General features: G+C 70.4%; 92 protein-coding genes and 1 pseudogene (2 of these 93 cut by a window edge). 56 read left to right on the top strand and 37 right to left on the bottom strand.

The features are described from left to right. A protein-coding gene (locus JJ691_RS12265) for a BTAD domain-containing putative transcriptional regulator (RefSeq protein WP_211768899.1) crosses the window boundary here: on the bottom strand, positions 1-2,049 show its 5' portion. 1,263 nt of this gene lie to the left of the window's left edge; only the first 2,049 of its 3,312 coding nucleotides appear in the window; the start codon lies at positions 2,047-2,049; its stop codon lies beyond the left edge, outside the window. A 9-nt stretch (positions 2,050-2,058) separates the two neighbouring features. Next, positions 2,059-3,396 carry an MFS transporter gene (locus tag JJ691_RS12260; RefSeq protein ID WP_211768898.1) on the bottom strand — a complete coding sequence of 446 codons (1,338 nt, stop codon included), beginning with the start codon at positions 3,394-3,396 and terminating at the stop codon, positions 2,059-2,061. A gap of 279 nt (positions 3,397-3,675) precedes the next feature. On the opposite strand from JJ691_RS12260, the gene JJ691_RS12255 reads away from it, so the two are divergent. From JJ691_RS12255 to JJ691_RS53335, 4 genes are all read left to right on the top strand, one after another. Further along, positions 3,676-4,872, top strand: a complete 1,197-nt coding sequence (locus JJ691_RS12255; RefSeq protein WP_249227859.1) for a CaiB/BaiF CoA transferase family protein — start codon at positions 3,676-3,678, stop codon at positions 4,870-4,872. Continuing rightward, positions 4,869-5,786 carry a hydroxymethylglutaryl-CoA lyase gene (locus tag JJ691_RS12250; RefSeq protein WP_249227858.1) on the top strand — a complete coding sequence of 306 codons (918 nt, stop codon included), beginning with the start codon at positions 4,869-4,871 and terminating at the stop codon, positions 5,784-5,786. The genes JJ691_RS12255 and JJ691_RS12250 overlap by 4 nt, the downstream gene beginning before the upstream one ends. Next, a complete protein-coding gene (locus JJ691_RS12245) occupies positions 5,783-6,157 on the top strand; it encodes a VOC family protein (RefSeq protein ID WP_211768897.1) in 375 nt (124 codons plus the stop codon). Before JJ691_RS12250 ends, JJ691_RS12245 begins: the two co-directional genes overlap by 4 nt. A gap of 170 nt (positions 6,158-6,327) precedes the next feature. Further along, positions 6,328-6,522, top strand: a complete 195-nt coding sequence (locus JJ691_RS53335) for a thiomuracin/GE37468 family thiazolyl RiPP peptide (RefSeq protein ID WP_211768896.1) — start codon at positions 6,328-6,330, stop codon at positions 6,520-6,522. A gap of 83 nt (positions 6,523-6,605) precedes the next feature. On the opposite strand, the gene JJ691_RS12235 is transcribed toward JJ691_RS53335, so the two are convergent. Next, positions 6,606-7,460: an IclR family transcriptional regulator gene (locus JJ691_RS12235; protein ID WP_249227856.1), complete on the bottom strand. Its 855-nt coding sequence runs from the start codon at positions 7,458-7,460 to the stop codon at positions 6,606-6,608. Positions 7,461-7,488: 28 nt separating this feature from the next. Further along, complete coding sequence (locus JJ691_RS12230; RefSeq protein WP_211768895.1) at positions 7,489-8,607, bottom strand: agmatine deiminase family protein; 1,119 nt, start codon at positions 8,605-8,607, stop codon at positions 7,489-7,491. A 112-nt stretch (positions 8,608-8,719) separates the two neighbouring features. Between JJ691_RS12230 and JJ691_RS12225 the strand changes: the two genes are divergently transcribed. The 3 genes from JJ691_RS12225 (at position 8,720) to JJ691_RS12215 (ending at position 11,549) form a co-directional block, all read left to right on the top strand. Beyond that, the gene (locus JJ691_RS12225) at positions 8,720-9,271 is read left to right on the top strand and encodes a TetR/AcrR family transcriptional regulator (protein ID WP_211768894.1); all 552 of its coding nucleotides are present in this window, start codon (positions 8,720-8,722) and stop codon (positions 9,269-9,271) included. A 40-nt stretch (positions 9,272-9,311) separates the two neighbouring features. Further along, complete coding sequence (locus JJ691_RS12220; protein ID WP_211768893.1) at positions 9,312-10,790, top strand: aldehyde dehydrogenase; 1,479 nt, start codon at positions 9,312-9,314, stop codon at positions 10,788-10,790. A gap of 90 nt (positions 10,791-10,880) precedes the next feature. Beyond that, positions 10,881-11,549: a TetR family transcriptional regulator gene (locus JJ691_RS12215; RefSeq protein ID WP_211768892.1), complete on the top strand. Its 669-nt coding sequence runs from the start codon at positions 10,881-10,883 to the stop codon at positions 11,547-11,549. Here the strand turns inward: JJ691_RS12215 and JJ691_RS12210 are convergent. Genes JJ691_RS12210 through JJ691_RS12200 form a run of 3 tightly spaced genes read right to left on the bottom strand, consistent with a single transcriptional unit; the run spans position 11,512 to position 15,675 of the window. Then, a complete protein-coding gene (locus JJ691_RS12210) occupies positions 11,512-12,672 on the bottom strand; it encodes a PucR family transcriptional regulator (RefSeq protein ID WP_211768891.1) in 1,161 nt (386 codons plus the stop codon). The two genes, JJ691_RS12215 and JJ691_RS12210, sit on opposite strands and share 38 nt — an antisense overlap. 13 nt (positions 12,673-12,685) lie before the next feature. Further along, complete coding sequence (locus tag JJ691_RS12205) at positions 12,686-13,960, bottom strand: NAD(P)/FAD-dependent oxidoreductase (RefSeq protein ID WP_211768890.1); 1,275 nt, start codon at positions 13,958-13,960, stop codon at positions 12,686-12,688. Continuing rightward, positions 13,960-15,675 carry a gamma-glutamyltransferase gene (locus JJ691_RS12200; protein WP_211768889.1) on the bottom strand — a complete coding sequence of 572 codons (1,716 nt, stop codon included), beginning with the start codon at positions 15,673-15,675 and terminating at the stop codon, positions 13,960-13,962. The genes JJ691_RS12205 and JJ691_RS12200 overlap by 1 nt, the downstream gene beginning before the upstream one ends. Positions 15,676-15,784: 109 nt before the next feature. Between JJ691_RS12200 and JJ691_RS12195 the strand changes: the two genes are divergently transcribed. The 4 genes from JJ691_RS12195 to JJ691_RS12180 all read left to right on the top strand — a co-directional run bounded on the left by JJ691_RS12195 (position 15,785) and on the right by JJ691_RS12180 (position 18,715). Then, complete coding sequence (locus tag JJ691_RS12195) at positions 15,785-16,546, top strand: NAD(P)-binding domain-containing protein (protein ID WP_211768888.1); 762 nt, start codon at positions 15,785-15,787, stop codon at positions 16,544-16,546. Between the two features lie 51 nt (positions 16,547-16,597). Further along, entirely contained in the window at positions 16,598-17,830 is a 1,233-nt protein-coding gene (locus JJ691_RS12190) for an erythromycin esterase family protein (protein ID WP_211768887.1), read from the top strand. A gap of 73 nt (positions 17,831-17,903) precedes the next feature. Continuing rightward, positions 17,904-18,419, top strand: a complete 516-nt coding sequence (locus JJ691_RS12185) for a thioredoxin domain-containing protein (protein ID WP_211768886.1) — start codon at positions 17,904-17,906, stop codon at positions 18,417-18,419. Between the two features lie 107 nt (positions 18,420-18,526). Then, positions 18,527-18,715, top strand: a complete 189-nt coding sequence (locus JJ691_RS12180) for a hypothetical protein (RefSeq protein WP_211768885.1) — start codon at positions 18,527-18,529, stop codon at positions 18,713-18,715. A gap of 90 nt (positions 18,716-18,805) precedes the next feature. Here the strand turns inward: JJ691_RS12180 and JJ691_RS12175 are convergent, their stop codons facing one another. Continuing rightward, complete coding sequence (locus tag JJ691_RS12175) at positions 18,806-19,519, bottom strand: 2OG-Fe(II) oxygenase (RefSeq protein ID WP_211768884.1); 714 nt, start codon at positions 19,517-19,519, stop codon at positions 18,806-18,808. 108 nt (positions 19,520-19,627) lie between these two features. Between JJ691_RS12175 and JJ691_RS12170 the strand changes: the two genes are divergently transcribed. Next, positions 19,628-20,182 (top strand): TIGR03086 family metal-binding protein, encoded by a 555-nt coding sequence (locus tag JJ691_RS12170; protein WP_211768883.1) that lies wholly within the window; start codon positions 19,628-19,630, stop codon positions 20,180-20,182. Between the two features lie 4 nt (positions 20,183-20,186). Here the strand turns inward: JJ691_RS12170 and JJ691_RS12165 are convergent, their stop codons facing one another. Continuing rightward, positions 20,187-21,386 carry an RNA polymerase sigma factor gene (locus tag JJ691_RS12165; protein ID WP_211768882.1) on the bottom strand — a complete coding sequence of 400 codons (1,200 nt, stop codon included), beginning with the start codon at positions 21,384-21,386 and terminating at the stop codon, positions 20,187-20,189. Beyond that, positions 21,383-21,769 carry a YciI family protein gene (locus JJ691_RS12160; RefSeq protein WP_442912722.1) on the bottom strand — a complete coding sequence of 129 codons (387 nt, stop codon included), beginning with the start codon at positions 21,767-21,769 and terminating at the stop codon, positions 21,383-21,385. Before JJ691_RS12160 ends, JJ691_RS12165 begins: the two co-directional genes overlap by 4 nt. A gap of 138 nt (positions 21,770-21,907) precedes the next feature. On the opposite strand from JJ691_RS12160, the gene JJ691_RS12155 reads away from it, so the two are divergent. From JJ691_RS12155 to JJ691_RS52210, 4 genes are all read left to right on the top strand, one after another. Next, positions 21,908-23,098 (top strand): SGNH/GDSL hydrolase family protein, encoded by a 1,191-nt coding sequence (locus JJ691_RS12155; RefSeq protein ID WP_211768881.1) that lies wholly within the window; start codon positions 21,908-21,910, stop codon positions 23,096-23,098. Positions 23,099-23,478: 380 nt separating this feature from the next. Continuing rightward, positions 23,479-23,991: a hypothetical protein gene (locus tag JJ691_RS12150; RefSeq protein WP_211768880.1), complete on the top strand. Its 513-nt coding sequence runs from the start codon at positions 23,479-23,481 to the stop codon at positions 23,989-23,991. 20 nt (positions 23,992-24,011) lie between these two features. Continuing rightward, positions 24,012-24,437, top strand: a complete 426-nt coding sequence (locus JJ691_RS12145; protein ID WP_211768879.1) for a septal ring lytic transglycosylase RlpA family protein — start codon at positions 24,012-24,014, stop codon at positions 24,435-24,437. A 78-nt stretch (positions 24,438-24,515) separates the two neighbouring features. Continuing rightward, on the top strand, positions 24,516-25,544 hold the full coding sequence (locus tag JJ691_RS52210) for a hypothetical protein (protein WP_249227855.1): 1,029 nt from the start codon (positions 24,516-24,518) through the stop codon (positions 25,542-25,544). A 155-nt stretch (positions 25,545-25,699) separates the two neighbouring features. Here JJ691_RS52210 and JJ691_RS53330 read toward each other — a convergent pair. Next, positions 25,700-26,008: pseudogene (locus JJ691_RS53330) on the bottom strand (MFS transporter); the annotation flags it as partial. Here JJ691_RS53330 and JJ691_RS52205 point away from each other — a divergent pair. Further along, positions 25,959-26,162 carry a hypothetical protein gene (locus JJ691_RS52205; RefSeq protein ID WP_249227854.1) on the top strand — a complete coding sequence of 68 codons (204 nt, stop codon included), beginning with the start codon at positions 25,959-25,961 and terminating at the stop codon, positions 26,160-26,162. The pseudogene JJ691_RS53330 and the gene JJ691_RS52205 overlap by 50 nt on opposite strands. A gap of 105 nt (positions 26,163-26,267) precedes the next feature. On the opposite strand, the gene JJ691_RS12135 is transcribed toward JJ691_RS52205, so the two are convergent. Further along, positions 26,268-28,001, bottom strand: a complete 1,734-nt coding sequence (locus JJ691_RS12135) for a pyruvate dehydrogenase (protein ID WP_211768878.1) — start codon at positions 27,999-28,001, stop codon at positions 26,268-26,270. Positions 28,002-28,104: 103 nt separating this feature from the next. On the opposite strand from JJ691_RS12135, the gene JJ691_RS12130 reads away from it, so the two are divergent. The 4 genes from JJ691_RS12130 (at position 28,105) to JJ691_RS12115 (ending at position 32,016) form a co-directional block, all read left to right on the top strand. Continuing rightward, positions 28,105-29,022 carry a LysR family transcriptional regulator gene (locus JJ691_RS12130; protein ID WP_211768877.1) on the top strand — a complete coding sequence of 306 codons (918 nt, stop codon included), beginning with the start codon at positions 28,105-28,107 and terminating at the stop codon, positions 29,020-29,022. 195 nt (positions 29,023-29,217) lie between these two features. Continuing rightward, positions 29,218-30,081 (top strand): glycoside hydrolase family 16 protein, encoded by an 864-nt coding sequence (locus JJ691_RS12125; RefSeq protein ID WP_211771419.1) that lies wholly within the window; start codon positions 29,218-29,220, stop codon positions 30,079-30,081. A gap of 55 nt (positions 30,082-30,136) precedes the next feature. Next, positions 30,137-31,075, top strand: coding sequence for a chitinase (locus JJ691_RS12120; RefSeq protein WP_211768876.1), 939 nt, complete (start codon positions 30,137-30,139; stop codon positions 31,073-31,075). Beyond that, entirely contained in the window at positions 31,075-32,016 is a 942-nt protein-coding gene (locus JJ691_RS12115; protein ID WP_211768875.1) for a chitinase, read from the top strand. Before JJ691_RS12120 ends, JJ691_RS12115 begins: the two co-directional genes overlap by 1 nt. Before the next feature lie 45 nt (positions 32,017-32,061). Here the strand turns inward: JJ691_RS12115 and JJ691_RS12110 are convergent, their stop codons facing one another. Next, positions 32,062-33,114, bottom strand: coding sequence for an FAD-dependent oxidoreductase (locus tag JJ691_RS12110; protein ID WP_211768874.1), 1,053 nt, complete (start codon positions 33,112-33,114; stop codon positions 32,062-32,064). Further along, positions 33,111-33,845 (bottom strand): SDR family NAD(P)-dependent oxidoreductase, encoded by a 735-nt coding sequence (locus JJ691_RS12105; RefSeq protein ID WP_211768873.1) that lies wholly within the window; start codon positions 33,843-33,845, stop codon positions 33,111-33,113. The genes JJ691_RS12110 and JJ691_RS12105 overlap by 4 nt, the downstream gene beginning before the upstream one ends. A gap of 95 nt (positions 33,846-33,940) precedes the next feature. Here JJ691_RS12105 and JJ691_RS12100 point away from each other — a divergent pair, with 95 nt between their 5' ends. Beyond that, a complete protein-coding gene (locus tag JJ691_RS12100) occupies positions 33,941-34,537 on the top strand; it encodes a TetR/AcrR family transcriptional regulator (protein ID WP_211768872.1) in 597 nt (198 codons plus the stop codon). A gap of 469 nt (positions 34,538-35,006) precedes the next feature. Here JJ691_RS12100 and JJ691_RS12095 read toward each other — a convergent pair whose 3' ends face one another. Continuing rightward, positions 35,007-36,437 (bottom strand): FAD-dependent monooxygenase, encoded by a 1,431-nt coding sequence (locus JJ691_RS12095; RefSeq protein ID WP_211768871.1) that lies wholly within the window; start codon positions 36,435-36,437, stop codon positions 35,007-35,009. A gap of 114 nt (positions 36,438-36,551) precedes the next feature. Here JJ691_RS12095 and JJ691_RS12090 point away from each other — a divergent pair, with 114 nt between their 5' ends. Beyond that, positions 36,552-37,529, top strand: a complete 978-nt coding sequence (locus tag JJ691_RS12090) for an Lrp/AsnC family transcriptional regulator (protein WP_442912721.1) — start codon at positions 36,552-36,554, stop codon at positions 37,527-37,529. Here the strand turns inward: JJ691_RS12090 and JJ691_RS12085 are convergent. After that, the gene (locus tag JJ691_RS12085) at positions 37,524-38,126 is read right to left on the bottom strand and encodes a hypothetical protein (protein WP_211768869.1); all 603 of its coding nucleotides are present in this window, start codon (positions 38,124-38,126) and stop codon (positions 37,524-37,526) included. The genes JJ691_RS12090 and JJ691_RS12085 overlap by 6 nt on opposite strands. 206 nt (positions 38,127-38,332) lie before the next feature. Between JJ691_RS12085 and wecB the strand changes: the two genes are divergently transcribed. Then, positions 38,333-39,505, top strand: coding sequence for a non-hydrolyzing UDP-N-acetylglucosamine 2-epimerase (gene wecB / locus JJ691_RS12080; protein ID WP_211768868.1), 1,173 nt, complete (start codon positions 38,333-38,335; stop codon positions 39,503-39,505). Between the two features lie 2 nt (positions 39,506-39,507). Continuing rightward, positions 39,508-40,827 carry a glycosyltransferase family 2 protein gene (locus JJ691_RS12075; protein ID WP_249227853.1) on the top strand — a complete coding sequence of 440 codons (1,320 nt, stop codon included), beginning with the start codon at positions 39,508-39,510 and terminating at the stop codon, positions 40,825-40,827. Positions 40,828-40,835: 8 nt separating this feature from the next. On the opposite strand, the gene JJ691_RS12070 is transcribed toward JJ691_RS12075, so the two are convergent. Then, entirely contained in the window at positions 40,836-41,231 is a 396-nt protein-coding gene (locus JJ691_RS12070; RefSeq protein ID WP_211768867.1) for a hypothetical protein, read from the bottom strand. After that, positions 41,231-41,740: a MarR family winged helix-turn-helix transcriptional regulator gene (locus JJ691_RS12065; protein ID WP_211768866.1), complete on the bottom strand. Its 510-nt coding sequence runs from the start codon at positions 41,738-41,740 to the stop codon at positions 41,231-41,233. The genes JJ691_RS12070 and JJ691_RS12065 overlap by 1 nt, the downstream gene beginning before the upstream one ends. 88 nt (positions 41,741-41,828) lie before the next feature. On the opposite strand from JJ691_RS12065, the gene JJ691_RS12060 reads away from it, so the two are divergent. From JJ691_RS12060 to JJ691_RS12035, 6 genes are read left to right on the top strand one after another with little or no spacing between them, the layout of a single operon-like run. Then, positions 41,829-43,319 carry an FAD-dependent monooxygenase gene (locus JJ691_RS12060; protein ID WP_211768865.1) on the top strand — a complete coding sequence of 497 codons (1,491 nt, stop codon included), beginning with the start codon at positions 41,829-41,831 and terminating at the stop codon, positions 43,317-43,319. A 51-nt stretch (positions 43,320-43,370) separates the two neighbouring features. Beyond that, positions 43,371-44,837 (top strand): aldehyde dehydrogenase, encoded by a 1,467-nt coding sequence (locus tag JJ691_RS12055; protein WP_211768864.1) that lies wholly within the window; start codon positions 43,371-43,373, stop codon positions 44,835-44,837. Beyond that, positions 44,830-45,723 (top strand): 3,4-dihydroxyphenylacetate 2,3-dioxygenase, encoded by an 894-nt coding sequence (locus JJ691_RS12050; RefSeq protein ID WP_211768863.1) that lies wholly within the window; start codon positions 44,830-44,832, stop codon positions 45,721-45,723. The genes JJ691_RS12055 and JJ691_RS12050 overlap by 8 nt, the downstream gene beginning before the upstream one ends. Positions 45,724-45,727: 4 nt before the next feature. After that, positions 45,728-46,525 (top strand): acetoacetate decarboxylase family protein, encoded by a 798-nt coding sequence (locus JJ691_RS12045; protein ID WP_211768862.1) that lies wholly within the window; start codon positions 45,728-45,730, stop codon positions 46,523-46,525. 4 nt (positions 46,526-46,529) lie between these two features. Then, positions 46,530-47,996, top strand: coding sequence for an aldehyde dehydrogenase (locus tag JJ691_RS12040; protein ID WP_211768861.1), 1,467 nt, complete (start codon positions 46,530-46,532; stop codon positions 47,994-47,996). Continuing rightward, entirely contained in the window at positions 47,993-48,664 is a 672-nt protein-coding gene (locus tag JJ691_RS12035) for a gamma-glutamyl-gamma-aminobutyrate hydrolase family protein (RefSeq protein WP_211768860.1), read from the top strand. The genes JJ691_RS12040 and JJ691_RS12035 overlap by 4 nt, the downstream gene beginning before the upstream one ends. Before the next feature lies 1 nt (position 48,665). Here the strand turns inward: JJ691_RS12035 and JJ691_RS12030 are convergent, their stop codons facing one another. Then, a complete protein-coding gene (locus tag JJ691_RS12030; protein WP_211768859.1) occupies positions 48,666-50,246 on the bottom strand; it encodes a thiamine pyrophosphate-binding protein in 1,581 nt (526 codons plus the stop codon). A gap of 94 nt (positions 50,247-50,340) precedes the next feature. Here JJ691_RS12030 and JJ691_RS12025 point away from each other — a divergent pair, with 94 nt between their 5' ends. Next, positions 50,341-51,096, top strand: a complete 756-nt coding sequence (locus tag JJ691_RS12025; RefSeq protein WP_211768858.1) for an IclR family transcriptional regulator — start codon at positions 50,341-50,343, stop codon at positions 51,094-51,096. On the opposite strand, the gene JJ691_RS12020 is transcribed toward JJ691_RS12025, so the two are convergent. Then, positions 51,097-51,726 (bottom strand): TetR/AcrR family transcriptional regulator, encoded by a 630-nt coding sequence (locus JJ691_RS12020; protein WP_211768857.1) that lies wholly within the window; start codon positions 51,724-51,726, stop codon positions 51,097-51,099. 71 nt (positions 51,727-51,797) lie between these two features. Between JJ691_RS12020 and JJ691_RS12015 the strand changes: the two genes are divergently transcribed. Beyond that, the gene (locus JJ691_RS12015; RefSeq protein ID WP_211768856.1) at positions 51,798-52,817 is read left to right on the top strand and encodes a hypothetical protein; all 1,020 of its coding nucleotides are present in this window, start codon (positions 51,798-51,800) and stop codon (positions 52,815-52,817) included. A 25-nt stretch (positions 52,818-52,842) separates the two neighbouring features. Here JJ691_RS12015 and JJ691_RS12010 read toward each other — a convergent pair whose 3' ends face one another. Together JJ691_RS12010 and JJ691_RS12005 are read right to left on the bottom strand one after the other, a co-directional pair. Continuing rightward, on the bottom strand, positions 52,843-55,533 hold the full coding sequence (locus JJ691_RS12010) for a BTAD domain-containing putative transcriptional regulator (RefSeq protein WP_211768855.1): 2,691 nt from the start codon (positions 55,531-55,533) through the stop codon (positions 52,843-52,845). 147 nt (positions 55,534-55,680) lie between these two features. Beyond that, the gene (locus tag JJ691_RS12005; RefSeq protein ID WP_211768854.1) at positions 55,681-56,277 is read right to left on the bottom strand and encodes an SRPBCC family protein; all 597 of its coding nucleotides are present in this window, start codon (positions 56,275-56,277) and stop codon (positions 55,681-55,683) included. Positions 56,278-56,383: 106 nt separating this feature from the next. On the opposite strand from JJ691_RS12005, the gene JJ691_RS12000 reads away from it, so the two are divergent. Both JJ691_RS12000 and JJ691_RS11995 read left to right on the top strand, forming a co-directional pair. Continuing rightward, on the top strand, positions 56,384-56,992 hold the full coding sequence (locus JJ691_RS12000) for a TetR/AcrR family transcriptional regulator (protein ID WP_211768853.1): 609 nt from the start codon (positions 56,384-56,386) through the stop codon (positions 56,990-56,992). A 72-nt stretch (positions 56,993-57,064) separates the two neighbouring features. Beyond that, positions 57,065-59,161, top strand: a complete 2,097-nt coding sequence (locus tag JJ691_RS11995; protein WP_211768852.1) for a right-handed parallel beta-helix repeat-containing protein — start codon at positions 57,065-57,067, stop codon at positions 59,159-59,161. A gap of 1 nt (position 59,162) precedes the next feature. Here the strand turns inward: JJ691_RS11995 and JJ691_RS11990 are convergent, their stop codons facing one another. Both JJ691_RS11990 and JJ691_RS11985 read right to left on the bottom strand, forming a co-directional pair. After that, positions 59,163-60,737: a succinic semialdehyde dehydrogenase gene (locus JJ691_RS11990; RefSeq protein ID WP_211768851.1), complete on the bottom strand. Its 1,575-nt coding sequence runs from the start codon at positions 60,735-60,737 to the stop codon at positions 59,163-59,165. Next, entirely contained in the window at positions 60,734-62,365 is a 1,632-nt protein-coding gene (locus tag JJ691_RS11985) for a GMC family oxidoreductase (protein WP_211768850.1), read from the bottom strand. Before JJ691_RS11985 ends, JJ691_RS11990 begins: the two co-directional genes overlap by 4 nt. A gap of 300 nt (positions 62,366-62,665) precedes the next feature. Here JJ691_RS11985 and JJ691_RS11980 point away from each other — a divergent pair, with 300 nt between their 5' ends. Continuing rightward, the gene (locus JJ691_RS11980; protein ID WP_211768849.1) at positions 62,666-64,189 is read left to right on the top strand and encodes a glycosyltransferase family 39 protein; all 1,524 of its coding nucleotides are present in this window, start codon (positions 62,666-62,668) and stop codon (positions 64,187-64,189) included. 225 nt (positions 64,190-64,414) lie between these two features. Next, positions 64,415-65,797 carry a sugar porter family MFS transporter gene (locus JJ691_RS11975; RefSeq protein ID WP_211768848.1) on the top strand — a complete coding sequence of 461 codons (1,383 nt, stop codon included), beginning with the start codon at positions 64,415-64,417 and terminating at the stop codon, positions 65,795-65,797. Positions 65,798-65,888: 91 nt separating this feature from the next. Here the strand turns inward: JJ691_RS11975 and JJ691_RS11970 are convergent, their stop codons facing one another. Beyond that, the gene (locus JJ691_RS11970; protein WP_249227852.1) at positions 65,889-67,220 is read right to left on the bottom strand and encodes a PQQ-dependent sugar dehydrogenase; all 1,332 of its coding nucleotides are present in this window, start codon (positions 67,218-67,220) and stop codon (positions 65,889-65,891) included. A gap of 112 nt (positions 67,221-67,332) precedes the next feature. Between JJ691_RS11970 and JJ691_RS11965 the strand changes: the two genes are divergently transcribed. Then, positions 67,333-68,112 (top strand): SDR family NAD(P)-dependent oxidoreductase, encoded by a 780-nt coding sequence (locus tag JJ691_RS11965; RefSeq protein ID WP_211768847.1) that lies wholly within the window; start codon positions 67,333-67,335, stop codon positions 68,110-68,112. Here the strand turns inward: JJ691_RS11965 and JJ691_RS11960 are convergent. Genes JJ691_RS11960 through JJ691_RS11950 form a run of 3 tightly spaced genes read right to left on the bottom strand, consistent with a single transcriptional unit; the run spans position 68,109 to position 73,368 of the window. Further along, positions 68,109-68,915 (bottom strand): Fpg/Nei family DNA glycosylase, encoded by an 807-nt coding sequence (locus JJ691_RS11960; protein ID WP_211768846.1) that lies wholly within the window; start codon positions 68,913-68,915, stop codon positions 68,109-68,111. The genes JJ691_RS11965 and JJ691_RS11960 overlap by 4 nt on opposite strands. Before the next feature lie 9 nt (positions 68,916-68,924). Further along, a complete protein-coding gene (locus JJ691_RS11955) occupies positions 68,925-69,698 on the bottom strand; it encodes an SDR family NAD(P)-dependent oxidoreductase (protein WP_249227851.1) in 774 nt (257 codons plus the stop codon). A gap of 13 nt (positions 69,699-69,711) precedes the next feature. Next, positions 69,712-73,368 (bottom strand): RiPP maturation radical SAM C-methyltransferase, encoded by a 3,657-nt coding sequence (locus JJ691_RS11950; RefSeq protein ID WP_211768845.1) that lies wholly within the window; start codon positions 73,366-73,368, stop codon positions 69,712-69,714. Positions 73,369-73,717: 349 nt separating this feature from the next. On the opposite strand from JJ691_RS11950, the gene JJ691_RS11945 reads away from it, so the two are divergent. The 15 genes from JJ691_RS11945 to JJ691_RS11875 are packed head-to-tail and all read left to right on the top strand — an operon-like array spanning position 73,718 to position 98,347. Further along, complete coding sequence (locus JJ691_RS11945) at positions 73,718-76,609, top strand: amino acid adenylation domain-containing protein (RefSeq protein ID WP_211768844.1); 2,892 nt, start codon at positions 73,718-73,720, stop codon at positions 76,607-76,609. Further along, the gene (locus JJ691_RS11940; RefSeq protein WP_249227850.1) at positions 76,606-77,442 is read left to right on the top strand and encodes a sugar phosphate isomerase/epimerase family protein; all 837 of its coding nucleotides are present in this window, start codon (positions 76,606-76,608) and stop codon (positions 77,440-77,442) included. Before JJ691_RS11945 ends, JJ691_RS11940 begins: the two co-directional genes overlap by 4 nt. Further along, a complete protein-coding gene (locus tag JJ691_RS11935; RefSeq protein WP_306291366.1) occupies positions 77,435-80,242 on the top strand; it encodes a condensation domain-containing protein in 2,808 nt (935 codons plus the stop codon). Before JJ691_RS11940 ends, JJ691_RS11935 begins: the two co-directional genes overlap by 8 nt. Further along, positions 80,239-83,586 carry a thioester reductase domain-containing protein gene (locus JJ691_RS11930; protein ID WP_211768842.1) on the top strand — a complete coding sequence of 1,116 codons (3,348 nt, stop codon included), beginning with the start codon at positions 80,239-80,241 and terminating at the stop codon, positions 83,584-83,586. The genes JJ691_RS11935 and JJ691_RS11930 overlap by 4 nt, the downstream gene beginning before the upstream one ends. Beyond that, the gene (locus JJ691_RS11925) at positions 83,586-84,449 is read left to right on the top strand and encodes a 3-hydroxyacyl-CoA dehydrogenase family protein (protein WP_211768841.1); all 864 of its coding nucleotides are present in this window, start codon (positions 83,586-83,588) and stop codon (positions 84,447-84,449) included. The genes JJ691_RS11930 and JJ691_RS11925 overlap by 1 nt, the downstream gene beginning before the upstream one ends. Continuing rightward, entirely contained in the window at positions 84,446-84,694 is a 249-nt protein-coding gene (locus JJ691_RS11920) for an acyl carrier protein (protein WP_211768840.1), read from the top strand. Before JJ691_RS11925 ends, JJ691_RS11920 begins: the two co-directional genes overlap by 4 nt. After that, positions 84,691-85,797 (top strand): acyl-CoA dehydrogenase family protein, encoded by a 1,107-nt coding sequence (locus tag JJ691_RS11915; protein ID WP_211768839.1) that lies wholly within the window; start codon positions 84,691-84,693, stop codon positions 85,795-85,797. Before JJ691_RS11920 ends, JJ691_RS11915 begins: the two co-directional genes overlap by 4 nt. Further along, the gene (locus tag JJ691_RS11910; protein WP_211768838.1) at positions 85,794-86,750 is read left to right on the top strand and encodes a 3-oxoacyl-ACP synthase; all 957 of its coding nucleotides are present in this window, start codon (positions 85,794-85,796) and stop codon (positions 86,748-86,750) included. Before JJ691_RS11915 ends, JJ691_RS11910 begins: the two co-directional genes overlap by 4 nt. Positions 86,751-86,753: 3 nt before the next feature. Beyond that, the gene (locus JJ691_RS11905; protein WP_211768837.1) at positions 86,754-87,992 is read left to right on the top strand and encodes an MFS transporter; all 1,239 of its coding nucleotides are present in this window, start codon (positions 86,754-86,756) and stop codon (positions 87,990-87,992) included. Further along, complete coding sequence (locus tag JJ691_RS11900) at positions 87,989-89,497, top strand: AMP-binding protein (protein WP_211768836.1); 1,509 nt, start codon at positions 87,989-87,991, stop codon at positions 89,495-89,497. The genes JJ691_RS11905 and JJ691_RS11900 overlap by 4 nt, the downstream gene beginning before the upstream one ends. Then, on the top strand, positions 89,494-89,772 hold the full coding sequence (locus JJ691_RS11895) for an acyl carrier protein (protein ID WP_211768835.1): 279 nt from the start codon (positions 89,494-89,496) through the stop codon (positions 89,770-89,772). Before JJ691_RS11900 ends, JJ691_RS11895 begins: the two co-directional genes overlap by 4 nt. Further along, positions 89,769-92,996, top strand: coding sequence for an AMP-binding protein (locus JJ691_RS11890; protein ID WP_211768834.1), 3,228 nt, complete (start codon positions 89,769-89,771; stop codon positions 92,994-92,996). Before JJ691_RS11895 ends, JJ691_RS11890 begins: the two co-directional genes overlap by 4 nt. Then, entirely contained in the window at positions 92,993-95,854 is a 2,862-nt protein-coding gene (locus JJ691_RS11885; protein WP_211768833.1) for a type I polyketide synthase, read from the top strand. Before JJ691_RS11890 ends, JJ691_RS11885 begins: the two co-directional genes overlap by 4 nt. Before the next feature lies 1 nt (position 95,855). Further along, entirely contained in the window at positions 95,856-96,506 is a 651-nt protein-coding gene (locus tag JJ691_RS11880; protein WP_211768832.1) for a hypothetical protein, read from the top strand. Further along, positions 96,503-98,347 carry a non-ribosomal peptide synthetase gene (locus JJ691_RS11875; RefSeq protein ID WP_211768831.1) on the top strand — a complete coding sequence of 615 codons (1,845 nt, stop codon included), beginning with the start codon at positions 96,503-96,505 and terminating at the stop codon, positions 98,345-98,347. The genes JJ691_RS11880 and JJ691_RS11875 overlap by 4 nt, the downstream gene beginning before the upstream one ends. Here the strand turns inward: JJ691_RS11875 and JJ691_RS11870 are convergent. Beyond that, positions 98,337-99,113: a class I SAM-dependent DNA methyltransferase gene (locus tag JJ691_RS11870; protein WP_211768830.1), complete on the bottom strand. Its 777-nt coding sequence runs from the start codon at positions 99,111-99,113 to the stop codon at positions 98,337-98,339. The genes JJ691_RS11875 and JJ691_RS11870 overlap by 11 nt on opposite strands. A gap of 654 nt (positions 99,114-99,767) precedes the next feature. On the opposite strand from JJ691_RS11870, the gene JJ691_RS11865 reads away from it, so the two are divergent. After that, on the top strand, positions 99,768-101,954 hold the full coding sequence (locus tag JJ691_RS11865; protein ID WP_211768829.1) for a discoidin domain-containing protein: 2,187 nt from the start codon (positions 99,768-99,770) through the stop codon (positions 101,952-101,954). Between the two features lie 48 nt (positions 101,955-102,002). Here the strand turns inward: JJ691_RS11865 and JJ691_RS11860 are convergent, their stop codons facing one another. The 4 genes from JJ691_RS11860 to JJ691_RS11845 all read right to left on the bottom strand — a co-directional run bounded on the left by JJ691_RS11860 (position 102,003) and on the right by JJ691_RS11845 (position 109,338). Further along, on the bottom strand, positions 102,003-103,019 hold the full coding sequence (locus tag JJ691_RS11860) for a lytic polysaccharide monooxygenase auxiliary activity family 9 protein (protein ID WP_249228218.1): 1,017 nt from the start codon (positions 103,017-103,019) through the stop codon (positions 102,003-102,005). A gap of 5 nt (positions 103,020-103,024) precedes the next feature. After that, the gene (locus JJ691_RS11855; RefSeq protein ID WP_211768828.1) at positions 103,025-104,560 is read right to left on the bottom strand and encodes a cellulase family glycosylhydrolase; all 1,536 of its coding nucleotides are present in this window, start codon (positions 104,558-104,560) and stop codon (positions 103,025-103,027) included. 7 nt (positions 104,561-104,567) lie between these two features. After that, positions 104,568-107,471, bottom strand: coding sequence for a glycoside hydrolase family 48 protein (locus JJ691_RS11850; RefSeq protein ID WP_211768827.1), 2,904 nt, complete (start codon positions 107,469-107,471; stop codon positions 104,568-104,570). A 76-nt stretch (positions 107,472-107,547) separates the two neighbouring features. After that, on the bottom strand, positions 107,548-109,338 hold the full coding sequence (locus JJ691_RS11845) for a glycoside hydrolase family 6 protein (RefSeq protein ID WP_211768826.1): 1,791 nt from the start codon (positions 109,336-109,338) through the stop codon (positions 107,548-107,550). Between the two features lie 266 nt (positions 109,339-109,604). Between JJ691_RS11845 and JJ691_RS11840 the strand changes: the two genes are divergently transcribed. After that, positions 109,605-111,047, top strand: a complete 1,443-nt coding sequence (locus JJ691_RS11840; RefSeq protein ID WP_211768825.1) for a cellulase family glycosylhydrolase — start codon at positions 109,605-109,607, stop codon at positions 111,045-111,047. A 45-nt stretch (positions 111,048-111,092) separates the two neighbouring features. Here JJ691_RS11840 and JJ691_RS11835 read toward each other — a convergent pair whose 3' ends face one another. The 4 genes from JJ691_RS11835 to JJ691_RS11820 form a co-directional block, all read right to left on the bottom strand. Further along, positions 111,093-112,478 (bottom strand): endo-1,4-beta-xylanase, encoded by a 1,386-nt coding sequence (locus JJ691_RS11835; RefSeq protein ID WP_249227848.1) that lies wholly within the window; start codon positions 112,476-112,478, stop codon positions 111,093-111,095. A gap of 21 nt (positions 112,479-112,499) precedes the next feature. Beyond that, the gene (locus JJ691_RS11830) at positions 112,500-113,162 is read right to left on the bottom strand and encodes a polysaccharide deacetylase family protein (RefSeq protein ID WP_211768824.1); all 663 of its coding nucleotides are present in this window, start codon (positions 113,160-113,162) and stop codon (positions 112,500-112,502) included. 18 nt (positions 113,163-113,180) lie between these two features. Next, positions 113,181-113,852: a glycoside hydrolase family 11 protein gene (locus tag JJ691_RS11825; RefSeq protein WP_249227847.1), complete on the bottom strand. Its 672-nt coding sequence runs from the start codon at positions 113,850-113,852 to the stop codon at positions 113,181-113,183. A 168-nt stretch (positions 113,853-114,020) separates the two neighbouring features. Continuing rightward, positions 114,021-115,064 carry a LacI family DNA-binding transcriptional regulator gene (locus tag JJ691_RS11820; protein ID WP_211768823.1) on the bottom strand — a complete coding sequence of 348 codons (1,044 nt, stop codon included), beginning with the start codon at positions 115,062-115,064 and terminating at the stop codon, positions 114,021-114,023. Positions 115,065-115,184: 120 nt separating this feature from the next. Here JJ691_RS11820 and JJ691_RS11815 point away from each other — a divergent pair, with 120 nt between their 5' ends. Beyond that, positions 115,185-115,343, top strand: partial view of a glycosyl hydrolase 115 family protein gene (locus tag JJ691_RS11815; protein WP_249227846.1) — the 5' end (the start) only. The gene runs 2,883 nt beyond the window's last position; 159 of the gene's 3,042 nt are visible here — the first part of the coding sequence; it begins with the start codon at positions 115,185-115,187; its stop codon lies off the right edge, out of view.

Here is a 115,343-nt window from a genome sequence, read left to right as displayed (position 1 = left end):
GTCGTAGGCCAGAAAGAGCGCGTCGGCCTTGGCGATCAGCAGATCGACATCCGGCCGGCCGTTGGCCGCCAGCGCCTCCCCGTACAGCCGCACGGCATTCTCGTACGCCAGCTGGGCCGCGGCCTGCTCGGCCGCCCGGGTGGCGATCCGGGTCGCCACTTCGGCGTCGCCCAACGGCAGGGCGGCCAGGCGGTGATGCGCGATCTGGGCGAGCTGGCCGTTGCGTGCTTCGAGATGTTCCGCCGCCCGCAAGTGGATCCGGGCCCGGTCGGTCGGCGTCAGATCGAGGGCCAGGCCGTCTCGCACGAGATCGTGCGCGAAGCGGAAACCGGGCAGCACCACCGACGCGGCGACCGCTTCGTCCAACGCCGTCAAGGCTTCCTCGATCTCGACGCCGGAAACCGCCGCCAGGGCAACAGGATCGATGTCGACCGACAGCACAGACGCGGTGGTCAGCATTGCCCGACAGGACGGCGTCAGCGCGCTCAGGTGTTGACGGATCGCATCGCGGGCACCGACCGGAACCTCGTGCGGGTCGGTTCGCCCCAGCCGGCCGATTTCCCGGACGAACAAGGGATTTCCGCCGGTGCGCCGCGCCACGGCTGCCGCCTCGCCGGGCTCACACTCCCGCCCCAGCTCAGCGCTGAGCTGCTGGGCCACCTCATCCGTCGACAACCCGCGCAGTTCCAGCCTCGTGGCGCCGGCGAGCCGCGTGACCTCGACCAGCATGTCGTCGCCACGCGGCGCCTGCCGCATCTCGTACGGCCGAAACGCCCCCACCAGCAACAACGACGCGCCGACCACGCCCCTGGCCAGATGCCCGAACAGCAGCAACGACGCGGGATCCGCCCAGTGCAGATCGTCGATCACGATCACCAGGCCGCCGGCGGCCATTCTCGTGACGAACTCCGTCACCTGGTCGAACAGGGCGAACCGCTCCTCGGCGGTCGACGGCGGCAGGTCAGCCGACCTCCCGGCCAGCCGGCGGATCTCCGGCACGATCCGGGCGATCTTGTCGGCGGCGTCGCCCAACACCTCGGCCGCCACGGTCGGCTCGGTCTCGGCCAGCCACTGGCGGAAAACCTGCCGCCACGGCCAATACGCCGGCGCACCCTCCTCCGCCACGCCCTGGCCCCGCAACACCCGCACACCCCGGCTGAACTCGTCCAGCAACGTGCTCTTCCCGATGCCGGCGGCCCCTTCCAACAGGACCACCGTCGGACGGCCGGACATCGCCTTCGCCCGCCACTCCGCCAGCTGGGCCAGCTCGGGCCGGCGGCCCACCAGCACCGGGGCGGCCAGCTCGGCCACCGGCTGGTCGAGCTCGTCCCGCAGGATCGCCAGCTCCAGCCGCCGCAGCTCGCCGCCAGGGTCGATGCCCAGCTCCTCGGCCAGATACGCCCTGGTGCGGCGGAAAACGTCGAGCGCCTGCCCGGCGCGACCGCCCCGATACAGGGCCAGCATCAGCTGCCCGACCAGCCGTTCCCGCGTCGGATGGCCGTCGACCAGGCCCAGGAGCTCCTCCACGACGTCGCGGTGATAACCCAGCCGGAGCAGCACGTCGATCCGGTCCTCGATCGCCACCAGCCGGGTCTCCTCGACCCCGGCGGCCAGCAGATCCCGGGTCCGATCCGAGGCCACGTCCGCGAGCACCGGCCCCCGCCACAGACCCAGTGCCTCGTCCAACAGCTCAAGCCGGGCTTGGTCGTCGGTCGTCTTGCGGGCCCGCACCACCAAAGCCAGGAATCGGTGCACGTCGACGGCCGTCGGATCGCAGCGCAGCCGGTAGCCGGTGCCGTGCGTCTCCAGGTCAATGCCTTGCAGCCGGGACCTCAGGTCCGACACGGCCACCCGCACCGCGTGCGCCGCCGACCGCGGCGGCTCCTCCGGCCACACCAGGGCGATCAGCCGCTCGATCGGCACCGGCCGGTTGACCTCCCAGGCCAGCACGCCCAGCACCAGCCGCCGCTGTCGCGGTCCGAGCGCCACGAGCTCGTCGCCAACCTGGGCTTCGACCGTGCCCAGCACCCGGATCTGCACCCAGTCCACTTACCACAGTCAGCGAGGATTGATCGCCTCCACCGAGCGGCCCGAGGTGCGTGGCCCCAGCACCGCGATGTCCACCGCCACCAGGACCATCGCCGCCGCGACCACCGTGAACACCGTCACCGGCCCGCTGGTCGACAGCAGCGGCAGCAGCACGAACGGCATCGCGCCGGTGGCCAGCCTGGACACCGAGTAGGTCCAGCCGGTGCCCGAGGCGCGCAGTTCCGTCGGCAGGATCTCGGCCTGATAGATGTGGTACGCGTTGGAGAACACGTTGCTGATGGCGGTGAACGCGAACCCGGCGACCACGATCACCGCCGGCGCGGCGGCCGAGGCGAACACCACGCCGACCACGGCCATCGCGATCACCGTGCCGATCACCAGGAACTTTCGCTCCAGGCGGTGGATCAGCGGAATCGACAGCAGCGAGCCGATGGGGTAGCCGAGGAACGACAGCGCGGTGTAGAGCAGCGAGTGCTGCACGGTGAAGCCGCGAGCGGCCAGCACCAGCACCGCGAGCGTGCCGAAGCCGTAGTAACCGAACGTCTGCAACAGGTGGAACACGCCGAGCATCACCATGCGGCGGCGGTACGGCGGCTTGGTCAGGGCGGCCGTGGTCAGGGTTTTGGTCGGTTGGGGCTCGGGTTCCTCGGCAGTGAACGGCGACGGGCTGGGTTGCCGACGCAGTGGCTTGGCCTGCGCGAACTGCTCGTAGGCGGCTTCGGCCTCAGCGTGCCGGCCCACGCTTTCCAGCCAGCGCGGCGACTCCGGCAGGTTCCGCCGCAGGATCAGCACACCGATGGCTCCGGCCGCGCCAATGGCCAGCAGCCAGCGCCAGGACGTGCCGAGCGAGAGGAAACCGAGGGCGGGAACCGCCAGGTAGGAGCAGGTGTACGCCCACGCGGCCAGCCGTCCCCGCGAGCCGGACGGCAGCACGTCGCTCAGGTACGTGTCGGAGACCGGGTACTCGGCGCCCACCCCGATGCCGGCCAGGAACCGGCACACCACGATCGTCGCGGCGTTCGGGCTGAACGCGCCGAGCAGGGAGAACACCGAGTACCAGAGCAGGCTGAACAGGAACAGCCGGCGGCGGCCGAACCGGTCGGCCAGCCGGGCCACGAAGGCCGCGCCGACGAACATGCCCAGGAAGGCCGAGGCCAGCACCAGCGCCAACCCGGTGCCGGACAGGCCGAACGTCGAGGTCAGGGCGGTGCCGACGGTGCCGGCCAGGAACACCTCGTACATGTCGAAGAACAGGCCCAGGCCGACCGCCAACACCACTCTCAGGTGCGTGTGGGTGACCGGCAGCCCGTCCATCCGCCGGGCCACGCCCACGGCTTTGTCGAGCATTCCGCCTCCAACCACCACGATGTGATTTCTTGGCCACGCTATGACGGGAAGCGACGGTAAACCTCGGTAGCCGCCGCAACAACCCCGCTCCCACCCCCTGGACACCCCACCCCCGTTTCCGCCACATGTGGACCACATTCGCGTTCTGATGGCACGTGTGGACCACATGTGGCGAAAGAAGGGGGGCGGGAGTGATCGAGCAGACAGTGGACGGCGGCTGTAGCGGAGGTACCTTCATTGTGGTTAGTCCACCACATCGTGGCGTAGGAGGTAGCCGTCGTGTCCGACCGGCCGATGACCGGCATCCGGGTGCTTGAGCTGGGCAACTACATCGCCGCGCCGACCGCCGGGCGGCTGCTGGCCGACTTCGGCGCCGACGTGATCAAGGTGGAGCGGCCGGCTGGCGGCGACGAGCTGCGCCGCTGGCGGCTGGCCGCGGGCGACACCTCGCTGCTGTACCGGACCATCAACCGCGGCAAGCGATCCGTGACGCTGGACCTGCGCACCGATGCCGGCCGCAAGATCGCCCTGGAGCTGGCCGCGCGCTGCGACGTGGTGCTGGAGAACTTCCGCCCCGGCACGCTGGAGCGCTGGGGCCTCGGCCCCGACGAGCTACGCGCGGCCAAGCCGGACATCGTGCTCGTGCGCATCTCCGCCTACGGGCAGAGCGGGCCCTACCGGGACCGACCCGGTTTCGGGGCCATCGCCGAGGCCGTCGGCGGGCTGCGCGAGCTGACCGGCGAGCCCGACCGCCTGCCGTCACGGACCGGCGTCAGCCTGGCCGACTCCGTCGCCGGTCTGTACGCGGTGATCGGCGCGGCGATGTGTCTGGTGCGGCGGGAACGCAGCCGCGAGGGTGGCACCGTGGACGTCGCCCTGCACGAGGCGGTGTTCAGCCTGACCGAGTCGCTGCTCCCGGACTTCGAAGCCCACGGCCGACAACGCGAACGGCTCGGCGGTCGCATGGAGGGCGTCGCGCCGAGCAACGCCTACCGCTGCGCCGACGGGCGCACGGTGATCATCGCCGGCAACGGGGACGCCATCTTCCGGCGCTTCATGACCGTGATCGGCCGCCCCGACCTGGCCGAGGATCCTTTGCTGGCCACGAATGACGGCCGCTGGGCCCGGCGGGACGAGCTCGACGCCGCCATCGGCGACTGGACCGGCCAGCACCTCGTCGACACCGTGCTCCACTCGCTGGAGGAGGCGGGCGTGCCGGCCGGGAGGATCTACCAGGCCGGCGACATCGCCGACGATCCCCAGTACCGGGCTCGGGGCATGGTGCAGCGGTTCGACGTGCCCGGACTGCCGTCTCCGGTGGGATTTCCCGGTGTGGTGCCGAGAATTGACGACGAGACGGCCGAAGTCCGTTGGCTGGGGCCGGATCTCGGCGCCCACACCCGTGAGGTGTTGGGCGGGCTGCTGGAACTCACCGACGCGCAGATCGACGACTTGTACGCCGAGGAGGTGCTGTGAACGAGGTTGTGGTGCGGGATGTGACGCTGCGGGACGGTCTTCAGCTCGTCCGGGCCATGCTGCCGACCGCCGACAAGATCGCACTGGTGCGGTTCCTGCTCGACTGCGGGCTGCCGCAGCTGGAGATCGGCGCCGTGGTCCGACCGGACCGTGTGCCCACCATGGCCGACACCCTGGAGGTGGTCGCCACCCTGGATGCCACCGAGCTGGCCCGGTGCTGGGTGCTCGTGCCCAACGCCACCGGAGCTCGGCGGGCGGTCGAGGCCGGCGTGCGGCAGATTCAGTACGTGCTGTCGGTTTCCCCCTCACACAACAAGGCCAACGTCGGCTGCGACGTCGGCCAGAGCCTCGACGGCTTGGCCGCATCCGTTGCCCTCGCGCGTGAAAACGGTGTTCGAGTCCAACTTGGACTCGCCACCGCCTTCACCTGCCCGTTCGAGGGCCACACCCCCGAGGAGTCGGTGCTCGCCCTCGTCGCCGACGATCGAGTGTCCGGTGTGGACACTGTGATGGTGTGCGACACCATCGGCCAGGCCGTCCCCGCCCATGTCGCCGGGCTCGTTGCCGCCGTGCGCGAAGTCGTTGGCACCACATGGTTCCACGGCCACGACACCTGGGGTCTCGGCGTCGCCAACACCTGGGCCGCCCTCGGGGCCGGCGCGGTCGGCGTCGACGCCACCCTCGGTGGGCTCGGCGGCTGTCCCTTCGCCCCTGGGGCCAGCGGCAACACCGCCCTTGAGGACGTGCTCTACGCCCTGCGACCCGGTTGGCTCACTCCCCCGGTCTACCACCGCATTCTGGCCCGCGGACAGGATCTCGTGACGCAGCTCGGTGAACCCTCCCGCAGCCGTGCCGCCGACGGCGCGCTCCGCTCCCCCGACAGCCACCCCTGGGCCCTTGGAGTCCCCCAGTGAAGATCACCCGTCTCGACCACCTGGTGCTCACCGTCGCCGACCTCGACGCCACCATCGCCTTCTACACCAGCGTTCTCGGCATGGAGGCCGTCACCTTCCGCGGCTCCCGCAAGGCCCTGACCTTCGGCACCAGCAAGATCAACCTCCACCAGGCCGGCCACGAGTTCTCCCCCAAGGCCCTGCACCCCACCCCCGGCAGCGCCGACCTCTGCTTCATCGTCGACGACCCGGTCGACGACCTCGCGCGGGAGCTCGGATCGTTGATCGAGGAGGGCCCGGTCGAACGCACCGGCGCCACCGGCCCCATCCGCAGCATCTACCTACGTGACCCCGACGCCAACCTCATCGAGCTGAGCAACTACCAACCCTGACTTTTCGCCACATGCGCTTCCCAGGGACCGAGCCATACGGCATCAAGCCAGCAATGGGGCCGGCCAGCTGGCCTCTTCGCGGCCGCCAACTTTCTCGTTACAGTTGGGACGACCCGGAACGAAACTTTCTTTGATCACCGGAAATTCAACCAGGAATTGAGCAGCCTTCAATGTTGTTGGACAATGTTCTTCAGTACGAGCTCGGCGAGCTGCCCATGGATGTCTTCCAACTGGCCGACCGCGGGCTGACCGTCGAATCATTGACGGCCGACAACAGCGCGGCCGAGAACAGGCCACCCGGCAGTGTGCTCTGCGCGCTCTGTGTGACCTGCGCGCCAGGCCAGTGCGGCTTCTGCGGCTTGTAGTTGCCCTGGCTGTTGGCGTCAACAACGGCGCTCATGTGGCATCAACCGGCCGCCGAGCAGGTGTCGTCCACTGGCCGCGCGGCCTACTGGCCGCCGAGTAGCCTCGTCGCCTGCTGGGCCGCCCGCACCACCAGCGGGGCCCACTCGGCGCTCTGCTGGGTGGAGATGCGCTGCGTCGGGCCGCTGATCCCCAGCGCGCCGACCAACACCTTGGCCGGCCCGAACACGGGGGCCGACACCGAGGCTGCGCCGGGGTCGCGCTCCTCGAATGTCACGGCGTAGCCCTGCTGCCGGGTCTGCGCCAGCAGCGCCCGCAGCAGGGCCGCGTCGGTGACCGTGGTGGTGGTGAACCGCTCCAGCGGCCGGTCCAGCACATCGTCCACAATGGACTCGTCCCAGGCCAGCAGCACCCGGCTGGCCGAACCGGCGTGCAGCGGCATGAGCTTGCCGACGTACATCTCGCGGCGGATGGCCTGGTAGGTCTCGGCCATCGCCACGCACACCCGCACGTCCCCCTCCCGGCGATACAGGCACGACGTCTCCCCGGTGGCGTCCCGCAGCCACTCCAGCGCCGGCCGCACCACCTCGCTGACGTCCATGCCCGCCCCGGCCGGCGAGGCCCAGTAGCCGAACCGCAGGCCGATCCGGTAACGGTCGCCGTGCCGGTCCAGGAACTGCTCGGCCACCATGTTCGCCACCAGCCGCTGGCACGTGCTGGCCGGCAGCCCCGTCGCCTTGCGGATCTCCAGGAACGTCAGCTCCGGCCGGTCCGGCGCGAACACCTCGATGATCTGCCGGATCTTGCCCAGCACCAGCAGCGGCCGAATCCCCCGCGGCAGTGCCCGCAGCCCCTCGTCCTGGGGCCCGTCATCCTGGCCCGTCGACTCCTGATCCTCCCCGAGATCGATGTCATCCTGGTCGTCGAACTCGCTGGTCACGCCGCGATGATAGCGATCCGCCGCGGACCTATCCGGCCGGCTGGTCGTGGGTCGCGCAGTGGATGCCGCCCCCGCCGGCCGCGATGGCGTCGATCCGGACCGGCACGATCTCCCGCCCGGGCAGGTGCTCGCGCAGGATCTGCCCGGCGCGGTCGTCGGCCTCGGCGTCGCCGAACTTCGGCAGGAACACCGCGCCGTTGCCGACGTAGAAGTTCGCGTACGAGATCACGCTCTTGCTGCCGCGGACGGTAACCCTGTCCGGATCCGGCTGCGGAAGGTCGATGACCTGCAACGGTTTGCCGGTGGCGTCGGTGGACTCGGCCAGCACGGTCCGGGCCTGGTCGGCCGCCCGGGACCAGATGTCCGGCGGCGAGCCGGCAGCGGCCTGGTCCAGCAGCACGACGCCGGGCGCGACGAAGCGCGCCAAGCAGTCCACGTGCGCGTCGGTGATGTCCTTGTTCCGCACACCGACGAACCAGATCACCTTGGTGACGCCGAGAACCCGCTTGAGCTCGTCCTCGATCTGCTGACGCGTCAGCCCGGGATTGCGGTTCTTGTTGACCAGCGAGCTCTCGGTGACCAGCAGGGTCCCCTGCCCGTCGGTCTCCAGCGCGCCGCCCTCGGCGACGAGCGTGGTCTGCACCCTGGGCAGCCCGTACTTGGCCAGCACCGCGCGGGCGACACCGGCGTCGTTGGCGTGCGGCTGCTTCGAACCCCAGCCATTGAAGTTGAAGTCGACCCCGCCGTCGCTCACGAACACCGGCGCGGTGTCACGGGCCCAGAGGTCGTCCACCGGGATCGGCACCACCTCGACGCCACTGCCGCAGGCCCGACTCGCGTCGTCCACATCCTCGGGACGGGCCAGCAGCACCACGGCCTCGTATTCCGCGACCGCGCGGGCCAGGCCGGCGATGTCCCGGCGCACGACGCTGACGTCCTCGTACCAGATCGTCGCGGTCGGCCAGGACATCAGCGTGCGCGCGTGGCGGTCCCATTCCGCGCCCATCCGTCGGCTGCCGGCCGACGCCAGCGGGGTGGGCGACGGCGGGTCGTCCGGTCGGGAACACGCGCCGGCGCCAAGGGTTGCCGCGCCGAGCCCCGCGATGGTTCGCAACGCGTGTCGGCGGGTCAGGGAGAAGTCGGACATGGCCCCATCATGGGCCTGACTGAATTTTCAGTCAAACTGGACGGACGGCGTCCGACCTCGATAGCCTGCGTCTTAACTGAAAAGTCAGTCAGGCGAGAATCGTGAGGTCGGGATGTCGGAACGGCAGAAGTCGATCCTCGACGCCGCGGTGCGGGTGATCGCCCGGACCGGGGTGCGGGGGCTGCGGGTCGAGCAGCTGGCGGCCGAGGCAGGCATCTCGACCGCGCTGATCTACTACCACTTCGGCGACCGCGCCGGGCTGCTCCGCCGGACCCTGGAGCACATCAACGACCGCGCCGCCGACTACACCCGGGCGGCCGCCGCCGACCCCCGGGCCGAACTCGAACTGCTGCTGCTGCAGGAGATGCAGGACACCGAGGCCGTCCGCACGAACAGCACCGCCTGGGGCGAACTGCGCGCCACCGCCGTCTTCAGCGACGAACTGCGCGAACCCCTGGCCGAGTCGACCGGCGTGTGGGTGGCCGAGATCGCCGACGCCATCCGCCGGATCCACCCGGACGCGCCCGCCGACGACGCCGCCGAACGCCTCACCGCGCTGGTCGAAGGGCTCAGCGAGCGCTGGCTGAGCGGATCCATCACCTTGGACCGCGCCCGCGACCTACTGCGCGGGGCCATCGCGCTGGAGCTGTCCGTGGCTGGTTGACGGGTCCACGATGGCAGGACGGAACCCGAGAGGAGCGACGATGACAGGCACGACACCGCTGGAGCTCGACCTGTACGTCAACGGGGAGCGACGGCCGGCCAATTCGGGCGCGAGGTACGAGTCGAGGGATCCCTACCGGGACGAGGTGTGGGCGACGGCGCCGGACGGCGACGCCAGTGATGTGGACGATGCGGTGGCGGCAGCGCGGGCGGCGTTGGATGGGCCGTGGGGTGCGACGACGGGCAGTGATCGGGCCCGGCTGTTGCGACGGCTGGCCGATCTGATCGAGCGGGACGCGGACCGGCTGGCCGACCTGGAATCCAGGGACAACGGCAAGCTGGTGCGCGAGATGGCCGGCCAGGCCCGGGTGCTGGTGAGCTGGTACCACTACTTCGCCGGGGTGGCGGAGACGATGGCCGGCGAGGTGGTTCCGGCCGGGCGCAACGACTTCCTGGTCTACACCCGGCACGAGCCGGTGGGCGTGGTGGGCGCGATCGTGCCGTGGAACTCGCCGCTGCTGCTGATGACGTGGAAGGTGGCCCCGGCCCTGGCGGCGGGCTGCACGCTGGTGGTCAAGCCGTCGGACCACACCCCGGTGGCCACGCTGGTGTTCGCGGATCTGGTGCAGGAGGCGGGATTCCCGCCCGGGGTGTTCAACGTCGTCACCGGGAACGGCCCGGCGGTGGGGCAGGCGTTGGCCGGGCACCCGGGGGTCGACAAGGTCGCGTTCACGGGGTCGACAGGTGTCGGCCGCGAGGTCGCGACGGCGGCGGCTCGTAACCTCAACGGGGCACTGTTGGAGCTGGGCGGCAAGTCGGCGCAGGTGATCTTCGCCGACGCCGACCTGGACGCCGCGACCAACGGGGTGATCGCCGGCGTGTTCGCGGCCACCGGGCAGACCTGCATGGCCGGCTCCCGGGTCCTGGTCCACCGCTCCGTGCACGACGAGCTGGTCAAACGGGTGGTGCACCGGGCGGAGACGATCAAGCTCGGCGATCCGCGCGAAGCCGACACCGAGATGGGTCCGGTGGCCAACCGCGTGCAGTACGAGAAGGTGCTGGGCTTCCTGACTTCGGCCACCGCCGACTGCGCGACCGTCGCCTGCGGCGGCCGACCGGCCGGGCTGGGCGGTCTGTTCGTCGAGCCCACTGTGCTCACCGACACCCGGCCGGGAATGCGGGTGGTGGACGAGGAGGTCTTCGGCCCGGTGGTCTGCGTGCTGCCCTTCGACGACGAGGACGACGCCGTCAAGCTGGCCAACGAGACCCCGTTCGGGCTGGCCGGCTCGGTGTGGACCAAGGACGTGCACCGCGCGCACCGCGTCGCCGGCCGTCTGAAGGCCGGCACGGTCTGGATCAACGCCTACCGCGCCGTGGCCCCGGGCGTGCCGTTCGGTGGATACAAGATCAGCGGCATCGGCCGCGAGAACGGCACCGACGCGGTCCGTGAGTACACCGAGACCAAGGCCGTGTGGGTGGAGCTGACCGGCAACACCCGCGACCCGTTCAAACTGGGCTGACGGCCCGAGCCGAGCCGCCCGCGACCGGCTCGGCGGGGCCGCGACGTCGATCGTCAAAACAAGGCAACCGCGTTGCGTTAACCTGGTCAGGTGGTCACACCGGACTTCCAGCGGGCCCGCCGCCCCGAGCACAAGGAGCAGCGGCGCGAGGCAATCCTGGCCGCGGCACGCGCGCTGGCCACCCGGGACGGCGTGCGGTCGGTCAACCTCGGCGACATCGCGGCCGAGGTGGGTGTGCACAAGTCGGCCCTGCTGCGGTACTTCGAGACCCGCGAGGAGATCTACCTCCAGCTGACCTCCGACTGCTGGGCAGAGTGGATCGAGGGCCTGCGGGCCGAGTTGCCGGGCGCGAAACCCACACCGGCCGGTGTGGCGGCGGTGATCACCCGCACGCTGGCGGACCGCCCGCTGTTCTGCGATCTGCTCACGCACGCCCCGCTCAACCTAGAGCGGCACGTGTCCCAGGAGTCGGTGCGGGCCTACAAGACCACGGCGATCGAGCGGGTGAACACCGTCAGCGAGCTGATCGGCGACGCCGTGGCCGGGCTGGGCAAGGCCGGCGGCCGCAAGGCGGTCGGGGCCATTACCGCGTTCGCGGCGGCGTTCTGGCAGGTCTCCCACCCGCCGGAGACGCTGGCCCGGTTCTACGAGGAGGAGCCGGAGTTCGCTCACTCGGTGATGGATTTCACCGGCCGGGTCGAGGAACTGACGGCGGCCGTGCTCACGGGGCTGCTCCGGGATGGATCGCCCGCAGCTTGAGTCCGATGTGGAGGGTGAGCCGGTCGTCGCCGCGGTCCAGGCTGCACCCGGTGAGCTGCTCGATCCGCTTGAGCCGCTGGTAGAGCGTGGCCCGGTGGATGCTCAGCGCGTCGGCGGTGCGCTGGATGTTGCCGGCGTGGTCGAAGAACTCGGTCAGGGTGTCGACCAAAGTCTGGTCGAGGCCGTCCAGCGCGGCCACACGGACATCGGCCGGCAGCCGCAGCAGGATCTCGTACGGACCGAGCTCGCCCCAGCGCGCCAGCCCGCCCTTGGTCAGGCCGGCGGCCCGGGCGGCCAGCAGCGCCTGCTGGTAGGACGTGATCACGTCGTCCAGCCGGTCGACGGTGCCGCCGAGCCCGAACACCGGCGGCTCGCCGCCAGTGAGCCGCCGGAACCGGGTGGTGACCCGTTCGACGATCGACGCGACCAGCGCGTGCGAAGGCGGCCTTCGTTGCACGAGCAGGATCCACGACCGTGAGCGGTTGGCCACCATCAGCGCGACGTCGTCGGTCACCGCGCGGACGCCGTCCTCCACGGCGGCCTCGAAGGCGACCTCCTGCGGCGCACCCTCGAACGGACACTGCACAGCCACCACGGTGAACTGCATACGGTCGTCTGCGAACAGTTGCTCGGCCCGCAGGTCGGCCATCGCCTGCACTCTAACGTCGGCGTCGGAGGACACCAGTTCCCGCAGGATGGCCTCATGCCGGGCCTTGGACCGCTCGTGCAGCAACAACCTTCGGTAGAGCACGGCGCCGGCCGACGCAGCAGCTTCGGCGGCGGCCGACGTCTCGTCCTCGGTGAACGCGCCGTCCTGGTCGATCAGCCACAGGTAGCCCAGCAGTAGCCCGTTGCACCGGACGGGCGCGCACAGCCGAGGCAGTGCGCCTGCCGTTTCGACCAGGCCGGGCGTGGTCCAGCCGGCGATGCCCGCGGCGAAAACACGGTCGGCGACCTCAGGTTCGACGGACCGGTTGAGTACGGAGGCGACCCGCAGCGGGTCCTCGTCGCCGAAGTGCCGGCTGGCCGCCAGCAGCCGGATCGACGGGTCGTCGATCGCCACCGACCGGCGCAGCCGCTCGGCGAGTTCGTCCACGATGGACTGAAGGTCGCCGTCGGCCATGCCGCCCACCCTATCAGCCGAACACCGTGCCGGAGCTGGCCTTGTTGTGGGGTCGCCGCCGCGAGAACGCCGCGAGGTCGATCAACTGTCCAGTGTGGACTCCGAGGTGCCGGACGGGGTCCGCGTCGTGGTCGGCCCCGGCCTCGACCCGGTCGATCAGTGTCGCCATCAGCCGGCCGACCACCGGGGCGTTCTTGAACTGGTTGCCGCTGGTGCCGATGGCCACGTAGAAGCCGGGCAGGTCGGTACGGTCGTAGATCGGGGTCCAGTCGTCGGCGACGTCGTACACGCCGACGACGCCGCGGGCCCGGTTGGGCACGACGAGCCCGGGCAGCCGCCGCGCGGCCCGTGTCACCTGGGCCTCGAACACCGCCATCGTCGGGTTCGGGTTGGCGTCGTCGGGATCGTCCAGCCACGGCAAGGGATCACACTCCGGCTCGGTACCGCCGATGAGCAGGCCACCGCCGACCTCGCCGCGGAAGTAGGTGCCGAGATCCATGTCGGCGATGCCCGGCCCGATGCCGCCCTCGGGGGCCAGCACGTGCGAAACCTCCTGCCGCATCGGCCGCACGCCAATGGTGAAGTCCCCACCGACGCCGGCCATCTCGTTGACGCGCCCCGACCACGGTCCGGCCGCGTTCACCACCACGTCGGCGGAAATCCTTGTCCCGTCGGTGAGAACGACCGCCTCGACCCGGTCTGAACGCTCGATCGATGCCACCACAGTGCGAAATCGGAACTCGGCACCCTCCGCCGCGGCCGCCGCAGCGAGGTTCCGGGCCGCCAACTGGGGATCGGTGACGTAGCCGGCGTCCGGGGTGTAGATCGCGCCGAGCGTGCCGGTCGCGTCGGCCCAGAACCGGTCGTCGTCGACCCGCCTGGGCGGCCAGTACCGACCGGTGTCGAGACCCGGCACCCGCTCGGCCAGTGTGTGAGCGTCCCATTCCTCATACGGCACGCCGACTTCGTCGAACAGCGGCAGCCAGGTCGACCGTGGGGCGACGTCCACGTCCAGCACGACCAGGCCGCTGCGCTCGAACCGGGCCAAGGCGCCGACATCGTGTCCAAGATGATCGGACCAGGCCCGCCAGCTGAAGTGGGACTCCCAGGACGCGACCACACCGGCCAGGGTCGAGAAGTTGTACCGGATCACCGCGCTCGACGCGCTCGTGGAGCCCTGCCCGGCGCCGGCGGCACGGTCCACCACCACGACATCCCGACCAGCCCGGGCCAGTTCCAGCGCGATCGAGGAGCCGATCACGCCGGCCCCGATCACCACGGCTCTCATCAGAAAGCCACCGCGTCGCTGTTGTTCCGGTTGTGGGACACGGCGTTCAGCACGCCGGTGGCCGGATCACGCTCGATCGCCACCCACAGGCCCTCGCCGGTGAACCGGGCCTCCTCCGAGGACGCGGCTTCGTGCCACGGCACGCCCGACGCGTGCAACACTGCGTGGTCGTACTCCCCCGCCCCGAAGTTGGCGGTCGCGGTGCCGTCGGGATGGAAGGTGGGCATGAAGAAGTCGGGTGTGTTCACGGCGTCCTCAATGGACATACCGAAGCGCATGTAGTTCAGCAGGCCTTGGAACGTTCGCTGGTGCAGGCCCGCCCCCATCGAGGCGAAGCCGAGCACCGGCACACCGTCCTTCAGCAGCACGCCGGTCTCGGTCGGCGCGGGCAGGCGGTCGCCCGGGCGGACGGAGGCGAGAACCTGTTGCTGGTGCGCGGCCGGGTCGCCGATGGAGATGCCGTCGATGTTGATCGCCGTCTTGCCCCACAGCACACAGTTGATGGAGTGCGTGATGGCCGCGATGTTGCCGTCGGCGTCGACCGCGACCACGTCGTCGGAATGACGCGGGGCGATCGGCTGCCACGGCAGCGCCGCCCCGTCCTGGATCCGGGCCCACAGCTGTTCGGCGTGCTCCCGGGTGACCCGGGCCTCGGGGCTGAAGTCCAGTCCCGGAAACAGCTTCGCGGTCGCCTCTTGCGGCAGGTACGACAACGTTATCAGCCGGGTGATGTCCAGGGCCTTGCGCAGCGACTCGCCCGACACCGTCCAATGTGGCTGGTCGAGCAGACCCGAGACCGCCGCCAGATGCTGGGCCTCGATCATCGCCACGCCGCCGGCGTTCGGCCACGGCGTCGTGGCCAGGGCGTAGCCGCCGATGTCGGCGGTGAGCGCGTCAGCCCAGTGGACCTCGTAGTCGGTGAGGTCCTTGAGCGTCATGTGGCCGCCGTCGGCCTGGACCGCCTCGACGAGCTTCGCGCCCCACGGCCCGCCGTACATGTAGCCGACGCCGTCAGCCGCGATCCGTTTGAGCGTCTCGGCCAGTTTGGGTTGACGCAGCGTCTCCCCCAGCCGGTACGGCGAACCGTCCGGCTTCAGCAGCGCCTCGCGGGTGGCCGGCAGCCGGGCCAGGTCGGCGGCACGCATGCGGTAGGCCATGTCCACGGACTCGTTGACCGGCGTGCCCTGCTCCGCCGCCTCGATCGCCGGCTGGAACAGGCACTCGAACGGCAGTCGGCCGAACCTGGCGTGGGCGGCGTCGACGCCCTTCATGAAGCCGCCGACCATCGCCGTGCGTCCGCTGACCGTCGTGCCGGCCACGCCGTCGACGCCGGTCATCGTGATGCCGCCGGGGATGGACAGCGGGTCGGTCTCGCCGGCCACGGTGTTCCACTCGGCGTTCATCGTGTGCACCCGGCCGCTCTTGGCGTCCAAGTACACCAACGACATGATGCCGAAGTAGCTGATGGGCGCGCCGGCGTTGAGGGCGACCTGGGTCAGCGCGGTGGTCAGCGCCGCGTCGATGGCGTTGCCGCCCTGCTTGAGCGCTTCCAGACCGGCCCGCGCGGCGTAGGCGCCGTAGGCCACGGTCACCGCGCCGTTGCGCCCGGTCGCCGTGCCGGCCTTGCTGCGCGAACGCGTCTGCGCCGCCGTGAATTGCTCGAACTCGCCCGGCCCCCAACTGGCGGAGGTCAGGTCGACGGTGTTGTCGCTCAACGGTTTCTCCCTTCCCGGCCACCGATCCTGCCGGGCCGGTCCCGGGCCGCGCGACCGACAGCCGTCACGTTCGTCCGCCCGTGGCCGCGACATCTGTAGTGTCCGGGCCATGTACGGGTTCGTGGGGACGGGTGAGATCACGGCCGCTATCGTGGCCGGCCTCAGCACAGGTGTTGCCGATCCGCCGGCGGTCCTTCTGTCACCGCGTGGGCGCGACGTCGGGCGTGAGCTGGCCAGCCGGTTTCCGAACGTGCGGGTGTGCGAGAGCAACCAAGGCGTCCTTGACAGCGCGACGGTGATCGTCCTTGCGGTGCGTCCGCCGATGGCCCAGGACGTCCTGGCCGAGCTGTCGTTTCAACCACGGCACGTGGTGTTGAGCGCGCTGGCCGGTGTGCGGCTGGAACAACTGCGGCACTGGGCCGCACCGGCTGGTCAGGTCGTCCGGGTGATCCCGCTGCCGCAGGCCGCACAAGGCCAGAGCCTGACGGCGATATGCCCGGACAACGCCGTCGCCCGTGAACTGTTCGACCGGGTCGGCGGCGTCGTCGTCGCGAATGAAGAGAAGACCCTGGACGCGTTCAGCGCGGCGACGGCCACCTTCGCCGCGCATCTCGACTACCTCACGACCATCGCGGAGTGGCTGGCCGGCCAGGGCATCGAGCACGACGCCGCGACCGCCTACGTCACGCACATCTTCGGTCAGCTGGGCCAGTCCCTGTCGCAGCACACCGGCCCGTTGGCCGAGCTGACCGAGAAGCACATGACGCCGGGCGGGATCAACGAGCAGCTCATGACCGATCTGCGGCGCGAGGGCGTGCCCGACCTGGTGCGACACGCCCTCGACCGGGTGCTGGCCCGTCTCCAAGGGTGACACGTCAACCTACGGTTGACTAGCACGCTTCGGTCAACCTACGGTTGACGCATGAGCATCTATCCGCTGCGCACCCTCGACCCCGAGGACGAGGACTTCAGCGACCTCGAACCGCTCCGCGAGATCGTCGGCGACGCCCGCGTGGTGGCCATCGGCGAGAGTGCGCACAAGGTCCACGAGTTCTTCCAGCTCAGACACCGTGTAACCCGGTTCCTGGTGCGGGAGCTGGGTTTCACCGCCGTGGCGCTGGAGTCCGGCTTCCCCGAGGGGCTGGCTGTCGACGACTGGGTGCGCGGCGGGCCCGGCGACCTCGACGCCCTGCTGCACGACGGCATCACGTACCGGTTCGGCCGCTGCGAGGAGGCACGCGGCCAGCTGGAGTGGATGCGGTCACTGAACGGGCAGGTTCACTTCTACGGCATGGACGTCCCGGGGTCGAGTGCCACCACGGTGCCGGCGATCGAGGCCTGCCTGCCGCTGCTGGACGACGTCGATCCGGCCTACGCCAAGGTGATCCGGGACCAGTTGCTGCCGCTGTTCGACTACCTGCCGGCCGATCGGTCCGGCCGGCTCTGGGTCGTCCCGGCCCTCCAGGCGTACATGGCGCTCGACGCTGCCCACCGGCACGAGATCACCGCCCGGGTCAGTGCGCTGGCCGAACGTCTGCAGGCCATGCGGATCGTCTACGGCGCTGACGATCAGGCCGACGTCGGGATCCGCTGCGCCGCCACCGCCCGGCACATGGACGGCTTCCTCAACGCCATGGCCGACGGCGCCACCCGCACCTACCCCGCGGCCAACATCCGGGACGCCGCGATGGCCGAGAACGTGGAGTGGATCCTCCAGCGCGAGGACCGCGTGATCATCGGGGCCCACAACGGCCACATCCAGCGCGAGCCGCTGTGGGCGCCGCCGATCATCAACGACAAGATGACCACGCTCGGCGGGCACCTCGCCGCCTCCCTCGGTCCCGACCTGGTGGTCATCGGCAGCGCGTTCGGCGGCGGCACCCTTCAGTCCCACCGGATGCTGCCCGACGGGCCGCCCGGCAATGCCGAGCTGTACACGGTGGACGTCGGCCCCTTGGAGCCCGACACCATCGACGCCGTGCTGGCCGCCGCCGGCCTCCCGCTGCACCTCACCGACCTGCGCACGGCCCCGGCCAGCGCCGCCACAAAGATCATGAACGGTGCTCAGTCGCAGCCCATCGACCCGGCCGCCTCGTTCGACGCGCTCGTCTACATCGACTCGGTCACGCCCTGGCACGCGTTCGCCACCGCTTAACGGCGTTTCGGGCATTATGGGCCGGCATGGGGGCTCGCAGCCGGGCTGGACGGCACCGAGGGAAGGCGTGACGATGGCGACATCCGACGACAGGCGCCGGCAGGCCCAGAAGGCCATGAAGTCGGCCCGGGGCAGCGCCGGCAACGACCGGCGCTGGATCATCATCGGCATCATCGTGGTGGTCCTGCTGGCCGGCGGCGTGATCGGCGGGGTGCTCTACCAGCAGCACACCACCGCTCAGGCCAACGCCCAGGCCACGCAGGGCGCGATCCCGGCGGCCCACGCGTCCGCGACCTATCCGACCACCGTCGACAAGGCCGCCGCGACCGTGCTCGTCGGCAAGGACACGGCCAAGACGACCGTCGACGCGTACGAGGACTTCCTCTGCCCCATCTGCGGCCAGTTCGAGCAGGTCTACTTCCCCCAGCTGGAGAAGCACCTCGCCGCCGGTGACCTGAAGATCCGCTACCACCTGCTCAACCTGCTCGACGCCAGCTCGGTGCCGCCCGGCTACTCCATGATCTCGGCCAACACCGCGCTGGCCGTCGCCACCGTCGCGCCCGACACAAGTTCCTGGACTACCACCTGAGCCTGTACCAGAAGCAGCCCAAGGAGCGCGGGCCCGGCTGGACCCAGGACCAGCTGTCCGACCTGGCCCACCGCCTCGGCGTCACCGGCGCGCAGTTCGACGACCTGGTGCGGAACAACACGTACGGCAAGCAGATCCAACAGAACCTCACCACCGCCGAGCAGGACCAGAACCTGTGGCAGCAGAACCAGGACGGCTCCAAGGGCTTCGGCACCCCGACCATCGCCGCCGGCGGCAAGGCCGTGAGCGTGGCCGACCCGAACTGGCTGGACAAGGTCCTCGCCGCCGCCAGCTGAGCACCCCTCCCCTGTTGCCACGTGCGCTTCCCACTTGCGTCCAGGCGCCAAATGGGAAGCACACGTGGCATCCCCGGCGGGTGAGTGGCGTCAGGTGGCGTCGTGGAAGACCAAGCCGAGGGTGTGCCGCCGGCCGGCGCGGACCGGCGAAACCCCGTGCCGCACCGGCGAAGCGGACCAGCCGCGCGCGCCTTGGACCGGGCGGTCACGGGTGGTGAAGACCAGGCCGTGGCCCTGCGGAATGAGGGTCACGGTCCCCCGCGACTGGGCCCGGGGCCGCTGCTCCACCAGCAGGAACTCGCCGCCGGTGTGGTCGACGCCGGGCTCGTTCAGATTGATCACGACCTGGAGCGGGAACACCTTGCCCCCGTACAGGTCCCGGTGCAGGGCGTTCCAACCGCCGACCTCGTAGCGCAGCAGGATGGGCGTCGGTCGGGTCTGCCCGGCGGCATGGCATATCTTCAGCCACTCGTCCAACGTCTCCGGCCATTCCGCCTCCCGTCCAAGCCGGGCGTGCCAGTCGCGGGCGATGGGCAGCAGCCGCGGATACAGCGCCTGCCGCAGGTCGTGCACGGCCTCGGGGAACGCCTCCGCGAAGTACCGGTAGTCGCCGTTGTCGCCGAACCGATGCCGCCGCAGGTTCACCGTGGCCCGGAAGCGCTCCGTGCGGTCCCACAACGCGACGATCTTGGCGCACTCGGCCGGCGTGAGCAGCTGTGGCAGCAGCGCGCAGCCGTAGTCGTCGAGTTCGGCCGCCACCGCGGCCCAGTCGGCCCCGGCGACCCGCTTGAGGTACTTGGTCACGCTTCGAGCCTGCCCGCCGCGCCCCCGCCGAAGCTGGCGGAAACCGGCTGTCGAGTTCGTGGGCCGCCGTTCGTCCTTGGGGCAGTCGTCTCCAGAAAGGCATCGAGGATGGACGTGTTGAAGCTGTACGGACAGGCCCAGGACGGGTTCGACGCGGCGGTCGCCGACGTCGAGCCGGACCGCTGGGACACCCCGTCGCCCTGCGCGGGCTGGTCGGTTCGGGATGTCGCCGGGCACGTGACCTGGGCGCAGCGCCAGCTGCGGGCGTGGGCGACCGGCGAGGACTACGACCAGCCTGGCGGCCCGGGGACGCCGCACCCCGCCGCGGTGCTGGCCGACGCCGATCCGCTGGCGGCATGGCGGGAGGCGCGTGCCGACGCGACGGACGTGCTCACCGCGGAAGCCCTGACCCGACCGACACCGATCCCCGGCATGGGCGAGGTGCCGCTGATCGCGATCGTGCGCCTGCTGATCACCGACACCACCGTGCACAGCTGGGACATCGGCCGGCTGACGCTCGATCCGGAGCTGGTGTCGGCGTCGTTCGACTGGTCACGGCAGAACATCATGCGCCGGCCGGGGTTCTTCGGACCGGAGCTGACCCCGCCGGACGACGCCGACGAGCAGACGCGTCTGCTGGCGTTCCTCGGCCGCAAGGCCTGAGCGGTCAGCCGAGCTCGCGCAGCCGACCGGCGAGGAATCGCCGGTCGGCCGGGCTGACGGCGAGTTCGTGCGCGCGGCGGTACGCGGTGGCCGCCTCCGTCGGGCGATCCAAGCGACGCAGTAGATCCGCGCGGGCGGCGTGCATCAGGTGGTAGCGGTCGAGGCCGGTGATCCGGTCGATCAGCGCCAGTCCTTCGCCAGGAGTGGTGGCCATCGCCACCGCGACGGCGTGGTTGAGTGCCACCACCGGCGACGGGTCGACGGCGAGCAGCTGACCGTAGAGGCCCGCGATGCCGGGCCAGTCCGTGCGCTCAGCCGAGGGCGCCTGGGCGTGCAGGGCGGCGATCGCGGCCTGGAGCTGGTAGCGGCCCGGCCGGCCGAGGCTCAGGGCCCGATCCAGCAGCACGACGGCATCGGCGATTTCGACGGCGTCCCAACGAGAACGGTCCTGGTCGGCCAACAGCACCGTGTCGCCGTCAGGGTCGAACCGGGCCGCGCTGCGGGAATCGTGCAGCAGCAGCAAGGCGACCAGCCCCAGCGCCTCGGGCTGGTCGGGCAGCAGGGCAGCGACGAGCTTGCCGAGCCGGATCGCCTCCCGCCGCAGCGGTTCGGCGCCGGCGGTGTAGCCCTGGGTGAAGATCAGATACGTCACGGCGAGCACGCCGGACAGCCGCTCGGGCAGCACGTCCTCAGCCGGCACGCGCAGGCGGATGCCGGCGTCGCGGATCTTTCGCTTGGCCCGCACCAGGCGCTGGGCCAGGGTCGACTCGCCGACCAGGAACATCCGGGCGATCTGCCCGGCAGTCAGCCCGACAACCGCCTGGAGTGTGAGGGCGACCCGCGCGTCCTCGGCCAGGGCCGGATGGCAGCAGGCGAAGACCAGGCTCAGCCGCTCGTCGCCCACGGCGAGCAGGCCGGGCTCCGTCATCACGGTCACCGTCTCCGGCGGGCCGAGGCCGGCCAGCTTCTCCCGGCCCACTCGGGCTCGCCGCAGCCGGTCGATCGCGCTGTTGCGGGCCGCGGTCAGCAGCCAGGCCACCGGGTCGTCCGGGGGCGGGTCGCCCCATTTGGCCAGCGCCAGGGCACACGCGTCCTGGAGCGCGTCCTCGGCCAGTTCGAAGTCGCCGAGCGCGCGGATCAGGGCGGCCAGCATCCGGGCCCGGTCCCGTTGGTAGACCTCGTGCAGGACCGCTCCTGCCGTCACGATGAACGGTGGTCCAGACCGGGCACCCCGGCGACCGGCCGCACCTCGATCGACCCGACCGCGGCCAGCGGGCACAGCGCCGCCAGCTCCAACGCCTCGTCCCGGTCACAGTCGAGCACGTAGACACCGCCCAGGTGCTCGTGGGTCTCGGCGAACGGGCCGTCGGTGACCAACGCCTTCCCGTCCCGGACGCTGACCGTGCTGGCCGTGTCCTCGCCCAGCAGCGGATGCCCGGACACGAACACCCCGCGCCGGCGGCATTCCTCGGCGAACGCGTTCACCCTGGCCAGCGCCTCGGGGAAGGCCGGGTCGTCCGGTTCCGGCCGCTCGCAGTTGTAGATCAGCAGCATGTGCAGCACGGCGCCGACGGTATCCTGAGCCATCCGGCCGAGCAGCCTCATCCAACGTTTCCGCGCCGTTGTCGGTATTTTTCTTCATGACATCAATGTATTGCGGGATGTGGGCGTTCCTCGTACCGTGGGCGGTCCCTGCACCGACCACCTCACCGTCGAGGACTGGTTATGACATCTCCCTGCCGACGAGCCGGGCTCGGGGCCGCGTTCGCCCTGGTGCTGGCCGGAACAGTCATCTCAGCGCCGACCGTCCAAGCCTCCGACGTCAGAGCCGCGGCATGGACCGGAACGTGGTCAGTGTCCCCGCAGGCCGGCGGACAGTCGTTCGGCCAGCAGACCCTGCGCCAGATCGTGCACACGAGCATCGGCGGCCCGGCGGCCCGGGTCGAGGTGTCCAACGCCTTCGGCTCGGCACCGTTGGTGATCTCCGATGTCCATGTGGCGCAACGGACTTCGGGTTCGACGGTCGGGAACGATCACGCGGTGACCTTCGGCGGGCAGTCGACGACGACGATCCCGGCCGGCGGGCTGGCGATCAGCGATGCCGTCGGGTTCACGGTGCCGGCGATGTCGGACGTGGCCGTGAGCATGTACCTGCCTCAGGGCGCCGGCGGGTCGACCTTTCACCAGCAGGGCAACGCCACCAACTACGTGGCGGCCGGCGATGTCAGCGGCAACGCCAGCCTGCCGGGGGCACAGAACGTTGGCAGCTATTACTTCCTGAGCAATCTTGACGTGCAGGGCGGGCAGGGCGCGGTGGTGACGCTGGGCGCGTCGATCACCGACGGCGTCGCGTCCGGGACCGATGACAACCGCCGCTGGCCCAACGACCTGGCTGTGCGGCTGGCCAACGCCGGGCGGGCGGTCGGCGTGCTCAACCAGGGCATCAGCGGCAACCGGCTGCTAGTCGACGGGGCCGGGCCCAGTGCTCTCAACCGCTTCGGGCGGGATGTGCTGGCCCAGCCGGGAGCACGGTGGGTGATCTTCTCCGATGACCCGATCAACGACCTTGGCTCGACCAGCCCGCCGCCCTCGGCCGACCAGCTCGTCGCCGGGGCCAAGCAGCTGGTGTCGCGGGCGCACGCGCAGGGCCTGAAGTTCCTGTGCTCGACGCTGACGCCGTATGAGGGGGCGGGTTACTGGACGCAGCAGGGCGAAACGGCCCGGGAAGCCTTCAACGCCTTCGTGCGCGGCGGCGGCAGCGGCTGCGACGGTGTGGTCGACCAGGACGCCGCTACCCACGACCCGGCCCATCCGACGCGGTACCTGCCGGCCTACGACGCCGGCGACCATCTGCACCCCAATGAGGCCGGCCTCCAGGCCATCGCCAACGCGGTGAACCTGAACCTGTTCGGCTAGCGGTCCGCCCGGCGTTCGCCGCCTGTCCGAACGGGCAGCGAACGCCGGGCGAAAATACATCCGAAGTCATGAACGTGTCGTCGAATATTCTCACCCGAGGTCCGCTGCGGCCCGAACGACTGACACCCTGCAGGGTGACGTCGTTGGGCCGTTTTCCATCGTCGTGATCAATTCCCACCATTACATGAGATTTACTCGCACTCGAACCGTTTCACTCTTCGGAACGGTCCCTGGTCGACGCGACCGTCGCGAAATTCGCGGCGTGCCGACGCTCACCCCAATGGCTGACCGAATGACCCGGACTTGACGGCCGACGCGCTTCCGGCACTATCAGCCCGTGCGGCAAACGCAACTTCTCCTGCTGAACGGGTGACGAATCCATGAATTGGAAAGCCCTTCCCGTCGCCGGGCTCGCGGCGCTCGGACTGATGACGCCGGCCGCCGTGGCCAACGCCCAGTCGGCCGCACCGGCGGAGAACCAGTCCATGCTGGTCACGCTGTACGGCGCGCTGGACAACGACCCGCCCGGCAGCGCGGCCATCGCCTATCCGCACAAGCACGAGCAGGCCGGTGGCACCGGCACCTACGCCGACCCGGTCACCTTCGCCACCGACAAGGCCGAAATGGCGCCCGGCACCATCGTGTACTACCCGTACCTGAAGAAGTACTTCATCATGGAAGACGGGTGCGCCGCGTGCTCCAGCGACTGGAGCCACGGAAAGAAGAAGCACATCGACCTGTGGGCCGGCAACTCCAGCGACCGCGCCATCCTCGACTGCGAGAACAAGCTCACCAAATCGCCGGGCGCCGTGGACGTGAAGCCGGCGAACAACCTGAAGGTCGACACCACGCCGATCTTCGACCCCAAGACCAAGAAGTGCTATTCACCGTGAAAGAAACGAGGTTGTGCACGATGTCCATGCGGACACTGCTGATCGGGGCCGCCGCCCTCACCGTCGTCCTGGCCGCCGCCCCGGTGGCCTCGGCCGCGCCGACCGACACGCCGCCCAAGGGCAAGGACTGCTGGGCCACCCACTACGGCCAGCCCGGCCTGGACGGCCAGCCCACCGCCAGCGGTGAGCCGTACGACAACAACGCGGACAAGGCCGCCACCTCGCTGTCGCGCAGCCCGCAGTTGAAGTTCGGCACGAGGGTGAAGGTCACCAACGTCAAGAACAACAAGACGGTCACCGTGACGATCAACGACCGCGGCACCTACAAGTGGACGCCGCAGGTGCCCAAGTGCCTCGACCTGACCGACGGCGCGTTCAAGCGCCTCGGCGGCAGCGTCGACCCCGACGACGGCCACATCGTCGTCCGGGAACAGGTCCTGGGCTGAGTTTCCGCCGCGAAGGCCGCCCGAGCCCCACTCGGGCGGCCTTCGTGTGTCCCCGGGCCCCGCCGGTAAGGTCGACTGATGCGTGTTCGACCGGTGTTGGTGCGTGACCGCCAGGCGTGGCAGCACCTGGAGGCCTTTGTCATCTGCGCGGTCGTGACGATCCTGATCACGCGGACGTTCCTGAGCGCCACCGGATATCCGAAGATCGGCAGCGGTGGGCTGCACATCGCGCACATGCTGTGGGGCGGGCTGCTGCTGCTGATCGCACAGCTGCTCACGCTGTCGTACCTGGGCCCGGTGACCAAGCCGCTGGCGGCGGTGCTGGGCGGTGTCGGCTTCGGGCTGTTCATCGACGAGGTGGGCAAGTTCGTCACCGCCGACAACAACTACTTCTACCGGCCGGCCGTGGCGATCATGTACGTCGTGTTCGTGGTGATCGTGCTGGCCGGGCGGCTGCTGCACGACCGGAGGTCGCGTGGCCCGGCGGAGCAGCTGGCCAACGCGGCGGCGACCGCGGCCGAGGGGGCGGCGGTCGGGCTGTCCAAGTCCCGCCGCGCGGTGGCCAACCGGCTGCTGATCCTCGCGGCCAAGGGCGGCGCGGACGAGGCTCTGACCTCGGCACTGTCCACTGTGGTCGCCCACTGCCCCGACCGCCGGTCCGGTCCGCCGGTGTTCCAGACCCTGCGGCACCGGCTGACCGCGCTGCTGCCGCAGAACTGGTTCCTGGTGTGGCTGGCCAACATCCTGCTGATCGGCCAAGCCGCGACCGCGGTCGTCGACGCGCTGCTGGCCCTGCCCGAACACTCGACCGACGCAGGGATGTTCGCCAGCACCGGCCAACTGACCGGTGGCATCGTCACCGGCCTGTTCGCGGTCGCGGCGCTGGTCGTGCAGTGGTCGGGCGACCGCACCCTCGCGTTGCAGCTCAGCCGGTATTCCGCGCTGGTCACCGTGCTGTTCACCCAGGTCTTCGACCTGGCCCGGCAGGAGTTCGCCGGCCTGATCGGCGTCGCGGTCGGCCTGTTCGGCCTGGCCGTGGTCGCGCTGCACGAGCACCGCTCGAACCGGCCCCTGATGGCCAAGGCGAAGGCCAAGACCGACGCGTGACGGCCGGCAGCCGTCGTGTGGCGGCTGCCGGCCGTCACACGATGGCTAGTCGATTCGGGCCGGGCCGAGCGGCCGCCAGGCGCACCCGGCAATGTCAGCGAGAGCCGGGCGTTGGCCTCGGCCAACCGGTCCCTGGCGACGACCGCCGGCAGCAGGGCGCCGCTGGCGGTGTCGGCAAGGGTGTCGGCCGTGCCCAGGACGAAGAACAGGGCATAGATCAGCGGCAGGCTCAGCGCGTGCAGGGCGGCGGCTCCCGCCAGCGCACCGACCGCCGCCGCGCGGGCGACGTTGACCGCGACGATGAGGTTTCGCCGGTCGAGGCGGTCCACGTAGACGCCGCTGACCAGGCCGAACAGCAGCCACGGCAGCTGCTGGCTGAACGTCGCCAGCGCCACCGGCGCCGGGTCGTGGGTGATGGCGGCGACCAGCATCGGGCCGGCCGCCAGCGTGATTCCGTCGCCCATCGTGGAGATGGCCGACGCGGTCCAGAGCGTGCGAAATCCCGCGCCGAGCGGCGCGGTCGTGTGGGCGAGCAAGGATTGCTCCTCGGTGTGGGACGGTCGGATGGCCGGCATCCCCGTCTCGCCGAGAAAGCGGTTGTCAGCGCTCCCGCGGTGAGACGGTCACCGAGTCCGTGCCGAGGCGCATGCCAGCTCCCTTCGCTGCCCACCGTTTCGCCGGCAGGGTAACGCGCCGCCCCGGTTCGGGACGACGCGTTTTCGCTCAGGGGCGTGGGATGTTACGGAGGTTCGAGCGGGCGATCTCCACCATCTTGCCGACGCCACCGTTGAGCACCGTCTTGCTGGCCGCCAGCGCGAAGCCCTTGACCATCTCCCCGGTGATCTTGGGCGGGATGGACATGGCGTTGGGGTCGGTAACCAGCTCGACCAGGGCCGGTCCGGGGCGGGAGAAGGCCTCGGTCAGCGCGCCGCGGATCTTGGCCGGGTCCTCGACCCGCACCGAGGGAATGCCGCAGGCGGCGGCGATGGCGGCGAAGTTCACCGGGGCGTGGTCGGTGCCGTAGGAGGGCAGGCCGTCGACCATCATCTCCAGCTTCACCATGCCGAGGCTGGCGTTGTTGAACACCACGACCTTCACCGGCACGTTGTAGGTGGGCAGGGTGAGCAGGTCGCCCATGAGCATGGCCAGGCCGCCGTCGCCGGAGATGGACACCACCTGCCGGCCGGGCGACGACATGGCGGCGCCGATGGCGTGGGGCAGGGCGTTGGCCATGCTGCCGTGCCGGAAGGAGCCGATCACCCGGCGTCGGCCGTTGGGGGTCAGGTAGCGGGCGGCCCACACGTTGCCCATGCCGGTGTCCACGGTGAACACGGCGTCGTCGGCGGCCACGTCGTCCAGGACGTCGGCGGCGTACTCGGGGTGGATGGGCGTGCGGTGGTCGATCCGCGTGGTGTAGGCGTCGACCACCTTGTCCAGCCGGCGGGCGTGCTCGCTCAGCATACTGTCCAAAAAGGACCGGTTGGCACGCTTGCGAAGCAGCGGCAGCAGGGCGGTGATGGTGGCCTTCACGTCGCCGTGCACGGCCAGGTCCAACGGGGTGCGGCGGCCCAACGCGGCGGCGTCGGAGTCGACCTGCACGGTGCGGGCCTGCGGCAGGAAGTTGTCGTACGGAAAGTCGGTGCCCAGCAGGACGACCCGGTCGGCGGCGTGCATCGCGTCGTAGCAGGCGCCGTAGCCGAGCAGCCCGGACATGCCGACGTCATAAGGGTTGTCGTACTGGATCCACTCCTTGCCGCCCAGCGAGTGCCCGACCGGGGCCAGCAGCGCGCCGGCCAGGGCCATCACCTCGTCGTGCGCGCCGGCGCAGCCCGCGCCGGCGAACACCATCACCTTCTCGCCGGAGTTGAGCAGCGCGGCCAGTTCGGCGATCCGCTCGGCCGGGGGCACCACCGGCGAGGGCGTGACCAGGTTGACCGCGGGCGCGCCGGCCACCGGGCTGCGGCGCTCGGCGACGTCACCGGGGATGGCCAGCACCGACACGCCGCGCCGGCCGACCGCGGTCTGCATGGCGATGCGCAGCAACCGCGGCATCTGCTCGGCCTGGGACACCAACTCGCAGTAGTGGCTGCACTCCCGGAACAGCTCCTCCGGGTGGGTCTCCTGGAAGAAGTTGGTGCCGATCTGGGCCGACGGGATGTGCGAGGCGATGGCCAGCACCGGCGCGCCGCTGCGGTGCGCGTCGTACAGGCCGTTGATCAGGTGCAGGTTGCCCGGCCCGCAGCTGCCCGCGCACACCGCCAGCTTGCCGGTGACCTGGGCCTCGGCCGCGGCGGCGAAGGCGGCGGCCTCCTCGTGCCGGACATGCATCCACTCGATGCCGTCGGTGCGGCGGATCGCGTCCACGATCGGGTTGAGGCTGTCGCCGACCACGCCGTAGACCCGCTGCACGCCGGCGTCCCGCAGGGTGCGAACCAACTGCTCGGCAACGGTGGTCATCACTCACGCTCCTTCGCGTCGTCCCCATCTACCCTGCGCCGACCGGCTGCCATGCGTCCAATGCCTGTTTCTCACGACTTCCATGCCGTGAGAACATGGAAGCATGGATCTCCAGGTGCTGCGCTGGTTCCAGGCCGTCGCCGACGGCGCCACCGTCACCGAGACCGCCGAACACGCCCACATCACGCAGCCTGCCCTGTCCCGGGCCCTGGGGCGACTGGAACGCGAGGTCGGCACGCCGCTGTTCACCCGGGCCGGGCGGGCGCTGCGGCTGACCCCGGCCGGCCGAGTGTTCAAGGACAGCCTCGACCAGACGCTGGACCGCTACGACCTGGGCCTACGGGCGGTCGCCGAACTGGTGGACCCGGATCGCGGGGTAGTGCCGGTGGCATTCCTGCACACCTTCGGCACCTGGCTGCTGCCCCCGCTGATCAGCAGTTTCCGTCGCACGAACCCATTGGTGCGCTTCGAACTCCGCCAGCACGGCGAGGCGGCGATCCTCGAGAACCTGCTCGACGGCGTCGTCGACCTCATTCTCACCAGCGAGGACCCCGAACACCCGCAGGTGAGCTGGCGGCGGCTGCTCGTCGAACCCCTACGGCTGGCCGTACCCGCCGCCCACCGCCTCGCCCGCCGGAAACGCGTTCGCCTGGCCGACGTCGCCGAGGAGCCGTTCATCGTGCTCCGCCACGGCTACGGCCTGCGGGCGCGCACCGAGGACCTGTGCCGGCAGGCCGGTTTCACGCCGCTGGTCACGTTCGAGGGCGAGGAAGTCGAAACCCTGCGCGGCCTGGTCGCCGCCGGACTCGGCGTCGCCCTGCTGCCCCCGCCGCACGCCGTGCCGGCCATGGCGGACGACATGGCGCCCGCTCGACATCTGGAGATCAGCGACGTCGACGCCGCGCGCGAGATCGGCCTGGCGTGGCTGGCCGACCGGGCTCTGCCCAGCACTTCGCACTCGTTCCACGAGCACGTCCTGCGGGCCGGCCCGGGCCTGGTGCCCGATGCCTATCGCCGCTAGCACTCATCTTCGCCGGACGCTCACGCTTTCCACCGTAGTGCCTTGCCGCGCTTCCCGCAGAACTTAATCTAAGATCCCAATAAACCGGGCGTCACACCTTGCCATTGGTGGTCTAGACCTCGCATACTCCTGGTTGCCGCCACCAGTGTCCAATCATGAGGGAGCATCGCAAAACCCAGGATCTGAGAGGTGACCATGACCGTGACGCCTTCCCTGCGGCGCTCACACCGACTTCGCACCCGAGCGTGCCTCGCCGCCCTGTTCGCGACGGCGCTCGTGGGCTCGGCGACAGCGGCCTTCCCTGCCACCGCCGCTGTGGCCGCCCCCTCCGACGCGAGCTTCACCGACGACTTCAACGGCCCAGCGGGTTCCGGCGTGGACACCAGCAAGTGGCACTTCGAGACCGGCGACAACGTCAACAACCACGAACGCGAGTGGTACACGTCCGGCACCGACAACGCGGCGATCGACGGACAGGGCAACCTCGTCATCACCGCCAAAAAGGAAAATCCCGGCAATTACCAGTGTTGGTACGGGCCGTGTGAGTACACCTCGGCCCGACTGTCCACGGCCGGCCAGTTCACCCAGGCCTACGGGCACTTCGAGGCCCGCATGAAGATCCCCCGCGGACAGGGCATGTGGCCCGCGTTCTGGCTGCTCGGCGACAACATCGGCAGCGCCGGCTGGCCGCAGTGCGGCGAGCTGGACATCATGGAGAACATCGGCAAGGAGCCGAGCACCGTGCACGGCACCATCCACGGGCCGGGCTACTCGGGCGCCAACGGCGTCGGGGCCGCCTACAACGGACCGGTCTTCGCCGACGACTTCCACACCTACGCGGTGGACTGGTCGCCGAACCAGATCACGTGGTCGGTCGACGGAAACGTGTACGAGACACGGACTCCGGCCGACGTGAACGGCAACCAGTGGGTGTTCGACCACCCCTTCTACATCATTCTCAACCTCGCTGTCGGCGGTGACTGGCCCGGCGACCCGGACGGCGGCACTCAGTTCCCGCAGCAGCTCGTCGTGGACTACGTGCACGTGACGACCGGCTGACTCCTGCCCCCAAAGGACAGTCCCTGCAGTTGTTCCCCACGCTCACTGGAGAGCCATGCCCTGCACCCGAAAAACATCCCTGCTCACCGGCGCGCTCGCGGTGGCCATGGTCGGCCTCGCGCCCGCGGCGCACGCGGCGCCGGCCGACGTGCCGGCGCACTTCGCCGCGCCCTACCTGGAACTCAGCGACTCCAGCGCCGGGCTGATGGCCGAGGACATGCAGGCCAGCGGCGACAAGTTCTACACACTGGCCTTCCTCATCCCGCAGAACGGCTGCACCGCCCAATGGGAGGCCGGCGGCACCCCGGTCGGCTCGTACTCGTCGCAGATCAAGGACCTGCAGTCCAAGGGCGGCGACGTGATCATCTCCTTCGGCGGGGCCGAGGGCGGCGAGCTGGCCCAGACCTGCACCTCGGTGGAGGACCTGACCGCGGCCTACGCGAACGTGGTCAAGACCTACGGCGTCAAGCGGCTGGACTTCGACATCGAGGGCGGCGTGCTGGGCGACTCGGCCTCCAACGAGCGCCGCAACCAGGCACTGGCCGCGCTGCAACAGCAGAACCCCGACGTGCAGGTGGACTACACGTTGGCGGTGGCCCCGGACGGCCTGCCCGACCAGGAGATGGGCGTGCTCCAGGACGCGAAGGCCAAGGGCGTCAACGTGAGCGCGGTGAACATCATGGCCATGGACTTCGGCGACGGCGAGAACGCCCTCAACGACGCCCTGTCCGCCTCGAAGGCGGCCAGCGGCCAGCTCGCCGGTCTCTACGGCATCTCCAACGAGCAGGCGTACGGCAAGCTCGGCATCACCCCGATCGCCGGCAAGAACGACGACAACGAGACCTTCAGCCAGGACGACGCCGCCCAGCTTGAGCAGTTCGCCGCGTCCAACGGCGTGCAGCTGCTGGCCTTCTGGGAGGTGGCCAGCTACGACAAGGCCACCGGCTACGCCTACTCGAAGACCTTCAACCAGATCGGCGGTGGTGCCGCGTGATGTTCCGAGCCCTGACGCTGACCGCCGTGGCCGCCAGCACGCTGGCGGTGACCGCCGTTCCCGCCCAGGCGGTCACCGCCGCCGAGTTCGCGCCGTACACCGACATGTCCAACTCGACAGCGTCCATGTTGGACACGGCGATCACCCAGCACGGCGTCAAGTCGTTCTCCGCCGCGTTTGTCATCGGCAGCGGCTGCGACGAGATCTGGGGCGACACCCTGCCGGTGGGCAACGACCCCAACACCGACGCCGCCATCAGCAAGGCGAAATCCGAGGGTGCCTCGGTGATCGTCTCCTCCGGCGGCGCCGCCGGCGAACCGCTGGCCTGGACCTGCACCGACCAAGGGAAGATCGAGGATGGCTACCAGAAGATCATCAGCTCCTACGGCGTGAACTCGCTGGACTTCGACATCGAGGGCGCGGCCGTCGCCGACCAGGCGGCGGCCGCGCGGCAGATGACCGCGATGAAGGACCTGAAGGCCAAGAATCCCAACCTGACCTTCTCGGTCACGCTGGCGGTGCTGCCCACCGGTCTGACCCAGGACGGCGTCAACGTCGTCACCGCGGCCCGCAACGCCGGCGTGAAGATCGACAACGTCAACATCATGGCGATGGACTACTACAACGGCACGCAGGACATGGGCCAGGCCGCCATCCAGGCGGCGCAGGCCACGCTGTCCCAGATGAAGTCGGTCGACGGCAGCTACACCTACGGCAACGTCGGCATCACGCCCATGATCGGCACCAACGACGACAACTCCACGTTCACCCTCGACAACGCGGCGACGGTGAAGAACTGGGCCAGCTCCAACGGAATCGGGCGGCTGGCGTTCTGGTCGATCAACCGTGACCAGTCGTGCTCGGCGTTCGCCCCGCAGGCGTCGCCGACGTGCAGCGGCGTGAGCCAGAACAAGCTGGCCTTCGCCGACGCGTTCGCCTGATCACCCGACGCGGCTCCGGCGGTCCCCCGGCCGTCGGAGCCGCGTTCAGCTCCGAAGTTCAGCCAGAGCACCGAATCCGAGCGCGGCGCCGCGCTGGCCGACCCGCTGGGTGGCCTCGTGCGAGCGCTGCTGGACGTGTCGCGCCAGCGGCCGCCGGATCGTGGCGTACCCGGTGAGCGCGGCCTCGACGGGCAGATCGGGCAGGGTGAGCAGGTCGGCCAGCAGGGCCGCGTCCTCCAGCCCCACCCCCGCACCCTGGCCCAGCCGCGGACTCATGGCGTGGGCCGCGTCGCCGGCCAGCGCGATCCGGCCGCGGGCCCACTCGTCGGCCACTACCTGATTGATGTTGGCGTAGAAGGAATCCGGCTCGGTGAGCATGCCGTCGACCAGACTGCGCAGCGGGCCTCGCAGGCCGCGGAAGTCCTCGGCCAGCTCGGTGAGGCTGCGGCCGCGGTGGTTGTCCGCCACGCCGGGCAGGAACACCATGCCGTGCATCGCCCGCCCGCCGTCGACGAGGAAGTAGCCCAGGCGGCCGTCGCTGGTCGACCCGACCACGTCGAGGCCTTCGGTGTTGGGCACCTTGAACCGCACCACGGCGCTGTCGGCGTAGCTGAAGTCCGGACCGCCGAGGACAGTGCGGCGGGTCCAGGAGTTGATCCCGTCCGCGCCGATGACGGCGTCGAACTCGCCGCCGGCGCCATCGCTGAACGTGACCTCGACCCGCGATCCGTTGTCGTGGGCCGTGATCGGCGTGATCCCGGTGCGCACCAGGTCGCCCACCGGCCGCCAGAGCCACCGCTGGAGCTCGGAGCGGGACATGATCATGCCGCTGCGGGCGTCGACGCCGACCGGGGCGGAGGTGTCCGGATCGAACATGACCATGCGGTCGAACGGGTCTGCGGCCAGCTCCTCCGGCGTGAGACCCAACTGCCGCAGGGCGTCGAAGTGCCGGCCGGTCAGGGCGATCGCCCAGCCCGCCTCGGTGATGACCGGGGCCTGCTCCACCACCGTGACCTCGACGCCCTCGGCGCGGCGCAGTCCGTTGGCCAGGGCCAGGCCGGTCAGCCCGGCGCCGATGATCAGGATGCGGCGGCTCATGCGATCGCCATCCCGCCATCGACCGAGATCACCTGGCCGGTCACCCACGACGCCGCCGGATCGGCCAGCGCGACGATCCACCGGGCCACCTCCTCGGCGGTGCCGCGGCGCTTGAGCGGCAGGGCCGCCGCCTCCGCCGCCTTGATCTCGGCGACCTTGTCTGGTGGTAGGACCGTGGACAGGATCGGCGTCTCGGTGGGTCCGGGGGCGACGGCGTTGACGCGGATGCCGTGCTCGGCCAGTCCCGCGGCCCAGGTCCGGGTCAGGTAGTCGATGGCGGCCTTGGACGCGCCGTAGAAGCCGCCCTTGGGGCGCTGGGCGACCGCGCTGCTGACGTTCACGATGCTGCCGCCGGACACCGACAGGTGCTTGACCGCCGCGGCGACCAGATAGGACGGTCCGAAGACGTTGACCGAGAACAGTTCGGACAGCGCCTCCGGCGTGACGTCGGCGATGGACACCGGGCTGAACCGGCCGGCGTTGTTGACCAGCGCGTCCAGCCGGCCGTGTGTGTCGACGACGTCCTCGATCAGCCGCTGGGCCTGGGTGTGGTCGGCGACGTCGGCGACACGGTGGCCGACGGCTGTGTGCTCGGCGGCGAGTTCGGCCAGCGGGGCCTCCCGCCGGCCGGTGACGATCACCTGCCAGCCCTGGTCGGCCAGTTGGCGGGCCGTCGCGCGGCCGATCCCCGTGCCGCCGCCCGTGACCAGGGCGACGTGGTCCGTTGTCATGTCAACACTCCCCACAGTAAAACGAATGATCTTTCGTTTTAGTCTGCGCGCGTGGCCGGGGCGTGTCAAGGCGAAAGATCGTTCTATATTGGGGCATGCCCCCGGTCACCCCCGAGTACCTCGCCCGGCGCCGCGCGGCGATCCTGGCCGCCGCGGCCCGCTGCTTCGCCGCCAACGGCTTCCACGCCACGTCCATGCCGGACGTCTGCGCCGAGGCCGGCATGTCCGCCGGCGGGGTCTACCGCTACTTCGACAGCAAGGAGACGCTGATCGCCGAGCTGGCCGAGCTCGAGCTGGCGCCGGTGTACGACGTGCTGCGCGCCGCCGCCGACGCCGAGCCCCTGCTCCGGCCGGCCGAGGTCATCGACCTGGTGCACCGCACCGTGCTGGCCGACAACCCGTCGTCCCTGCTGCTCCAGGTGTGGGCCGAGGCCGTGCACAACCCCGCCGTGCACGACTCCGTGCGCCGCCGCACCGCCGGAATCCTCGACATCCTCAGCTCGTTCACCCGCCGCTGGATGCCCGGTTGCTCCGAAGATGCGGCGCTGTCCGCCGCGCGGGCCCTCATGGCCGTGAGCATGGGCACCTTCGTGTTGCAGAACGTGATGGAGGCGAGCGCGGAGCGGACTGCCACCCACACGCTGCTCGAGTCCCTCGACGGTGTCGTGCGGGCCGAACTCCAAAACGAGTAATAGCCCCAATACTTCTGGCGTGATACCCACCGGTCGATCCGGTACCGCCGTGTCTCGCCGGCCCAGGAGTCACGATCTTTGATTCTCTGAAGCGCTTGACCTCGGCCCACCGGACATAGCAGGCTGATACCGCTGCGACACCGGGGGTGATCACCGCCGGACCGGTGAATTGGGGGAAAGCCAGCGAACGGGCAGTACGATGGTCGGCAGAAAAGCCGACGGAGAACCACTCACAGTATCCGCACTGCCTTGGGGGGAAGTGCCGCGATGTCGCGTGCCGAACGAAGGGTCGTCTTGCCGCTATTGAGTGCGCGGACGGCCGAGCATGTGACCAATTCCGCGCTGCCCCCATTGTGACCTCACAGCGGCTACTCCCCTATGCCGCGTGCGATCCGGCGGTCCCCCCGCCGCCGGAGCGAGTCCCGCCACCCTCAACCCCAGGGGTGGCGGGGCTCGTCCCTTTCCAATCTCAGCGAGCCTCGCCGAACCAGCGGGCCAGTGCCGGCTCCAGCTCGTCCGGGTCGCCGGCCCAGGCGACGTAGCCGTCGGGCCGGATGAGCATCGCCTCCGCGCCGGATCCTTGCCCCACCCGGTCCACCCGGTCGGCCCAGAGATCGGCGACCTTGGCCAGCCGGTCCTCGGGGTCGACCAGGATGCCCCGCCCGGTGCGCAGCAGCTCGTTCACCCGCGTCCCGCCGAGGTCGGTGTCCGGGGACGCCAGGCCGACCAGCGGGTGCTCGCCGGGCATGGGGTAGCGGATGGTGGTGCCGGCCAACAGATCCCCGAGGTAGCGCTGCACGTCCGGCAGCTGCGCCATGGCCCGGAAGAGCTGCCGGGCCGCCAGCACGTCCGGGTCCTGGGTGCTGGCCCAGTCCATCAGCAGGGTCTGCGCCTGCACGTTGAGCAGCACCGCGGCCCCGACCGGTTGCCGTTCGGCGTGGTACGTGTCGAGCAGGTCCGCCGGGGCCCAGCCGTGCACGGCGGCGCCGAGTTTCCAGCCCAGGTTCAGCACGTCCTGCATGCCGGTGTTCATGCCCTGCGCCCCCAGCGGCAGGTGCACGTGGGCGGCGTCGCCGGCCAGGAACACCCGTCCGTGCCGGTACTGCGCGGCCTGCCGGGCAGCGTTGGTGATGCGCCGGCCGTACACCAGTTCCAGCAGCTCCACCTCGGCCCCGAAGACCTGGCGCAGGCCTGCACGCAGTTCCTCCTCGGTCACGGGGACGTCCCGCGACTGCCGGGGCCCCGGCCCGGCCAGCACGAGCCGGCGCAGCGGCCGGCCCTGTTGGTCGAAGCCCAGCTCGAACACCTGGGCCCAGTGCCCGTCCTCGTTCCGGGTGTGCATCGGCAGGTTCTCGACGCTCAGCCGCACGTCGGCGGCGATCACGGTGGCTGTGCCCGCCTGCCCGGGGAAGTCGGCCCCCAGCAACTGCCGCACCGCGCTGTGGGCACCGTCGGCGGCGACCAGGTAGCGGGCCCGGATGGCCGTGCCGTTGGCGAAAGTGGCGGTGACGCCGTCCCCGTCCTGGTCAAGGGCGGCCAGCTCGTGGTCTCGTCGGACGTGAACTCCTTGCGCGGCAAGGTGTTGCTCAAAGAAGCCCTCGATCACCACCTGCGGCACGGATCGCCACGGCAGGCGGTGCCCGGCGTAGTCGAGCGAGAGGTCGACGCCGGCGAAGTGACCGCCGCCGACCGAGTAGTCGCCGGTCGCCAGCAACGGCTCCAGCAGGCCGCGCTGGTCCAGCGCCGCCAGCGTGCGGGACTGCATGCCGCCGGCCCGGGACAAGGTGCTGCGCTGCGGCAGCTTGTCGACCAGCGCGGCCGACACCCCCGCCACCCGCAGCTCGTTGGCCATGGTCAGTCCGGTCGGGCCGGCTCCGACGATCAGCACATCGGTGCCCATCGCTGCTCTCCCCAGGTTCGGTGTTGGTCGGGACGAGCCCAACCCTCCGGCGGCCGTGGCCGTCCGGGCGAGCAACAGGCGTGATCGTGTCGATATCCGACTAGGATGGGCCCCATGACGGCGGAATCCGACTACGACGAGCTCGACCGGCGCCTCGTCTCCGCCCTCCAGGTCAACGGTCGGGCTTCGTTCAGCGCCATAGCCGAGGTGCTTGGCGTGTCGGATCGCACCATTGCCCGCCGCTACGCGCGATTGCGGTCGTCGGGGGCGGTGCGTGTGCTCGGCGGCGTCGACCCGACGGCGATGGGCGCGGTGCTGTGGTTCCTGCGCGTGCGGTGCGCCCCCAACGCATCGGTCGCGGTCGCCGAGGCGCTGGCCCGCCGCCCGGACACGTCCTGGGTGAGCCTCACCTCCGGCGGCACCGAGATCGTCTGCACGGTCCGCACCGAAAGCGACGCCGACAGCGAAGCCTTGCTGCTGGCCAGACTCCCCCGCACGCCGCGCGTAGAGGGCGTGACCGCGCACTCCGTGCTGAACGCCTTCTACGGTGGGCCGGACAGCCTCGTGGCCAAGTTCGATGTGCTGGACGCTGAGGCCATCGAACGCCTGCGCCCGCCGCCCGTGTCGTATCGGCCGGGGCCGGTGCGGCTCGACGACGGGGACCGCAAGCTGCTGGCCGCGCTGGCCACCGACGGCCGGACCGAGTACGAGCAGCTGGCCGCGATCACCGGCTGGTCGCCGACCACGGTCCGCCGCCGGATGGCCGAGCTGCGCGAACACGGCTTGCTGTACCTGGACATCGACGTCGACGGGCAGCTGTTCGGCGTCGGACCCCGGACCCTGCTCTGGCTGTCCGTCGCCCCCGCGCACCTGGTGGAGACCGGCACCGCGCTGGCCGGCCATCCGGAGGTCGCCTTCGCCGCGGCCACGACCGGACCGACGAACCTGCTCGTCAGCGCGGTGTGCGCCAACCAGCGGGAGCTGTACCGCTACCTGACGACCCGGATCGCCGCGCTGCCGGCCATCACGCACATCGAGTCGGCGCCGGTGATCCGGACCGTCAAGCGGGCCGCGAACACTCCGGTGTCATAGGCACGGCGGCACGTAGCCGTCGACCCGCAATCCGGTGAAGTCGATGGTGTTCGGCGTCTTGCCGACGAAGACCAGGCCGCGAGCCTCGGTCAGCGCCGACGCGAAGGTGTACGACGGCTGGCCCAGTTCCGGCAGCCACGTCCACTGGCTCGGGGCGAAGCTGAAGAACCGTCGCACGGTCTTGCCGCCGGTCGAGGGCACTCGCGTCAGCCACTTGTCGCCGCCGCTCCAGTGCGAGGCCGGCCGCAGCTGGACGTACAGGTCGTCGGTGGCGCTGTAGGTCAGCCAGAAGCCGCGCGACTTGCTCAGATCGGCCTGGGCGTCGAACTTGTTGCCCAGCCAGAGCACCGCCACGTGCCACTCGGCGTTCAGGAACGCCACCTTGGCCGCGTATCCGTGGCCGCCCGGCACGAGCAGGCTGCCCGTCGCCGGCACCGTCGTGCCCTCGCCCGAGGCCAGCCACTGCTGGTACCGGTCGATCGACGGGGTCGCGCACTCGCGACTGCTGCCGGCCACCGCCGCCGGGGCCTCAGCTGCCGTGCCGACAAGGGATACCGCGACCGCGAAGGCCGCTGCTAACGCCCGACCACTCCTCATGAGTCGGCAAGCTAGCAGAACGGCGGACCCGGCAGTGATCTTCACGCCGAGCCGTGCACCTTCGCCCCCTCACCCGATGCGGGCAACGATGTTTAGCCACCGCGGCATCACGCGGTCGGGTCACCTCGGGCGGCTCGGCTGGCCGAGCGCTGACGTGCGTGGATACGGTCCGATGGCCGCTAATCCAACTGGTCTGTGAGGTGTCCATGCCGGCCAGTGTCGACCGCACGAAGGTGGACGTCGCCCTGGTGGTGGGCACCCGCCCCGAGGCGGTGAAGATGGCTCCCGTGGCCCGGGCGCTGGACGACAGCGGCTGGGCCCAGCCCATCCTGATCGCCACCGGCCAGCACGGCGACGTGGTCCGCGAGGTGTTCGACCTGTTCGACCTCAAGATCAGCCACGAGCTGGAGATCGCCCGCGACGAGAACTCGGTGGCCGAGCTGAGCGCCCGGCTGCTGGTGGAGATCGACGCGGTGCTGGGCCGCCACCCGGTGGGACTGGTGCTGGTCCAGGGCGACACGGCCACCACGCTGGCCGGCGGGCTGGCCGGGTTCTTCCGCCGCGTGCCGGTGGCCCACCTGGAGGCCGGCATGCGGACCCACGACCTCGACGCGCCGTTCCCGGAGGAGGGCAACCGCCGCCTGGTCGGCCAGGTCAGCTCGCTGCACCTCGCCCCGACGCCCCGGGCCCGCGACAACCTGCTGCACGAGGGCGTGCCGGCCGACCGTGTGGTGCTGACCGGGAACACCGTGGTGGACGCGCTGCTCTCGGCGCGGCGGGACCGTCTCGACGAGAAGGTCGCGGCCCTGCTGGACATCGAGGACCGCCCGGTGGTGGTCGTGACCGCACACCGGCGGGAGTCCTGGGGCGAGCCGCTGCGCCGCATCGGCCGGGCGGTGGCCCGGCTGGCCCGCCTCCACCCGGACGCCCTGTTCGTGGTGGCCGCGCACATGAATCCGGCGGTCCGGTCGGAGATCGAGACCGCGGTCGCCGGCTGTCTCAACGTCCATGTGGCCGGACCTGTTGCGTACGGCCAGTTCCTGGGGCTGCTGGCCCGCGCCCAGCTGGTGCTGACCGACTCCGGCGGGATCCAGGAGGAGGCGCCGACCTTCGGCGTGCCGGTCCTGGTCACCCGCGAGTCGACCGAGCGCACGGAGAGCGTGGACGCGGGGCGGGCCCGCCTGGTCGGCACCGACGAGGACACGATCGTCAGCACGGCGGACGAACTGCTGACCGATCCGGCCGCCCGGTCGGCGATGAACGGCGGGCCGAATCCCTACGGCGACGGCCTGGCCGGGCAGCGGGTGGTCGAGGCCTGCGCGTGGCTGCTGGGCCGGGGCCGCCGGCCGGCCGAATTCGTTGCTGGGACAGGGGAATAGCGATGCTCACCGTCATCCAGACGACCGCGCTGGTGATGAGCGTCGTCTTCCTGGTCTACGTCCTGGTGATCGTGGTGCCGTTCCTCAGACAGCGGCCTCGGCCGCACGGCGACGCGGCCGATCTCCAGTGGCACCTGTTCGTGCCGTGCCGGGACGAGGAAGCCGTGATCGGCACGACCCTCGACTATCTGCGCCGGCACTTTCCGCAGGCGCACATCTGGGTCATCGACGACGCCAGCGAGGACGCCACCGCCACCCAGGTCAGCCTGCACGCCGGCGACACCGGCCGGGTCCATCTGGTCTCGCGCTACCGGCCCGAGGCCCGCAAAGGCAAGGGCGAGGCGCTGAACTCGGCCTACGACGCGCTTGACGAGTGGCTGCCGCCCGGGGCCGACCGCCACCAGGTGATCGTCGGCGTGGTCGACGCCGACGGCCGGCCGTCCCGGTCCTGTTTGGACATCTGCGCCTCGCCGCACCTGTTCGGGGACCCGCAAGTCAGCGCGGTGCAGGTGACCGTACGGATGATCAACCGCAACGACCGGCGGCCGTTCCCCGGTCGGGGCCGGCTGGCCAACCTCGCCGGCCGGGCGCTGGTTCGCATGCAGGACATCGAGTTCCGGGCGGCCATCGCGGCCATCCAGCTGACCCGTCACCACACCCGGACCGCTGCTCTCGGCGGCAACGGGCAGTTCACCCGACTGTCCGCTTTGGACAGTGTGCGCGCCAGCTACGGGCGGCCGTGGCACTGTGCGCTGTTGGAGGACTACGAGCTCAGCCTGCACCTGCTGACCACCGGCCACCGCATCGAGTACGCCCCCGAGGCCGTCATCGACCAGGAGGGCCTGCCCCGGCTCGACCGGCTACTCGCCCAACGGACCCGTTGGGGCCAGGGCACGATGCAGTGCGGCCGCTACCTCTCACGGATCTGGACCTGCGGCCACCTGCCCCGCCGTGGCGTTCTGGAGGTCAGCTACTACCTCGTGCTGCCGTGGCTGTACCTGCTCGGCACCTTCGTCTACCCGATTCCCTTCATCGCCAGCGTCTACTACGGCGCGCACACCAGCGGCGTGCTGGCCTCGGTGTTGTTGGTGCTGCTGGGTTTGGCGCCGCTGGCCATCTGGGGGCCGCTGTACGCTCGCAACGAGCCCGGCATCCCCCTGTGGCGATCGCTCGGCTACGGCGTTCTGTACGCGATGTACGTACTACTGTTCTACGTCAGCTCGTGGCGAGCCTTCTTCCGAATCGTCCGAGGCCGTGACACGTGGCTGAAGACCAGGCGTAACGCCGAACCCGCCGAAGGCGCGACCGCCCTGGAGCTGTGAGCCGAACCTCAGCGACGCGGGCGCAGCAGCGCAACACCGAGGCTCAACGCGCTGGTCGAGGCCACGTGGATGGCGAACGCCTGACGGTTGGGCGCCCAGAGGCCCGTGGTCGGCCCACCCGACCACATCGCGGCCACGAAGCCGCCGACCGCGCAGGCCATCGCCCGCCACAGCGCCGGTGACAGCTCCGGTCCGGCCACGAGGATACTGCCGACCGCCCCGAACGCGCCTGCGGTGACCAGCGCTTCGCGCGCCATGTGGTACTGCACATGGCCGGCGCCGTGTCGGGCCTCCGGCGCGCGGTAGGTCTCGTCGGTGATGTGGGTGACCGTCTGCCATACCGACGGCGCGGCAGCGGCCGCGCCGGCGATGACGGCGGCGATGCCCAGGGTCTGTCGCCTCATCATGAGCTCCTTGCGTTCAGGTGGTGCGAGATCCGCCGCAGCGCGTCGTTGAGGACGTCGACGGCGTCGTCGTCGAGCACGTCCCCGATCTCCTCCTCGACCTTCGTCTTGACGTCGAAGACCTCCACCGCCCGCTGCCAGCCCGCTTCGGTGAGCGAGACGAGGACCGAGCGACCGTCGGCCGGGTCGGGATCCCGGCGGACCCAGCCACGATCCTGCAACCGGGTGATCCGGTGCGTGACCGAGCCCGAGGTGAGCGCGACCGCGGTCATCAGCTGCCCGGCCGTGAGGCGGCGCTCCGGCGCTCGCTTCAAGGCCGCCAGCACCTCCAGCTCCCACAGCTCGACCCCGTGTCCGGCCAGCTCACGGCGCATCTCCAACTCCAACTGGTGCGCCACCCGGCGCAGGCGATAGGCCAGCGCCTTGGCTCGCAGGGTGCGCTCGGCGGCGCCGGCCTTTCGAACGGCCTCGATCAGGTCGTCGACCGCGTCGCGTGACGAGGTGGTCACGGCCACGCCCCTTTTTCTCTCGACGTCAAGACAGTTGGATATTACCTTGATGTCAAGAGACTTTGCCCGACACCGCTGGGGAGCAGACATGCAGACCGACGTCGCAGTGATCGGAGCCGGCCCGGTGGGGATGGCGGCCGCCGCCCTCCTGCACCGGGCCGGGGTGGCCGTGCGCGTGTTCGAGGCCCGGTCGGACCGGCTGGGACAGTCGAGGGCGACCACGATCCACCCGCGCACGCTCGAAGTCCTGGACGCGTTGCCGACCGCGGACGGTGGTTCGCTGGCCGAGCTGATGGTCGCCGCCGGCACCGCCGTGCCCGCCGCGCACTTCGCGGTGCTGCCCGACCGGCTGAGCTACGAGCGTCTCGACACGTCGTTCCCGTTCGTCCTTCAGCTGTCCCAGGTCGAGACCGAGCGGCTGCTGGCCGAGCACCTGGAGGCGAACGGCGTGGTGGTCGAGACCGGGTGGGAACTCGCGGACCTCGAACAGGACAACGAGGGCGTCACGATCACGTCGACCGCCGGCGCCCAGGAGCGGGCCCGGTACGTCATCGGCGCCGACGGCGCACACAGCGCCGTCCGCCACGCGCTGGACATCGGCTTTCCGGGTACCTCGGCCACCTCCATGGGCTTCCTGGCCGACGTCCGCCTCGACCGTCCGCCGGCCCACCCCCACCACTGGGACGTCGAACGTGGCTCCTACAGCGTCATCGCGCTGCCCGGCGGCCGGTACCGCGTCTTCGGCCACGAGCCGTCCGACACCGGCCTCACCCCTGAGGAAGCCAAGGCCCGCCAGGCCGACATCCCCGACGAGACCGAACTGCGGGCGACCCTGCACCGGATGGCCGGGGACGACTTCGGCCTGCGCGAGGTGATCTGGACGTCCCGGGCCGGCGACGCCACCCGGCACGCCGAGCATTACCGCGTGGGGCGGGTGTTCCTGGCCGGGGACGCCGCCCACGTGCACCTGCCGGCCGGTGGTCAGGGCCTCAACGTCGGCGTGCAGGACGCGGCCAACCTCGCCTGGAAGCTGGCCGCTGAGGTCGCCGGCCGCGCGCCGCGGCGGATCATCGACGGCCCGCAGTCCTACGACGCCGAGCGCCGCCCGATCGCGGCTCGTCTCGCCGCGAACACGCTGGCCCAGGCCTCGCTCATGGTGACGTTCACGCCGGCCGGCCAGGCGCTGCGCGACCTCGTCTCCCGGCTCATCGCCCGCGACGGCGACACCGCGGACGAGTTGCGGGGTTGGTTGTCCGGCCTCGAAGTGGCCTACGACGTGTCGGCGGGCTCGCCCGTCGGACGGCGGGTGCCCAATCTTCCCTTGGCCGGTGGTGGAACCCTGCACCGCGCACTGCGTCCGGACCGGCTCACGCTGGTCGCGTTCGGGCCGACACCGATGCCCGACGAGCTGCCGGTTGAACTCGTGCGTTCACTTCGCGGTTGGGAAGATGCGGCGGCCGTGCTCGTGCGCCCGGACGGGCACGCGGCCGCGGTGTGGCGCGCCGACGAGCTGAGCGCGTCGGCGGTCGCCGAGGTCGTGGCCGGCTGGACCGTCGTCGGGGAGCCGGCGACGCGTTGACACGGTCCCCGCGCCGGGTGTTTATTTGGGGCCAAACGACCTGGAGGGGACATGGCCCGCGAGCCCGAGGCAACCGTCGGCGGGGTGGCCGTCGACACCCGGCACTGGATAGGCGGGGAGCGGGTCGACTCCGCCGAGACGTTCGCCGACGTGTCGCCGATCGACGGGCGGGTGTTGGCCGAGATCGCCCGCGGCACCGGCACTGAGGCGGCCGCGGCGGTGGCCGCCGCCAAGACGGCCTTCCCGGCCTGGGCGGCGACGCCACCGGCCGAGCGGGCCCGGCTCCTGCATGCGATCGCCGACGGCGTGGAGCAACGGCTGGAAGAGCTGGCCCTGGTCGAGACCCACGACAACGGGGCGCTGCTGCGGTCGCACCGGCGCGGCGTGATGCCACGGGTGGCGCACAACTTCCGGTTCTTCGCCGACTGGCTGCTGGGCCTGGCGCACGAGGACTTCGAGACGCGGGGCCACCGCAACCACGTCAGCTGGGACCCGGCCGGCCCGAGCGTGCTGATCACCCCGTGGAACGCGCCGCTGATGCTGGCCACCTGGAAGATCGCCCCGGCGCTGGCCGCCGGCAACTCGGTGGTGCTCAAGCCGGCCGAGTGGTCCCCGCTGACCGCCTCCCTGCTGGCCGACATCGCCGCCGAGGCCGGCCTGCCGGCGGGCGTGTTCAACGTCGTGCAGGGCTACGGCACGGAGATCGGCGACGCCCTCACCTCGCACCCGGACGTACGGCGGATCAGCTTCACCGGCTCGGTGCCCACGGCCAAGCGCATCGCCGCCTCGGCGGCCGCCAACCTCACGCCGCTCAGCCTCGAACTGGGCGGCAAGTCGCCGCTGCTGGTATTCGCCGACGCCGACCTGGACTTGGCGGTTCAGTTGGCCGTTGAGCAGTACGACAACGCCGGCCAGGTGTGCCTGGCCGGTACCCGGCTGCTGGTCGAGGACTCGGTGGCCGCGGAGTTCACCCGTCGTTTCGTGGACAAGGCCGCCGCGTTGAAGCAGGGCGACCCGCGCGACGAGGCCACCGACATCGGGCCCAACATCCACGCCCGGCAGCTCGACAAGATCGACGGCTTCGTGCGGCGGGCCCTGGACAGCGGCGCCCGCGCGGTGATCGGCGGCCACCGGCAGGACGGCCTGTACTACGCGCCGACGCTGCTCACCGACGTCGCCCAGGACTCCGAGATCGTGCAGGAGGAGGTCTTCGGCCCAGTGCTGACGCTGCAGACCTTCGTCACCGAGGACGAGGCCGTCGCGCTGGCCAACGACACCCGCTTCGGGCTGGCCGCCACACTGGCCACCGGCGACCCGGAACGGGCCGAGCGGGTGACCGCGAAGCTGGTAGCCGGCACGGTCTGGGTCAACTGCTTCTTCGTCCGCGACCTCAAGGCCCCGTTCGGCGGTTCCCGCCAGTCCGGCGTCGGCCGCGAGGGCGGCACCTGGAGCTTCGACTTCTACTGCGACGTGAAGAACACGGTCACCGCCCCGAAGGGATGGCTCAGCCATGGGTGAGATCGTCGGGGCCGGCCTGCTCGCCCACGTGCCGACCATCGTGCTGCCGGAAGCCGAGCGTCGGTCTCTCAACGGCGGCAACGAGATCACCCTCGTCACCGGCCTCCAGCAGCTGCGCCGGGACGTCTTCGACCGCGACGACTACGACACTGTGGTCGTCCTGGACTCGCACTGGGCCACCACCGTGGAGTTCGTCGTGACGGCGCATCAGCGGCGGGCCGGGCTGTTCACCTCCGAGGAGCTGCCGCGGGGCATGTGCCGCATGCCGTACGACTTCCCCGGCGATCCCGAACTGGCCCACGCCATCGCGGCGTTCGCCGACAAGCACGGCACCTTCATCACCGCGATCGACGACGACTACCTGCCGATCTACTACGCCACCATCAACCTCTGGAAGTACCTGGGGCGGCCGGACAAGCGGTGGGTGAGCATCGGCGTCTGCCAGACCGGGGACATGGAGGACCACCTGCGTCTGGGACGGGCCCTGGCCGACGGCATCGCCGCCACGCCCGGGCGACGGGTGCTGCTGATCGCCTCCGGGGCCCTCTCGCACACCTTCTGGCCGCTGCGCCAGCTGCGTGATCACGAGGCCAGCGACCCGGTCCACATCCGCACCCCTGCGGCCCGTGCCGCCGACGAGGAGCGGATCTCGTGGTTCAAGCAGGGCCGGCACGACAGGGTCCTGGACACCATGGACGAGTTCTGGAAGTTCAAGCCGGAAGCCAAGTTCGCCCACTACCTGATGCTGGCCGGCGCCTTGGGCGAGCGCGCCTGTGTGGCGCCGGCCCGGCAGTACGGGGAGTACGAGAACTCCGTCGGCACCGGCCAGGCCCACCTCTGGTTCGACCGCCCCGCCCACGGATGGACCGATCTCGTTGGAGCGTAAAGACATGCGTGGCTACTTCTATCCCAAGACCGCGACCGGGGCGTCGTCGTTGATCCCTTCGCCGCCGTGGCGCTACTCCGGCGACCTGCTGACCGTCGAGTACCGCACCGACCCGGATCGCGTCCGTGAGTTGCTGCCCGAGCCGTTGGAGCTGGCCGACGAGGATCCCGGTGCGGTGGCGCTGATCTGGGCCGATTGGCAGTCCTGTGGCACGACTGGGGACGAGCTGCTGGACCCGGTGCGCGCCCAGTACAAGGAGGCGTTCGCGGTCGTCCGCTGCAAGTACCGGGACCGGACCTACACCCGCTGCGTGTACATCTGGGTGGACAAGGACTTCGCCATCGCCCGCGGCCTGCACCAGGGCTATCCGAAGAAGCTTGGCTCCATCCACCAGACCCGGCCGCATCCCTACGGCCCGGCCCCGCGCATCGAGGCCGGGGCCCGCTTCGGCGCCACCCTCGCGGCCGGCGACCGCCGCCTGGCGCAGGCGGTGGTGACGCTGCGGGAACCGTCTGACACCAACGGTTTCGTCAACGCCCATCCGATGGCCCACCACCGCTGGCTGCCGTCGATCGAGAAGGGCGGTGGCCTCGCGCTGGACGAGCTGATCGAGTCCGGGGCCGCGTCGTTCGAGGGCGGGCAGCCGTGGACCGGCGAAGCCTCGCTGGAGCTGTTCGAGTCGCCGACCGAAGAACTGGCCCGGCTAGCGATCCGTGAGCCGATCGCCGCGTACTACCGGCAGGTCGGCGTCGTGTGGGACGGCGGCCGGCTGCTGGAGCGCGGCACCTCAGGGGCGGAGTAAACCGATGCGCGACCACTCGGAATGGCTGGCTCTGGCCAAGGACCTCGATCTGCCCACGCAGCACCACATCGACGGCCGCGCTGAGGGCGGCGGCCAGGGCTTCCCGGTCGTCTCGCCGCGTGACGGGCAAGTCATCACGCACGTCGCCGACGCCGGAGCCGCTGAGATCGATCTGGCCGTCGCGGCCGCGCGCCGGGCGTTCGACTCCGGGCCGTGGCCGCGGCTCTCCCCCGCCGACCGCGGCCGGATTCTGCTACGGATGGCCGAACTCCTTGAGCAGCAACGGGAACAGCTCGCCCTCACGGTCACGTTGGAGATGGGCAAGCCGATCACCGACGCGCACGACATCGAACTTCGGGCCGCCATCAACACTTTCCGCTGGTACGGGCAACTGGCCGACAAGCTCACCGACGAGTCGCCGCACACCGCCCCCGACGCATTGGCCCTGGTCACCCGGGAGCCGGCCGGAGTGGTCGGGGCGGTCGTGCCGTGGAACTTCCCGCTCACGCTGGCCAGCTGGAAGGTCGCGCCGGCACTGGCCGCCGGCTGCACGGTCGTGCTGAAACCGTCGGAGTCGTCACCGCTGTCGGCCCTGCTGCTGGGCCAGCTCGGCACCGAAGCCGGGCTGCCACCTGGTGTGCTCAACGTCGTCAACGGCGACGGGCCGACCGCGGGTCAGGCGCTCGGCCTGCACCCGGGCGTGGATGTGTTGGCCTTCACCGGTTCCACCGCCGTCGGCCGCCACTTCCTGCGCTACGCCGCCGATTCCAACCTCAAGCGGGTGTGGCTGGAGCTCGGCGGCAAGTCGCCCAACATCATCCTGCCCGACGCCCCCGACCTGGAGCGGGCCGCCGCCACCGCCGCGTGGGGCATCTTCTTCAACCAGGGCGAAATGTGCACGGCGCCGTCCCGGCTGCTCGTCCACGCCGACATCGCCGAGCAGGTCACCGAGGCCGTGGTCCGACGGGCGCGGGAGCTTCGGGTCGGCGATCCCCTCGATCCCGCCACGGAAATGGGTCCGCTGGTCTCGTCGGCCCACCTGGACCGGGTCCTCGACCACGTCACCACCGGGCAGGCCGAGGGCGCGCGGCTGCGGGTCGGCGGCGAGCACCGGGAGAACTTCCTCCAGCCCACCGTCTTTGACCAGGTCGACCCCGGCATGCGGCTGGCCCGCGAGGAGATTTTCGGCCCGGTGCTGTCGGTGCTGACCTTCACTGAACTGGACGATGCAGTTCAGTTGGCCAACAACACCGAGTACGGCTTGGCCGCCGGGGTGTGGACGTCCGACCTGTCCACCGCGCACAAGGTCGCCCGGGCCCTGCGGGCCGGCACGGTCTGGGTCAACTGCTACGAGGAGGGCGACCTCACCGTGCCGTTCGGCGGCATGAAGCAGTCCGGCAACGGTCGGGACAAGTCGGCGCACGCCTTGGCGAAGTACACCGAGCTCAAGACCACGTGGATCCAGCTTTGAGGCCGCTGATCGCCATCCCGGCCAGGTTCTCGGCCTCCGCCTCCGCCCTGCGGTACGCCGCCGAGGTCAACGCCCGGGCGCTGATCGAGGCCGTCTGGCGGGCCGGCGGCGAGCCCGTCACCATTCACCCCGCCGCCGACGAGGTCTCCTCCCGCCTCGCCCGCTTCGACGGCATCCTGCTGCCCGGCGGCGGCGACCTCGCCCCACACCGCTACGGTGCCGCCGAAACCCACGCCAGCGTCTACGACGTCGACGACCTCCAGGACACCTTCGACCTCTCCATCGCCCGTGTGGCCCTGGATTCCGGATTGCCGCTGCTGGCGATCTGCCGTGGCCTGCACGTCGTCAACGTCGCGTTGGGCGGCACTCTCCAGCAGGACATGGATCCCGCACACCGCCATCTCCGACACCCGGTCACCGTCCACTCCGGACTGTCCACCGAGGTCTCCTGCTACCACCATCAGCGGGTCGACCGCCTGGGCGACGGCCTTGTTGTCACGGCAACAGCCGCCGACGGCACCATCGAGGCGGTGGAACTCCCCTCCGCCTGTGGCTGGTTCGCCGCCGTGCAGTGGCACCCGGAGGACACCGCCGCCACGGATCCCGTGCAGCAGAACCTCTTCGACACGTTCGTACACACCACCACTCGACCAGCTCGCCACGGCTGAGCTACGGCCGCACGGTCACCTCAAGCAGCAACGGTTCGGTGCGCTGCCCCAGGGTCGGCAGCAAGGCGTCGAGCTCGTCGAGCAGGGCCGGCCATTCGGCGACCCGACGGGCCGGGCAGCCGAGAGACTGGGCCAGGCCGCTGACGCTGACCTCCGCGAAGGCCGGCCACACGGGCTTGGTGCCGTGCTTGTTGGCGAGTTCGTCCATGACGGCGTAGCGAGCGTTGGCCATCACGATGAACAGCGCGCCGACGCTGTAGTGGGCGGCGGTCCACAAAGCCTGGATCTGGTAGATCGACGAGCCGTCGCCGACGATGGCGACGACCGGCCGTTCGGGGGCTGCCATGCGGAGGCCGACCGCGGCGGGCAGGGCGAAGCCGAGGCCGCCCATCGCGGCGCTGAGGAAGCCGAGGGATTGCCGGGCCGGCACCAGCGCGTGCAGATCGGGACGGCTGGACGGTGCCTCCTCCACGAGAATGGCGTTAGCTGGCAACCGTTCGGCGATCGCGGCCAAGACCTGGGCGGCGCGCAGCTGTTCGCCGTCGGCCGGCGGTTGGGGCGCGACGGCCCGTGCGGGAATGGCCGCGCCGACGGAACGGGGACGCACCGCGGCGGCCAACTCGGCGCAAAAAATGTGCAGTGGAGCCAAAACCGCCAACTCCACGGGGGCACGCTGGGCCTCGGCCGGGTCGTCGGTGACGATCGCCAACCGCGTCCCGTCGACAACCAGCGGACCGGCTTCGTATCCGCTCTGGCGCAGCATCGGCGCACCGACCGCCAGGACCAGGTCGTACGGGGCAAGCACCTCGCGCAGGCGGCCGCGGCCGGGCGGCAGGTGCCCGGCGAACTGCGGGTGGTCCTGCGGGAATCCGGCGCGGCCCCCGAACGATTCCTGCCACACCGGGCACCGCAGCCGTTCGGCCAACGCGGTCAACGCCTGCCAGGTCGCCGGACCGTCCGCGCCGGCCCCGACGACCACGGTCGGGGCCTCGGCAGCGTCCACCAGCGCGGCCATCTCCCCCACTGCCTCCTTATCCACGCCGACCGCCTGGCGGAGCGTCGTAGGCGCGGGCAATGGCAGGTCATCGGCCGGCTGGGCCCAGTCGTCCATCGGCACGATGACCAGCGCCGGCCCACGTTCGAGGCGGGCCGCGTGGGCCGCCCGGGCGATGGCTCCGGGCAGGTCCTGGGCCCGCGCCGGCGTCTCCACCCGCACCGGATAGTCGCCGGCCAGACCCTCCAGCCGGCCGGCGAGGAACGGCTCCTGCACGAGGTGCCGGCGGTCCTGCTGGCCGACTAGCACCACCAGCGGCGCGCGGTTCACCCGGGCCGTGGCCAGCGCGCCCACGGCGTTGCCCAGGCCGGCGGTGGTGTGCAGCAGCACCAGTGCCGGTTCGCGTCGGGCGATGGCCCAGCCGGTGGCCGCGCCGACCACGGATCCCTCGTGCAGGGCCAGCACGAAGTGCAGGTCGTCGGGCAGGTCGGCGAGCAGCGGCACCTCGGTCGAGCCCGGGTTGGCGAACATCGTGGTCAGGCCGTGCCGGCGTAGGACGTCGAAGGCGGCGTCTCGCACGGTGCGCATCGGGTGGACCCTTCTGTGACGACTGATGAACCCCCTGTGATCACCGTAGAGATTCCTCCCATGCTGAGGAACATCCGCCAGTAGGGTTTCTGCTATGCCGAACGACCCGTACGGTGCCGCGTCCGTCGGCAACGCCCTGCGCACGCTGCTGTACCTGCGCGGGCGCGAGGCCGTGCGGCTCACCGACGTCAGCGAGCACCTGGGCATCGCCCGCTCCACCGCGCACCGGCTGCTGTCCACGCTCCGGGCCTACGGCTTCGTGGAGCAGGAGGTCGACGGGAAGCGGTACCGGCTCGGCCCCTCGCTGCTCGCCCTGGCCCGCGGCATCGCCGACGAACGCACGCTGATCCGCATCGCCCGCCCACACCTGGAGGTGCTGCGCGACGCCACCCAGGAGACGTCCAACCTGCTGGTGCTGGACGGGGCCGACGCCTTCTTCCTCGACGGCGCGGAGAGCCCGCGCACCCTTCGCGTCGGGACCCGCACCGGCGACCATGTGCCCGCCTACTCCGCCGCCGGCGGCAAGGTCCTGCTGGCCGAACTCCCGCCGGAGACCGTGCGATCGCAGTATCCGACCGGCCTGAACCGCTTGACCGCCGGCACCCTGTCCGATGTTGACGCGCTGCTCGCCGAGCTCGCCGCCTGTCGTGCGCGGGGTTACGCCCTCAACCTCGGCGAGAGCGTCGCCGAGGTGCACGCCATCGGTGTGCCCATCCGCGACCCCGTCGGCCGACCCGTCGCCGCGATCACCATCGCCGCCCCCGGCACCCGCCTCGACCCCGCCGACGCCGACCGTTTCCTGCCGCCGCTGCGCGAAGCCGCCGCCGGCATCGCGGCCAGCCTCCGCTGATCACGCCCGGGTGGCGATGTCGAACGCCTCGACCAGTTCCTCCGCGTAGGCGTGCAGGTCCAGGTCGGGCCGGGTCTCCAGCAGGAACGGCAGGCCGTCCACCGACCGCTGCACCAGCGAGCCGATGACAAACGGGTCGAACGCCCGGAACACGCCTTCTTCCTGCCCCTGGCGCAGAATCCGCTCCACGACGCCGATCGCGCGCTGGTCGTCGTTGTTGTCGTAGGACCGGCTGGCCCCGGCCTCGTCGCGGAAGCTCAGGAAGATCGACGTCAGCGCCTGCATCTCGGTGCTGTGCGCGGCGACGAACTCGACGACGGCCCGGACGTAGGCCGCGAGCTGGGCCCTGGGTCCCGCCGCCGCGGCCAGGCGGTCCTCGACGTGCTGGCCGAGCTGGCCGTAGACGTGGGCGACCGTCGCCCACATCAGCTCGTCACGGTTGGTGAAGTGGTAGGAGATCAGCCGGGTGCTGCTCAGCCCGCTGCGCTCGGCGATCTTCACGAAGGTCGTCCCCCGGTAGCCGACGGCCGCGACCGTGTCGATGGTGGCGGCGATGATCTCGCGCCGCCGGTCCTCCGGCGAGAGCCGCCGCCGGGGCGCTCGCGCGTTCGTCTCCGCCAGTGGGTCCACACCGTCCCTCGCGTCAGCTGCCCGCCGATGGTACCGTCGGCGTTATTACTCGGCTGAGTAAAAATGGGGGGATGATCATGACGGATGGCAAGGGACGACTGAAGGCGGCGTGGACGCTGGTGCTGCTGGCGCCGCTGTGCGCCGAGGGGGCGTTCACCGGCATCTCGCTGCCGGCGGTCTGGCTGGCCTTCCCCCTCCTGATCCCGATCTACGGCGCCGGCGTGCTGCTGGCCCGCGAGCTGGTCTGCCGGGCCGGCGCCGGCTGGCCCGGCCTGCTGCTCCTGGGCCTGGCCTACGAACTGGCCGAGGACGGGCTCGGCTTACAGGCGCTGACCAGCCCCAACCTGTACGGCGCGGCCCAGTGGGGCCGGGTGTTCGGCGTCAACGTCACCTACTGGGAGAGCCAGATCGGCTACCACCTGGTCTTCTCCGTGCTCATTCCGGTCGCGCTGGCCAACCTGGTCTTCAAACGCCATGCCGGCCGCCCGTACCTGGGACGGTTCGGCCTGATCGGCACCGCCATCGTGTTCATCGTCGGCATCGCCCTGACCCGGCTGGCCATCGCCGGCACCCAGGACCCCGGCTACCAGGAACCGTGGTCCGTCAGTGTCACGATCCTGATCGCCATGCTCGCCCTCGGCATCCTCGCCCTGGTCGTGGTGCCCCGGCTGAGCCTTCCTCGGCCCACCCCGTTCACACGGCTCCCCCACGCCGCCATGCTCGGTGTGGTCGCCGGACTCGCCCCGATCGCCTTCCTCGGGCTGATCTTCCCGCTCAGGTTGGGCGGTGCCTCTCATGGACCGGCGATCGGCCAGGGCGCCTGGGTGGCGATCCCGATGCTGATCTCCCTCGCCGTCGCCATCACTGTGGGCTGGCTGGTCGCCCGCTGGTCCGCCACCCCGACTTTCGGCGATCACCACCGGATCTGGCTCATCGGCGGCGCACTCGTCGGCCACTCCGCACTGGCCGTCGCCAGCGGCATCGCCGGCGGCCAACTCGTGCCGACCTTGGCCCTCGGCGCGATCGTGATCGCCTTGACGATCCTGCTCCTGAGCCGACTGGCCCGGCGCAGCCGACAGCCAGTGGGATGACCTGGGACCGGCTCGTCCACAACACTCATTCCAGAGCTAGCGCGACAACCTCGGGACGGCTCATGGCGCGGCCCTGCGCGACCAAGTCGTCGAAGGTGGTCCGACCGAGATCGGCGACGGCCAGCGACGAGGCGTGCTCGGCATCGCGGGCGGTGTCGCCGATCACGGCGGGGCCGAACTGGTCGACCAGGACGGAGGCGGCCCCGGTGAGGAGGGCCGAGCGACGCGGACGGCCGTCGTGGGCGGCGCCGATGGCGAGGAAGGTGAGCGCGTACATGAGGGTGAACCGGGCGTCGAGGCGGTCCCAGATGCCGACGGCCTCGCGCAATACCCGCTGCGCGCCGGCGGCATCACCAAGCCGGAGCAGGCCGAAGCCCTGGTAGTTCAGGGCCAGGCCGAGATCCCATTCGCCGCCGTCCCGCCGCAGGCGCGCGACCATGCCCGCGAGGACTCGTTCGGCCCGCGCCGCGTTGCCCGTGATCAGCATGACGTAGGCCCGGCCGGCCTGGACGCCGAACCGCGAACTGGCCCAACCCAGTTGGCGCAGCACGGTTTCCGCGCCGTCGAACGCCCGCAGGGCGGTCTCGTACTGGGCGAGCCAGACGGCGACGTTGCCCTGCGCCATCAGCGCCGTCGCCCTCGCCTCGGGGGCGACCCGGTCGGCGGCGGCCAGCCGGGCACTGTCGCCGGTCAGCCGCAGCGCCAGCTCGGGATCCGTGCCGGCGACGGCCATTCCGTGCATCGCGAGCACCCCGACCCGGCTGGCGGCGCTCATCGCGGACCCGTCGGCCAGCGCCTCGGCCGCCCACCGCCGGCACTCGAAGAAGCGGCCCTGGATCAGCCAGTGCCAGAACACGAAAACCCCGGCGAACCGGTCTGTCTCGCCACGGTCCAGCAGCCAGCGCATCGCGGCGCGGAGGTTGTCGTGCTCCCGGCGCAACCGATGCAGCCACGTCATCTGGTCCCGGCCCTGCGCGCCGATCCGGGCGTGGGCCACGAATTCCTCGAAGTACGCCGCATGACGGGCCCGCCCCGGCGCAGGATCGGCGCAGCCGAGGGTGAACGCCCGGATGGTCGCCAGCATCGTGTAGCGGTCGTCCTCCCGGACGATCAGGCTCGCGTCGACCAGCCGGCCGTGCAGGTCGAGGACCGTGGCCGGATCGGCGCCGGCGACCGCGATGGCGGCCTCCAGCGTCCAGCCACCGGCGAACACCGCGACCGCGTGCAGCGTTTCCTGTTCGGAGGCGTCGAGCAGCCGGTAGCTCCAGGCGATCGTGTCACGCAGCGTGCGCTGGCGTTCGGGCAGATCGCGCGGGCCATCAGCCAGCACCACGTGGGAATCGTCCAGCAGGGTGAGCAACATCGCCGGGGACAGCTGGCGAGTGCGCGCGGCGGCCAGTTCGATCGCCAGCGGCAGGCAGTCCAGCCGGTCACAGATCGCCGCCACCACAGGCGCTTCGGCTGCGCCGGCCCGTTCGACGAACAGCTCCGCGGCGGCTTCCGGTCGCAGCGGCCCCACCACGTGCACGTGTTCGCCATGGATCCGCAGCGGCGAGCGGCTCGTGGCCAGCACGGTCAGGCCGGGCGCGCCGTCCAGCAGCAGCCCGATCTCCAGCGCGGCGGCGGACAGATGTTCCATGTTGTCCAGCACCAGCAACAGATTCCGGTCGGCGAGATAGACCCGCAGCGCGTCCGGCAACGCCACGCCGCCCACGTCCTGGATGCCCAGGCCGGCCGCGACTGTCGCCAGCAGCAGATGCGGATCGGCCAGCGGGGCCAGCGAGACGAACGCCGCCGCGCCGTCGAACCCGTCGGCGACGGCCATCGCCAGCCGGGTCTTGCCCACTCCCCCGGGCCCGGTCACCGTGAGCAGCCGGACGGCGGCCAGCCGGGCCAGGATCGCCGACACCTCGCCGTCACGGCCGATCAGCCGCGTGCGGGCGACCGGCAGCGCCGACCGGGTCGCGGCCGGGGCGGCGAGCTTCGGATCGTTGCGCAGGATGGCCAGTTCCAGGTCCTGGAGCTCAGGCCCGGGGTCGACCCCGAGTTCGTCGGCCAGCTGCCGACGAGTGCGCCGGGCCGCGTCCAGTGCCGCGGCCGCCTGGCCGTTGCGGAACGACGCGAGCATCAGCTGTCGGGTCAGCCGCTCCCGAGCCGGATGCTCCCGCGCCTGCGCCGTGATGTCCCCCAACGCCTCGCCGTGGCGTCCCAACCGCAACAGCGCGTCGAACCGGTCCTCCACCGCGAGCAGGCGGGACTCCTCCAGGCCCCCGAACAGCCGTTGCCGCACGTCTGGCGCGACGGTGTCGGCCAGCGCCGGCCCCGTCCACAGGGCCAGCGCCTGGTCCAGCACTGCTACCCGCCGATGGTCGTCCCGGCTCTCCCGGGCCTGGTCCACCAGGGCTCGGAAGCGGTGCACGTCGACACTCATCGGATCCGCCGCCAGCAGGTAGCCGCTGCCCCGCGTGCGGACCTGGAGGTCGGCCCCGGCCAGCAGGTTTCGGATCTTCGACACCATCACCCGCACCGCGTGGGTCGCCCGGCTCGGCGGCTCGTCCGGCCACAGCCAGGCGATCAGACGGTCGATCGGCACCACCCGGTTGACCTCGTAGGCCAGGGCCGCGACCACGAGCCGCTGCTGGCGCGGCCCGAGCGGCAGCACCGTCGGACCGCTGCGGACCTCCACCGGCCCCAGCAGACGCACCTCCACGCGCACCCCCGGATCATCCGCCGTCCGAACACCATCTGACCCGGATCCGATCGCCGTGCGCAATGGTGGACCGGTCGAGGCCGTCAGGCCCGACCACGTGGGGGGAGGGGTGCCGGCCGGTGGCGCGGCGTCGCCACCGGCCGGCACCCCTGGTCACCGGGCTTCGGCGGCGGCCTTGAGGTCCTTCAGCCAGGCTTCCAGGCCCTGGCCGAGGAACTCGGTCGCGAGCGGCACGTTGGCGTCGACCTGGGGACCGGTATGGGTTTCCTCGGTGCGCACGAGCACGCCGCCGGCGACGGGGATGAAGTTCCAGACGTGCGTGCCGTCGATGTGCAGGCCCTCGCCGTCGGCCGGGCCGGTCCAGCGGACGCACTGGTAGGGCCGCAACTGCTGGACGGTGGACGTGATGACCAGCGTGGTCGCCGGGCCGGCCGGGGTGGCGGGAACCGGCGTGGTCCAGCGGAACTGCGAGTGCCGGTGCAGCGGGCCCGGGTCGAGGCGCTTGGCGCTGGTGACGGGCTGCTGCCAGGACGGCCAGTGGTTGATGTCGGTCTGCACCTTCCACACGGTGCTCAGCGGCGCGTCGATGAAGGTCTGCGTCCGGTAGCGGACCTGGGCGGCGGGGTCGACGCCGGCCCCCTGGCAGGTCAACGAGGCCGACGACGCCGGCGCGGCCTCGGCGGGGGCGGCGGCGACACCGCCGAGCAGGGCGGCGGCCAGCGGGAGCGCGAGCAGGGCGGAGCGGTGCATGACATACCTCCGAGTTACGGCGACTAACTTGAGTTAGAAGCTATAACTCCACTTCGGTGAGAGTCAATAGGAAGAGTGATAGCCTCTAACTGGAGGTGCCGGAGGGATGGAAACACCACGGGAGCGCTACCGGGCCCAGGTGCACGGGGAGATCAAGCGGCATGCCTGGGAGCAGCTGGCCACGACCGGTGTGTCAGCGCTGTCGCTGAACGCCATCGCCAAGCGCATGGGCATGAGCGGCCCGGCGCTCTACCGGTACTTCGCCAGCCGCGACGACCTGCTCACCGAGCTCATCGCCGACGCCTACCGGAGCCTCGCCGACGCGGTCAGGGGCGCCTTCGACGCCGGCGCCGACGTGGCCGGGCTGGCTCACACCATCCGGGCCTGGGCTCTCGACGACCCGCACCGGTACTTCCTGATCTACGGCACGCCGGTGCCCGGCTACCACGCGCCCGACACCACCACGGCGATCTCCGGCGAGATCTTCGCGGTGCTGATCGATGCGCATTCCGCCCTGCCACCCAGGGAAACCCGGTTCGAGGCCGACATCCCCTGGGTCGGCGGCGACCCCACGTCGCCGGCCGTGCTGCACCGGGCCCTGTCCTTCTGGACCCGCCTGCACGGCGTGCTGTCCCTCGAACTGGCCGGCCACTTCGCCGGCATGGCCTTCGACCCGGCCCTGCTGTTCGACCAGGAACTCGACGATCTGGTCTGAATGCCGTGAACCTCGCACTCGGCCCAACCGGAACCGCTAACGTTGACCCACCGTGAGTGGGGAGTCGGGTACATGGTCAAGACGTTCCGGGTGTCGCAGACATCGCGACATGGCCACCGGACCGTCAGCTCGGCCCTGCAGGCCGCCGGCCTCAAACGCAAACCGGCGCGGATCGAGATCGGCCCGGGCCGCTACGAGGAGCCGCTACGCGTCAACGGCGATGTGGAACTGGTCGCGGCCGACGGCCCCGGCACGGTCACCCTCTACTCGGCCAACGGCCCCGTCATCGAGAGCCGGGGTCGCGTGCAGCTCAGCGATCTGGTGCTGGTCGGCTCCGACAACGACGCCGTCCGCTGCGCCGCCGGGACGCTGACCATCGAGCGGTCGCAGATCCAGGGGCACAGCGGCGTCAGCGTGCACGCGGTCCCCCAGACGGCGATCACCTTGCGGGACAGCCTGATCAGCAACGGCCGCGTCGTGTTCGCCGGCGCCACCGGCCTCGTCGAACGCTGTGAGCTCACCCGCTCCAGCACCAACGGGATCGCCGCGATCGAAGGCGCGGACGTGCTGATCCAGGACTCGCGGATCGAGGACTGCCAGATCCACGGCGTGCTGGCCAGCCGATCGCGGGTGACGGTCGTCGGCTGCCGCCTGACCGGCACCGGCAACGACAGCCTATCGACGGAGAAGCAGGCGACACTGGACATCCGGGACTGCCACATCACCGCGTCGCACCAGAGCGGAGTGACCTACCGGGACCAGTCCACCGGCCTGATGGAGCGCACGGTGGTCAGCCGCTCGGCGCACGGCGTCGCGACGCACAGCGGGGCGCGGCCGATCGTGCGCGAGTGCGTGTTCGAGGACTGCCACGACACCGGGATCAACGCCAACTCCCGGGGACTGGGCCGGTTCGAGAACTGCGAGGTCGTCCGCGCCGGCAACGTCGCGGTGTTCGCCACCACCGGCGGTTCGCCCGCGGTCGACGGCTGCCGCATCACCGGCGGGCACGTCGGCATCGCCCTCATCGGCGGCCGTGGCCAGTTCTCGCGGTGCGAGATCAACGGCGTCACCGCCGTGGCCCTGCGGGTCTGGCAGGAATCCACCGCCGACTTCACCGGTATCCGGGTCGACGGCGGCGCGGTCGGGCTGGACGCGCTCGGCCCCGGCGGCACGAACGCCGTGCTCACCGACACGCACTTCCGCAACATCGGCCGCATCGGCGCGTCCATCTTGGAACAGGCCCGGGTCACCCTGCGCGGCTGCACGTTCCACGACGGCCTGGGCGGCGTCTCGGCCGGCGGCGAGTCCCAGCTGTTCGCCTACGACTGCCACATCGACCACACCCAGGCCGGCGGGGCCATCGCCTACGGCAAGGCGGTCTTCACCGCCGAACGCCTGACCGTCACCCAGCCCGGCGCGTACGGACTCGCGGGCCAGGACTCGGCCTTTCTCGACGTCAAGGACAGCGAGTTCGCCGACACCCGGCACATCGGCATCACCACCAGCGGATCCTGCGGGGGCCAACTGCTGCGCTGCACCGTCACCGGGGACCGCGGTTCCGCCGTGGTGCACAACGGACTGGTCCAGCTGAACGATCTACGGTCCTCGCTGCCGGTCACCGAGCGGGCGCCCGAGCCGCCGCCGGAGATGCCGAAGTGGATCGTCAACTACTTCAACGGTCCGGTGTTCAACGCCGCCGTCTACAACCCGACGCTGCACCAGGGCGATCTTGGCGCACCGGCACAGGAAGGGCCCCGGATGCCTGACGACCAGCCCCAGTCGGTCACCAACAACTTCATCGGGCCGGTGATCAACAGCGAGGTCCGGAACTCGCCGATGTTCTGGAACAACAACACCGTCAACTTCGCGCACGTCGAACAGGTCGCCCCGGGCTTCGAGGAGGTGGCCCGGGTGGTCGGGGCCGTGCTGAACCGGCTCGGCGACCTCGGGCTGCCCGAGACGGAACAGCGGGACGCGACCCAGAGCGCCAAGGAAGTTCTCGCCGAGGTGGGCAAGCCGGAGCCCGACCGGGGTGTCGTGCGCCGCGGTCTGAACGCGCTCAAGGGCGTGCTGCTCCAGTTGACCGCCGGCCTGCTCACCGGAGCCAACGCCGGCGCGGTCGAACTCGGCAAGGACCTGATCCGCGAACTGGGCCACATCACCCTCTGAGCTAGCGGATCCGCAGCTTCCTCATGAGCTTGAGCGAGGAGAGCATGCCGGTGACGTACTTCTCCGGATCCTGGCCGGGCTTGGCCCCCATGACCTGCTTCTTCAGCACGGCCACGTTCTGGGCGTCGGTGTACTTGAGCAGGCCGGGGTCGCCGTGGCGGACGCCGACGCCGGAGTTCTTGAAGCCGCCGGAGGGCGTTGCCTTGCTGGCGAAGGACGTCGCGAGGATGTCGTTGATGTTGACGTTGCCGGATTCGAGGCGCGCGGCCACCGCCCGGGCGGCCTCGACGTCACGGCTCCAGACCGAGGCGTTGAGACCGTAGTCGGTGTCGTTGGCCAGCGCGACTGCCTCATCGACAGTGCGGTACTTGTGCAGCGCCACCACGGGACCGAAGGTTTCCGTTACGCCGCAGAGCATGTCGGCGTTGACGCCTTCGAGGACGGTCGGCTCGAAGAAGGCCGGCCCGAGGTCGGGGCGGGGCTTGCCGCCGCAGAGCACGGTGGCGCCCTTGGCCACGGCATCGTCCACATGGGACTTGACCCGGCGCATGTGGTCGACCGAGACGAGCGAGCCCATCTCGGGGCCGAACTCGTAGGCGGCCCGGACGTCGAGACCCTGGGCCCGGGCCACGAAGGCGGCCTTGAACTCGTCGTACCGGGACTCCGGCAGGTAGATCCGCTCGATGTGCATGCAGATCTGGCCGGTGTTGCCGAACGCCCCGAACACGGCCCCCTGCACGACTTCGTTCATGTCGGCGTCGTCGAGCACGATCATCGGGTTCTTGCCGCCGAGTTCGAGGCAGCAGCCGATGAGGTTGCGCCCGGCCCGCTCCCCGATCACCCGGCCGGTAGCGGTGGAACCGGTGAACATGACGTAGTCGGCGTTGTCGATCAGCGTGGGGCCGACATCGGGTCCCTCACCACAGACGACCTGGAACAGGCCCTTGGGCAGGCCGGCCTCCTCCAGCATCTGCACGCCGTAGAGCGGCGAGAGCGCGGTCTTGTTGTCGGGCTTCAACACCACGGCGTTGCCGGCCATCAGCGCCGGCAGGGCGTCGGAAATGCCGGTGGCGAAAGGAAAGTTCCACGGCGCGATGATGCCGACGACCCCCTTGGGCTGGCGGATCTCGGTCGAGGTGGACAGCATCGGCACCGGTCCCCCACGCCGGACCGGGGCCAGCAACTTGGCCGCCCGCTTCAGGTAGTGGCTCATCACCATCGGCGGGTCGCAGGTCTCCTCGATCGCCATCTGCCGGTTCTTGCCGCTCTCCACCTGGATCAGGTCGGCGACCGTGCGGGCGTTGTCGACGAAGATCGTGTGCGCCCGCTTGAACACGGCCAGGCGCTGCTTGACCGGCGTGGCCGCCCACTCCCGCTGCGCCGCCCGCGCGGTGGCGAAGGCCTGCTCGACGTCGGCCGGACTGGACTGCGGCAGGTCGACCAGCGGCTCGCCGGTGTAGACCTCGGTGAGCCGCCACGGCGCACGGCATGCTCCCCGTACTCGGGCGACCAGTTGGCGCAGGAAGGCGTCGGTGGTCGACGCCGGGCGGGTGAGTCCGAGCGGGGTGAGGGTCATGGCCGGCTCCCGAGGACGAGCTGCGCGCCCATCTCGCCGATCATCAGGCAGGGCGCGTTGGTGTTGCCGCCGGTGATCGACGGCATGATCGAGGCGTCGCACACCCGCAGCCCGTCGACGCCGCGGACCCGCAGGTCCGGGCCGACCACCGCGAGCTCGTCGACGCCCATCCGGCAGGTGCCGACGCCGTGGTAGACCGAGGTCGCCCGGTTCAGCATCGCGTCCCGCAGCTGCTGGCCTCGCAGCTGCGCGCCCGGGTGGATCTCGGTCTTGACCGCGCCGTTGAACGCCGGCGAGGCGAAGATCTCCCGCACCATCTCCGAGCCCTCGGCCAGCACCTCCAGGTCGGCCGGGTCGGCCAGGTACTGGAAGTCGATCAGCGGCGCGGCCTGGGGATCGGCCGAGGCCAGCCGCAGCGTGCCGCGGCTGCGGGGGTAGATCAGCGTCGCCAGAACGGTCAGCGCCGGGCGTTTGTCGATGTCGTGCCGGATCGGCGCGTCCTGGTTGGGCGACACGTAGGCCCAGGGCAGCAGGTGCAGCTGGAGGTTGGGAATGGCGTCGGCCTGGGAGGTCTTGAGGAAGGCGACCGCCTCGAAGACCGAGTTGGCCAGGAACGTGCTGCCGGGCCGCAGCAGCTCCTGAAGCAGGCCGCGGGCGTAGTACGGCGCGGTGCCCCGGTTCCGGCTGGTCGCGACGTGGAAGGTGAGGGCGTGGAACAGGTGGTCGTGCAGGTTGTCGCCGACCGGTAAGTCGGCCAGCACGTCGATGCCGTGCTCTCGCAGGTGCTCGGCCGGGCCGACGCCGGACAGCATCAGCAGTTGGGCCGAGCCGATGAAGCCGGCGGAGAGGATGACTTCCTTGCCCGCCCGCACGGTACGCCGGGAGCCGTTGGCGTCGACGACCTCGACGCCGACGGCGCGGCCGTTCTCGATGATCACCTTCGTGACCAGGACCTGGGACTGCAACTCCAGCGTCGGTGGCGCGAGGTGGTGGATGTAGCCGCGGGAGGCGCTGTAGCGCAGGCCGTCGGCCGCGCTCTGCTGCATCCGGCTGACGCCCTCCTGCTGGGCGGCGTTGTAGTCGTCGAGGATCTGGCAGCCGATGGCGTCGGCGGTGGCCTCGATGAACTGGAGCGAGCCCTCCTGCGGTTTCGTGGGCCGGGTGACCCGGATCGGGCCGCCCGCGCCGCGGAAGTCGTTCTCCCCGTCCTCGAAGTCCTCCAGCCGCTTGTAGACCGCGTTCACGCTGTCCGCGTCCCAGCCGGTGTTGCCCTCGGCCGCCCAGGCGTCGAAGTTGGCGCGGTTGCCGCGGACGTAGACCATGCCGTTGACCGAGCTCGATCCGCCGACCACCTTGCCCCGAGGCACCGGCATCCGCCGATCGAGAACGTGTTTCTGCGGCACCGTGTAGTAGCCCCAGTCCACCAGCTTCTTCAGCTGCGGCACCGCGTGCATCGGCCCGACCAGTCCCGGCTTCTTGATCAGCAGCTGTTCGTCGCTCTTGCCCGCTTCCAGCACGATCACGCTGGCCCCGGCCTGGGCCAGCCGGCCCGCGAGCGCGGCCCCCGAGCTGCCCGACCCGACCACCACGTAGTCGGCCTCATCGCCCCGCCGCGCCCTGTCGACCATCGTCGCTCCTAGCCCCGCCACCAGAAAACTGGAACGTGTTCTAGTCCGAAGTCAACCGTATTGCGTCGCCACCCGGATCCGCAACGGCGGACCGCGAGATCGTCGAGGAACCCCGCTGCCCCCACCTCCACCGCCGCACGTGAGTGGCTCATTTGAGCTCCACATCTGAGTGGCTCACATGACGCCGGAGGTCATGTGAGCCACTCAGGTGCGAACCCGGCCCAGCATCACCCTCACCCTACTGACCTGCGGCGATCCATCTATACACCGCGTGTATAACTCCAGTGTATAGTCGATTGCATGGTCCTTCAGGCGACGCTTCCGGCGCGAAAACCCAGTCCGATCGACACCGCCCGGCGGCAGCCGGCCCGGATCGAGTGGCGAGGTGTGCTCGCGGTGGCCGGCGCCGTGGCGCTGCTGCTGGTCGCCCTCGCCGCGCGCTACGGCTACTACCGCGACGAGCTGTACTTCCGGATGTTGAGCGATCACCCGGCCTGGGGATACGTGGACCAGCCGCCGCTGACGCCGCTGCTCGCGGGCCTCGGCACGCACCTGTTCGGGGACACAGCGGTGGGCATCCGGGTACCGGCGGCGCTGTGCGCGGCCGCGGCGGTCGTCCTCACGGCGATGATCGCCGCGGAGCTGGGCGGTTCGAGGCGGGCACAGGTCGTCAGCGCCCTGGCCGCGGCGACATCGTGCTATGTGCTGCTGGTCGGCCACACGCTGCTCACGTCCAGCATCGACCTGGTGGCCTGGCTGGCCGTGGCGCTGTTCGTGCTGCGGGCGTTGGTGCGGGGCACCGGCAAGTGGTGGCTGTTCGCCGGCGTGGCGGTGGGAATTTCGTTCTACAACAAGTACCTCGTGGTGTTGCTGTGCCTCGGGCTCCTTGCGGGCCTGGCCACGGTCGGGCCACGGCGGGCGCTGGTGAACCGCTGGCTGCTGGGCGGGGTGGCGATCGCGCTGGTCATCGGCGCGCCCAACCTCCTGTACCAGGCAGTACACGACTGGCCCCAGCTGAAGATGGCCTCGGCGCTCAGCGCCGACGGCAACGGCGACCGCAACCGGCTGTTCCTACTGCCGGGTCAGCTGATCCTGGTCGGTCTGCCGCTGGCCCCGGTCTGGCTGGCCGGGCTGGTCGGGTTGTTCCGTCGACCCGAGTGGCGCTCGGCCCGCGCCGTGGCGGTCGCCTATCCGGTCGCGCTGGTGGCGATCTGGGTGACCGGCGGTCGCCTGGACTACGCAGCACCGCTGGTTCTGGTGCTGCTCGCCGCCGGCTGCGTGCACCTGGACTCGTGGGCGTTCCGACGCCCTCGCTTGATCACATCGGCCCTGATCGTGAACGCCACGACGTCCGCCTTGCTGGCGCTGCCGGTGCTGCCCGAGTCAGTGCTTGCACAAACACCGATTCCCATGGCCAATGTGGAGGCTCGGGACAGCACCGGCTGGCCGGAACTGACCCGCCAGGTCGGGGCCGTGGTGGCGAATCTGCCGTCAGAGCAACGGAATTCGGCAGTGCTACTGGCCAAGGACTATGGCGAGGCGGGCGCGCTGGACCGCTGGCGGGACGACTACCACCTCCCGCCGGTGTTCAGTGGCCACAATGAACTGTCGACGTGGATGCCGCCGGCGACAGCTACCACGGTCGTCTCGGTCGGGGTTCCCAGTGACCAACTGGCCCCGGCGTTCGCGCAGTGCAGCACCATCGGCACCGTCCAACTTGGTCCCGACAGCGTCAACCAGGCCCAGCAGGAGCCGATCGTCGTGTGCACCGGCCGGCAGTCGTCGTGGGCGCAACTGTGGCCCCGGCTCGCACATCTGGGCTGACGATCTCTGCCCGAATACCTCTTCCACACGACCGAGCGTTGCCCGGTTCACCGAGCTTCACTCGGCCCGAAGGGCCAGATGGGCCGAATATCACTGCCTTTTCTTACCGAGGTTCACTCTTTCGCCGGATCTGAAGCCCTTTCCAGGCTGCCCGTTCGGGTTCGTCCGACCGTGCCTCATCTTCCCAACACCTCTATGGTGTCAGGCCTGGGAGAAGGGACAACGATGACCTCTGCCACGACATCGACGTCACGGCGCACAGTTCGGAACTACGGAATCTGGTTCTTCGGCGCGCTCGGCGGCATCCTGTGGGGCTATGACACCGGCGTGATCTCCGGCGCCTTGTTGTACATCGACAAGGACATTCCGCTCAGTCCACTCGAACAGGGACTGGTCGTGTCCGGACTGCTGGCCGGTTCGATGCTCGGCGCGGGACTCGCCGGCCGGCTGGCCGATTCCTGGGGCCGGCGCAGAATGATCCTCGGCTCCGGCGCGGTGTTCGTGGTCGGCACGCTCGGGGCCGCGCTCGCCGGCAACGCCCCGTTCCTGGTCGGATTCCGGTTCATCATGGGCGTCGGCGTGGGCGTCGCGTCCGTCGTGGTCCCGATGTACCTGTCCGAGCTCGCCCCCAAGGAGGTGCGAGGGAAGCTCACTTCCCTGATGCAGCTGCTGGTGACCGTGGGCATCCTGGTGGCGTACGTCGTCGACTTCGCGCTGTCCTCCGGCGGCGACTGGCGCTGGATGATCGGTCTCGGCGTGATCCCCGCCGTGCTGCTGATGTTCGGCATCTACACCCAGCCCGAGAGTCCGCGCTGGCTTGCCGTGCACCACAAGGAAAGCGGCGACGCCGAGAAGGTGCTGATCTCGCTGCGCGGCGACCGTGACGCCGCCGTCGCCGAGCTCCGCGAGATCGAGGCCAGCGCCCGCAAGGAAGCCGAACAGGCCGAGCCCCTGCGCCTTCGCATGCTCACCAGCGGCCGCCTGCGCCCCATCTTCATCGTCGGCATGCTGCTGGTGTTCTTCCAGAACTTCGTCGGCATCAACACCATCATCTACTACGCGCCCACCCTGCTGACCAACGTCGGCTTCGGGGCCTCCGGCGCCATCCTCGCCAACGTCGGCATCGGCGCCGTCAACATGCTCATGACCCTGCCGGCCATGCGCCTGATCGACGTCGCCGGCCGCCGGCCGCTGCTGCTCTACGGCGCCCTGGGCATGTGCGTGGCCATGATCCTGCTCGCCGTCGTCAACCTCTCCGGCCTCAGCACCGGTCCCCTGCTGCTGGCGCTGACCCTCGTCGGCATCGTCGTCTACATCGCCTCGTTCTCCATCTCCTGGGGCCCCGTGCAGTGGGTCGCCCTGCCGGAGCTGTTCCCCCTCAAGGTCCGCGCCGGCGCCGTCGGCATCTGCGTGGTCTTCAACTGGCTGTTCAACCTCCTGGTGGCCCTCGCCTTCCCGTCCCTGCTGGCCACCTTCGGCGCCGGCCTGAACTTCCTGTTCTTCGCCGTCATGACCGGCCTGGCGTTCCTGTTCGTCTCCCGCCTGATGCCCGAGACCAAGGGCCGCAGCCTGGAAGACATCGGCAACGACCTCGTCTACGACAAATAACCTCGTACCCCCGCGAGTCCCGCTCTCGGGCAGCTGAATGTCGAGTTCCAAAACTCCACATTCGCTTGCCTGAGAGCGGGACTCGCGGGGTTTACGGGGGTGTCAGGCGGTAGATGGCGCCGGCCTGGTCGTCGGTGATGTAGACGGCATGGTCGGGGCCGAGGACGGCGGCGACGGGGCGGCCCCAGCGGGAGCCGTCGGTGGCCTGGAAGCCGCCGACAAGGGTCTGCTGCTTGCCCAGTTCGCCGTTGGCCCAAGGGAAGAACGACACCTCCGGCGCGCGGGGTGGGGAGGCGTTCCACGAACCGTGCACTCCGACAAGGGCGCCTTGGGCGTAGGAACCGGGCAGGCCGCCGTTGACGAAGGACAGGCCCAGCGGGGCGGAGTGACCGCCGAGGGTCTGCTCGATCTTGGGCAAGGTGCCGCAGTCGAGCATCTTGCCGTCGGGGTTGAGCTGCACGTCCCGGGTGAACGGCACGTTGGACAGGTCCTGCTTGCTGCCCTTGGCGCCGGGAGTGGTGTCGGGGTCGGGGTTGCAGTACGGCCAGCCGAGGTTCCGGCCGGCGGTGAGCTTGGCCAGGGGCTCGACGGGGTGATCACGCACGTACTCGGGGATCACCTCCCCCTGCGACGAGCCTGAGGCGTCGCCGTAGGGACGGTCGAAGGGGTATTCGATGTTGTCGCGGTTGTTCACGGCGGTCCACACCGCGCCGTCCGGGGCGATGGCCAGGCCGGTGCCGTTGCGGACACCGACGGCGAACGGCTCGGCCTTCCCGCCGCCCGGCGGCACCCGCAGGATGGAGGCCCGCGGCGGGGTCGCCTTGAGGTCGTCGGCGGAGATGTTGCCGGTCGACCCGACCGACACGTACACCGAACCGTCCGGGCCCACGGCGACGCTCTTGAGGGCGTGGGCGTATGTGCCGCCCAGCTCCGGGCTCTTGGCGTCCGGCAGGCCGGTGAGGATCGGCTTCGGGTCCGTCGCCTTGCCGGCCGCGTAGGAGTAGGCGTCCACACGGTCGCTCTGCGCGACGTACAGGGTCGAGCCGACGAACGTCAGACCGTGCGGCTGGTTCAAGCCCTGCAACAGCACGGACTGGGTCGCCGTGCCGTGGCTGTCGGGCACCAGCCGGACCACCGTGCCGTCGGCCGGCACGGAAACCAGGAGCGCGCCGTCTGGCGTCCAGGCCTCCAGCCGCGCCGCCTTGACCCGGGCGAACACCGACATCGTCCAGCCACGGGGTATCAGCACGTGTCGCGGCTCGTTCAGCGGCGACGCGTCCAGGCCAGCCGGCACCGTCACGGACACCGACACGAGGTCCGCCGGCGCGGCGGCCGCGGGCGCTGGGCCCGACGAGCCGGAACTGCATGCGGAGGCCGCCAGGAGTGCGGCCATGGACAGTGCGGCGACGCGTCGAATAGTCATGCCGGCCCTTCGCCTCGGACGAACCCCATCGATTCTGCCCGACACTTCTGTACTTGCCGGTCCATTTTCTCTTCGGCAGTCTCGGGAACAGCCCTGACGAGAGGAATTCCCGATGGATCTCCAGCTTCACGGCAAGCGCGCCCTGGTCACCGGGGCCAGCTCCGGCCTGGGTGAGGCGATCGCCACCCGGCTGGCCGACGAGGGCGCGTCGGTCGTGGTGCACGGCCGTAATCACGAGCGAACGGTCGCCGTGGCCAAGGCCATCGACGCCTCGTACGCCATCGGCGACCTGGGCTCCGACGGTGGAGCCGACGAGGTCTACGCCGCCGCCGTCCAGGACGGTCCCGTCGACATCCTGGTCAACAACGTCGGCGCCTACGACATGACCGCCAGCTGGGCCAGCACCTCCGCCCAGGACTGGGCCGACCTCTACAACGTCAACGTCCTCAGCGCCGTGCGCATGATCCAGCGCCTCGTGCCCGCCATGCGGGAGCGCGGCTGGGGCCGGGTGATCCAGATCAGCAGCGTCCTCGGCGCCGTTCCCGCCGCGTCCCAGCCGCACTACGCCGCCACCAACGGAGCCCGCAACGCCCTGGCCAAGTCCCTGGCCCGGGAACTGCGGCACTCCGGCGTCACCTCCAACACCGTCGCCGCCGGCGGCATCCTCACCCCCGCCAGCATCGCTCCCCTGACCGAACTCGGCCGCGAGCACGGCTGGGGCCAGGACTGGGAGGAGATCGAGCCCCGGCTGGTGGAAGCCTTGGCCCCCAACGACATCGGCCGCATCGGCCGCCCGGCCGAGTACACCAGCCTCGTCGCCTACCTGGCCAGCCCGCTGTCCAGCTACCTCACTGGCGCGACCGTCGCCGCTGACGGCGGCTGGCACGCCTAGCCAAGGACTTGTTCGGCGCTGCACCACCAGGTGGTGCGGCCGCCGACGGTGCCCTTGGCCATGGGCGCGCGGTCGCGAGGGCAGAGGGCGCCGGCGTGGCGGAAGGGGATGACGGTGAGGGTGTGGACGCCGCCGTCGGACAGGGCGGCGGCGACGGCCTCGCGAGTGGCACGGAGGAGCTTGCCGACCTCGCGGGCAGTGAGCTCGTCGACCGGCTGGGCGGGGTGGACGCGGGCCCGCCACAGGATCTCGTCGGCGAGCAGGTTGCCGATGCCGGCGAGGGCCCGCTGGTCGAGGAGGCGGGCCTTGACCGGGGCGGTGCCGCCGGTGAGGGCGGCACGGAAGGCGGCCGGGGTGATGATGGCGGCGTCGGGACCGAGGCGGTCGACCGGCGGATCGAGGGTGATGCGGCCCAGCCGTCGAGGGTCGACGAGCATCATCCGGCCGCCGTCGTCGAAGGTGAGGGCGAACCGGGACCAGCGGTAGTCGCCGGCCACCCGGCGGCCCTCCCAGTAGTCGCCGCCGTCAATCTCGCCGCCGTCGGCGTCGGCAATGACGATCTTGCCGGACATACCGAGGTGGATGCCGAGGACGGCGCCGACATCCGAGGTGTCACACCACAGGGACTTGCCCCGCCGGTGCGCGGCGGCGAGCCGGCGACCCACCAGGGCGGCGCGGATCTCACCGGGTGGATGCGGCCGGCACACGTAGGAATCCGTGTCGTCGACATCCACGATCAGCCGCCCGAGCGCGGCCCGCTCGATCACCGAGCGGGCCGACTCGACCTCCGGGAGTTCAGGCACCCGATCATGCTACGTCCGCAGGTACGACGCCCCGTTGACATCCAGGATCGTGCCGGAGCTCCAGGCGGCCTCGGGCGAGGCCAGGTAGACCACGGCGGCGGCGACCTCGGCGGGGGTGCCGACCCGGCCGAACGGACTCTGGCTACGCAGGGCGTCGCCCTCGTCGCCGGTGAGTTTGGCCGCTTGCCGTTCGGTGGCCACGAAGCCGGGAGCGACGGTGCTGACGGCGATGTTGTGCGGGGCGAGCGCGATCGCCAGGGACTGCCCCAGCGCATGCAAGGCCGCCTTGCTCGCACCGTAGGCCGGGTGCTCGGGCTCGCCACGGAACGCTCCCCGGGAGCCGACGTTGACGACGGCCCCCGGCGCGGAGCGGGCGAGCAGGTGCCGGGCCACCGCCCAGGTGACATTGGCCGCGCCGAACAGGTTGACCTCGAAGGTCCGCCGCCAGACGCTCACCCAGTCCTCGTAGGCGACCTCGGCGATGGCGTGGCGGGAATCCGCGGTCGGAGCCAGGGCGGCGTTGTTGACCAGGACGTCCACCGCGCCGAGCCCGTCCACCGCCTCGGTCACGACGCGAGTCGCCGCCTCCGGGTCGGACAGGTCGCCGCGAACCAGCACATGCCCGTCGCCGGTCAACCCGCGCAGGGTCTCCTCCGCGTCGGAAGCGCCGTTGCCGTAGTGCACGGCGACCCGGTCGCCCCGCGCGGCGAACGCCTCCGCCACCGCCCGGCCGATACCCCGTGACGCACCGGTGACCAGCACGCCCCTCATCCCGTCACCCATTCGGTGATCCTACTCAGCGCACGACCACCAGCGGCAACTCCTTGCGCTGCGCGGGCGTCTCTGTGTCCACATCGGACGGTTCGAAGGGAGACATGACCAAGCTCATGATCCGCTCCCCCTCGGTGAACAAGAGGTTGTTGGCCCGCAGGAAGTCCAGGTGCGCGTTGACGACCTGAGGATCCAGGCTGAGATCATCGGCCAGCCGGCGCGGCGTGACCGGGGCGGTCAGCCGGCGCAGCAGCGGCAGCAGGGCGGCGTCGATGTCGACCCGGCGGACCGTGCCGTCACGGGTGTCGTGCACCCAGTGCCGGCCGTGCTCGGAGCGCAGCACCAGCTCGGGACGCTCGACCCCGGGCTCCCACATCGCCTGCCACCACTGGACCTTCTCGTTCAGCGGCTTGAGCCAGGTGATCGCGTCGAGCAGGTACGGCGAGATGTTGCGGTCGGAGAAGAAGTAGGCCATCCGCGCGATCTGCTCGGCGCCGAACGGGTAGATCAGCGGGTAGAAGTCCATCGGCGTGAGGTCGAGGCCGTACTCGTCGGCCTTGTCGTAGTACGGGCTGTACCGGTCGAACCGCACCATGTGGGCGCCGCCCGGCGGCGGCAGATGGGTCATCAGCGGGATGTCCTCGACGTACTTGGCGCACACCTCGGCCGACTCCCGGGGAAAGCCGAACAGCAGGTTCCAGCCGGGGCTGATGCCGTGACGCAGGCAGCTGCGCAGGAACTGGAGGTTGAGGAACGAGGTGGTGCCCTTGTTCATCAGCTTGAGCGTGCTGGTGGCCATCGCCTCGATGCCGGGCTGGATCCGGGTCACGCCGGCCTTGGCCAGCACCGCCATGTCGTGTTCGCTCAGCGGCACCTTGATCTCGTAGAACAGCTGCACGCCGTCGGGGGTGTCCAGGCCGGAGAACACCTCCCGGGGGTAGCTCTTGGGCATGATGTTGTCGGTGCAGATGAACTCCTGGCACCACGGGCTGAACTCGTCGAACAGCCACTCGAACTGGGCGCGGGCCTTGTCGGCGGCCATCGCCCGGTAGTCCATGCCCTGGCCGTTGAGCCCGCAGAAGGTGCAGTGCGAGCGCTGGCCCCACCAGCAGCCTCGGGACGTCTCGAAGAACAGGATCGGCTTGGCGACCTCGGGACCGCCCAGCCGATCGCGGTTGGCGTCGAAGGCGGACACGAAACCGGAGTAGTCGGGCCGGAAGTAGTCGTCGATGCTGCGGTCGCGGCCGACGGCCTTGACGAACCGCGGCTCATGGCAGTTCTGGGCGGTCAGCACACCGGGGATCTCGTGCACGCCCTCGGGGGTGCCGTCCAGTAACTGCTTGATGTACTGGGGAAAGCTGTGCAGGGCCGGCCCGGAGAAGACGGCGTCGATGACGTCGACCTCCTGCGCGATCACCGCACCCATCGGCGCCTCGCAGTTGGCCCCGCCCAGCAGCGTCACAGCGTTCGGGTTGAGCCGCTTGACCACCCGGGCCATGCCGATGCTGGCCGCGTGTTGGGCGAACATGGACGTGAAGCCGACGATGTCGGCGGTGTCCAGCCCGTGCTGCACGGCCAGCTCGGCGCAGAAGTCGGCGATCCCGGCCCGCCGCTCCAGGATGTGCTCCCGGAACTCCCGCGAGGCCGAACCGGCGTAGTAGCGCTGGAAGTAGTCGTCGGCGTTGTCCGCCAGGTCGGGGAAGGCCACCGGCCGGAACAGCCAGTCGCCGATGCCGGTCATCAGGTGGCTGACCTGCTCGGCGATCGCGTCGTAGGTGTCGACGCCGAGGTAGTGCGCGAAGTCGATGTTGAGATAGCGGACCTCGACCTCGACCGCGTCCCCGAACTCGCGGCGGGCCAGGGCACTGAGCTGGCTGAGCGCGAACGACGGCTTGCGCCAGTCCGCGAACGGCATGGTGACCAGCACGATCCGGGTCATGCGGTTCCCTTCTGATGTCGGGGTGCGGCGGCGCAGCTCCCGCGCGAACAGCCGCACCAGCGGGTGGATCCGGTAGCTGCCGGGTGGACCCGGTTCGAGCAGGTGGTGGTCGGCCAGGCGGTCCAGCGCCGGGTACGCGCCGTCGTCCGGTTCGACCGAGACGTGCGATTCCTTTCCCAGCAGGGGAAAGGCTTCGGCCGCCGCCCGGTCCACCGGGTCCGGGCTGGTTTCCAGCACACGCAGGCTGTCGGCGAACGCCGTGCGCACGGAGCTCAGGGCCGCAAGGCGGCGCGGATCACGCAGCCGCGCAACCAATGCCGAGATCGGGTGCTCGGGCCGGGCGGCCAGCCGGGCGCCGACCTCGCGCAGGGCGAGCGGCAGCCCGGCGCACAGGGTCACGGTGGTCGCGGCGGCTTCGGGTTCGGCGTCGACGCGGCCGGCCCCGGCCCAGTGCCGCAACGTTTCCAGCCCGGCGGCCGCGTCGAGCCCGCCGAGGCGGAGCCGGGCGGTCGCATCCACCGCGCTCAGCCCGATCCGACCAGTGACCAGCACCAGACAGCCCGCCGCGCCGGGCAGCAACGGAGTGATCTGGTCCGCGTCCCTGGCGTCGTCCAGCACGAGCAGCACCCGCCTACCGGCCAGCTCCGACCGGTACGCGGCGGCGAGTTCCTGTTCGTCGGCGGGGATTCGCTCCCGGCCGAGCCCACGCAGCAAGCCGGCCAACGCCTCGGTCGGAGTCAGCGGCTGTGAGCTTTGTCCGCGCAGGTCCAGAAACAGCTGCCCGTCGGGAAAACGGTCGGCGCACTGGTGTCCGAAGTGGACGGCCAGCGCCGTCTTGCCGACGCCGGCGAGGCCACCGATCGTCACCACGACGGGTCGCCCGGCCGTGGTGAGCACGTCGCGCAGCACGGCGAGTTCGACCTGCCGCCCAGCCAGTCGGCCCGGGGCGGCCGGTAGCTGGCGAGGCGGTCGGAAGCCACGCGGTGCGTCGGCAGGCTGCGCCAACAAACTCCGGTCACCGGCCAGCACCCGGCGGTGCAGGCGTTGCAGTTCCGGCCCGGGCTCGATGCCCAGTTCGTCGACGAGCACGCCTCTGGTGTCGGCGAACACCCCCAGCGCCTCGGCGTGCCGGCCGGACCGGAACAGCGCGAGCATGTGCTGGGCGCGCAGGCGTTCCCGCAACGGGTGGGCTGCGACCAGCGCGGTGAGATCGCGAATGACCTCCCGGTGGTGGCCGAGTCGCAGCCGGGCCTCGATGAGATCTTCCTCGGCGGCCAGCCGCTCCTCGGTCAGCGCCGACCGCACGGCGGCGGTCACGGCGGAGTCCTCGACATCGGCCAGCGGCTCGCCCCGCCAGCACCCGAGCGCCCGTCCCAGCAGCTCCGCCTTCTCCCGGTCGCCAGCGGTGGCGTTGCCCGCGGCCACCATGGCACGGAAGTGGTGCAGGTCGACCCGGTCGGCCGGGACGTCGAGCTGATAGCCGGGCGGTCGGTGCAGCAGCCGCACGGTCGGATCGTCCGCGAGCATTCGTCGGAGCTGGGACACGCACCCCTGCACGACGTTGCGAGCGCTGTCCGGCGGCGGGTTGTCGCCCCAGAGCGCCTCCCGCAGCCGCTGCGCCGGCACGACCTGACCGGGCGCGAGCAACAGCATCGACAGCACGCACCTGCGTTGCGCGCTGCCGAGCGTCAGTTCGTCGCCATCCCGCCAAACCGCGACCGTGCCGAGCAGACCGAATTCCATTCCACCCCCAGTGGTGCGGCCTGTCGCGAGCGTCCCACCCCGGTGTCCCGAAGTTCAAGAAAAATGTGCGGACCAACGACTGACGGTGTGCCCTTTGAGGCAGAGAACGCAATCGCCCTTCCGCCCTTTGATGCACCGCACGTCCCGGGTTTCCGTGCTAGAACTGCGTGTAAGCCCGGCATTCAGCGTGCGATCAGCGTCGACTCAGCGACCCGTGCGACGGTGAGCAGGAGTACGAACGTTATCGGGCGCGCCGGGGTCGAATTGCCCGTCGGGCGTTTCGGTGTTTTTACTGGGGGCGTGTCGGCCGCATTTGTCGGCCGACCGGGTGATGGTTGAAAGGAAGCCGGTGTCCGCATCCGTGCTGCCGTTGCGCGTGCACAGGGGAATTCACCATCTGGTGGCCGACCGGGTCGCCGACGGGCCGGACCGGCCGGCGGTCGCGGCGCCGGACGGGGACCTGACCTACCAGCAGCTCTGGGACCGCTCGGGCGATCTGGCGGCGGCGCTGGCCGCGCGGGGTGTCGCCGTCGGCGACCGCGTCGCGGTGGCGCTGGACCGATCGGCGGCCCTGGTGGTCGCCCTGCTGGCCATTGCCCGAACGGGCTCGGCGTATGTGCCGCTGGACCCGTCCGCACCGCCGGCCCGGACGGCGGTCGTGCTGGCCGAAGCCGGCTGCCGGCTGGTCGTCCGCGGCCGGGACGGAATCGCGCTGCCGGACGGCGTGACCGCCGTGGAACTGCCACTGGTCGAGACCGCCGCGTCCTGGCAGCCGCCGGCCGCCTTCGACACCGAGTCGCCGCTCTACGTGGCCTTCACCTCGGGTTCGACGGGACCGCCCAAGGGAGTCCTGGTCCCGCACCGGGCGGTGCTGCGGCTGGTGACCGGGCCGTCCTACTGCCGGATCGGGCCGGGCGATCGGGTCGCCCAGCTGGCCAATCCCGCGTTCGACGCGACGACCTTCGAGGTCTGGGCCACGCTGGCGGCCGGCGCGACCATCGTGGTGCTGCCGGCGGCCGGCGAGGTCCCGATCGGCGGCTGGGGCGAACTGCTGGCACGGCGCCGGATCGTGGCGATGTTCCTGACCACGGCGCTGTTCGACCTGATCGCCCGGGGCGAGCCGACGGCGTTCGCCTCGCTCGACACGCTGCTGTTCGGCGGCGAGACCGTGGACCCGCTGGTGGTGCGACGGGTGCTGGACGCGCAACCGCCGGCCCGGCTCGTGCACGTCTATGGCCCGACCGAGGCGACCACGTTCGCCACCTACTTCGACTGCACCGCCGAGACCGTCTCCGGGCGGGAGCGAGTGCCGATCGGGTTTCCGTTGCAGCAGACCAGTCTGCGCGTGCTCGACGGCGAACGCCGGGCCGTGGCCATGGGAGCCGAGGGCGAGCTGTGGATCGGCGGTCCCGGAGTGGCGCTCGGCTACCTGGACCGCCCCGAGGCCACCGCCGAACGGTTCGTCCCGGACGGCGGTCTCTGGTACCGCACCGGGGATCGGGTGCGCCAGCGGCCGGATGGGGCGATCGACTTCCTGGGCCGCACCGACCGGCAGGTCAAGCTGCGCGGATTCCGCATCGAGCCCGGTGAGATCGAGGCGGCCGCGCTGGCCACCGGGCTGGTGTCGGCGGTGGCGGTGGACAAGACCGGCGACGGCGTCCTCGCCCACCTGGTCGGCTTCGCCGTGGCGGCCGAGCCTCGTCCCGATCTCACGTCGGCCCTCAGCGCCGCGTTGCACACGAGCCTGCCCGACTACATGGTCCCCACCCGCTGGGTGGTGCTCCCCCAACTGCCGCTGACCGGCACCGGCAAGATCGACCGCGTCCAGCTGCTGGCGAGCGTCGGCGGCGACCGAACCGCGCCGCTGTCCACCGTGCAGGAGGGGCTGTGGTTCCTGGAGGCGGCCGAGCCGGGCACAGCGGCGTACGGGATTCCGTTGCTGCTGCGGTGGTCTGGCACCGTCGACCGCGCAGCGCTGGCCGGGGCGCTCGCTGCCGTGGTCGCACGGCACGAGGCACTGCGCACCACGTATCGCGTAGTGGACGACCATCCGGTGCAGGTGGTCGGCACGAACGCCGACGTGCCAATGACCGTCATCGATGCGACCGACCAGCCAGACCCGGACGGGGCGGCCCAGTCCGACGCCGAGCTCCGCGCCCGCGAGCCGGCCAGCATCGCCGCCCCGCCGCTGCGGTGCACGGTGTGGCCCGGTCTGCCCGGCGGGGACCTGGTTCTGTTGTCCGTGCACCACATTGCCGTGGACGGCTGGTCCACCGGCGTGCTGCTGGCTGACCTCGCCACCGCCTACCGCGCCATCCTCGCTGGCGAATCGCCCGATCTGCCGCCGCTTCCGGTGCGGTTCACCGACTACGCCACCAGTGAGCGGCAACAGGCCGCCAGCGCCGCCACTGCCCGTCTGGTCGCCGAACGAGCGGCCGAGTTGTCGGACCTGGTCGGCGAGCTGTCACTGGACCGGCGACCGGGCCCCCGTCCGCCGGTGACCGGTCCACGAGCCGGCGAACGGCAGCTGTACGAGCTGGATCCGGCGCTGTGGACCGACGTTCAGGAGCTCGCCCGCCGGCTGCGGACCACGCCGTTCGGGGTGCTGTTGGCCGCCTTCGCCGTGGTGGTGCGGCGGTGGTCGGGGCGCGCGGAGTTCCTGTTGGGGACCGCGGTGGCCAACCGGGACGAGCCGGAACTGGACGAAGTGGTGGGCCTGTTCGCCAACACGGTCCCGATCCGCTGCACGGTGGCCGACGACCAGCCGTTCACGGCGCTGTGCGCGGCCGCCGCCGACGAGGCGCTGACCGCGCTCATGCTGTCCTCGCTGCCGTACGACCAACTCGTTTCGGCCGCCACCCGCGAGCGCGCGGCGTTGGTGCAGGTCGTCTTCGGCTTCCTGTTCAGCCCGGCCGCCGCCCGCACCGGACCGAACCCGCCATGGACGGAGTTCACCTCCCCGGACACCGGATCCGTCAAGTTCGACCTGGCGCTGTTCGCCGAAGCCGGGCCGGACGGGCTGACGCTGGCCGTGGAGTACGACACCGCCCGCTACCGCCGAGACCTGGTGGACGCCATCGCCGACGGGACGCGCGCCGTGCTCGCCGCCGTGTGCCGCGACCCCGAGGCCGCCATCGGCGCCCTGCCCCGGAGCACGCCGGCCGCGCGCACCGCATCGACCGACCTGTCCGCGCAGCAGCTGGCCCGCCTGGTGGCGCGCCGGAAGGAGCACACACCGTGACGAGCGATTCCTCCTCCCTCGGCATCATCGTCGACCAGGCCTTCATGGGGTCGTCGCTGATCGGGCCCGAATCGTGGCGGGCGGCCGCGCAGGCCGGCGCGGACTGGATGGCCATCACCGAGGAAGCCATGACGATGACGCCGGAGCTGCTCAAGCAGCTGCGCACTGACGTCGAGTCGGCTGGCCTGCCGGTGGTGATGGCGCAGTGCCATGCCTTCGGGCTCAACGACTTCCGCGACGTGGTGCGGGACTTCAACATCGAGCGCACCGAGCGGCACATCGACCTGGCCCGCGACCTCGGCGCGCCGGTGCTGAAGATCCTGCTCGGCGAATGGGTCTGGCGCACCATGTGGCCGGCCTCCGTGCAGTGGCAGCTGGTGGTGGACGCGTTGCGGCGGATCGGCGACCACGCCGCCATCCGCGGCGTCGAGGTCAGCATCGAGCTGGAGCCGCTGGACACCTCGCTGGTCAACGACATCGCGTCGCTGACCCGGATGCTCGACGCGGTAAACCACGGCTCGGTGCTGGCCAACATCGACACCTCGCACATGGTGGTGCGCGGGGTGCCGGCGGCCGAGATCGGGCTGCTGGCCGGGCGGGTCAACAGCGTCGACTTCTCCGACTCCAACGGCCGCTACCACGAGCATCTGGCCCCCGGCGACGGCGTGGCCGACCTGGGCTCGTTCGTCAGCGAGCTGCGCACCGCCCAGGCTCGGGCCATCGCGGTCGAGGTCGGGCCGTTCAACGACCCGGAAAACGCCTACCAGCGGGTGGAGCGGGCCATCGTCGGCACCCGGGCGCTGTTCTCGGACGTGGTGGCCAGTCATGGCTGACGCGCCGCGGACCGTGCCGGAGATGGTCGCCGCGAGCTTCGAGCTCGGCGACCCGGCCGCCGTGCAGGTGGTATCTGGTGACCAGTCGCTGACCGTTGCCCGGTTGGACGCCCTCGCCTGGGGCACGGCCGCTTCGCTTCGGGCGCAAGGGATCCGGCCGGGTTCCGTGGTTCCAGTCATCTCTGCACGGGGTGCGGAGCAGGTGGCCGCGTGGCTGGCCGTGCTGCGGACCGGGGCCGCGATCACCACCGAGCTGGTCGGCGACGGACCAGTGCTCTCCGACACCGGGGCGCTGTGGCTGTCCGAAGGGCCGCCGCTGGAGCTCGCGCCGGTGGGTCCTGACGACCCGGCGTTCGTGCTGGACGGTGTTGTGGTGACTCAGGAAGCGCTGCTGAACGCAGCGTTGACCGTGGCGTGGCTGCACGACCTGGAGCCGGAATCCCGGCTGTTCGCCGCCACTTCCATCCCTATGGCCGAGGCCTTCGGCTGCCAGTTCACCGGTGCACAGCTGGTACTCAGTGGCCGTGTTGGCATCACCGACGCCATCCTCACGCCGGACCTGATCGACGAGATCCCGGACGGTTCGCTGCGGGCGGTTTCCTTGGTGTGGCAGGACGTTCGACCCGGGCCGTTGCCGGTCGACGAGTGCGAGTCCCGCTGGGGTGTCGCACCCCGCGGCTTCTACGCCGTCACCGGCCAGCCGGGGTTCGTCGCCGAGGTCACGCCGGCTGGCGACGAGCCCGTGCTGGTTCCGTTGCCCAGCAACCACTTGGACGTGTGTGACGACTCGGGAGAGCCGTTGCCCGATGGCGTCGAGGGCGTGCTGCACGTGAACGGCGCGGCCGGTCTTCGGGCGGTGCGCCTGCGTGACGGTGCGGTCCGGTTGTCCTCCCCCACCGTGGACCTGGCCCGGCCGCGGGCAACGTCGACGGAGATCAGCGCCCGTCGAGCGGCCGACCTGTTCGCGGAGACGCTGGCCGAGTCCGGACTGGACGGTCCGGACCAGCTGGAAGCGCTGCGGGATCAGCATGCCGACTTCTTCACCCTCGGCGGACATTCGCTGCTGGCGGTGCGGATGGTGGCCAAGGCGGCCGAGCGCTGGGGCCGTCAGGTGGCGCTGCGGGAATTCCTCGCCGACCCGACCATCGCCGGGCTCGGCGCGCTGCTGGACGCGGCGTCGAGCATGCCCGAGACGCCGGTGTCGCTGCCCGACGACGGGTGGTACCCGGCGACCGCGGCCCAGCGCCGCCTGTGGTTCCTGGACCGGATTCCTCAGCTGCGCCAGGGATATCTGGTGGCCTTCCCGCTGCGCTACACTGGCCCGGTCGACGTCCCGCTGCTGGTGGCGTCGATCCGCTCGGTGCTGGCCCGACACCCGGCGCTGCGGTCCACGTTCCAACTGGACCACGCCAGCCGACAGCTGCGCTACCGCACCGACGGGCCGGCACCGGAAGTGTCCTTAATGGACGCCGATGGTCGCACCGACGACGAGATCGCCAAGCACCTGCGGGAATCGCTGTGGCAGCCGTTCGATCTCGCCGCCGAACCTCCGGCCCGGGCCACGGTCGTGACCGCCGGTGCCACCACCTGGGTCGCGCTCTCCGCCTCGCACGTGGTGTTGGACGGCTGGTCGTTGCGGCTGATCGCCACGGAGATCGGCGAGACCTACCGTGCCGGCGGATCGCCCGCACTGCCCGCGCCCGTGCACCCGGCCTCGATGCCCGTGCCAAACGACGATCACCTGGACGACGTGCTCGACGGGTTGCGCGGTGCGCCGCTGGACATCGACCTGCCCCGGGATCGTCCCCGAGGTGGCATGCAGTCCACCGAGGGCGACACCGCAACGCTCGCGCTCGACCCCGAGGAGTCCGCTCGGCTGCGGGCAGCCGGCGCCGCGCTGGGATGTTCGACGTTCATGGTGCTCACCGCACTGCTCGCGGCCGGCCTGGCCCGGCGCAGCAGTCAACGTGATTTCGTGTTCGCCTTCCCTTGGGCGGCAAGGGACACACCGGGCCGGGCCGAGGTTGTCGGCATGTTCGCCGGCACCCTGCTGGTGCGGGCCGACCTCACCGGCGACCCCAGCTGGACCGAACTGCTCGGCCGGGTCCGTCGCAGCACCACGGCCGCGCTGGCCGGCGGCGACGTCTCCTTCGACGCGGTCGCCGCCGCATTGCAGCCCGAGCGGGACCTGAGCCGGCCGCCGGTGACGCCGGTGCTGGTCAGCGTGCTGGACGATCCGTTGCAGGCGCCCGATCTGGGGCCGGATGTCGACGGCGAGGTGCTGTTGTGGGCGTCCAGCCACGTGAAGTACGAGCTCCAGGTGACTGCCGTCGACCAGGGCGACCGGCTGGAGCTGTTCGCCGACTACGCGACGGGACTGTTCGACCGCGGCACCGTGGCCGCTCTGCTGACCGAGCTGCGCGACTGCGCACGCGATCTCGTGAAAGACCCGGAGGCCACCGTGGCGCAACCGTCGCCAGCCGTTCCCGAGCCGGCGGACCCGCTGACCCTGGTCCACCAGGCCTGGTTGCAGGTGCTCAACGTGCCGGAGGTCGCGACCGACGTCAGCTTCTTCGACGCCGGCGGCGACTCGCTGCTGCTGATCATGTTGCTGGACAAGTTGATGCCGCTGACCGACCAGGAGCTCACGGTCGCCGATCTGTTCCGCTACAACACCGTCCGGCGGCAGGCCCGCCTGCTGGCCGGCGAGGACCGGGGCGGCCCGGCGCTGCGTGACGGCGGCCGGCAGCGGCTGCTCGGCGCGGCCCGCCGGCCCGCCCGTGGGACGGGAGACCGATGAGCCTCGACACCGCCATCGCGGTGGTCGGCGTCGGCTGCCGGTTCCCCGGGGCCGACACACCCGAACAGTTCTGGGACAACCTGGACCGCGGCGTGCTGGGCATGCGTGAGCTGTCGGACGACGAGTTACGGGCGGCCGGGATCGGCCCGGACCAGTCCGCGTCGCCGGACTACGTGCGCCGGATCGCTCCGCTGGCCGGCCCGGGGCTGTTCGCCGCCGACTTCTTCGGCTATCCCCCGGCGGAGGCCGAGCTGATCGACCCGCAGCAGCGGCTGTTGCTCGAAACCTGTTGGGAGGCGCTGGAACACGCCGGCCACCCGCCGCGCGCGGAGGACGACACGCCACGCATTGGTGTGTTCGCCGGCCTGAGCGCCAGCGGCTACGCCTTCGCCCTCCAACTCGCGCGGGCCCGGGGCGCGGTCACCGGCCTCGCCGACCTGTCGCTGCAACTCGGTGGCACGGTGGACTTCGGCGCGCCGCGCGTGGCACACAAGCTGGGTCTGCGTGGGCCGTCCATCGCCGTGCAGACGGCGTGCTCGTCGTCGCTGACGGCAGTGCATTACGCGGTGCTGAGCCTGCTGGCCGGCGAGTGCGACATCGCCCTGGCCGGCGGGGCCGGGCTTGTCGAGCCCGCAGCCGGCTACCAGTACGTGCCCGGCGGCATCCTGTCCACCGATGGCTATTGCCGGTCCTTCGACGCCCGTTCCTCCGGCACGACACCGGGTTCCGGCGTCGGTGTGGTGGCGCTGCGGCGGCTGGCCGACGCCCTCGCCGACCGTGATCCCGTGCTGGCCGTGGTGCGGGGCAGCGCGGTCGGCAACGACGGCGCGCAGCGGCCGGGCTTCACCGCGCCCACTCCGTCGGGACCGGCCGACGTCGTCTCGGCCTCGCTGCACACGGCGGACATCGACGCGGAACTGCTCGGCTACGTCGAGGCGCACGGCTCGGGCACCAGCCTCGGCGATCATGTCGAGCTCCGTGGCCTGGCCGACGGCATTCGCGCCTTCACCAAGCGCGCCGGCTTCTGCGCACTCGGCTCCGTGAAGGTCAACATCGGTCACACCGGCGCGGCGGCCGGCGTCGCCGGGCTGATCAAGGCTGTCCACGTGGTCTCGACCGGTTACGTGCCACCGCATCCGCTGTTCGAGAGACCGAGGGATCCCGGACTGCTAGCTGACAGCCCGTTCACGCTGTCCGCGGAAGGCCGGCAAATCAGCGGGCACGTGTTGGTCAACTCCATGGGCCTTGGCGGCACCAACGCCGCGGTGGTCCTGTCCGCCGGCCCGGCACCTGGACAGTCGACCGCTGCCGCACCGGAAGTGGTGCGGCTTCAGGTGTCGGCCCGCACCCGGGCCGAGCTCGACAAGGCCTCGGCCCGGTTGGCCGACGCCCTGGAGAGCGGGATGCGGCCGATCGATGTGGCCCACACGCTTCGCGTCGGCCGCACCGACTTCCCGGAGCGTCGCGTGGTGACCGCGCCGCCCGAACAGCTCACGAAGGCGTTGCGGCTGCCCCGTCCCGGGCCGGTCCGCACCCGCCGGACCGAAGAGCGACGGGCCGTGGTCGTGACCGAGCACCGCGAACACCCGCTCTGCCAGCAGCTTTTAGCCGTACTTGGCCCGGACGTCGAGGTGCTGTCCAGCATTCCGGCTGTACCTCACGACGACGTCTTCACGCTGGTCCTGGGCTCGGCCGATATCGGCACGCGGCCGAACACCACTGTCGTGGCGCTGGACGAGGCCGCTCTGGACGAGGCCCTGGCCACGGCGTGGTTGCACGGCGTTCGGATCGACCGGCAGCGGCCGGTCGGCGACGCCCGGCGGATAGCCTTGCCGACTTATCCGTTCACCCGCCGCCGTTTCTGGGCGCTGGACGACCTCACACCCGAACCTCCGCCGACCCATGCCCCAGTCACAGCCGACGGTGTCGAAGGCCAGCTGCTTGAGCTGTGGCGGGACCTGTTCGGCCGGCCGGAGATCGGTCTTGACGACGAGTTCGGCGCGCTGGGCGGCACCTCGCTGATGTCGGTCCAGTTGGCGCTCAAAGTCCAACAACAGCACGGTGTTCTGGTCAACCTGCACCGGGTCGGCGGCAGCCGGGCGACCGTGCGGCGGATCGCCGCCGCGCTCAGCGAAAGCGGGCCGGGCCCAGCCACCGACGGCGACGGTCCGCTGCTGGACGCCGACCTCACCGCGGATCTCGGACCACAGTCGGCTACCAACGCCGGCACCGACTTCTTGCTCACCGGCGCCACCGGCTATGTTGGTGCCTTCCTGCTGCACGAACTGCTCCGCCGGACCGAGCATCGCGTGTACTGCCTGGTCCGCGCCGTTGACGAAGCCGAGGCGCTGGCCCGGCTGCGGGACGCGGCGGCGCGATTCCGCCTGCCGGCACCGGACCCGGACCGCGTGGTGGCGGTGCCCGGCGACCTCCGAGACGTGGGACGGGTATGCCACGACTTCCGTGACGGCGAACTGTCCCGGCGCGTCGGGCACATCGTCAACAGCGCGGCCCGGGTTGTGTTCACCGAGCCGTACCGGGTGCTGCGCACCGACAACGTGCTGCCGCTGGTCGGCCTGCTGCGGTGGGCCCGCGCCGCCGGGGTCGGCGAGTTCAGCCAGGTCAGCAGCATCGCCGCGACCGGACCGTCGGTCGGCGACCGCGGTCGGCTCACCGAGGCTCGCAGCCAGCCGCTCGATCCCCATTCTGGCGGTTACGGCGCGAGCAAGTGGGCCGCGGAACGGCTGCTGGAACGGGCCGAGCTGGACGGTCTGAGGGTGCGGGTGTTCCGGCCCGGGTTGATCAGCGGTGACCGGGAGACCGGTGCCTGCAACACCCGCGACATGCTGTTCCGCCTGCTGGCCGCCGGTCTCGCGGTCGGCGCGCACCCACTCGACGACCGCCTGGTGCCGTTGGCACCGGTCGATGTGGTCGCTCGGGCGGTCATCGGGCTGGCGACCCAGCCCGGCTCGGCCAGCCGCGCCTACAACCTCGTCGACACGATCGCGCCCACGCTGCCGGTGCTGTTCGGGCTGCTGGCCGAGGCCGGTCACCCGACCCGACCGCTGCCGGTCACCGAGTGGTTCGGCCTGGTCGCCGAACGCGCGCTGGCCACCGGCGATCCGGTGCTGTCCAGCATCGCGCTCTACGACCTGGACCGTCTCGACACCGGCTCGGCCTCGGACTCGGTCGACTGCGAGCAGTGGCAGGCCTGGCTTCGTGCGGACAACAGCTCGGCTCGCGTGGACGCCGACCAGCTCGCGCGGAGCCTGGCCTACCTGTCCGACCAACCCGAATTCGCCGGCCTGACGCCGGTGACAGCCACCGACACCGGGGGTAGCTGATGGTGGATCCGTGGCACACCAACGGGATCGCGGTGATCGGGGCCGGCGTCATGGGCGTGGGCATCGCCGCGCTGGCCGTCGCCCACGGCCTGCCGGTCACGCTCGTGGACATCGACGACGACAAGCTGGCCCGGGCGCCCGAGCTCGTCACCAGCTACACCCGCGTCGGCATGCTGATGGGCAAGCTGCCGCGCGGCGGCACTCCCGGCACGCTGACCACCGCGACCACACTCGACGCGGCGGCCCCGGCATGGGCAGTGGTCGAGGCCGTCACCGAACACGCCGAGACCAAGGCGAAAGTGCTGGCCGAACTGTCCACTGTGGTCGATCCGGGCACGCTGCTGGCCACCAACACCTCAGCCATCCCGGTCGCCGAGCTGGCCGCTGCGACCATCCGGCCGGCCGACCTGTTGGCCACCCACTTCATGAATCCCCCGTACCTCATCGACGCCGTCGAGGTGGCCCGGGGCGCGCAGACCGGTGACGCCGCCATGGCCCGTCTCGGCGAGCTGTTCGAGCTGCTGGGGCGGCGGGCGATCGTCGTCGGCGACGGCCCCGGCTTCGTGTCCAACCACGTGCTGATGCGCATGATCAACGACGCGGCCCGGCTGGTGACCCAGGGGCGGGCCGAGCCGGCCCGGATCGACGAGGTGTTCACCGAATGCCTCGGCCACCGCACCGGCCCGCTGGCCACCGCCGACCTGATCGGGCTGGACAACGTCGTCGACACGCTGGCGGTGCTGTTCGAGCGGACCGGCGAGGACGCCTACCGAGCCGACGAGGAACTGGTGGCCCGGGTGCGGGCCGGCAGGCACGGCCGCAAGAGCGGCGCGGGCTTCTACGACTACGGGAGTACGGCATGACGGTGTCCAACGAGACCGATCCGGTGGCGGCCGGCGTGCTGGCCTTCGTGGCCGGGCTGGTCAGCGGCGAACTCGGGCCGGACGACGACCTGTTCGCCACCGGCGGCCTGTCCTCGTTGAAGTCGCTGGAACTCGTCGTGCACGTGGAGCGGGAGTACGGCGTCGCGGTCACCGGCGACGACCTGAGCCTGGACAACTTCCGCACCGCCTCGGCGATTTCCCGACTCGTCCGGCGGTTGCAGTGAGCATTCTTGACGACGCGATCGCAGCCGTCACCGCCGCGGCCGACCAGGACGCCGGCATCTGGGACGTCGCTGGCCAGATTCCGGCTGATGTGCTCGGCGGCCTGGCCCGCAAGGGGCTGCTGTGCGCGCAGGTGCCAACAGAGTACGGCGGCCTCGGGTTGAGCAGCCGTGACAACGGGGAACTCACCGCGCACACCGGGAGCCTGTGTGGTTCGCTGCGCAGTCTCCAGACCTCGCAGGGTATGGCGGCGTGGACGGTGCAGCGGCTCGGGCGGGCCGAGCAGCGCGAGGAGTTCCTGCCCAAGCTGGCCGCCGGCGCTCTGGCCGCGATCGCCTTCAGCGAGCCGGCCGCCGGCAGCGATCTGTCCGGCATGCGCACAGAGATCACCGTCGACGGTGACGCGATTGTCGTGGACGGCAGGAAAACCTGGGTCACCGGCGCGGCCTACGCCGACCTGATCGTCGTTTTCGGCCGCTACGGCAACGGTGTCGGTATCGCGGTGGTGCCTTCCGGGACTCCCGGCGTGACCGTGTACCCCATCGCCGCGCCGTCGGGCTGTCGCGCCGCCGGGCACTCCGACGTACGCCTGGACAAGGTGCGGTTGCCGCTGACGCATCTGCTCGCCGCCAGCGGCGCGCCGACGACCATGCTCGTGACCACGGCCCTGACCTACGGCCGGCTGTCGGTGGCGTGGGGATGCCTGGGCATGCTGATTGCCTGCCGGACCGCCGCCGTGCAGCACGCTGCCGAACGAGTCCAGTTTGGACGACCGCTGGCCGAACACCAGTTGGTGGCTCGCCACATCGCCGAGCTGACCGCCGCGGAACAAGTCGCACGGCTGGTGTGCGAGCACGCCAGCACCGCCTGGGACGAGGGCCGACCGGATCACGCCGTCACCGCGGTGTTCGCCAAGCACGTCGCCGCCCGGCAGGCCACACAGGGATCGGCCAGCGCTGTGCAGCTGCTGGCCTCGGCCGGCGCGCACGACGACCACCCTGTGGCGCGGGCCTACCGGGACGCCAAGCTGATGGAGATCATCGAAGGCAGCACCGAGGTCTGCCAGCTGTTGCTGGCCGAACACGCCATGGCCGGTGCCCGGTGATCGGCATCGGCGCGGTGCACACGCTGCTGCCCGAGAACCGGGTCAAGGTGGCTGATCTCCCCGAGCTGCCAGGCCTGGACCGCGAGGCCGCGCGGTTCGCCGTCGACTCCGGCATAGTGACCGTCGGCGTGTACGAGGAAGACGCCGCGACCCTGGCGGCGCGGGCCTGCCGTGAACTCCTCGACCGTACCGACACTCCACCGCCCGATGTGCTCATCCTCGTCGCGCCGCGGGCACCGGAAGTGCTGCTGGGTTCCGATGTCGGTCGCGTACAGGCCGAAGCCGGCTGCCGCGGTGCGCTGGCGTTCACTGTGGACGGTCTCGGCTGCACAGGTTCCAGCGTGGCCTGGGCTCTTGCGGCCGACATGCTGCGAGCGGACGAGTCCCGCCGCTGCGTGGTGATCGCCCACGCGAGCCGTCCCACCGGGCTCGACCGCGTTCGCCACCCGGTCACGGTGATCGGCGACGGCGCGTACGCCATGACCATGGTCCGCGACGGCTGCCCGGTGTTGCGGGCGCACCGGGCCGAGGTCGACGGATCGTTCCACGACCTGTTCCGGGTCGACTACCGCAGCACGCCCTGGTACGAGTGGCGCGAGGAGTGCGACTCCCCCGACCGCTACCGGTTCGAACTGGCGCTACGCAGCCGTGAACGGCTGGCCGCTTTGGTGAACCAGGTCATCGCCGACGCGGACGTGGACCGGTCCCGGATACGCGCCACCGTCATGCAGAACGTCACGGCGTCGGCGTACGAGTTCTACACCACGGTGTTGGGCCTGCCGATCCACCCCTTGTGTGCGGAGCATCTGCACGACTACGGCCACCTCGGCGCGATGGACGTCGTGCTCAACCTGGACCGCGTGCTGGCCACCGGTTTCGACGTCGGTGACCTCGTGCTGGTCATCAACAACAGCCCGGTGGCCGCGTGGGCCGCCACCCTCTGGGAGGTGTGACCGTTGACGGAGAACGCCGTCCAGACCGAGACCCCGGTCGGCTGGGGCCCGTTCACCCGGCTCTGGCTGGCCAACGCCGTCTCGTCGTTCGGCGACGGCGTCCGGTACACGGCCCTGCCGCTGCTGGCGGTGACCCTGACCACCGACCCGTTCCTGCTCTCCCTGGTGACGGTCGCGATGGCCCTGCCGCTCCTGTTCTCGCCGATCGCCGGGGTGCTGGCCGACAGCGTCGACCGCCGCCGGCTGCTCATCACGGTCGACGTGAGCCGGGCCGTCGTGGTGGTGGCGCTGGCGTTGATGGTGCTCACGCACACCGTGAACCTGGTCGTCGTATGCGTCGCGGCCGCCCTGCTCGGGCTGGGCGAGGCGGTGTTCATGGTGGCATCGCAGTCGTTCCTGCCCGAGGTCGCGCCGCCGCCCATGCTCACCAATGCCAACGGCCGCCTGCACGTGGCCCAGCTGATCTTCCGCGACTCGGCCGGCATGCCGGCCGGCGGTGTGCTGTTCGTGGCGTTGGCGGCGCTGCCGTTCCTGCTCGACAGCGCGTCGTTCGTCATCGGCGTGGTTTTGTTGGCGACGATCAGCACCCGAACGGCGCTGCCGTCACGCAGCGACGGAGTGCGGCCGCGATGGTCGAAGATGGTCGGCGAGGGCGCTCGCTACCTGCGTGACGACCGGCTGCTGGCGACGCTCGCGGTGATGCTCGGCGTGGCCAACTTCTTCGTCACCGCCATGGGCGCGGTCGAGGTGCTGTACGTCGTCAAGTGGCTCGACCTGCCGGCCGGCGTGTTCGGCGTGTTCCTGGCCGCGGGCGCGCTCGGCGGCATCGCCGGCGGCCTGTCCAGTGCCCGGATCGCCGCCCGCACCGGCACTTTCCCGTCGGCGCTGGTGTGCCTCGGCCTGGCCGGCGCGGCCGGGTTGGTCATGGGACTGGTGGCCCAGCCCGTCGTCGCCGCGGCCTGCCTGGCCGTGTTCGGCTTCGGCACGGCCGTCTACCAGACGTTGACCGTCTCGTTCCGGCAGGCCAGCGCGCCGCCGGAGCTGCTCGGCCGGATCAACGGCGTGTACCGGCTGCTCGGCACCGGGGTCTCGCCGCTCGGCGCGCTGGCCGCCGGTGCGCTGGCCAGCGCGGCCGGTATCCAGATGCCGTATGTGCTGGCGGGGGCCGGAATTCTGCTGCTGGTCGTGGTCGCGGCCGGCCCGGTGCTGCGGATGGCGTCGTCACGGGAGGACGCGGCATGACGTTGTACGAGTGGTTCGCCGACACAGCCCACCGCTACCCCGATCACATCGCCCTGGAGGCCGACGGCCAGGCTCTGGCCTACTGGGAGCTGGAGCAACTGGCCGAGGCCGTTGCCCTGGACATCGTGGCCGAGACCGGCGGAGTCCCCCGGCGAGTCGGCTTGCTCGGGGCTCGCAGCATCCCCGTCTACGCCGCCTACCTGGCCGTGTTGCGGCTGGGGGCGGCCGTGGTACCGCTCGACTGCCGGCAGCCGGCCGCGCGCCTGTCGATGATCGCCGAGCTGGCCGACCTCGACGTGGTTCTGGTGCACGGCAATCATTCCGTCGACTCGGTCAAGATGCTGCCGCTGCCGGACCGTGTCGAGCCCAAGGGCATCGCGCTGCCCGAGTACGGCGCCGGGCCGGATGACGAGGCGTATGTGCTGTTCACGTCGGGCTCGACCGGCCGCCCCAAGGGTGTCTCGATCCTGCACCGCAATCTCCACGAGTACTTGGCCCACTGCATCGAGGCGTACGAGGTGGGACCGGGTTGCCGGCTGTCGCAGACCTTCGGGCTGACCTTCGACCCCTCAGTGTTCGATCTGTTCGTGGCTTGGGGTTCCGGGGCTACGGTGGTCGCGCCGGAGCCCAACGAACTGCTCACCCCGGTCGACTACATCCGGCGGGGCCGGCTGACACACTGGTTCGCGGTGCCGTCCGTGGTGGGAATGGCGCGGCAGCTGGGGTATCTGCCGACCAGGCTGGTGGACACCGTGCGGCACAGCCTCTTCGCGGCCGAGCCCTTGACCCGGGAGTTCAGCGCTATCTGGGCCGAAGTGGCGCCAGACAGCCGAATCCACAACATCTACGGCCCGACCGAGGGCACCGTCACGGTCACCGGTTACAGCCTGCCAGCCGATCCGGCGGACTGGCCGGTGACCTCCAACGGCACCGTGCCGATCGGGCAACCGAATCCCCACCTGGAAGTGGTCGTGCTGGGGACGAATGGTCTGCCCACTGTGGACGGTGAGTTGTGCGTACGGGGGTCGCAGCGGTTCGATGGCTACCTCGACCAGGCCGACGACTTCGGGCGTTTCACCCGATTCGAAGGCGTCGACCCGGCCGTGGACTACGACGGCTCTGAGCCGCTGACTAGTGCGCATTGGTACCGGACCGGTGACCGGGTCAGCTGGGAGTCGGGCGAGCTCGTGCACCGGGGCCGGCTCGACCAGCAGGTCAAGATCCACGGCCATCGGATCGAGCTGGGCGAAGTGGAGGCAGCCCTGCGCGCACATCCCGACGTGGACCAGGTTGTCGTGCTGGCGCTCGATGGTTCGCTGGTGGCGGCCTATACCGGCACCCAGCTGGCCGCTGCCGACCTCGAACGTTGGGTGCGTGAACGGCTGCCGGTGTACATGCTGCCGCGCCGCTTCGAGCACCAGACCCTGATGCCGCTCAACGCCAACGGCAAGGTCGACCGCCGTCAGCTGGAAGCGCAGCTGTTCGACTTGGGAGAAGGTCGATGAACGCAGCGTCGGAGGACCGGCCGGCCGACCTTGGCGCCGCCGCGCCGCCGCGGACCGACGTCGAGGAGCAACTGCTGGAGCTGTGGTCGCGCTGGGTGCAGGTGCGGCCGCTGGGCGTGCGGGACCAGTTCTTCGCACTCGGCGGCGATTCCCTGGCGGCGATCCAGCTGGTGGCCGCCGTGCAGCGGCACTACGGCATCCGGCTGGACCGGACCCGGGTGTTCGAGGCGTTCACCGTCGAGTCGATGGCCGAGCTGGTGGGGGAACTGCGATGAGCGAGTGGCTGACACCGGCGGCGGAGGTGCTGGGGCTGGCCGCCGACGAGCTGGCCGGCCGGTTCGCGGCCAGCTCGTTCGTCGCACTGGGCGGCAGTTCGCTCGGTGCGATCGAGCTGCTGGCGCTCGGTCAGCAGCGGTTGTCGCTGACCGTGGACGCGGCTCGGCTGCTTGGGCCGGAGCCGCTGGGTCGGGTGCTGCGGGACGCTGTTCCCTATCAGGCAACGGAGGTGGCACCGGATACGCGCCCGGACCGGGAGCTGTTGCCGGGCCAGCGGCCGATGCTGGCGACGCACCTGGCCGGCGTCGACCGGCCGTACCACCTGATGTTCACGCTGGAATGCGATGCGCCGCTGGACCCGATCCGGGCCGAACGAGCCCTGGCCGAGCTGGTGGCCGGGAATTCCTCGCTGCGCACGATGTTCGTCGCCGACGGCGCGAACCAGGCCCGGCGGGTGCTGCCACCGACCGAGCGGCCGCGCATCATTCACCAGCACCTGTCGACCGCCGACCCGGTTCGCGCGCTGCACGAGCTCTACGGTCGGGAAAGCACCGACCTGTTGCGGCCCTTCGAAGCACCGCCGGTGGTGTTCGTGCTCAGCGGCCAACTGCTGACCATGCTGGTGCATCACGTGTTGGTGGACGGCTGGAGCATCGGCGTGCTGTGGCGGCAGTTCGTCGAGCTGTATCACGGCCGGGCGGTGTCGTTCACCCAGCAGCCGGAGCAGATCGCCGCTCGACCGCCAGCCGAACTCGACGCCGCCGTCGCGCACGCCACCGCCCACATTGCCGGCGCGCCAACGGTTGTCGACCTGCCGTCCGATGGTCAGCGGGCACCGCAGTTCACCGGTGTGGGTGGCCGGTTCATCTTCGACCTCGACCCGGCGGCGGCACGGGCGGCCGAAGCTCTGGCCGCGCGGTGCCAGGTCACCGTGACGACCGTGGTGCTGGCCGCATGGGCGCTGGTGGTGGCCCGGCGCACCGGGCAGGACGACTTGCTGGTCGGGATGCCGGCGTCCGGCCGGTTCGGCGCGGACATGATGGACATTGTCGGGCTGTGCACCCGAGTTGTGCCCGTGCGCTGCCGGATCAGCGACGAGGCATCGATCGAAGAACATGTCCGGGCCGTCGCCGACGGGGTCGCGGCAGCGGTGGCCGATGCCGCCGTGCCGTACGAGCAACTGGTTGCCGCGCTTGGTCTTGACGTCGATCCGGCCCGCAATCCGGTGACCCAGATCGGCTTCGCCGCCCACCACGAGCTCATCCCCGACGCGGTCGGCGGGTGGCGGCTGCACGAGGGGCATTGCGGCGGCGCGGTGTTCGACGCACTGCTCTACCTTCAGCGCTGGTCGGCATGCCCGCGGCTCGCCCTGGAGTACGCCACATGCGCACTGACCGCGTCGGAAGCCGGGGAGCTGGCCGACTCCTTGACCGCCGCCCTGCTCGAATTCGGTGCCGACCCGTCAACGGAACTCTCGTCCGCCCGAACGATTTCCGCAGCCCAACGGGAACGGATCACTCGCCTGGGCACCGGGATGGACGTCGATCCCGAAGGTGACCTGTGGCAGTCGTTCGAGCGGCAGGCGCTGCGCGCACCCGACGCGCCAGCGATCAGTGACACTCACGCGGGCCTTTCCCTGACGTACGGGCAGCTGCGGCTGCTTGCCCTGGCCAACGCCGCCCGCCTGGCCGCCGCCGGGGTGACGGCCGGCGACCGCGTGCTGCTCGAACTGCCGCGGTCGGCCGACGAGGCGGTCGCCATCCTCGCGATCTTCCGGCTCGGGGCGGCCTATGTCGCGATGGACACCCAGGCCACTGCCGAGTGGCGTGATCACGTGCTGGCCACCTCGCGCCCGACCGCCCAGATCGGACCCGGGGACGTCGACATGACCGTGCCGGCGACCGAACCCGATCTCGCCGACGCACCACGACATCTGGCCTACGTCGCCTACACCTCGGGATCCAGCGGCCTGCCGAAGGGCATCCTGGCCACGCACCGGGCCGTGCTGAGGCTCGCCGCCGACACCAACATCTTCGCGCCGACCTCTCCCATGCGGGTCAGCCGCCTGGCGCCGCTGGCCTTCGACGCGTCCACCTTGGAGCTTCTGGTCACGCTGGCCCGCGGCGATGCCGTCGAGGTGTACCCGCCGGGCGACCCGGATCCGGCCACGCTGGTGGAATTCCTGCCCCGCACCGGGGTCACGCACGTGTGGATGACCACCGGCCTGTTCCACATCATCGCCGAGCACCGTCCGGACGCGTTCCGCGGCGTGCGGCAGGTGCTCACCGGCGGCAGCGTCACGTCGCCGCGACTCGTCCAGCGAGTCCTCGAACACTGTGCCGGCCTACGGGTCACCCATGCCTACGGTCCGACCGAGAACACTGTTTTCACCACCGTGCACCACTTCGACGGCCCGCATCAGGTCGGGCACCATCTGCCGATCGGGACGGCGATCGCCGGCACCGGGCTGGCGGTGCTCGACCAACGCGGCGGGCTGGTGCCGCCGGGCGGCGTCGGCGAGCTGTACAATACCGGCGTCGGCCTGGCCGATGGCTACCTCGGCGATCCCGAGCGCACGGCGGCGGCGTTCGTCGAGGACAACGTGTTGGGCGAACGGGCCTACCGCACCGGTGATCTCGCGCGCTGGGACGGCGACGGTCGGCTGCGCTTCCACGGCCGGGTCGACCGGCAGGTCAAGATCGCCGGCCATCGGGTGGAGCTGGTCGACGTGGAGCGGCGGATCGCCGGCCAGCCCGGGGTTCTGCACGCGCTCGTGTTCCTGTCCGACGACGACCGGCTGTGTGTGGCCGTGCGCACCGACGGGGTCGATCTGGCGGCGATCCGCGCCGGCGCCGAGGCCCAGCTGCCGGCCTACGCGCGACCGCAGCGCTGGATCGAGACCGCCGACTTCCCGGTCACCCGCAACGGCAAGATCGACACCAAGGCCCTTACCGCCGTCGAGTCGGTGTCGGTGGCGGCCGTGCCCGATTCCACCCCAGATATGGAAGAGATCGTCACGCAGACGTGGATCACCGTGCTCGGCACCGACGACTTCGACAGCGACGAGCCGTTCTTCGAGGTCGGCGGGGACTCGCTGCGGCTGGCCCAGGTGCGGAACCTGTTGCGGGAGCGGCTGTCCGGGCGTGATGTGTCGATGGTCGACCTGTACCGCTATCCGACGGTGCAGGCCCTGGCCCGGCATCTGGCCGGTGCGTCTCAGTGACCGACATCGCGGTGGTGGGGCTGGCCGGACGGTTTCCTGGCGCGTCCGACGTGTGGGACTACTGGGCCAATCTGGTGGCCGGCCGGGTGACGACCAGCCGGCTGTCCCGGACCTCACTACTCGCCGCCGGTCTGGCCGAGTCCGAAGTGGATGATCCGTGCTACGTGCCGGTGCGCGGCCTGCTCGACGGGGCCGGGCATTTCGACGCCGACTTCTTCGGCATCACGCCGAAGGACGCCGCCATCATGGATCCGCAGCACCGGCTGCTGCTCCAGACCGCTTGGGAGGCCCTGGAATCGGCTGGTCTGGCCACCGACGCCCCGTTCGGCCGGGTCGCCACCTTCGCCGGCGCCGGCTTCGGCTACTACCTGGTCGACCGGGTGCTGCGTGATCCGGACCTGATGCGCGAGCAGGGTTTGCTGGCCGCCGTGCTGGGCAACGAGAAGGACCACCTGGCGGCCAAGGTCGCCTACCGGCTCGACCTCACCGGTCCGGCCATCACCGTGCAGACCGCGTGCTCCACCTCCCTGGTCGCCGTGCACCTGGCCGCGCAGAGCCTGCGTTCCGACGATTCCGACGTCGCGCTGGCCGGCGGCGTCTGCGTGCCGTACCCGCAGCAGACCGGTTACCGCCACGAGCCCGGCGGCATCATGTCCCCCGACGGCGGCTGCCGACCTTTCGACGCCACCGCCGCCGGCACCGTGCCCGGCAGCGGCGTCGGCGTCGTGGTCCTCAAACGCCTTGCGGACGCCGTCCGGGACGACGACCTGATCTACGCCGTGGTCAAGGGCTCCGCCATCAACAACGACGGCACCACCAAGGTCGGTTACACCGCCCCGGGTCTGCCCGGCCAGGTCGACGTCCTCACCGCCGCGTACGCCAACGCCGGCGTATCGCCGTCCACTGTGGACTACGTCGAGGCCCACGGCACCGCCACGGACATGGGCGACGCCATCGAGCTCGCTGCGCTGACCGAGGTGTTCGCCGGCCGCTCCGCCCCCTGTTCGCTGGGCTCCGTCAAGGCCAACATCGGCCACCTGGACGCCGCCGCCGGCGTCGCCGGCTTCATCAAGGCCGTCCTGGCCCTCCACTTCGAGCAGATCCCGCCCATGGCCGGCCTCACCGCACCCCGAGCTGAGATCGCCGACGGCCCGTTCGTTCTCGACGACACCTCCCGCAAGTGGACCGCTGGACTGCCTCGCCGGGCCGCCGTCAGCTCTTTCGGCCTCGGGGGCACCAACGCCCACGTCGTCCTGGAGGAGGCCCCCGCCCGCGCAACCGTGTCCCCGCCCACCGCCATTCGCGCCACCTCTACCCACGTGCCCCACGCCCCCGCTGTCCTCACCGTCTCCGCCCGCACTCCCGCCGAGCTCGCCACCGCCTCGTCCCGGCTCGCCACCCACCTCCGTTCGGCCGACGACATCTCCGTGCACGACGTGGCCCGCACCCTCCAGTCCCACCGCCGCCACTTCCCCCATCGACTCTCCGTCACTGCCTGGGATCTCGCCGAAGCCGTGGACCAGCTCGGCCAGCCGCTGCGCCAGCAGGCTCGACGTCGACCGAGCGTGGTTCTGCTCTTCCCGGGCCAGGGCTCGGAAACCCCCGGCATGTCGGCCCTCCCCTACGCCCAGCACCCGACCTTTCGGTCCGATGTGGACGAATGCGCCGAGCTGCTGGCCCCGCTCCTCGGCTTCGACATCCGGGACGTCCTGCTCGACCCGGCGGCCGACCACATCCACCGCACCGACATCGCCCAGCCGGCCCTGGTCGTGCACGAATACGCCCTGGGCCGATTGCTGTTGTCCTGGGGGATACGTCCCAAGGCCCTGCTGGGGCATTCCGTCGGCGAGCTGGCGGCCGCCTGTCTGGCCGGCGAACTCAGCCTCGCCCAGACCCTCTCGCTCGTGGCCCGGCGGGGATCCCTCATGCAGGCCACCGCACCCGGCCGCATGGTCGCGGCCCTCATCACCCCGGCGGCCGCGGCTGAGCTCGCCCCCGGCATCGACATCGCCGCGATCAACGGTCCGGACAACCTCGTGCTGGCCGGCTCCGAACCGGCCATCTCGGCCTTGCTCGAACGCCTCACCGACCGAGGCATCCGTCACCGGCAGCTTCCCGCCCACCGCGCCTTCCACTCCCGGCTGATGGCCGACGCCGCCCTCCAGCTCTCCGCGCTACCTTGGCAACACCGCCCTCGCACCCAGGCCATCATCAGCAGCCTCGACGGCCAACTCCTCCCCCGCGGCGGCACCCGCCCATCCGACTACTGGGCCACCCAGCTCCGCTCCCCGGTCCGCTTCCACGACGCCGCCCTCACCGCCCTGGCCAACTCCGGCCCGGTCTTCGTGGAGGTCGGCCCGGGCAAGGCCCTCACCTCGGCCATCCGCCACCTCCCCGAGGCCCATGCCGCCGCCACGATCACCCTTCAGTCCACAGTAGACGAACCCGTCGTCACCGCGGCCGGTCGTCTCTGGGCCGTCGGTGCGACCCTTGACTGGTCCGTCGTCCGCTCGCACACCGGCCGTCGCGTGCATCTGCCCACCTATCCGTTCGCCCGCAACGAGTACTGGCTCGCCACACCCACACCGAACCGCGTCACCCCCGCCCCTGCCGGTGCGCCCCAGGAGGACACCATGCTGGGCCGGATCATCGCCGTGTGGACCGACCTGCTCGGCGTCCCGGACCTGCGAGCCGACTCCGACTTCTTCGCCCTCGGCGGGGAATCCCTGCTGTTCCTGCGCATGATCGCGCGGGTGCGCCGGCAGCTCGGCGTCGACCTGGACGTGGATGCCCTGTCCGGCGCACCGACCCCCTCAACCATCGCGGCGGCCGTCGCCGCCGCGCAGGAGCGTGAGTGAGATGGCCGAGCTGGCCGTTGTCGTCGTGGACTTCCGGGCCCTGTCCGGGCTCAAGTCGCTGGCCGCCGAGCTCACCCGGCTCGACGACGGCCTAGCCGTCAGCCGCGTCGACCCGGTCCTCGATCTCGCCGGCACCTACTCCTACCGTGATCACGAGGACCTGGCCGACCAGTACGCCACCCGCTTCGCCGACGCCGAGATCGACTGCGTCGCCGGCTACTGCAGCGCCTCCGCCCTGGCCTCGGCCATCGCCGCCCGCCTGGACACCCCGGTCGTGGCGGTCAAGCCCACCACCCCCACCGTCGACCAGGCCCTGCACGACTTCGCCGGCTTCATGGCCAAGCTCCGCGCCGACCACTCCACGTCCACCATCGCGCCCACCCTCACCGGACATGAGCTCCACGCCGAGCTCAACCGACGCCTCTCCGACGCCCTCATCTCGTGGGCCGAGGCCGACGCCATGGATCTTGACGAGGTCGAACTCCTCCAGGAGGAACTTCTCGCCCGCTTCGACGGCTGGCTCGGCTTCCTCCTGTCCGCCTCCGCCACTCCCGCCACCGACTTCCGCCGCACCGTCGTTCCCGGCACCACGTTGGACGACGACATGGTCGCCGCAGCGGCGATCGCCATCCGCAAGGCGGTGATCGGATGAGCGACCTGGAGTTGGCCGCCGCCGGCGCGGTGCTGGTTCAGCGGCTCACCGAGCGAGAAACGGTGCTGGTCAGGCACGGTGACCGGACGTTCGCGGTCCGGATCGGCGAGGAGACGACGTTCAAGGACGTCCTGGCGCAGTTGGGCACGGCCGAGACAACCGGCGAGCCCGACATCGTGGTGAGTGAAGGCGGGATCCAGGACGGCAGCGGGTCGGTCACGAAAGAGCGCCTAGTAACACTACTGCCGTTACTCCAGGCAGACCCGGTCAAGCCGGTGCGGCTGGCCGATCCGGTGGGTCCGATTGAGCGAGCGCGACTGCTGTCGTTCAACCCGATCCGCACGCCGCTGCGCGACGTCACAGTGCCGGATCTGATCCGGGACCAGGCCGTACGGACGCCCGAACGGATCGCGGTACGGCAGGGCGACCAGCAGCTGACCTACCGACAGCTGATCGACCGAGCCGATGGGGTCGCGGGCCGACTCCAGACCGAGGGCGTCGGGGCGGATTCGGTGGTGGCGCTGTGTGCCGAGCGAGGCCCGGACATGGTGGTCGCGGTGCTGGGCATACTGTTCGCGGGCGGCGCCTACCTGCCGCTGGACCCGACCCATCCCCTGTCCCGACTGGCCACCATGATCGACTCAGCCGGCGCGGAACTGCTGCTGGTCAGTGATCGGCATCAGGCGGCGACCGCGGGCCTGCCGATCCGTCAGTTCACTGTGGACGGTCCGGGCATCCCGGGCGAACCCGTCCGCGCGAAAGGCTCTGACCGGGTATACGTGCTGTTCACCTCGGGTTCGACGGGCACGCCCAAGGGTGTGGAGATGATGCACCGCAGCCTGCTCAACCGGCTGCTGTGGATGCAGGACGCCTACCGACTGACCGAGGACGACGTGGTCCTGCACAAGACGCCGTACACCTTCGACGTGTCCGTCTGGGAACTGTTGTGGCCACTGATGGTCGGGGCCCGGCTGGTGGTCGCGGAGCCGGACGCGCACCGCGACCCGGCAGCGCTGGTGACGGTGATCCACCGGGAAGGGGTCACCACTCTGCACTTCGTGCCCTCGATGCTGGCGCTGTTCGTCGGCGAGCCCGGGCTCGCCGACTGCCGGTCGCTGCGCCGGGTGATCTGCAGCGGCGAGGTGCTGCCGCCCGGGATCGTCAACCGGCTCACCAGCCTCCTCCCGGTCGAAGTCCACAACCTCTACGGCCCAACCGAGGCGGCGATCGACGTGACCGCCTGGCCGTGCCGGCCGCCGGAGCCGGACAGCGGGGTGCCGATCGGCCGGCCGATCACCAACGTCTCCATCTATCTGCTGGACGAACAGCGGCGGCTGGCCCCGCTCGGCGGTCGCGGGGAGATGCACCTCGGCGGCGAGTGCCTGGCCCGCGGCTACAGCGGCCGACCCGACCTCACCGCCGAGCGGTTCGTCGACGTCGACGTGGCCGGCACGACCGAACGCCTGTACCGCACCGGCGACATCGCCCGCTGGGACGCCACCGGCAACCTGCACTATCTCGGCCGGTCCGACGGCCAGGTGAAAATCCGTGGCCAGCGGGTCGAACTCGGCGAGATCGAGGCCGTGCTGGCCACGCATCCCCTGGTGGCCCAAGCCATTGTGGTGGTACGGGACAGCGATCGCCTCGTGGGCTACGTCGTCCCGGTCGACGGCGCGGCGGTGGACGAGGCCACGCTGCGGGACCATCTGGCTCAGCGGTTGCCCGACTACATGGTGCCCGCACGACACGTCGTCATCCCCAGGGTCCCGACCACACCCAACGGCAAGCTCGACCGCGCCGCCCTGCCCGCCCCGGGCCGCCGTCAGCGAATCACTCGCTGAGGTCCCGAATCTTTCGGCCCACCGTCGCGACGTACCAGAGTGCGGAGCCGTCAATGGCCAGGCGATGGCGGTAGCGCTCGGAGGCCACGATTTCCAGCGCCCCCGACTGGCAGGCGTGGTCGATCAGCACGCGGAATCCGGACGGATCCGTGTCCGACACGAACTTGTCCCGCAGTGTGAAGACCACCAGGCCGCCGTCGTCGACCAGGTTGAAGGCGTTGCGGAACGCCGCCGGCGGAATGTCGTCGAACCCCAGGGCGGCCACGCAGGTGAGGGCGTTGAACTCCATGTCCGCCAAGGCTTGGCGGTCACCACCGTCGATGTCCATCATGTCGATGACCCGGTAGTCGTCGTACACTTCCGGCCGGTCGCGCTTCGCCGCCGCGGCGGCCTCCGGCAGGATGTCGATTCCCACGATGGTCCGCGGCTCCAGCCCGACCAGCTGCTCGGCGACCAAACCGTTGCCCGCCCCCAGGTCCAGCACCCGCAACTCGGTCTCGTCGCCCTCCCGGGCCTGACCTAACAGGGCCGAAACCACCGTGGGCGACCGGCATTCCAGCAGTCCGTGAAACAACTGCTCGTACAATCCCGGAAGCGCGAAGATCTCCGCGTAGTCGTGAAACCTCAGCCGGCGCCAACTGCCGTCCACCAGCACGTGGCAGTATTCCGTGTCCTGGTCGTGGCGTTCCCCCACCGTTGGCAGTCTAATCTGGAACCCACCATCTTCCACTGAGCGCTCACGGTCGACGGTCGGTTCTAGAGTCACTGCGCCTCCACAGTTCGAGTCGAGCTGATCGAGCGGTGACGCCCACCCTTGCCGAAACTCGACGCGTCGTCAACAGCCGCACATCGCCGACGCCGTCAAATTCCCATCAACAGGCCACCCGAAATCCCGCCTTTTCCGTGCCTAAACACCACATCGCCAGAACGCAACAAGTATTCATTCACTTGTAAACTTCACAACGCGCATTACCACACCCTCGACAATCGCGCAGAAGAAAGCCGGCGCGACCGTCCCATATGGACGATTTGACGCCACACCCGTCCGATCTCGGGATGCCCGCCTGACCGACCCGATTGACATGAAGGTCCGATCACTCATACGCTCGCCGCGTTTGAGTACCCAACGCCGGAGGTCAGGAACACCGAGGCAGCAAGCCACCTCGCCGGGATGGGCGGCAGGGTGGCGATTCGCCATGCTGACCAGCCGTGTTCACACCTCCGATGTCTCGACCACTTCCGCCGTGGTGGTCGCCGGCGCCGCAGGCGTCGGCGCAGGGCTGGCTCACGCGTGATCGCGGGAGGTCACCATGGCGGTCCCCCGCCCGGCGACGCCATCGGCGCGACCGATGGCGTGTTCGACGACCCCGCTTCCTCTCGCAGCGGCAGCCCTTCCTTCACCCTGCGACGAGAGGAAGCCATGCGAAGAAGCTGGGTCAGGCGACTGGTCGCCTACGGGGCCGCGATGCTCGTCGCGGCCGGCCTGGTGGCCGTGCCGACGGTGGCGCACGCCGAGCTGCAGAACCCGCGCCAGGACTTCCTGCGGGCCTCGCAGGCCGGCCTGTTCCTGCACTGGGGCGAGCGCACGTCCCCGGTCCACACCGACTGCACCTCCTGGGAGAACGACGTCACCAGCGGCGGCTGGAGTGCCGACTACTGGGTCAACGAGGCCAAGAAGCTCCACGCGCAGTACATCGTGCTGGCCACGTTCCACAGCAAGCTCGGCTACACCCGGCCGTGGCCGTCGGCCATCCCGGGCAGCTGCCACAGCAAGCGGGACTTCCTGGGCGAGCTGATCGCGGCCACCAAGAAGGCCGGCATGAAGACGATCCTGTACATGACCAACGACCCGCAGTGGCACAACGACGGCCTGCCCGCGGGCAAGGACTGGCTGGACTCCAAGGCGTTCTCCAGCTACGCCGGGCACAACGTGGACCTGACGACCACCAACGGGTTCGGCGAGTTCAGCTACGACAACTTCATGGAGGTCATGGACCGCTACCCGGACCTGGGCGGCTTCTGGATCGACAACGACAGCCAGTACTGGCTCGACCACAACCTGTACGAGCAGATCCGCGCGAAGCGGCCCAACTACACGCTCAGCAACAACAACGAAGACACGCCGATCATGGACATGGTCAGCAACGAGCAGAAGACCGGCATGACCCCGTCCTACGACTACCCCCAGGCGGTCTGGACGGCGGCGCCGCGGCTGATCGAGGCCGACTACAAGCTGCCCGACAGCGGTTCCTGGTGGTACACCGGCACTGACTCCACAGTGGACACCAGACTCAACGTCGGCCGCTACATCGCCAACTCCGGCTCGTCGATCAAGTCGCTGATGGACGAGACGGCGATGGTCAACGGCAAGTTCCCCGGCCATCAGCTGGACTACAACAACTTCCTCAACAGCTACCTGGACCAGATCTGGGGTTCGATCAACGGCACCGAGGGCGGCGGCTACATGTACGGCGGCCTGCAACCCGGCTTCTGGAACGACGGCTCGCAGGGCGTCACCACGATCAGCAAGACCAACCCGGATCTCCAGTTCATCCACGTGCTCACGAAGCCGTCGGGATCGACGGTGAAGCTGCGGGACAACGGCTATCGCGTCACCAAGGTGACCAACTTCCGCACCGGCGCGGCCGTGAGCTTCACGCAGGGCAACGGATACCTGACGCTCACCGGGCTTTCCGGCTGGGACCCGTACGACACGGTGTTCCAAGTGGACACCAACGGCCGCACCGGCGTCTACCCCGCGTCCACGTACACCATGAGCGCCACCGCGTCGGCCAGCGGGCACGCCGCCTCGGCCGCGGCCGACGGTGACTACCTGACGTACTGGGACAACAAGAAGACGCTGCCGGTGTCGCTGACCTATAACCTCGGCTCGGCCAAGCGGGTCCAGTACATCGGGATCAACCAGCGCGAGGATTCAGTCAGCTACGCCCGGTCGAGCACCGAGCAGTCGGCCCGCATCAAGGCCTACAAGGTCTACGTCTCCGCCAACGGCACCGACTGGGGCAATCCCGTCACCAGCGGAACCCTGCCCAGCCACCGGGGTGTGCAGTTCATCGACCTGCCGGCCGGCAATTCCCGTTACGTGAAGCTGGAAGTCGACAGCACCTGGGCCGCGTCCAGCGACTCCACGCACTACAAGCTGTTGCGCATCGACGACTCGTGGATCGGCTCCGACTACGCCGGCGCCTCGACCACCCCACCGGCCGGCAACCGCTACGAGGCCGAGGCCGGCACCTGCCAGGGGACCGTCGACTCCAACCACGCCGGCTACTCCGGCACCGGCTTCTGCAACACCACCAACGCCACCGGCTCCTACGCCGAGTGGACCGGGGTGCACGCCGACGCGGCCGGCAACGCCACCCTGAAATTCCACTACGCCAACGGAACCACCACCAACCGCCCCGCCGCGCTGACCGTCAACGGGACGGCGGCCGGCTCCGTGTCCTTCGCACCCACCACCAACTGGGACACCTGGGCCGATGCCACCATGACGGTGCCGGTGACCAGCGGAGCGAACACGATCCGCCTCACCTCCACCGACGCCGGCGGCACGGCCAACCTGGACTACCTGGAACTGACGCAGTAGAGCCCGGCGTCCCCGGCCGATCGCGCATCGGCCGGGGACGCCACAGCATCACGGCGACGAGCAGTTCACCGTGGGCTGCGCGGGATTGGAGCCGGTCGCGTTCATGGTGAGACCGAACGTGACCGACCCGTCCGGCTGCACAGTGCGGTTCCAGTCGGCGTTGCGCACCACTGTCAGCGACCCGTCCTGGGTCATCGTGCCGTTCCACACGCTGGCCACGGTCTGCCCGGCAGGCTGGGTCCAACTGACCGTCCAGCCGTTGATGGGCGCGGTCCCGTGGTTCATCACCTGCACGGTGGCCTGGTAGCCGCCGCTCCACGAGTTGGTCACGTCGAACTCGGCCATGCAGCCGTGGTCTCCGCTGCCGGGCGGCGGGGGCGGGGGCGCGTCCTTGATGCCGGTGACCTCGCCGTGGCCGCCGTCGAACACCACGTCGGAGCAGCCGTAGAACGTCTCGTTGCTGTCGGACCGCTTCCAGACGGAGTAGATCATGTGCCGTCCGGTCTTGTCGGCCGGCAGGGCGCCGGACCAGTCGTACTGGCCGTTGACGGTGCCGACCTGGCCGGTCACCGGCGGGTGGTCGATGGTCAGGAACGGCTGGTCCTCCAGCTCGTCCCAGGTCAGCGGCTTGCTGGGATCCCACCCGTCCTTGGTGACGTAGAGGTAGAACCAGCCCGGATGGGCGGCCCAGGCGTTGTAGGCGAAGTCGAACTGGGCGCCGGCGGTCAGGTGTGTGAGCGGCCAGTCGCCGACCTGGTCGAAGCCCGCGTAGTTGGGATTGCCGCCGCTGCACAGCTGCCCGTCGGGGATGAAGCCGCGGGTGCGGCCGGCTCCGTCGGAACGCAGCACGGCGAACCAGTTGTACAGCGAGTTCGTCCCACTGACGTTGACCGCTGCCGAGCAGGCGGGGTTCTGCGGCACGATCTGGCCGGTCGAGCTGAGGCCGTCCTCCCAGCACAGGAACGTGCGGCTACCGGGTTTCATGATCGCGCCGTGCGCCGAGGCGGGGCCAGCCGCCAGCAGCACCAGGCTCAGGCTCGCCGCGATCACGGCGAGCGCCTTCATCACCTTCACGATCCCACCCCACAACTGGTTCCGTTGACGGAGTAAGCGCTGGGCGTGGTGGCCGAGGATCCGTTGGCCTGGAAGCCGATGGACACGCTGGCCCCGGCCGCGAGGTTCGGCGCCCAGGACGGGGCCTTGGCCGTGACGGTCGACCCGCTCTGCGTCACGGTCGCGTTCCAGCCGTTGACCAGCTGCGTGCCGCTCGGCGCGGTCCAGGTCAGGGCCCAGTTGGTCAGTGGCGAAGTGCCGGTGTCCTTGAGCGTGACGGTGGCGTTGAAGCCGCCGCTCCAGCTGCTGTCGACGTGATAGGTCACCGCGCAGGAGGCAGGCGGCGGGGTGGGGCCGCCACCGCCACCCCCGCCGCCGCCGACCGGCGGGATCAGGTACGGCTGGAGGATCGATTGCTTGTTCTGGTCGACCGTCTGCCAGTCGTCCTTCAGGATGCCGCCGGTGTCACCGGAGTCCGGGTTCCACGACCAGTAGGTGAAGCTCATGCCGGTCGGCCCGGTTCCCATGTACGCCAAGAGGTTCTGGAGCCACACCTTGTCCTTCGGGTCGACCAGGGTGCTGCCGAACTCACCGACCAGCACTGGGGCGATGTGCTGCTTGACCAGGTAGCCGAAGAAGTGGTCCCACAGCGCCGGCATGTTGGCCGGGAAGGTCGGATCGTCGAACCAGGTCTGGTGGAACACCGAGGTGGCGTACTCGTGCGCGGAGTACACCAGCTTGTCCGATTTGGACAGTCGGACCGGGTACTGGGCGGCGGCCGACAGGTTGCCGCCCCACCAGCCGCATTGCGGGTCCCCGGTGCCGGACACGCAGTCGATGCCCTCCACGATGATCAGCACGTCCGGGTTGACCGCGAGGATGGCGTTGCCGGCCCGTTCCGCAGCGAGCCGCCAGTCCGTGGCGGTGTCGCCGCACCCCCAGCAGGCGCCGCCACCGCCCTGAATCGTGTGCGGCTCGTTGTGCAGGTCCATCCCGACCACGGTCGGATTTCCCTTGTACCGCTGGGCCAGCATGGTCCAGTCGGACAGCCACCGGCTCTCCGGGTACTGGGCGGTGTACCACAGCGGCGACTGCGCGCCGCTGTCCGGCCGGTGCTGGTCGAGCACCACCCGCATGCCCTTGCTGCCGATGTAGTCGATCACCTTGTCCAGGATCTGGATGCCGGACAGGCCGATCAGCTCCGGGTTGGAGTTGGCGTCGATGCTGTTGGGCGTGGAGCCGGGGTCGAACAGCTGGTTGGAGTACGGCACGCGGACGGTGTTGTAGCCCAGCGACGCCATCTGGTCGACCATGTCCTTGTAGTTGCGGGACCACAGGCCGTGGAAGGTGTAGTTGGCCGTTTCCGCGCCGAACCAGTTCAGGCCGGTCATCCGCACCGGCGCGCCGGTCGAGTCGACGATCTGCGACCCGACGGTGTGGTAGTAGCCGGTTCCGGTGCCCGCCGAAGTAGTGTTGCCGGCCGCGTGGACCGGGCTCACCGTGACGACGGCGAGCCCGACCACTGCGGCGACGGCCGTGAGCCATCGCTTCATGTGCACCTCATCCGAACAGGTCGACGTGGGCGGCGAACGCCGTCGCGATCTCCGACTGCGCCCAGAACCGGTGGTAGGTGAAGGTGGGTGCGGAACCACCGTCCAAGTAGGACTGCACCTTGGACCAGTCGGGGTCGTTCTGGTAGAAGGACCGGATCGACTCGAACGTGGAACTGGAGTTGATCTTGTCGCCGTTCGGCATCGTCCCGGTCCAGCCCGGCGGCACGTACAGGCCCTGGTCGGTGCTGGCGTTGTAGGCGTCGTCGAACCGGTTGTAGTCGGCCCGCGTCTCCGGCACCGCGATGCCCTTGGCGTCCTCATGCCCGGTCAGCGCCGTGAGCAGGCCCTCCGCGAGGGTCTTCGACTTGGTGTCGCCGGAGCCGGCGGCGTAGTACATCAGGGTCTTGGCCAACGAGGCGGCGACGCCGACGTCCTGGCTGTAGTTCTTCACGGCCACGTGCAGACCGGTGTTGCCGCCCGGGTTGCCCGCGTTCCAGGTGTCCGGCGCACCGGTCCAGGTCAGGTCGGACGGGATCTGGAACGACCCGTTCGTGCCGACGGTGGTGTTGGCGATGGCCCACGGCACCCACTTGTCCAGGATCTTCTTGGCGCGGGCGTCCTTGGTCGTGTTGTAGTACTCCGCGACCCGCTCCATGCCCCACGTCTGGAAGCCGAACCACTGGTTGCTCGGCGGATCGTGCCAGACCGGCTGCCAGTCGTAGTACATGCCGTAGAAGGTCGGGTCGCCGGCCGGCGGCGTGCCGTACTGGCCGTCCCAGCTGTTGGTCGCCCCACCGGCGATGCCACCCTCGCTGGACTGGAGCCACTGCAGGAACTCCAACTGCCGGCCGAGGCTGGTCGCCCAGTCACTGGAGCCGGTCGCCGAGATCGGCTTCAACCCCGGGTCGGTCGACAGCGCGTACGCGGCCAGGGGGTTCTGGTAGCCCTGGTGCGCGGCCCCGTCGCCGATCCGCCACGCCCACGCGCTGTTCGGGTCCAGCGAGCCGCCCCACGCGTAGTACCAGGAGATCAGGTAGTGCTCGCTGTCCTTGCCCGTGCCGGCGGCGCAGGTGCTCGCGCCGACACAGTCGCCGATCTTCTTGAAGTACTTGTCGAACAGGGAATAGCGCAGGTAGTCGCCCATCTTGGACGCCTTCTTGACGACGTCGGCGACGGCCGAGGACTTGCCCTGGGCCTTGGCCCACTGCTCGGCCTGGAACGCGACCTGCACGGCGCGGGCGTCGGCGTCCGGGGCGTCGGTGTACTTCCACTGCTTGGCGTAGCTGGAATCCCCGGTGAACAGGTCCAGGTAGCCGTTCTTGCCGCCGTACTTCATCTCGTCGCAGGACGGCTGGGTCACGGTCTCCCACACCGACTCCTGGGAGCCGCGCTGGAAGGTGTTGATGAAGGCCGGGGCGGTGTTCGTGCCGTCCTCGCAGTGGCCGAAGCCGTAGATGTTGTCCACGTCGAGCAGCCAGTGCATGCCGTACACATCGCTGGTGCCGTAGGTGTTCTTGAGCTCGCCGGCGATCGGATCACTGCCCACGGACACGCCCGTCTGCAGCTGCGACGGGTACTTCGACGGACTCGGGTACTCGGCCGCGTAGGTCGCCGGCTTGCTGGCGTTGTAACCGGAGTTGGTCGGCTGGTCGGCGTCCGACGGGATGGCGAAGGTCTCCAACGAGGTCCAGGCCGCGTTGAATGGGGCCCAGTCCTGGGTGATCCGACCGTAGGCGGCCTCCAGCCACAGGTAGTAGCTGAACGCCTCGGAGGTGGTCTCATGCCCGTAGTCCGGGGCCTCCACCATCAGCGTCTCCACCGAGTGGTAGGGCACCAGGAGGTTGCCGAACTTGCGGAAGTAGCCGCTGTTCGGATCCTTGATCTTGTTGTACTCCTTGAGGAACTCCACCTCGTAGTCCGAAGTGGAGTTGGACACCTCGGTCGCGGTGACCGTGCCGGCGGCGTAGCCGGTCGCCGACGCGGTGAACACCGCCGAGCCCAGGTCGCCCCCGTTGTCCGCGGAGGTCACCGTGACGTTCTGCGCGGTCTGCCAGTTCGAGGGCGTGAACGTCAGGCTGGCCGGGGTCGCGGTCAGGTCGGCGCTACCCGAGGTGCGCGCCACCGCCACCGTGACATTGCTCGTCGGGGCGCTGGCCAGGCTCACGCCGAAGGTGGCCGTGCCGCCCTGCTTGACGTTGATCGTCGCCGGCGAGGCCACGATCGTCGGCCCGGACAGCACCTTCACCGACACCGGCGAGGACGACGTGGACGCGCCCTTGTCGTCATACGCCTTGGCGGTGATCGAGTAGGTGCCGGCCGGCACGTTCGTCCAGTTGCCGCCGTACGGGGCGGTGGTGTCGGTGGCCAGCAGCGTGTCACCGGCGTAGAACTCGACCTTGCTGATGGTGCCGTCGCTGTCCGCTGCTGTGGCCGCCAACGGAATCGTCGCCGGTGCGTTGTACGAGTCAGTCGCCTTCGGCGAGGTCAGCGACACCGTCGGCGCCTGGTTCGGGCCCGTGCAGGCGGTGCCGTTGACCGCGAAGTCGGTCGGCGGTCGGTTGGCCGAGCCCTTGCTGGCGTTGAAGCCGAAGGACGTGGACGCCCCCGTCGGCAGGTTTCCGTTGTAGCTCAAGCTGTTGGCGGTGACCTTGGCGCCGGTCTGGGTGATGGTGGCGCTCCAGCCCTGCTGCACCTGTTGGCCGTCCAGGAAAGTCCAGGTCATCGACCAGCTGGTCAGCGCCGGGCCGTTGTTGGTCAGGGCGACGTTGGCGGTGAAGCCGTTCGACCAGTCGTTGGTGGTGTAGACGACCGTGCAGGACACGGCCGCCGCGGATGCGGGGGAAACGGGGGTGAGGGTGGCGGCGATCAGCGCCGCCGCGGCGCCCAGGGCGAGCCGCAGTCGTCGACGCATGCGCAGGGATTCCTTTCCGGAATGGGACTCCCGTCCCGGGCGGGTAGGAGGAGGCACCGCCCGGGACGGGAGAGGCTTACTGCACCGGCGGATAGGCGTTGGCCACGAGCTGGGCGAACTGGTCCTGGAACCAGTGGCCGGACAGCGGCGCGTTGGGCAGCGCCCCGGTCAGGTTGCCGCCGTTGGCCTGCTGGCTGCCGTGATAGGTCGGGTCGCACATCTGGTCGAAGCCCTTGCCCTCGTTGTTCGGGATCGAGGTGCTGGACCCGTCGGACTCACCCGGCGGCTTGATCCACACGTAGGCGTCGAAATGCGGCGAAGGGCTGACCGTCGGCCGCTGGCCGAGGCCGGCGCCGCTCTGGTTGCACCAGTTGCCGCGGGCCAGCCTGCGGTCGATCCGGCCGGAGTCGGCGTAGGCGTCCACTGTGGACCCGCTGGCGCCGGTCGGGCGGGCCGAGCCGCCCCAGCCGTCGCGGGAGGTGTCGATCAGCATGCCGATGCTGCTCGGCAGGCCGGCCGCCACGAACGCGTTGTACATCGCGGTGTCGTAGTGCGATTCGTCGAAGTACGGGTTCCACTGGTAGATCGTCGCCGAGCGCAGCGGCTGGCCGCCGATGGTCAGGTTCGGGTCGGTCAGGTACGGCTCGGCCACCGGCGTGTAGTTCGCGGTGTCGCTGATGAAGCCGTCCACGCTGTTCACGCCGGCCGTGGTGCCCTTGATGGTCGACGTGATCAGGTTGACCGCCGGCTGGAGGTTGCTGTCCCAGCCCAGCCACGCCGAGTGGGCGATGTCCAGGTAGTTGTAGACGTTGCTGATCGCGTGCAGCTTGTTCAGCGCGTACTGCACGCCCTGCACGTAGGCGCCGCTCGACTGGGCCTCCGCGCACTTGGCCATGGACGTGTTGGTGATCAGGTTGGGCAGCGAGTCCGGTTCGATGATCGCCACGATGCGCAGGCTCGCGTACTTCGGGTCGGCCATGATCGCCGCGATCGGGTCGATGTACTGGGACTTGTACTTGCTCAGGCCGTCCTGGCTGACCTGGAGCTCCCCGTTGGACGCCAGCGCCGCGCAGTCCCGGTTGGGCAGGTCGTAGATCACGAACTGCGCCACGACCGGAGTGCCGCCGGTGGCCTGGGCCAGCGCCGCGTCCAGGTGGGCCCGCAGGCCGCGCTGGGTGTCGGTGCCAGCGATGGCCGCGATCCGGTCCAGCCAGACGCCGGTGGATGTGTTGGCCACCTTGGACATCTGGCTGCCGAGCGCGCCGCCCGTGGTGGCGGCGGCCGTGGTGACCTCGCTCGACCAGTCCGGGTTCACGTAGCCCTTGGCGCCGGCGTACGGGTTGTCCACATGGCTGCCGGGCGGCGGCGGGTTGCCGGTCGTGGTTGTGGTTGTCGTCGTGGTGGTCGTGGTGGTCGTGGTGGGCGGCGCGGATCCGGTGCAGGTGGTGCCGTTCAGCGTGAACGCGGCAGGGGCTGCGTTCGTGCCGGAGTAGGAGGCGTTGAAGCCGAACGTCGCGGTCGCGCCGGTGGCCAGGGACTTCGCCCAGTCCGGACCGGTGGCGGTGACGTGCTGGCCGGACTGGGTGACCGTGGCGCTCCAGCCCTGTTGCACCTGCTGGTTGCCGGTGAAGTCCCAGCCGACCGTCCAGCCGTTGGCGATCGCGTCGCCGAGGTTGGTGACGGTGACCGTGCCGGTGAAGCCGGTGCTCCACTGGTTGACCGAGTAGTCGACCTTGCAGGCGGTCGCGGCCGAGGCCTCGTTGCCCGTGGCGACCAGGAAACCCGCGGTGAGCCCGAGTGCGGCGAGCGCGGACAACCCGGAAATCAGCCGGGTCCGCCGGGAGCGTGATGATGCGGATGCAGGCATGTGCGGAGTACTCCTCGCGGCATTGAGGGAGTGCTGACCGATCGCTCTGGAAGCGCTTCCAGTCGCAGCCGACTGTAACGAGCCAGCAACCTGATCGGAAGGTTCCAGGCTCACATTCACCACACATGCCCCGGTCGGCCGTCATTCGCGGGGTGTGTATTACACCGCTCGGCGCAGTTCCGTTTACAGCGAGTTCTACCCGAGTTACGCTCTCGCCACTCTGGAAGCGCTCCCAGTTGGTGTTCCCCTGCCTTCGAGGAGCGACAATGCGATTGGGCACCACCGCAGCACCCCTGCTCGCCGCGGCCTTGGCGCTGGTCGGCGTGGCCGTGCCGACTGCGCCGGCCGTCGCCGACGGCGCGCTCGCCTGCAAGGTCGATTACACCGTCAACGACTGGGGATCCGGCTTCACGGCCTCGGTCACCATCGGCAACCTCGGCGGCTCGCCGCTCAGCGGCTGGCAGCTGACCTACTCCTACGCCGGTAACCAGGCCCTCCAGCAGGGCTGGAACGGCACGTGGTCGCAGTCCGGCAAGACGGTCACCGTGGCCAACCTTCCGTGGAACGCGACGGTGCCGCCGAGCGGCTCGGTCACCACCGGCGCGAACTTCACCTACAGCGGTACCAACGACAAGCCGACCGACTTCGCGGTGAACGGCAGCCCCTGCAACGGGACCACCCCTCCCCCGCCACCGCCGCCGCCCGACGGCCCCGCCCCGGCGCTTCAGGTCTCCGGCAACCACTTCGTGGACGCCGCCGGGAAGACCGTGACGCTGCACGGGGTCAACCGGTCCGGCGCGGAGTTCGCGTGCGTGCAGGGCAACGGCATCTTCGACGGACCGGTGGACGCGGCGTCCGTAGCGGCCATCAAGAGCTGGCACGTCAACGCGGTCCGGGTGCCGCTCAACGAGGACTGCTGGCTCGCGTTGCCCGACGTGAAACCCGCCTACGCCGGCACGGCCTACCAGAACGCGATCAAGGACTACGTGAACCTGTTGCACCAGAACGGGCTGGTGGCGATCCTCGACCTGCACTGGACGCACGGCCAGTACACCGGCAACTCCGCGGGCTGCTCGGACGTCAACGCCACCTGCCAGAAGCCGATGCCGGACGCGCAGTACGCGCCGACGTTCTGGAGCCAGGTCGCGACGGCGTTCAAGGGCGACGACTCGACGGTGTTCGACCTGTTCAACGAGCCGTACCCGGACCGCGCCACCACCAACGGCTGGACCTGCCTGCGCGACGGCGGCACCTGCTCGGGCATCACTTACCAGGTCGCCGGGACGCAGTCGCTGGTCAACGCCGTGCGGGCCACCGGTGCGAACAACGTGATCATGCTCGGCGGTCTGGCATACACCAATGACCTGTCGCAGTGGCTGACCTACGAGCCCACGGACCCGCTGCACAACCTCGCCGCGTCCTGGCACTCGTACAACTTCAACTCGTGCTCGTCGTCGTCCTGCTGGGACAGCCAGATCGCGCCGGTGGCGGCCAAGGTGCCGCTGGTGGCCGGCGAGATCGGCGAGAACGACTGCGGCCATTCCTATGTGGACGGCCTGATGACCTGGCTGGACCAGCACGCCGCCTCCTACCTGGCGTGGACCTGGAACACCTGGGACTGCTCGTCCGGGCCGGCACTGATCACCTCCTACGACGGCACGCCGACGGCGTTCGGAGCGGGCATCAAGGCCCACTTCGCGCAGTTCTGACGAACTCCGGTCCCGACCGCCGCCGCGGTCGGGACCGGAGTTCGGTCAGGCGCAGCGAGTTCCGTTCAGGGTGAAGTCACCAGGGGTGGAGGTGTCGCCGGTGTGACTGGCCTGGAAGCCGAACGACACGGACGCGCCGGGGGCGACGGATCCGTTGTAGTTCACGTTCTTCGCGGTCACCGCGCCGGTGGACGGCGCGATGGTGGCGTTCCACGCCGACGTGATCGCCTGGCCACCGGCCAGCGTGAAGGCCAGCGACCAGCCGCTGATCGCCGAGGATCCGGTGTTGGTGATCGTGATGCTCTCGGTGAGGCCGGTGTTCCAGGCGTTCACGGTGTCCGTGACCTTGCAGGTGGAACTCGGCGGAGGCGGCGGAGTGGTCGTCGTCGAACCGCCGAGGGCCGTCGCCGTCGAGTTGTACGCCGGCTTGGGCTGGTAGTTGTTGTCGTACATGGTCGCGGCGCCCTGGCCCGGGAACGCGCCGGGGATCCAGGAGTCCGCGTCGCCGACGCCCCACTGGGACACGCCGACACAACGGGGAACCGCGAGGCAGTTGGCCACCACCGCCGCGTAGTCGGTGGCCTGCTGGGCCAGGTTGGCGTTGCTGGCCGGCGTCTGCATCCGGTCGTCCAACTCGGTGATGGCGACGTCCAGTCCCAGCGCGGCGAAGCGCTGCATGTTGGCACGCATGGACGACGGCACCTGGCCGACGATGAAGTGGCTCTCCAGCCCGATTCCGTCGATCGGCACGCCCTGCGCCTTCAGCTGCGACACCAGCTGGTACATGGCGTCGCTCTTGGCGTTCTGCCCCTCGATGTTGTAGTCGTTGAGGTACAGCTTGGCGTTCGGGTCGGCGGCGTGCGCGGTGCGCAGGGCGTCGGCGATGTAGCCGCTGCCCATGGCGTTGTAGAACGCGTCGGTGCGCAGGTTGCCGCTGTCGTCGAACGGCTCGTTGACCACGTCCCAGGCGTACAGCTTGCCCTTGTAGTGGGTGGCCTCCGTCGTGATGTGGGCCTCCATCGCCGCCTGCACCTGGTTGCTCGGCAGGCTGCTCACCCAGGACGGCAACTGGCTGTGCCACACCAGGTTGTGGCCGCGGATCCGCATGCTGTGCGACTGCGCGAAGGAGACGATCTGGTCGCCGGGCCCGAAGTTGTAGGTGCCGTTGGACGGTTCGGTGGTGTCCCACTTCATCTCGTTGCCCGGTGTGACCATGTCGAACTGGGCCCCGGCGACGGCCGTGAGGGTGGAGTTGCTGAGGTTGGACTGGGTGAGCGCGGTGCCGAAGTAGATGTTCTTGGCCTCGGCCAGGGTCTTCAGCCCGGTGCCGGCCGCGCCGGCCTCGCTGGTCACGCCGGCGAGCAGCAGCCCACCGACAGTCAGCGCGGCAGTGGCGGCCAGCCCGGCTCTGGCAGTGCGAGTGGTGAACACAGGGATGCCTTTCCGGTGCTGTTACGGGGCGACGGCGCGGCCGGTCTGCGGCGAGATCCGCCCTGCGCACAGGCCGCGGGCGGCGAGTCCCTGCGCGATGCGGGGAATCGCGGCGAGGGTGTTGGCCGGCCACTCGTGCATCAGGATGATCTGGCCGTTGGTGAGGCGGGCGTTGGCCGCCACGATGGCGTCGACACTCGCGCCGTTCCAGTCCTGCGAGTCGACGTCCCAGATGATCTGCGTCAGCCCGTACTTCTGCTCGACGGTCCGCAGCGTGGAGTTGGTTTCCCCGTAGGGCGGGCGGAACAGGTTCGGCGTGCCGCCACCGGCGGCGGCGATCGCCTGCTGGGTACGGGAGAGCTCCGAGTCCATCTGGGCCTGACTCTCCTGGGTCAGGTGCGGGTGGGTGTAGCTGTGGTTGCCGATCCACATGCCGGCGGCCGCTTCGGCGCGCACCTGCGCCGGGTAGGCGGCGGCGTACTGCCCCTCGTTGAACACCGTTGCCCGCAGGCCGTTCTGCCGCAGGGCGTTGAGGAGGGCCGGAGTGTGGTCGTTGGACGGTCCGTCGTCGAAGGTGATGCCGACGTAGCCGTTGCACGAGGCGGCGTCGGCGACGCCGACGCTCGGGGTCATCATGGCGGCGGCGGTCAGGCCGGCCGCGAGCAACCGTGCGGTCGTGCGCATTCGCGGTGCCCTTCCCGCTCAGCTGACGGTGATCGAGGAGCTGCCGCTGCTCTGGTAGCCCTCGGTGGCGAGGATCATGTAGTACTTGAAGCTGCCCAGGTTCATGCCGGCGCGAGCCCACGCGTCGAAGTGGTTGCCGGTGGTGATGGTGCCGCCGGTGCGCTTGGCCTGCCGGACGCTCCAGTACTGGTTGAACGTCTTGGTTCCCTCGACCGACGGGGCGTTGTAGCGCGTGGTCTCGTAGATGTCGTACGTCCCGCCGTCGCTGGACACCGAGCCCTTGTAGGTGCCGGTCGGCCGGTAGGTGCCCCAGTTGTCCACGATGTAGTACTCGACCAGCGGGTTGGACGTCCAGCCGTAGAGCGAGAGGTAGCTGTTGCCGGATGGGGAGAAGCTGCCCGAGTACTGGACGCTGCGGCGGCCGCCGTTGCTCCATCCCTTGCCGGCGACGAAGTTGTTGCAGTTTGTCCACTGCGTCCGGTAGCTGCCGCCGGACGACAGCGTCATCGCCACCGAACCGCCGCCGGCCGTCCAGAACGAGTAGTAGTACCCGTTGTTGGTTCCGGTCTGGTTGGTGGTGATCGTGGTGTCGGCGTGGGCCGTGGCCGGCAGGGCCACCGAGGCCGCCAGCGCCGCGCCGGCCGCGAGCAAGCCTCGGCGGCTCAGCGAGAAATCGGGAAGGTGATCCATGTGCGATGGTCCTCCTCGTTGAGGAAACCGTGTCGGTGTCGAGCAGTGTCGACCCGGTCGCACAGCGTGGGCAACAACTTTCGTTGTTATTTCGGGACTCTGACGTTGCCGATCATCCACAGTGGACGGCGGCGGTGCCGGATGCCCGTTTCGAAAGTTTCGACACCTTCAGCGCGGCCTTGCGGTGCTGTTCCGGACCACCAGCGTGGTGGCCAGGTCGACCCGGGTGGCCGCCGGCTTGCGGCCCTGGCCCAGGTCGAGGGCCAGTTGGGTGGCAGTCTCGGCCATCTCCACCAACGGCTGCCGCACGGTGGTCAGCGGCGGCCCCACCCAGCGGGCCAGCGGCAGGTCGTCGAAACCGACCACGCTGAGATCGTCCGGGACCCGAAGTCCCAGCTCACGGGCCGCCTCGTAGACGCCGAGGGCCTGCAGGTCGTTGCCGGCGAACACCGCGGTCGGCCGGTCGGACAGTTTCAGCAGCTCAAGGCCGGTGGCATAGCCGGCCTCGTGGTGGAAGTTGCCCTCGCGGATCAGCGTCGGGTCGATACCCAGACCGGCCGTCTCCAGCGCGGTGCGGTAGCCGTCCACCCGGGCCCGGCTGCACATCATCCGCGACGGACCGCCCAGCATGGCGATCCGCCGGTGACCGAGTTCGACCAGGTGGCGGGTGGCGGTGAGGCCGCCGAGCCAGTTGTTGGCGCCGACCGAGGGCACGCCGGCGGCCGGGTCGCCGGCCGGGTCGAGCACCACGAACGGGATGTCCCGGCTGGTCAGTTGGGCGCGCTGGGCGTCGTCGAGGTTGGACAGCACCAGCACCACGCCGCTGGGCCGGCGGGCCAGCACGCCGTCCACCCAGGTCTGGCCGGGCGTGAGCCGGCCGGCCGACTCGGACAGCGCGATGGTCAGCCCCTCCCGCCGGGCCACGTTCTCCACGCCCCGGATGACCTCCATCGCCCAGGCGCTGTCCAGCTCGTGGAAGACCAGGTCGAACAGCTTGGACGGCTGGGCGCCGCCGCGCTTGCGGCGGTATCCGTGCTCGCGCAGCAACTCCTCCACCCGGGCCCGGGTGCCCGGGGCGACGTCGGCCCGGCCGTTGAGCACCTTCGAAACTGTCGGAGTGGAGACGCCGGCCGTCCGGGCGATCTCGGCCAGCGTCGGGGCGGCCGCCCGCAGCCCGACTTCGCCCGTGTACTCGGCTTCCTGGGCATCCATGGCATCCGATGGTAGGCAATGGGCCGGCTCGGCGACACCTCTTGACGGGGACCAACACCGGTCGTAGTTTCGAGCTCGGGTCCGAATACTTTCGCCAGTCCCTCCCGTTCAGGAGATGTGATGGCACCTCTCGACCGACGCGGATTCCTCGGCATGGTCGGCGCGCTGGCCGCGGGATCCTCGCTCTCCCTGCGCAGCGGTCCGGGTAGTTTTCCGTTGGTGGCCAACCGAAAAGCCGCGCCGCTGGTGGTCAGTTCCAGCGACCATCCCGGCGTGGTC

Source organism: Kutzneria sp. CA-103260 (assembly GCF_018263855.1).
GTDB lineage: Bacteria > Actinomycetota > Actinomycetes > Mycobacteriales > Pseudonocardiaceae > Kutzneria.
The sequence above is the reverse complement of the archived record's forward strand: the minus strand, read 5'-3'. Positions and strand labels throughout refer to the sequence as shown.

Bases quoted from the DNA above. Each gene is read 5' to 3' on its own strand.
- JJ691_RS12260 (WP_211768898.1), bottom strand. From the start codon at position 3,396: ATGCTCGACAAAGCCGTGGGCGTGGCCCGGCGGATGGACGGGCTGCCG.
- JJ691_RS53335 (WP_211768896.1), top strand. From the start codon at position 6,328: ATGTTGTTGGACAATGTTCTTCAGTACGAGCTCGGCGAGCTGCCCATG.
- JJ691_RS12230 (WP_211768895.1), bottom strand. From the start codon at position 8,607: ATGTCCGACTTCTCCCTGACCCGCCGACACGCGTTGCGAACCATCGCG.
- JJ691_RS12225 (WP_211768894.1), top strand. From the start codon at position 8,720: ATGTCGGAACGGCAGAAGTCGATCCTCGACGCCGCGGTGCGGGTGATC.
- JJ691_RS12220 (WP_211768893.1), top strand. From the start codon at position 9,312: ATGACAGGCACGACACCGCTGGAGCTCGACCTGTACGTCAACGGGGAG.
- JJ691_RS12210 (WP_211768891.1), bottom strand. From the start codon at position 12,672: ATGGCCGACGGCGACCTTCAGTCCATCGTGGACGAACTCGCCGAGCGG.
- JJ691_RS12205 (WP_211768890.1), bottom strand. From the start codon at position 13,960: ATGAGAGCCGTGGTGATCGGGGCCGGCGTGATCGGCTCCTCGATCGCG.
- JJ691_RS12195 (WP_211768888.1), top strand. From the start codon at position 15,785: ATGTACGGGTTCGTGGGGACGGGTGAGATCACGGCCGCTATCGTGGCC.
- JJ691_RS12190 (WP_211768887.1), top strand. From the start codon at position 16,598: ATGAGCATCTATCCGCTGCGCACCCTCGACCCCGAGGACGAGGACTTC.
- JJ691_RS12185 (WP_211768886.1), top strand. From the start codon at position 17,904: ATGGCGACATCCGACGACAGGCGCCGGCAGGCCCAGAAGGCCATGAAG.
- JJ691_RS12170 (WP_211768883.1), top strand. From the start codon at position 19,628: ATGGACGTGTTGAAGCTGTACGGACAGGCCCAGGACGGGTTCGACGCG.
- JJ691_RS12160 (WP_442912722.1), bottom strand. From the start codon at position 21,769: ATGGCTCAGGATACCGTCGGCGCCGTGCTGCACATGCTGCTGATCTAC.
- JJ691_RS12155 (WP_211768881.1), top strand. From the start codon at position 21,908: ATGACATCTCCCTGCCGACGAGCCGGGCTCGGGGCCGCGTTCGCCCTG.
- JJ691_RS12150 (WP_211768880.1), top strand. From the start codon at position 23,479: ATGAATTGGAAAGCCCTTCCCGTCGCCGGGCTCGCGGCGCTCGGACTG.
- JJ691_RS12145 (WP_211768879.1), top strand. From the start codon at position 24,012: ATGTCCATGCGGACACTGCTGATCGGGGCCGCCGCCCTCACCGTCGTC.
- JJ691_RS52210 (WP_249227855.1), top strand. From the start codon at position 24,516: ATGCGTGTTCGACCGGTGTTGGTGCGTGACCGCCAGGCGTGGCAGCAC.
- JJ691_RS52205 (WP_249227854.1), top strand. From the start codon at position 25,959: ATGGCGGCGACCAGCATCGGGCCGGCCGCCAGCGTGATTCCGTCGCCC.
- JJ691_RS12135 (WP_211768878.1), bottom strand. From the start codon at position 28,001: ATGACCACCGTTGCCGAGCAGTTGGTTCGCACCCTGCGGGACGCCGGC.
- JJ691_RS12130 (WP_211768877.1), top strand. From the start codon at position 28,105: ATGGATCTCCAGGTGCTGCGCTGGTTCCAGGCCGTCGCCGACGGCGCC.
- JJ691_RS12125 (WP_211771419.1), top strand. From the start codon at position 29,218: ATGACCGTGACGCCTTCCCTGCGGCGCTCACACCGACTTCGCACCCGA.
- JJ691_RS12120 (WP_211768876.1), top strand. From the start codon at position 30,137: ATGCCCTGCACCCGAAAAACATCCCTGCTCACCGGCGCGCTCGCGGTG.
- JJ691_RS12115 (WP_211768875.1), top strand. From the start codon at position 31,075: ATGTTCCGAGCCCTGACGCTGACCGCCGTGGCCGCCAGCACGCTGGCG.
- JJ691_RS12110 (WP_211768874.1), bottom strand. From the start codon at position 33,114: ATGAGCCGCCGCATCCTGATCATCGGCGCCGGGCTGACCGGCCTGGCC.
- JJ691_RS12105 (WP_211768873.1), bottom strand. From the start codon at position 33,845: ATGACAACGGACCACGTCGCCCTGGTCACGGGCGGCGGCACGGGGATC.
- JJ691_RS12100 (WP_211768872.1), top strand. From the start codon at position 33,941: ATGCCCCCGGTCACCCCCGAGTACCTCGCCCGGCGCCGCGCGGCGATC.
- JJ691_RS12095 (WP_211768871.1), bottom strand. From the start codon at position 36,437: ATGGGCACCGATGTGCTGATCGTCGGAGCCGGCCCGACCGGACTGACC.
- JJ691_RS12090 (WP_442912721.1), top strand. From the start codon at position 36,552: ATGACGGCGGAATCCGACTACGACGAGCTCGACCGGCGCCTCGTCTCC.
- JJ691_RS12085 (WP_211768869.1), bottom strand. From the start codon at position 38,126: ATGAGGAGTGGTCGGGCGTTAGCAGCGGCCTTCGCGGTCGCGGTATCC.
- wecB (WP_211768868.1), top strand. From the start codon at position 38,333: ATGCCGGCCAGTGTCGACCGCACGAAGGTGGACGTCGCCCTGGTGGTG.
- JJ691_RS12075 (WP_249227853.1), top strand. From the start codon at position 39,508: ATGCTCACCGTCATCCAGACGACCGCGCTGGTGATGAGCGTCGTCTTC.
- JJ691_RS12070 (WP_211768867.1), bottom strand. From the start codon at position 41,231: ATGAGGCGACAGACCCTGGGCATCGCCGCCGTCATCGCCGGCGCGGCC.
- JJ691_RS12060 (WP_211768865.1), top strand. From the start codon at position 41,829: ATGCAGACCGACGTCGCAGTGATCGGAGCCGGCCCGGTGGGGATGGCG.
- JJ691_RS12055 (WP_211768864.1), top strand. From the start codon at position 43,371: ATGGCCCGCGAGCCCGAGGCAACCGTCGGCGGGGTGGCCGTCGACACC.
- JJ691_RS12050 (WP_211768863.1), top strand. From the start codon at position 44,830: ATGGGTGAGATCGTCGGGGCCGGCCTGCTCGCCCACGTGCCGACCATC.
- JJ691_RS12045 (WP_211768862.1), top strand. From the start codon at position 45,728: ATGCGTGGCTACTTCTATCCCAAGACCGCGACCGGGGCGTCGTCGTTG.
- JJ691_RS12040 (WP_211768861.1), top strand. From the start codon at position 46,530: ATGCGCGACCACTCGGAATGGCTGGCTCTGGCCAAGGACCTCGATCTG.
- JJ691_RS12030 (WP_211768859.1), bottom strand. From the start codon at position 50,246: ATGCGCACCGTGCGAGACGCCGCCTTCGACGTCCTACGCCGGCACGGC.
- JJ691_RS12025 (WP_211768858.1), top strand. From the start codon at position 50,341: ATGCCGAACGACCCGTACGGTGCCGCGTCCGTCGGCAACGCCCTGCGC.
- JJ691_RS12015 (WP_211768856.1), top strand. From the start codon at position 51,798: ATGATCATGACGGATGGCAAGGGACGACTGAAGGCGGCGTGGACGCTG.
- JJ691_RS12005 (WP_211768854.1), bottom strand. From the start codon at position 56,277: ATGCACCGCTCCGCCCTGCTCGCGCTCCCGCTGGCCGCCGCCCTGCTC.
- JJ691_RS12000 (WP_211768853.1), top strand. From the start codon at position 56,384: ATGGAAACACCACGGGAGCGCTACCGGGCCCAGGTGCACGGGGAGATC.
- JJ691_RS11995 (WP_211768852.1), top strand. From the start codon at position 57,065: ATGGTCAAGACGTTCCGGGTGTCGCAGACATCGCGACATGGCCACCGG.
- JJ691_RS11990 (WP_211768851.1), bottom strand. From the start codon at position 60,737: ATGACCCTCACCCCGCTCGGACTCACCCGCCCGGCGTCGACCACCGAC.
- JJ691_RS11985 (WP_211768850.1), bottom strand. From the start codon at position 62,365: ATGGTCGACAGGGCGCGGCGGGGCGATGAGGCCGACTACGTGGTGGTC.
- JJ691_RS11980 (WP_211768849.1), top strand. From the start codon at position 62,666: ATGGTCCTTCAGGCGACGCTTCCGGCGCGAAAACCCAGTCCGATCGAC.
- JJ691_RS11975 (WP_211768848.1), top strand. From the start codon at position 64,415: ATGACCTCTGCCACGACATCGACGTCACGGCGCACAGTTCGGAACTAC.
- JJ691_RS11970 (WP_249227852.1), bottom strand. From the start codon at position 67,220: ATGACTATTCGACGCGTCGCCGCACTGTCCATGGCCGCACTCCTGGCG.
- JJ691_RS11965 (WP_211768847.1), top strand. From the start codon at position 67,333: ATGGATCTCCAGCTTCACGGCAAGCGCGCCCTGGTCACCGGGGCCAGC.
- JJ691_RS11955 (WP_249227851.1), bottom strand. From the start codon at position 69,698: ATGGGTGACGGGATGAGGGGCGTGCTGGTCACCGGTGCGTCACGGGGT.
- JJ691_RS11950 (WP_211768845.1), bottom strand. From the start codon at position 73,368: ATGGAATTCGGTCTGCTCGGCACGGTCGCGGTTTGGCGGGATGGCGAC.
- JJ691_RS11935 (WP_306291366.1), top strand. From the start codon at position 77,435: ATGGCTGACGCGCCGCGGACCGTGCCGGAGATGGTCGCCGCGAGCTTC.
- JJ691_RS11930 (WP_211768842.1), top strand. From the start codon at position 80,239: ATGAGCCTCGACACCGCCATCGCGGTGGTCGGCGTCGGCTGCCGGTTC.
- JJ691_RS11925 (WP_211768841.1), top strand. From the start codon at position 83,586: ATGGTGGATCCGTGGCACACCAACGGGATCGCGGTGATCGGGGCCGGC.
- JJ691_RS11920 (WP_211768840.1), top strand. From the start codon at position 84,446: ATGACGGTGTCCAACGAGACCGATCCGGTGGCGGCCGGCGTGCTGGCC.
- JJ691_RS11900 (WP_211768836.1), top strand. From the start codon at position 87,989: ATGACGTTGTACGAGTGGTTCGCCGACACAGCCCACCGCTACCCCGAT.
- JJ691_RS11895 (WP_211768835.1), top strand. From the start codon at position 89,494: ATGAACGCAGCGTCGGAGGACCGGCCGGCCGACCTTGGCGCCGCCGCG.
- JJ691_RS11890 (WP_211768834.1), top strand. From the start codon at position 89,769: ATGAGCGAGTGGCTGACACCGGCGGCGGAGGTGCTGGGGCTGGCCGCC.
- JJ691_RS11880 (WP_211768832.1), top strand. From the start codon at position 95,856: ATGGCCGAGCTGGCCGTTGTCGTCGTGGACTTCCGGGCCCTGTCCGGG.
- JJ691_RS11875 (WP_211768831.1), top strand. From the start codon at position 96,503: ATGAGCGACCTGGAGTTGGCCGCCGCCGGCGCGGTGCTGGTTCAGCGG.
- JJ691_RS11865 (WP_211768829.1), top strand. From the start codon at position 99,768: ATGCGAAGAAGCTGGGTCAGGCGACTGGTCGCCTACGGGGCCGCGATG.
- JJ691_RS11860 (WP_249228218.1), bottom strand. From the start codon at position 103,019: ATGAAGGCGCTCGCCGTGATCGCGGCGAGCCTGAGCCTGGTGCTGCTG.
- JJ691_RS11855 (WP_211768828.1), bottom strand. From the start codon at position 104,560: ATGAAGCGATGGCTCACGGCCGTCGCCGCAGTGGTCGGGCTCGCCGTC.
- JJ691_RS11850 (WP_211768827.1), bottom strand. From the start codon at position 107,471: ATGCGTCGACGACTGCGGCTCGCCCTGGGCGCCGCGGCGGCGCTGATC.
- JJ691_RS11845 (WP_211768826.1), bottom strand. From the start codon at position 109,338: ATGCCTGCATCCGCATCATCACGCTCCCGGCGGACCCGGCTGATTTCC.
- JJ691_RS11840 (WP_211768825.1), top strand. From the start codon at position 109,605: ATGCGATTGGGCACCACCGCAGCACCCCTGCTCGCCGCGGCCTTGGCG.
- JJ691_RS11830 (WP_211768824.1), bottom strand. From the start codon at position 113,162: ATGCGCACGACCGCACGGTTGCTCGCGGCCGGCCTGACCGCCGCCGCC.
- JJ691_RS11825 (WP_249227847.1), bottom strand. From the start codon at position 113,852: ATGGATCACCTTCCCGATTTCTCGCTGAGCCGCCGAGGCTTGCTCGCG.
- JJ691_RS11820 (WP_211768823.1), bottom strand. From the start codon at position 115,064: ATGGATGCCCAGGAAGCCGAGTACACGGGCGAAGTCGGGCTGCGGGCG.